The sequence below is a fragment of the Stenotrophomonas sp. 05L413 genome, from assembly GCF_056397945.1.
Genome location: NZ_JBFTOL010000001.1, coordinates 225721 through 341063 on the forward strand (window position 1 = coordinate 225721; position 115343 = coordinate 341063).

100 protein-coding genes and 1 pseudogene (2 of these 101 only partly in view) are annotated in these 115343 nt (G+C 66.2%); 57 read left to right on the forward strand and 44 right to left on the reverse strand.

Features of this window, described 5'->3' with window-relative positions; translation table 11 throughout:
• From asnS to AC1DIQ_RS01085, 12 genes are all read left to right on the forward strand, one after another.
• Positions 1–860: the 3' portion of an asparagine--tRNA ligase gene (gene asnS / locus AC1DIQ_RS01030; protein WP_019184350.1), read on the forward strand. 535 nt of this gene lie to the left of the window's left edge; 860 of the gene's 1395 nt are visible here — the last part of the coding sequence; its start codon lies off the left edge, out of view; its stop codon occupies positions 858–860.
• 23 nt (positions 861–883) lie between these two features.
• Positions 884–1189: a hypothetical protein gene (locus AC1DIQ_RS01035; RefSeq protein WP_102787980.1), complete on the forward strand. Its 306-nt coding sequence runs from the start codon at positions 884–886 to the stop codon at positions 1187–1189.
• Positions 1186–1500 carry a hypothetical protein gene (locus tag AC1DIQ_RS01040; RefSeq protein ID WP_121037851.1) on the forward strand — a complete coding sequence of 105 codons (315 nt, stop codon included), beginning with the start codon at positions 1186–1188 and terminating at the stop codon, positions 1498–1500. The genes AC1DIQ_RS01035 and AC1DIQ_RS01040 overlap by 4 nt, the downstream gene beginning before the upstream one ends.
• A gap of 6 nt (positions 1501–1506) precedes the next feature.
• Complete coding sequence (locus tag AC1DIQ_RS01045) at positions 1507–2145, forward strand: FMN-binding negative transcriptional regulator (RefSeq protein WP_478049299.1); 639 nt, start codon at positions 1507–1509, stop codon at positions 2143–2145.
• Between the two features lie 74 nt (positions 2146–2219).
• Entirely contained in the window at positions 2220–2882 is a 663-nt protein-coding gene (can, locus tag AC1DIQ_RS01050; RefSeq protein ID WP_121037857.1) for a carbonate dehydratase, read from the forward strand.
• Between the two features lie 24 nt (positions 2883–2906).
• Positions 2907–3434: a 3-hydroxyanthranilate 3,4-dioxygenase gene (locus AC1DIQ_RS01055; RefSeq protein ID WP_121037860.1), complete on the forward strand. Its 528-nt coding sequence runs from the start codon at positions 2907–2909 to the stop codon at positions 3432–3434.
• 634 nt (positions 3435–4068) lie between these two features.
• Positions 4069–4425 carry a hypothetical protein gene (locus AC1DIQ_RS01060; RefSeq protein ID WP_478049300.1) on the forward strand — a complete coding sequence of 119 codons (357 nt, stop codon included), beginning with the start codon at positions 4069–4071 and terminating at the stop codon, positions 4423–4425.
• Between the two features lie 16 nt (positions 4426–4441).
• Complete coding sequence (gene kynU / locus AC1DIQ_RS01065; protein ID WP_282264055.1) at positions 4442–5719, forward strand: kynureninase; 1278 nt, start codon at positions 4442–4444, stop codon at positions 5717–5719.
• A gap of 34 nt (positions 5720–5753) precedes the next feature.
• Complete coding sequence (locus tag AC1DIQ_RS01070) at positions 5754–7121, forward strand: FAD-dependent oxidoreductase (RefSeq protein WP_478049301.1); 1368 nt, start codon at positions 5754–5756, stop codon at positions 7119–7121.
• Entirely contained in the window at positions 7121–8560 is a 1440-nt protein-coding gene (sbcB, locus tag AC1DIQ_RS01075) for an exodeoxyribonuclease I (RefSeq protein ID WP_478049302.1), read from the forward strand. The genes AC1DIQ_RS01070 and sbcB overlap by 1 nt, the downstream gene beginning before the upstream one ends.
• Positions 8557–9243 (forward strand): DUF2461 domain-containing protein, encoded by a 687-nt coding sequence (locus AC1DIQ_RS01080; RefSeq protein ID WP_478049303.1) that lies wholly within the window; start codon positions 8557–8559, stop codon positions 9241–9243. The genes sbcB and AC1DIQ_RS01080 overlap by 4 nt, the downstream gene beginning before the upstream one ends.
• Before the next feature lie 61 nt (positions 9244–9304).
• Entirely contained in the window at positions 9305–9886 is a 582-nt protein-coding gene (locus tag AC1DIQ_RS01085; protein WP_282264061.1) for a DUF2939 domain-containing protein, read from the forward strand.
• Between the two features lie 48 nt (positions 9887–9934).
• On the opposite strand, the gene AC1DIQ_RS01090 is transcribed toward AC1DIQ_RS01085, so the two are convergent.
• The 3 genes and pseudogenes from AC1DIQ_RS01090 to AC1DIQ_RS01100 all read right to left on the reverse strand — a co-directional run.
• On the reverse strand, positions 9935–10882 hold the full coding sequence (locus AC1DIQ_RS01090; protein WP_088434636.1) for a 5'-nucleotidase: 948 nt from the start codon (positions 10880–10882) through the stop codon (positions 9935–9937).
• Between the two features lie 79 nt (positions 10883–10961).
• A complete protein-coding gene (locus AC1DIQ_RS01095) occupies positions 10962–11732 on the reverse strand; it encodes an NAD kinase (protein WP_121037882.1) in 771 nt (256 codons plus the stop codon).
• Positions 11733–11994: 262 nt separating this feature from the next.
• Positions 11995–16890 (reverse strand): annotated as a pseudogene (locus tag AC1DIQ_RS01100) (NAD-glutamate dehydrogenase); the annotation flags it as partial.
• 374 nt (positions 16891–17264) lie between these two features.
• Here AC1DIQ_RS01100 and AC1DIQ_RS01105 point away from each other — a divergent pair.
• Genes AC1DIQ_RS01105 through AC1DIQ_RS01115 form a run of 3 tightly spaced genes read left to right on the forward strand, consistent with a single transcriptional unit; the run spans position 17265 to position 22360 of the window.
• A complete protein-coding gene (locus AC1DIQ_RS01105) occupies positions 17265–17894 on the forward strand; it encodes a TetR/AcrR family transcriptional regulator (RefSeq protein ID WP_282263817.1) in 630 nt (209 codons plus the stop codon).
• Positions 17894–19171 carry an efflux RND transporter periplasmic adaptor subunit gene (locus AC1DIQ_RS01110; RefSeq protein WP_478049304.1) on the forward strand — a complete coding sequence of 426 codons (1278 nt, stop codon included), beginning with the start codon at positions 17894–17896 and terminating at the stop codon, positions 19169–19171. Before AC1DIQ_RS01105 ends, AC1DIQ_RS01110 begins: the two co-directional genes overlap by 1 nt.
• Positions 19172–19186: 15 nt before the next feature.
• Positions 19187–22360, forward strand: a complete 3174-nt coding sequence (locus AC1DIQ_RS01115) for a multidrug efflux RND transporter permease subunit (protein ID WP_121037894.1) — start codon at positions 19187–19189, stop codon at positions 22358–22360.
• Between the two features lie 259 nt (positions 22361–22619).
• Here AC1DIQ_RS01115 and AC1DIQ_RS01120 read toward each other — a convergent pair whose 3' ends face one another.
• Together AC1DIQ_RS01120 and AC1DIQ_RS01125 are read right to left on the reverse strand one after the other, a co-directional pair.
• A complete protein-coding gene (locus tag AC1DIQ_RS01120) occupies positions 22620–22913 on the reverse strand; it encodes a hypothetical protein (RefSeq protein WP_121037897.1) in 294 nt (97 codons plus the stop codon).
• 164 nt (positions 22914–23077) lie between these two features.
• Positions 23078–24262 (reverse strand): acyl-CoA dehydrogenase family protein, encoded by a 1185-nt coding sequence (locus tag AC1DIQ_RS01125; protein WP_428999441.1) that lies wholly within the window; start codon positions 24260–24262, stop codon positions 23078–23080.
• 112 nt (positions 24263–24374) lie between these two features.
• Here AC1DIQ_RS01125 and AC1DIQ_RS01130 point away from each other — a divergent pair, with 112 nt between their 5' ends.
• From AC1DIQ_RS01130 to AC1DIQ_RS01150, 5 genes are all read left to right on the forward strand, one after another.
• Positions 24375–25304, forward strand: a complete 930-nt coding sequence (locus AC1DIQ_RS01130) for an ArsR/SmtB family transcription factor (RefSeq protein WP_121037902.1) — start codon at positions 24375–24377, stop codon at positions 25302–25304.
• A gap of 9 nt (positions 25305–25313) precedes the next feature.
• Positions 25314–26420, forward strand: a complete 1107-nt coding sequence (locus tag AC1DIQ_RS01135) for a homocysteine S-methyltransferase family protein (RefSeq protein WP_478049305.1) — start codon at positions 25314–25316, stop codon at positions 26418–26420.
• 63 nt (positions 26421–26483) lie between these two features.
• Positions 26484–29168, forward strand: a complete 2685-nt coding sequence (metH, locus tag AC1DIQ_RS01140; RefSeq protein ID WP_461770057.1) for a methionine synthase — start codon at positions 26484–26486, stop codon at positions 29166–29168.
• A 66-nt stretch (positions 29169–29234) separates the two neighbouring features.
• A complete protein-coding gene (locus AC1DIQ_RS01145) occupies positions 29235–30425 on the forward strand; it encodes an MFS transporter (RefSeq protein WP_152152619.1) in 1191 nt (396 codons plus the stop codon).
• 88 nt (positions 30426–30513) lie between these two features.
• Entirely contained in the window at positions 30514–31875 is a 1362-nt protein-coding gene (locus AC1DIQ_RS01150) for an amidohydrolase family protein (RefSeq protein WP_478049306.1), read from the forward strand.
• A gap of 16 nt (positions 31876–31891) precedes the next feature.
• On the opposite strand, the gene AC1DIQ_RS01155 is transcribed toward AC1DIQ_RS01150, so the two are convergent.
• The 6 genes from AC1DIQ_RS01155 to AC1DIQ_RS01180 all read right to left on the reverse strand — a co-directional run bounded on the left by AC1DIQ_RS01155 (position 31892) and on the right by AC1DIQ_RS01180 (position 38020).
• Complete coding sequence (locus AC1DIQ_RS01155; RefSeq protein WP_121037917.1) at positions 31892–33976, reverse strand: acyltransferase family protein; 2085 nt, start codon at positions 33974–33976, stop codon at positions 31892–31894.
• A 67-nt stretch (positions 33977–34043) separates the two neighbouring features.
• Positions 34044–34736, reverse strand: coding sequence for a DUF2058 domain-containing protein (locus AC1DIQ_RS01160; protein ID WP_121037920.1), 693 nt, complete (start codon positions 34734–34736; stop codon positions 34044–34046).
• 9 nt (positions 34737–34745) lie between these two features.
• Positions 34746–34985, reverse strand: coding sequence for a SlyX family protein (locus AC1DIQ_RS01165; protein WP_019185948.1), 240 nt, complete (start codon positions 34983–34985; stop codon positions 34746–34748).
• Positions 34978–36327 carry a UDP-glucose dehydrogenase family protein gene (locus AC1DIQ_RS01170; protein WP_282262809.1) on the reverse strand — a complete coding sequence of 450 codons (1350 nt, stop codon included), beginning with the start codon at positions 36325–36327 and terminating at the stop codon, positions 34978–34980. The genes AC1DIQ_RS01165 and AC1DIQ_RS01170 overlap by 8 nt, the downstream gene beginning before the upstream one ends.
• A 22-nt stretch (positions 36328–36349) precedes the next feature.
• Entirely contained in the window at positions 36350–37330 is a 981-nt protein-coding gene (locus AC1DIQ_RS01175) for an FKBP-type peptidyl-prolyl cis-trans isomerase N-terminal domain-containing protein (protein ID WP_121037926.1), read from the reverse strand.
• Positions 37331–37414: 84 nt separating this feature from the next.
• Positions 37415–38020 carry a glutathione peroxidase gene (locus tag AC1DIQ_RS01180; RefSeq protein WP_152152627.1) on the reverse strand — a complete coding sequence of 202 codons (606 nt, stop codon included), beginning with the start codon at positions 38018–38020 and terminating at the stop codon, positions 37415–37417.
• A gap of 464 nt (positions 38021–38484) precedes the next feature.
• Between AC1DIQ_RS01180 and AC1DIQ_RS01185 the strand changes: the two genes are divergently transcribed.
• From AC1DIQ_RS01185 to AC1DIQ_RS01215, 7 genes are all read left to right on the forward strand, one after another.
• Positions 38485–38739, forward strand: coding sequence for a hypothetical protein (locus tag AC1DIQ_RS01185; RefSeq protein ID WP_152152629.1), 255 nt, complete (start codon positions 38485–38487; stop codon positions 38737–38739).
• Between the two features lie 2 nt (positions 38740–38741).
• Positions 38742–39104, forward strand: coding sequence for a GntR family transcriptional regulator (locus AC1DIQ_RS01190; RefSeq protein WP_019185943.1), 363 nt, complete (start codon positions 38742–38744; stop codon positions 39102–39104).
• Positions 39101–39976, forward strand: coding sequence for an ABC transporter ATP-binding protein (locus AC1DIQ_RS01195; protein ID WP_121037935.1), 876 nt, complete (start codon positions 39101–39103; stop codon positions 39974–39976). Before AC1DIQ_RS01190 ends, AC1DIQ_RS01195 begins: the two co-directional genes overlap by 4 nt.
• Positions 39973–41001, forward strand: coding sequence for a hypothetical protein (locus tag AC1DIQ_RS01200; protein ID WP_478049307.1), 1029 nt, complete (start codon positions 39973–39975; stop codon positions 40999–41001). The genes AC1DIQ_RS01195 and AC1DIQ_RS01200 overlap by 4 nt, the downstream gene beginning before the upstream one ends.
• Before the next feature lie 27 nt (positions 41002–41028).
• Positions 41029–41913 carry a GIN domain-containing protein gene (locus AC1DIQ_RS01205; RefSeq protein WP_478049308.1) on the forward strand — a complete coding sequence of 295 codons (885 nt, stop codon included), beginning with the start codon at positions 41029–41031 and terminating at the stop codon, positions 41911–41913.
• A 30-nt stretch (positions 41914–41943) separates the two neighbouring features.
• The gene (locus AC1DIQ_RS01210; protein ID WP_478049309.1) at positions 41944–42552 is read left to right on the forward strand and encodes a DUF2884 family protein; all 609 of its coding nucleotides are present in this window, start codon (positions 41944–41946) and stop codon (positions 42550–42552) included.
• A gap of 93 nt (positions 42553–42645) precedes the next feature.
• On the forward strand, positions 42646–43071 hold the full coding sequence (locus AC1DIQ_RS01215) for a hypothetical protein (protein ID WP_478049310.1): 426 nt from the start codon (positions 42646–42648) through the stop codon (positions 43069–43071).
• 169 nt (positions 43072–43240) lie between these two features.
• Here the strand turns inward: AC1DIQ_RS01215 and AC1DIQ_RS01220 are convergent, their stop codons facing one another.
• Positions 43241–44653: a class II fumarate hydratase gene (locus AC1DIQ_RS01220; protein ID WP_478049311.1), complete on the reverse strand. Its 1413-nt coding sequence runs from the start codon at positions 44651–44653 to the stop codon at positions 43241–43243.
• A gap of 295 nt (positions 44654–44948) precedes the next feature.
• On the opposite strand from AC1DIQ_RS01220, the gene AC1DIQ_RS01225 reads away from it, so the two are divergent.
• The 7 genes from AC1DIQ_RS01225 (at position 44949) to lpdA (ending at position 55827) form a co-directional block, all read left to right on the forward strand.
• Positions 44949–46271, forward strand: coding sequence for a hemolysin family protein (locus AC1DIQ_RS01225; protein ID WP_121037953.1), 1323 nt, complete (start codon positions 44949–44951; stop codon positions 46269–46271).
• 37 nt (positions 46272–46308) lie between these two features.
• Complete coding sequence (purB, locus tag AC1DIQ_RS01230) at positions 46309–47676, forward strand: adenylosuccinate lyase (protein ID WP_123730904.1); 1368 nt, start codon at positions 46309–46311, stop codon at positions 47674–47676.
• A 63-nt stretch (positions 47677–47739) separates the two neighbouring features.
• Positions 47740–49143 carry a ribosomal protein uL16 3-hydroxylase gene (locus AC1DIQ_RS01235; protein WP_478049312.1) on the forward strand — a complete coding sequence of 468 codons (1404 nt, stop codon included), beginning with the start codon at positions 47740–47742 and terminating at the stop codon, positions 49141–49143.
• A 14-nt stretch (positions 49144–49157) separates the two neighbouring features.
• Positions 49158–50066 carry a GNAT family N-acetyltransferase gene (locus tag AC1DIQ_RS01240; RefSeq protein WP_478049313.1) on the forward strand — a complete coding sequence of 303 codons (909 nt, stop codon included), beginning with the start codon at positions 49158–49160 and terminating at the stop codon, positions 50064–50066.
• A 185-nt stretch (positions 50067–50251) separates the two neighbouring features.
• A complete protein-coding gene (locus AC1DIQ_RS01245; RefSeq protein ID WP_478049314.1) occupies positions 50252–53083 on the forward strand; it encodes a 2-oxoglutarate dehydrogenase E1 component in 2832 nt (943 codons plus the stop codon).
• A 43-nt stretch (positions 53084–53126) separates the two neighbouring features.
• Positions 53127–54329, forward strand: coding sequence for a dihydrolipoyllysine-residue succinyltransferase (sucB, locus tag AC1DIQ_RS01250; RefSeq protein ID WP_121037965.1), 1203 nt, complete (start codon positions 53127–53129; stop codon positions 54327–54329).
• Between the two features lie 61 nt (positions 54330–54390).
• On the forward strand, positions 54391–55827 hold the full coding sequence (gene lpdA, locus AC1DIQ_RS01255) for a dihydrolipoyl dehydrogenase (RefSeq protein WP_121037968.1): 1437 nt from the start codon (positions 54391–54393) through the stop codon (positions 55825–55827).
• A gap of 180 nt (positions 55828–56007) precedes the next feature.
• Here lpdA and AC1DIQ_RS01260 read toward each other — a convergent pair whose 3' ends face one another.
• The 8 genes from AC1DIQ_RS01260 to AC1DIQ_RS01295 all read right to left on the reverse strand — a co-directional run bounded on the left by AC1DIQ_RS01260 (position 56008) and on the right by AC1DIQ_RS01295 (position 65274).
• On the reverse strand, positions 56008–56223 hold the full coding sequence (locus AC1DIQ_RS01260) for a hypothetical protein (protein WP_282262641.1): 216 nt from the start codon (positions 56221–56223) through the stop codon (positions 56008–56010).
• 192 nt (positions 56224–56415) lie between these two features.
• Entirely contained in the window at positions 56416–57840 is a 1425-nt protein-coding gene (locus tag AC1DIQ_RS01265) for a replicative DNA helicase (protein ID WP_121037974.1), read from the reverse strand.
• A 214-nt stretch (positions 57841–58054) separates the two neighbouring features.
• Entirely contained in the window at positions 58055–58615 is a 561-nt protein-coding gene (locus AC1DIQ_RS01270) for an NADPH-dependent FMN reductase (protein ID WP_152152643.1), read from the reverse strand.
• 121 nt (positions 58616–58736) lie between these two features.
• Positions 58737–60680, reverse strand: a complete 1944-nt coding sequence (asnB, locus tag AC1DIQ_RS01275) for an asparagine synthase (glutamine-hydrolyzing) (RefSeq protein WP_478049315.1) — start codon at positions 60678–60680, stop codon at positions 58737–58739.
• A gap of 3 nt (positions 60681–60683) precedes the next feature.
• The gene (locus AC1DIQ_RS01280) at positions 60684–62963 is read right to left on the reverse strand and encodes a thiamine pyrophosphate-dependent enzyme (RefSeq protein ID WP_152152648.1); all 2280 of its coding nucleotides are present in this window, start codon (positions 62961–62963) and stop codon (positions 60684–60686) included.
• Between the two features lie 46 nt (positions 62964–63009).
• Positions 63010–63669 (reverse strand): glutathione S-transferase family protein, encoded by a 660-nt coding sequence (locus AC1DIQ_RS01285; RefSeq protein WP_478049316.1) that lies wholly within the window; start codon positions 63667–63669, stop codon positions 63010–63012.
• A gap of 91 nt (positions 63670–63760) precedes the next feature.
• Positions 63761–64312 carry a GNAT family N-acetyltransferase gene (locus AC1DIQ_RS01290; RefSeq protein ID WP_152152650.1) on the reverse strand — a complete coding sequence of 184 codons (552 nt, stop codon included), beginning with the start codon at positions 64310–64312 and terminating at the stop codon, positions 63761–63763.
• 131 nt (positions 64313–64443) lie between these two features.
• Positions 64444–65274: a glycine zipper 2TM domain-containing protein gene (locus AC1DIQ_RS01295; RefSeq protein WP_123730792.1), complete on the reverse strand. Its 831-nt coding sequence runs from the start codon at positions 65272–65274 to the stop codon at positions 64444–64446.
• 159 nt (positions 65275–65433) lie between these two features.
• On the opposite strand from AC1DIQ_RS01295, the gene AC1DIQ_RS01300 reads away from it, so the two are divergent.
• Both AC1DIQ_RS01300 and AC1DIQ_RS01305 read left to right on the forward strand, forming a co-directional pair.
• Positions 65434–65658: a DUF6116 family protein gene (locus AC1DIQ_RS01300; RefSeq protein WP_152152652.1), complete on the forward strand. Its 225-nt coding sequence runs from the start codon at positions 65434–65436 to the stop codon at positions 65656–65658.
• A complete protein-coding gene (locus AC1DIQ_RS01305; RefSeq protein WP_478049317.1) occupies positions 65655–66428 on the forward strand; it encodes a TatD family hydrolase in 774 nt (257 codons plus the stop codon). The genes AC1DIQ_RS01300 and AC1DIQ_RS01305 overlap by 4 nt, the downstream gene beginning before the upstream one ends.
• On the opposite strand, the gene AC1DIQ_RS01310 is transcribed toward AC1DIQ_RS01305, so the two are convergent.
• Complete coding sequence (locus AC1DIQ_RS01310; RefSeq protein ID WP_478049318.1) at positions 66402–67805, reverse strand: MFS transporter; 1404 nt, start codon at positions 67803–67805, stop codon at positions 66402–66404. The two genes, AC1DIQ_RS01305 and AC1DIQ_RS01310, sit on opposite strands and share 27 nt — an antisense overlap.
• A gap of 97 nt (positions 67806–67902) precedes the next feature.
• Between AC1DIQ_RS01310 and AC1DIQ_RS01315 the strand changes: the two genes are divergently transcribed.
• Positions 67903–68775, forward strand: coding sequence for a LysR family transcriptional regulator (locus AC1DIQ_RS01315; protein ID WP_478049319.1), 873 nt, complete (start codon positions 67903–67905; stop codon positions 68773–68775).
• Positions 68776–68802: 27 nt separating this feature from the next.
• On the opposite strand, the gene AC1DIQ_RS01320 is transcribed toward AC1DIQ_RS01315, so the two are convergent.
• The gene (locus tag AC1DIQ_RS01320) at positions 68803–69615 is read right to left on the reverse strand and encodes a tRNA threonylcarbamoyladenosine dehydratase (protein WP_121038003.1); all 813 of its coding nucleotides are present in this window, start codon (positions 69613–69615) and stop codon (positions 68803–68805) included.
• A 106-nt stretch (positions 69616–69721) separates the two neighbouring features.
• On the opposite strand from AC1DIQ_RS01320, the gene AC1DIQ_RS01325 reads away from it, so the two are divergent.
• Together AC1DIQ_RS01325 and AC1DIQ_RS01330 are read left to right on the forward strand one after the other, a co-directional pair.
• On the forward strand, positions 69722–70150 hold the full coding sequence (locus tag AC1DIQ_RS01325) for a hypothetical protein (protein WP_428999399.1): 429 nt from the start codon (positions 69722–69724) through the stop codon (positions 70148–70150).
• Positions 70151–70268: 118 nt separating this feature from the next.
• The gene (locus tag AC1DIQ_RS01330) at positions 70269–70754 is read left to right on the forward strand and encodes a glycine zipper 2TM domain-containing protein (protein ID WP_019185918.1); all 486 of its coding nucleotides are present in this window, start codon (positions 70269–70271) and stop codon (positions 70752–70754) included.
• Between the two features lie 86 nt (positions 70755–70840).
• Here the strand turns inward: AC1DIQ_RS01330 and AC1DIQ_RS01335 are convergent, their stop codons facing one another.
• On the reverse strand, positions 70841–71044 hold the full coding sequence (locus AC1DIQ_RS01335) for a cold-shock protein (protein ID WP_019185917.1): 204 nt from the start codon (positions 71042–71044) through the stop codon (positions 70841–70843).
• Between the two features lie 231 nt (positions 71045–71275).
• Here AC1DIQ_RS01335 and AC1DIQ_RS01340 point away from each other — a divergent pair, with 231 nt between their 5' ends.
• From AC1DIQ_RS01340 to arsC, 3 genes are all read left to right on the forward strand, one after another.
• Positions 71276–71761, forward strand: a complete 486-nt coding sequence (locus AC1DIQ_RS01340) for a DUF456 domain-containing protein (RefSeq protein ID WP_478049320.1) — start codon at positions 71276–71278, stop codon at positions 71759–71761.
• Between the two features lie 152 nt (positions 71762–71913).
• A complete protein-coding gene (locus AC1DIQ_RS01345) occupies positions 71914–73080 on the forward strand; it encodes a phospholipase A (RefSeq protein WP_121038012.1) in 1167 nt (388 codons plus the stop codon).
• Complete coding sequence (gene arsC / locus AC1DIQ_RS01350; RefSeq protein ID WP_121038015.1) at positions 73080–73433, forward strand: arsenate reductase (glutaredoxin); 354 nt, start codon at positions 73080–73082, stop codon at positions 73431–73433. The genes AC1DIQ_RS01345 and arsC overlap by 1 nt, the downstream gene beginning before the upstream one ends.
• A gap of 9 nt (positions 73434–73442) precedes the next feature.
• Here arsC and AC1DIQ_RS01355 read toward each other — a convergent pair whose 3' ends face one another.
• Entirely contained in the window at positions 73443–73796 is a 354-nt protein-coding gene (locus AC1DIQ_RS01355; RefSeq protein ID WP_193222796.1) for a hypothetical protein, read from the reverse strand.
• Positions 73797–73973: 177 nt separating this feature from the next.
• Here AC1DIQ_RS01355 and AC1DIQ_RS01360 point away from each other — a divergent pair, with 177 nt between their 5' ends.
• Entirely contained in the window at positions 73974–75083 is a 1110-nt protein-coding gene (locus AC1DIQ_RS01360; RefSeq protein WP_478049321.1) for a sterol desaturase family protein, read from the forward strand.
• Positions 75084–75089: 6 nt separating this feature from the next.
• Here the strand turns inward: AC1DIQ_RS01360 and AC1DIQ_RS01365 are convergent, their stop codons facing one another.
• Complete coding sequence (locus AC1DIQ_RS01365; RefSeq protein WP_478049322.1) at positions 75090–75725, reverse strand: glutathione S-transferase family protein; 636 nt, start codon at positions 75723–75725, stop codon at positions 75090–75092.
• Positions 75726–75885: 160 nt separating this feature from the next.
• Here AC1DIQ_RS01365 and AC1DIQ_RS01370 point away from each other — a divergent pair, with 160 nt between their 5' ends.
• Positions 75886–76521: a LysE family translocator gene (locus AC1DIQ_RS01370; RefSeq protein WP_121038027.1), complete on the forward strand. Its 636-nt coding sequence runs from the start codon at positions 75886–75888 to the stop codon at positions 76519–76521.
• A gap of 101 nt (positions 76522–76622) precedes the next feature.
• On the opposite strand, the gene AC1DIQ_RS01375 is transcribed toward AC1DIQ_RS01370, so the two are convergent.
• A complete protein-coding gene (locus AC1DIQ_RS01375) occupies positions 76623–78140 on the reverse strand; it encodes a fumarate hydratase (RefSeq protein WP_121038030.1) in 1518 nt (505 codons plus the stop codon).
• Positions 78141–78293: 153 nt separating this feature from the next.
• On the opposite strand from AC1DIQ_RS01375, the gene AC1DIQ_RS01380 reads away from it, so the two are divergent.
• From AC1DIQ_RS01380 to AC1DIQ_RS01395, 4 genes are all read left to right on the forward strand, one after another.
• Positions 78294–79190 carry an RNA polymerase sigma-70 factor gene (locus AC1DIQ_RS01380; protein ID WP_478049323.1) on the forward strand — a complete coding sequence of 299 codons (897 nt, stop codon included), beginning with the start codon at positions 78294–78296 and terminating at the stop codon, positions 79188–79190.
• Positions 79191–79226: 36 nt separating this feature from the next.
• Positions 79227–79670, forward strand: coding sequence for a carboxymuconolactone decarboxylase family protein (locus AC1DIQ_RS01385; RefSeq protein WP_152152676.1), 444 nt, complete (start codon positions 79227–79229; stop codon positions 79668–79670).
• 187 nt (positions 79671–79857) lie between these two features.
• Positions 79858–81729 carry an ABC transporter ATP-binding protein gene (locus AC1DIQ_RS01390; RefSeq protein ID WP_121041130.1) on the forward strand — a complete coding sequence of 624 codons (1872 nt, stop codon included), beginning with the start codon at positions 79858–79860 and terminating at the stop codon, positions 81727–81729.
• 95 nt (positions 81730–81824) lie between these two features.
• Positions 81825–82604 (forward strand): ferredoxin--NADP reductase, encoded by a 780-nt coding sequence (locus AC1DIQ_RS01395; RefSeq protein WP_121038039.1) that lies wholly within the window; start codon positions 81825–81827, stop codon positions 82602–82604.
• A 108-nt stretch (positions 82605–82712) separates the two neighbouring features.
• Here the strand turns inward: AC1DIQ_RS01395 and AC1DIQ_RS01400 are convergent, their stop codons facing one another.
• Positions 82713–83195, reverse strand: a complete 483-nt coding sequence (locus AC1DIQ_RS01400) for a glutathione peroxidase (RefSeq protein ID WP_282264307.1) — start codon at positions 83193–83195, stop codon at positions 82713–82715.
• 403 nt (positions 83196–83598) lie between these two features.
• On the opposite strand from AC1DIQ_RS01400, the gene AC1DIQ_RS01405 reads away from it, so the two are divergent.
• Entirely contained in the window at positions 83599–85770 is a 2172-nt protein-coding gene (locus AC1DIQ_RS01405; RefSeq protein WP_152152682.1) for a M3 family metallopeptidase, read from the forward strand.
• Positions 85771–85835: 65 nt separating this feature from the next.
• On the opposite strand, the gene cfa is transcribed toward AC1DIQ_RS01405, so the two are convergent.
• From cfa to AC1DIQ_RS01420, 3 genes are all read right to left on the reverse strand, one after another.
• Positions 85836–86954: a cyclopropane fatty acyl phospholipid synthase gene (gene cfa, locus AC1DIQ_RS01410; protein WP_478049324.1), complete on the reverse strand. Its 1119-nt coding sequence runs from the start codon at positions 86952–86954 to the stop codon at positions 85836–85838.
• 14 nt (positions 86955–86968) lie between these two features.
• Positions 86969–87826, reverse strand: a complete 858-nt coding sequence (locus tag AC1DIQ_RS01415) for a DUF3298 and DUF4163 domain-containing protein (protein WP_152152684.1) — start codon at positions 87824–87826, stop codon at positions 86969–86971.
• Between the two features lie 65 nt (positions 87827–87891).
• Positions 87892–88194 (reverse strand): GNAT family N-acetyltransferase, encoded by a 303-nt coding sequence (locus AC1DIQ_RS01420; protein ID WP_121041132.1) that lies wholly within the window; start codon positions 88192–88194, stop codon positions 87892–87894.
• A 212-nt stretch (positions 88195–88406) separates the two neighbouring features.
• Between AC1DIQ_RS01420 and AC1DIQ_RS01425 the strand changes: the two genes are divergently transcribed.
• Positions 88407–88586, forward strand: coding sequence for a hypothetical protein (locus AC1DIQ_RS01425; RefSeq protein WP_121038054.1), 180 nt, complete (start codon positions 88407–88409; stop codon positions 88584–88586).
• Between the two features lie 110 nt (positions 88587–88696).
• Here the strand turns inward: AC1DIQ_RS01425 and AC1DIQ_RS01430 are convergent, their stop codons facing one another.
• Both AC1DIQ_RS01430 and AC1DIQ_RS01435 read right to left on the reverse strand, forming a co-directional pair.
• Positions 88697–89320, reverse strand: a complete 624-nt coding sequence (locus tag AC1DIQ_RS01430) for a rhomboid family intramembrane serine protease (RefSeq protein WP_478049325.1) — start codon at positions 89318–89320, stop codon at positions 88697–88699.
• A gap of 7 nt (positions 89321–89327) precedes the next feature.
• Entirely contained in the window at positions 89328–90890 is a 1563-nt protein-coding gene (locus AC1DIQ_RS01435; protein ID WP_152152686.1) for a POT-type proton-dependent oligopeptide transporter, read from the reverse strand.
• Positions 90891–91067: 177 nt separating this feature from the next.
• Between AC1DIQ_RS01435 and AC1DIQ_RS01440 the strand changes: the two genes are divergently transcribed.
• A complete protein-coding gene (locus AC1DIQ_RS01440) occupies positions 91068–91916 on the forward strand; it encodes an endonuclease/exonuclease/phosphatase family protein (protein ID WP_121038060.1) in 849 nt (282 codons plus the stop codon).
• 81 nt (positions 91917–91997) lie between these two features.
• Here the strand turns inward: AC1DIQ_RS01440 and AC1DIQ_RS01445 are convergent, their stop codons facing one another.
• Positions 91998–92609: a superoxide dismutase gene (locus tag AC1DIQ_RS01445; RefSeq protein ID WP_121038063.1), complete on the reverse strand. Its 612-nt coding sequence runs from the start codon at positions 92607–92609 to the stop codon at positions 91998–92000.
• Between the two features lie 268 nt (positions 92610–92877).
• On the opposite strand from AC1DIQ_RS01445, the gene AC1DIQ_RS01450 reads away from it, so the two are divergent.
• Entirely contained in the window at positions 92878–93351 is a 474-nt protein-coding gene (locus AC1DIQ_RS01450) for a guanyl-specific ribonuclease (protein ID WP_478049326.1), read from the forward strand.
• Entirely contained in the window at positions 93348–93797 is a 450-nt protein-coding gene (locus tag AC1DIQ_RS01455; protein WP_121038069.1) for a barstar family protein, read from the forward strand. The genes AC1DIQ_RS01450 and AC1DIQ_RS01455 overlap by 4 nt, the downstream gene beginning before the upstream one ends.
• Before the next feature lie 105 nt (positions 93798–93902).
• Here AC1DIQ_RS01455 and AC1DIQ_RS01460 read toward each other — a convergent pair whose 3' ends face one another.
• Positions 93903–95618 carry a hypothetical protein gene (locus AC1DIQ_RS01460; protein ID WP_478049327.1) on the reverse strand — a complete coding sequence of 572 codons (1716 nt, stop codon included), beginning with the start codon at positions 95616–95618 and terminating at the stop codon, positions 93903–93905.
• Between the two features lie 9 nt (positions 95619–95627).
• Positions 95628–96227 (reverse strand): NfuA family Fe-S biogenesis protein, encoded by a 600-nt coding sequence (locus AC1DIQ_RS01465; protein ID WP_121038075.1) that lies wholly within the window; start codon positions 96225–96227, stop codon positions 95628–95630.
• 90 nt (positions 96228–96317) lie between these two features.
• Here AC1DIQ_RS01465 and AC1DIQ_RS01470 point away from each other — a divergent pair, with 90 nt between their 5' ends.
• The 3 genes from AC1DIQ_RS01470 to zupT all read left to right on the forward strand — a co-directional run bounded on the left by AC1DIQ_RS01470 (position 96318) and on the right by zupT (position 98000).
• Positions 96318–96659, forward strand: coding sequence for a 4a-hydroxytetrahydrobiopterin dehydratase (locus tag AC1DIQ_RS01470; protein ID WP_019182889.1), 342 nt, complete (start codon positions 96318–96320; stop codon positions 96657–96659).
• Between the two features lie 4 nt (positions 96660–96663).
• Positions 96664–97083, forward strand: a complete 420-nt coding sequence (locus AC1DIQ_RS01475; protein WP_121038078.1) for an energy transducer TonB — start codon at positions 96664–96666, stop codon at positions 97081–97083.
• A 107-nt stretch (positions 97084–97190) separates the two neighbouring features.
• The gene (gene zupT, locus AC1DIQ_RS01480) at positions 97191–98000 is read left to right on the forward strand and encodes a zinc transporter ZupT (RefSeq protein ID WP_019182887.1); all 810 of its coding nucleotides are present in this window, start codon (positions 97191–97193) and stop codon (positions 97998–98000) included.
• Between the two features lie 63 nt (positions 98001–98063).
• Here zupT and AC1DIQ_RS01485 read toward each other — a convergent pair whose 3' ends face one another.
• Positions 98064–99041, reverse strand: a complete 978-nt coding sequence (locus tag AC1DIQ_RS01485; RefSeq protein WP_026069733.1) for an RluA family pseudouridine synthase — start codon at positions 99039–99041, stop codon at positions 98064–98066.
• 403 nt (positions 99042–99444) lie between these two features.
• Between AC1DIQ_RS01485 and AC1DIQ_RS01490 the strand changes: the two genes are divergently transcribed.
• Positions 99445–102858 (forward strand): ribonuclease E/G, encoded by a 3414-nt coding sequence (locus AC1DIQ_RS01490; RefSeq protein WP_478049328.1) that lies wholly within the window; start codon positions 99445–99447, stop codon positions 102856–102858.
• A gap of 275 nt (positions 102859–103133) precedes the next feature.
• Here AC1DIQ_RS01490 and AC1DIQ_RS01495 read toward each other — a convergent pair whose 3' ends face one another.
• The 8 genes from AC1DIQ_RS01495 to AC1DIQ_RS01530 all read right to left on the reverse strand — a co-directional run.
• A complete protein-coding gene (locus tag AC1DIQ_RS01495) occupies positions 103134–104012 on the reverse strand; it encodes an endonuclease/exonuclease/phosphatase family protein (RefSeq protein WP_478049329.1) in 879 nt (292 codons plus the stop codon).
• Positions 104012–107194 (reverse strand): discoidin domain-containing protein, encoded by a 3183-nt coding sequence (locus AC1DIQ_RS01500; protein WP_478049330.1) that lies wholly within the window; start codon positions 107192–107194, stop codon positions 104012–104014. Before AC1DIQ_RS01500 ends, AC1DIQ_RS01495 begins: the two co-directional genes overlap by 1 nt.
• A complete protein-coding gene (locus AC1DIQ_RS01505) occupies positions 107191–108027 on the reverse strand; it encodes a carbohydrate ABC transporter permease (RefSeq protein WP_019182882.1) in 837 nt (278 codons plus the stop codon). The genes AC1DIQ_RS01500 and AC1DIQ_RS01505 overlap by 4 nt, the downstream gene beginning before the upstream one ends.
• Positions 108024–108905 carry a carbohydrate ABC transporter permease gene (locus AC1DIQ_RS01510; protein WP_461770075.1) on the reverse strand — a complete coding sequence of 294 codons (882 nt, stop codon included), beginning with the start codon at positions 108903–108905 and terminating at the stop codon, positions 108024–108026. The genes AC1DIQ_RS01505 and AC1DIQ_RS01510 overlap by 4 nt, the downstream gene beginning before the upstream one ends.
• Complete coding sequence (locus tag AC1DIQ_RS01515; protein ID WP_226956633.1) at positions 108902–110218, reverse strand: sugar ABC transporter substrate-binding protein; 1317 nt, start codon at positions 110216–110218, stop codon at positions 108902–108904. Before AC1DIQ_RS01515 ends, AC1DIQ_RS01510 begins: the two co-directional genes overlap by 4 nt.
• Before the next feature lie 33 nt (positions 110219–110251).
• The gene (locus AC1DIQ_RS01520) at positions 110252–111865 is read right to left on the reverse strand and encodes a glucoamylase family protein (protein ID WP_121038093.1); all 1614 of its coding nucleotides are present in this window, start codon (positions 111863–111865) and stop codon (positions 110252–110254) included.
• A gap of 225 nt (positions 111866–112090) precedes the next feature.
• On the reverse strand, positions 112091–115150 hold the full coding sequence (locus AC1DIQ_RS01525) for a TonB-dependent receptor (RefSeq protein ID WP_478049331.1): 3060 nt from the start codon (positions 115148–115150) through the stop codon (positions 112091–112093).
• 90 nt (positions 115151–115240) lie between these two features.
• Positions 115241–115343 carry the final stretch of a LacI family DNA-binding transcriptional regulator gene (locus AC1DIQ_RS01530; RefSeq protein WP_121038099.1) on the reverse strand. The gene runs 935 nt beyond the window's last position, so the window shows 103 of its 1038 coding nt (coding positions 936–1038); its start codon lies off the right edge, out of view; it ends in the stop codon at positions 115241–115243.

Below are 115343 nucleotides of genomic sequence, written 5' to 3' on the forward strand. Positions count from 1 at the left end.
CCCTGGACATGGCCAACCTGCCGCGCAACGAAAAGGGCGAGGTGGATTTCAGCCGCGATTTCTTCGGCAAGGAAACCTTCCTGACCGTGTCCGGCCAGCTGAACGTCGAGGCCTACTGCCTGGCGCTGAGCAAGGTCTACACCTTCGGCCCGACCTTCCGTGCCGAGAACTCCAACACGACCCGCCATCTGGCGGAGTTCTGGATGATCGAGCCGGAAATCGCCTTCGCCGATCTGGCCGAAGACGCGCGCCTGGCCGAGCAGTTCCTGAAGTACCTGTTCCGCGCGGTGCTCGATGAGCGTGGCGATGACCTGGCCTTCCTGGCCGAGCGCGTGGACAAGAACGCGATCACCAAGCTGGAAGGCTTCATCAACGCCCCGTTCGAGCAGATCGACTACACCGAAGCGGTGAAGCTGCTGCAGAACTCGGGCAAGAAGTTCGACTTCCCGGTCGAATGGGGCCTGGACCTGCAGACCGAGCACGAGCGCTGGCTGACCGAAGAACACATCGGCCGCCCGGTGGTGGTGACCAACTACCCCGAGCACATCAAGGCGTTCTACATGCGCCTGAACGACGACGGCAAGACCGTTGCGGCGATGGACGTGCTGGCCCCGGGCATCGGCGAGATCATCGGCGGCAGCCAGCGTGAAGAGCGCCTGGATGTGCTGGATGCGCGCATGGCGCAGTTCGGCCTGGATCCGGCGCACTACGGCTGGTACCGCGATTTCCGCCGCTACGGTTCGGTGCCGCACGCCGGCTTCGGCCTGGGCTTCGAGCGCCTGGTGGTCTACGTCTGCGGGCTGAGCAACATCCGCGATGCGATCCCCTACCCGCGCGCACCGGGCAGCGCCGAATTCTGATCGACCTACGGAGGCACTGAACCATGACCCTGTTCTTCGCGCTGTGTTTCGTCGGCGTGGCGATCGCCGGGTTCAGTGCCTTCGTGATCTTCTGGCCGCTGACCCTGGTCCACATCCGCGACCGCCACCCGGCGCTGGCGGATCGTTTCGGCACGGGCGCATTTCTGCGCCCGGATGCGCTGCGCTGGCTGCTCGGCCGCGACTATCGCCAGAGCACCGACCGCTCGCTGACCGGCCTGGCCGCGCCGGCCTGGCTTTCCCTGCTTACGCTGCTTGCTGGACTGGGCATGGCTGCCCTGCTCTGGCTGCTTTCGATGGTAATCACATGAACGACGACACCTCCCACCACGACGAGTGGTTCCTGGCCAGCCTGGGCAACACCCTGATCTGGGCCCGCCTGCGCGTGCGCCCGGCCGGCACCGCCGAAGTGCTGGACAGCGACGGCAACACGCTGAGCTATGACAGCGAAGACACCGCGCGCTCGCAGCTGTTCGACGCCGAGTTCGTCGCCTACGACGGTCTGGATGAAGAAGACGCCCTGGTGCGCGGCTTCTCGCTGCATGAAGTGCAGCCGCCACAGGCCGACAGCGATGACGCATTGCACGGCCGCATGGTCCAGAGCCTGGGCGCCCGCGCGTAACCGACGATGTTCATCCCGTCCGCCTTCGTCGAGACCGACCTGATCTGGCTGGACCGGCTGCTGGCGCGCGATGCGTTCGTCACCCTCGTCACGACCGGGGCCGACGGCCTGCCGCAGGCCACGCGGATGCCGGTGCTGTACCGGCGCGATGCTGACGGCGTCCTGATCGAAGGCCACTGGGCCAAGCCCAACCCGCAGGCGGGCCATGCAGGCCCCGCGTTGATGCTGGTGCACGGCCCGCATGCGTATGTATCGCCGGGGTGGTACCCGGACAAGGAAGCACAGGCACGCGTCCCGACCTGGAACTACGCCGCTGCGGAACTGCGCGGGGTGCTGGAACCGACCACCGATCCGGACACATTGATCGCCATGCTGGACGGCCTGAGCGCGCACTATGAAGCACAGGTCGGCGGCCACTGGGACCTGCTGCCGATCGAGCCGCGCCAACGGCGCATGCTCGCCGGCATCGTCGGTTTCCGCTTCCGCCCGGCCCAAGTGCAGATCAAACTCAAGCTCAGCCAGAACCACCCCGAGGCCAACCAGTCCAGCGTGATCGATGCACTGTCGGCGCTGGACGCCCCGGCATCACGCGAGCTGGCGCAGTGGATGCGCTGGCGCCGCGAGGGCGGCACTGCCGCCGACTGACCTTCCCCACTCCTGCGACGACGCGGCCACCCTGGCCGCGCCTTGCCCCCACCCGACGTCAGGGACCCCGCACGATGAAAGACATCCACAAGCTGCTGCAGAACAACCGCGAATGGGCGGACCGGATCGAAAAAGAAGACCCGGAGTTCTTCCACCAGCTGGCCAAGCAGCAGCACCCGGAATACCTGTGGATCGGCTGTTCCGATTCGCGCGTGCCGGCCAACCAGATCATCGGCATGGCACCGGGCGAAGTCTTCGTGCACCGCAACGTGGCCAACGTCGTGGTGCATACGGATCTGAACTGCCTGAGCGTGATCCAGTACGCCGTGGATCAGCTGAAGGTGAAGCACATCCTGATCGTGGGCCATTACGGCTGCGGCGGCGTGCACGCCAGCTTGAACAACACGCGCGTGGGCCTGGCCGACAACTGGCTGCGCCATGTCGGCGATGTGGCGCAGAAACACTCGGCCATCATGGACGCGATCGAGGATCCTGCGCTGAAGCATGCGCGCCTGTGCGAGTTGAACGTGATCGAGCAGGTGGTCAACGCCTGCCGCTCGACGATCGTGCAGGACGCGTGGGCACGCGGCCAGAAGCTGATGGTGCACGGCTGGGTATACAGCCTGAAGGATGGCCGGGTGCGCGAGATGGGCATCGACGTGGGCGCACCGGAAGACCTGCAGCCGGCCTACGAGAAGGCGCTGTCCTACGTGCCGCGCCACGGTCGGCGCGACTGATTCTTCCTTTTACGGACATCGCCCATGCTTGCCTCGCCCATCAATCTGCTCGGCTGGATCGAAGAACACCGGCATCTGTTGAAACCGCCGGTCGGCAACAAGATGATCGAGAACGGCGATTTCATCGTGATGGTGGTCGGCGGCCCGAACAGCCGCACGGATTTCCATTACGACGAGGGCCCGGAGTGGTTCTATCAGCTTGAAGGGGAGATGACGCTGAAGGTGCAGGAGGATGGCGCGGTGCGCGACATTCCGATCCGCGCGGGCGAGATCTTCCTGTTGCCGGGCGGTGTGCCACATTCGCCGCGCCGCCCGCCGGGCGGTGTGGGCCTGGTGGTGGAGCGCAAGCGGCTGGCGCATGAGCGCGATGGGCTGATGTGGTTCTGCGAGCGGTGCAATCACAAGTTGTACGAGGAGTTTTTCGCACTGGAGAACATCGAGACGGATCTGCCGAAGGTGTTCGATCGCTATCACTCTTCGCTGGAGTTGCGCACGTGCGATGCGTGCGGACACGTGGATCCGTTGCCTGCGAAGGTCGCTGTTGAGGGGTGATGGCTTGGAAGCTTGGAAGCTTGGAAGCTCGGAAGCTTGAAAGCTTGAAAGCCAGCCGTTGAGTGGACTGGGAGTGGGCCGGCGGGGGCGGGTTTCCTGGACCCGCCGCAAGTACGTCCATGTAGGCTCGTAGTGCGGCATCCATGCCGCACACGGTCCCGGAAACCCACCCCCACCGACCCATCCACACTTCGTCGGTGCGCATGGAAAAGAGCAACGCTGGAGCTAGCGCGGCCTCTGCTGCTTCTGCTGCCGTGACTGCTTCTGCTGATACTGCGCCGCAGCCTCACAAGCAAAACCAAGCTGCGCTGGTCCCAGCGCCGCCAACCTCGGCGCAGGCATGAACGACTGCGACTGCGACTGCGACTGCGACTGCGATTAAGTCTGGACCAGCTCCGAAAGTTGAGCGAAGACCGGCAAATTGGGTGAGCGAGCAATACCGTTGTGTCCGATCACGGCGGACAGTGCCAAGCGTCGGCAAGTGGATGCATCGTCCACCGCTGTTGGCTCACCCGGCCTCCGCGCTCAAACTGCACCAGTGAACAGTCCAAGGCGCAGGCGCCCGCCTTTTCCCGTACGCACCGACCAATTGTCAGCGGGTCGGTGTGGGTGGGTCTGCAGGACCGTGTGCGGCATGGATGCCGCACTACGAGCCTACACGGACGTACTTGCGGCGGGTCCAGCAGACCCACCCACACCGGCCCGTACACTGGAACGTCACCCCGTACGCATTGGCTTTGGCTTTGGCTTTGGCTTTGGCTTTGGCTTTGGCTTTGGCTTTGGCTTTGGCTTTGGCTTTGGCTTTGGCTTTGGCTTTGGCTTTGGCTTTGGCTTTGGCTTTGGCTTTGGCTTTGGCTTTGGCTTTGGCTTTGGCGTTGGCGTTGGCTCCGGCCTCCAGCTAGAGCGCCAACCACCAGCCCACGCCAAAACAGCACCGCAAGCCAGATTCAGCCCACACCCCCACCACCCGGATAAACTGTCGGCTCACTGACACCGCCGGTTGCACCATGTCCGAACTCCTCAGCCGCACCCATGCCGTTGCCCTGGACGCCGCCGACCCGCTGCGCGCCCTGCGCAACGAATTCGTCTTCCCCCAGCACAACCACCGGGACCAGACCTACTTCGTCGGCAACTCGCTGGGTCTGCAGCCGCGCGGCGCACGTGCCGCCGTCCAGGAAGTCATGGATAAATGGGCCTCGCTGGCCGTCGAAGGCCACTTCACCGGCGACACCCAGTGGCTGCACTACCACCGCCTGGTGAGCGAACAGCTCGCTCGCGTGGTGGGCGCCCTGCCCAGCGAAGTCGTGGCGATGAACACCCTCAGCGTCAACCTGCACCTGATGATGGTCAGCTTCTACCGGCCCACCGCCGAGCGCCCCGTCATCCTCATGGAGGCCGGCGCCTTCCCGACGGATCGGCATGCAGTGGAATCGCAGATCCGCTTCCATGGCTTCAACCCCGATACCGATCTGATCGAGGTGCAGCCCGATGAGCCCAACGGCACGATCTCGCTGCAGGCGATCGAACGCGCGATCACCGAACACGGGCCGCGCCTGGCGCTGGTGCTGTGGCCCGGCGTGCAGTACCGCAGTGGCCAGGTGTTCGATCTGGACGCCATCACCCGCATGGCGCGTCTGCAGGGCGCCCGCGTCGGTTTCGATCTGGCGCATTCGGTCGGCAATGTGCCGCTGCAGCTGCACGATATCGCGCCGGATTTCGCCGTGTGGTGCCATTACAAGTACCTCAACGCCGGCCCGGGCGCCGTGGCCGGCTGCTTCGTGCACGAACGCCATCACCGCGATGCCACGCTGCCGCGCTTCGCCGGCTGGTGGGGCCATGAAGAAGCCACCCGCTTCAAGATGGCGCCGCAGTTCGTGCCCGCGGTCGGTGCCGAAGGCTGGCAGCTCAGCAATCCGCCGGTGCTGGGTCTGGCCCCGCTGCGCGCTGCCCTTGATGTCGTCGACAAAGCCGGTGGCATCGATGCGCTGCGGACCAAATCGCTGCGCCTGACCGGGATGCTGGATGCGCTGGTGCGTGCGCGCCTGTCCGGTGTGCTGGAGGTGCTGACGCCTTCCGAGCCGGAGCGCCGAGGCTGCCAGCTCTCGCTGCGTGTGGCCGGTGGCCGCGAGCGCGGCCGCAGCCTGTTCGAGTACCTGCAGACCGTGGGCGTGCTCGGCGACTGGCGCGAGCCCGACGTGATCCGCATCTCGCCGACACCGCTGTACAACCGCTACCTCGACCTGCACCACTTCGTCGAGGAAGTGGAAGCCTGGGCCGGTCTCTGACCCGACCGCCCTCCCCGCCCCCACGGACATCGCCTTGATCGCTACCCCCTCCCGCTCGCTGAGCATCATCGGCGCTGGCCTGGCCGGTTCATTGCTGGCCATCCTGCTGTCCCGCCAGGGCTGGCAGATCACCTTGTATGAGCGCCGCGGCGATCCGCGCGTGAGCGATTACGAGTCCGGTCGTTCGATCAATCTGGYGCTCGCCGAACGTGGCCGGCATGCGCTGCGCCAGGCCGGGGTCGAAAACGCGGTCATGGCCAAGGCGGTGATGATGCGTGGGCGCATGATTCACCCGCGCGAGGGCGAACCGCAGCTGCAGCGCTACGGGCGGGACGACAGCGAGGTGATCTGGTCGATCCATCGCAAGGACCTCAACACCACGTTGCTGCAGCTGGCCGAGGATGCCGGTGCCACCGTGCACTTCCACCGGCGCCTGCATACGGTGGACTTCGATGCGGGCTACGCACGCTTCATCGATGACCGCGACGACCAGCCGCACGATATCCGCTTCGATACCCTGATCGGGGCCGACGGTGCCGGTTCGGCGCTGCGCGCGGCGATGAACCGCAAGCAGCCGCTGGACGAGCGCATCGACTTCCTGGATCACTCCTACAAGGAGCTGGAGATCCCGCCGACCGACGATGGTGGGTTCCGGATCGAGGCCAACGCACTGCATATCTGGCCGCGCGGGCACTACATGTGCATCGCGTTGCCGAACGACGAAGGCACGTTCACGGTCACGCTGTTCCTGCCCAACGAGGGCGATCCGAGCTTTGCCACCACCAACAGCGGAGCCGAGGCCGAGGCGCTGTTCGCGCGCGACTTCCCCGATGCGCTGGCGCTGATCCCGAACCTGCGCCGCGACTGGGAGCAGCATCCGCCGGGCCTGCTCGGCACGCTGCATCTCAAGCACTGGCACATGAAGGGCCGCGCGGTGCTGATCGGCGATGCCGCGCACGCAATGGTGCCGTTCCACGGCCAAGGCATGAACTGCGCCTTCGAGGATTGCATCGCCCTGGCCGCGCATCTGCTGGAGCAGGATTCGCTAGGCGAGGCCTTCGCTGCATTCGAAGCGGACCGCAAGCCGAATGCCGAGGCGATCCAGCAGATGGCGCTGGAGAACTACCTGGAGATGCGCGACCGCGTGGCCGATCCGCAGTTCCTGCTGCAGCGCGAACTGGAACAGGCGCTGCAGGCGCGCTGGCCGACCCGCTTCGTGCCGCATTACACGATGGTCACCTTCCTGCGGACCCCGTACGCCGTTGCGCTGGCGCGCACCGAGCTGCAGCGGCGCATGCTGGAGCAAGCTACTGCCGGGCACGACAGCCTGGCGCATATCGACTGGGCCGCACTGGAGCGGCTGGTCCACGAGCAACTGCCCGTCCTGGAGGGTGCGCACTGATGGCTGACAGCTTCCTGTTCTATGACCTGGAAACCTTCGGTCAGGACCCGCGCCGCACGCGCATCGCGCAGTTCGCCGGTATCCGCACCGATGCCGATCTGAACATCCTCGAAGAACCCGTCAGCTTCTACGTCAAACCGGCCGATGATCTGCTGCCCTCGCCGATCGCGACCCTGATCACCGGCATCACCCCGCAGCACGCGCTGAGCGCCGGCGTCACCGAGGCCGAGGCGTTCGCGCGGATCAACGACCTGATGGCGCAGCCGGGCACCTGCTCGCTGGGCTACAACACGCTGCGCTTCGACGATGAGTTCGTCCGCCACGGGCTGTTCCGCAACTTCTACGACCCCTACGAGCGCGAGTGGCGCAACGGCAATTCGCGCTGGGATCTGCTGGACATGATGCGGCTGCTGCATGCGCTGCGCCCGGACGGGATTGTCTGGCCGCAGCGCGAAGACGGCGCCACCTCGTTCAAGCTCGAGCACCTGGCCACGGCCAACAACGTCCGTCAGGGCGATGCGCATGAAGCGCTGTCCGATGTGTACGCGACAATCGGCCTGGCGAAGCTGTTCAAGCAGGCCCAGCCACGGCTGTGGGACTACGCGCTGAAGCTGCGCGACAAGCGCTTCGTGGGTAGCCTGCTGGATGTGGATGCAATGCAGCCGGTGCTGCACATCTCGATGCGCTACCCCGCCCAACGCATGTGCGCCGCACCGGTACTGCCAGTGGCGCGCCATCCCTTCATCAACAACCGCATCATCGCGCTCGATCTGGACGGCGATATCGAGCCGCTGCTCGATCTGCCGCCGGAAACCATCGCCGCCCGCCTGTACACCCGCGCCGCCGACATGGCCGAGGGTGAGCAGCGCGTGCCGCTCAAGGAAGTGCACCTCAACAAGGTCCCGGCGCTGGTCGCCTGGAACCATCTGCGCTCGGCCGACCATGCGCGCCTGGGCATCGACCCGGCCGCAATCGAGGCCAAGGCCGAGCGGCTGCGCCAGATCGGTCCCGCACTGGCCGAGAAGGTCCGCCAGGTGTACTCCGGCGAGCGCACCCTGGCGCCAAGCGATGTCGATGCGTCGCTGTATGACGGCTTCCTGGCCGACGGCGACAAATCCCTGATGGCCCGCATCCGCACCAGCCCACCGGCCGAACTGGCCAGCTTCGCCGAGCGCCTGCGCGATCCGCGCATGCCCGAGCTGCTGTTCCGGTACCGCGCCCGCAACTACCCGGACACCCTGGACACCACCGAGCGCTCACGCTGGAACGACTATCGTCGCCAGCGCCTGCTCGGCGATGCATCGCTGGGCGAACAGACCCTGCCGCAGTTCACCGCGCAGCTGGATGCACTGGCCGCAGAGCATGCCAACGATGCCGGCAAGCTCGCCCTGCTGCATCAGCTGCGCGACTGGGGCACCCACCTGCAGAGCAGCCTATGAGCACCTATTTCAGCCCGGCGACCTTCACGTTCCTGCGTGGCCTGGCCCGCAACAACGACAAGACCTGGTTCAACGAGCACAAGCCGACGTACGAAGCGCACGTCCGCCAGCCGTTCCTGCGCCTGATCACCGATCTGCAGCCGGACCTGGCCGCGGTCAGCGAGCACTTCCGGGCCGACCCGCGCACCGTGGGTGGCTCGCTGTTCCGTATCTACCGCGATGCGCGCTTTTCCAACGACAAGTCGCCCTACAAGAGCTGGCAGGGCGCGCGCCTGTTCCATGAGCGCCGCAAGCAGGTTCCAGCGCCGTCGTTCTATATCCACCTGCAGCCGGGCGAGAGCTTCGTCGGCGCGGGGCTGTGGCATCCCGAGCCGGCCACCCAACGCAAGGTGCGGCACTTCATCGTCGACAACCCCGGCAGCTGGAAGGCCGCCGCGCATTCGCCGGTGCTGCGCAAGACGTTTGATTTCGAGGAAAGCGAAAAGCTGGTGCGGGCCCCGCGCGGGTTCGAGCCGGACTTCGAGTTCATCGACGATCTCAAGCACCGCAACTGGGTGTTCTGGCGCTCGCTGGACGACGCCACGATGACCGGCCCGCGCCTGCGCCAGACCATCGCGGCCGACCTGGTCACGCTCGCGCCCTTCGTGGATTACCTGTGCGCGGCGCTGGACCTGGAGTTCTGAACTTCACGTGCACTGACGCCCGCTGGGTCAAGCTGGGCACCATGACGACAAGGCACACCCGATGAAGAAGCTGCTCTGGTTGCTGGTCAGCGTGTTGCTGGTGCTGGCCGGCATCGTGTTCAGCGGCCCCTACGTGACCGTGCATGGCCTCAGCCGCGCGATCGAACAGCGCGATACCGCCAAACTCGACCGTTACGTGGATTTCCCGATGCTGCGCGCCAACCTGCGCGCCCAGCTGAGCGATTACGTGGTCCGCCGCGCGGGTCCGGACATGCAGTCCAGCCTGTTCGGCGCGTTGTTGCTCTCGGCCGGCGACCGGCTCAGCGCGACCGCCGTGGACGCGCTGGTCACCCCCACCGGCATCGGTGCGCTGCTGGAGGGCCACACCCTGTGGAAGCGCGCCAGCAACGATCTGGACAGCCCCAGCAATGACGCCTATGCGGCGCCACGGCCGGCGCGGCCCCTGAAGGGCGCCACTCACCGATTCGAGTCGCTGTCACGGTTCACCGCCACCACCTACACGCCGCAGGGCGCGCCGGTGGTCTTCATCCTGCAGCGCTCGGGGCTGCGCTGGCGGCTGGTCGACATCCGCCTGCCGCTCAATCCTGACACCACTGCGCCGTCGGTCCTGCCGATCCCGTAGGTACCGACCGTGGGTCGGTACACGGATCCCACGCACCCCCGTGGCGCATCAACCGTCGTTGGCCACCCCGTGCGGCACGTGCCCGGCGGCCACGCTCTGGTGCTGCAGCGCGCTGTCGATGTTGTGCTGCGAATCGTCGAAGAAGATGTCCGCGCCGAAGGCTTCCAGGAATGGGCCCTTGTGGCGGCCGCCGAGGAACAGCGCTTCGTCCAGACGCACGCCCCACTCGCGCAGCGTGCGGATCACCCGCTCGTGCGCCGGCGCCGAGCGCGCCGTCACCAGCGCAGTGCGGATCGGCGCATCTTCGCCCGAGGGGAACACGGCCTGCAGCGTATGCAGCGCCGAGAGGAAGTTGCGGAACGGGCCACCGCTGAGCGGCTCACGGGCGTTCTCACGCTCATGGCGGCCGAAGGCTTCCACGCCCTGCTCGCGCGAGATGCGTTCGCTCTCATCGCCAAAGATCACCGCATCACCATCGAAGGCGATGCGCAGCTGGCCCAGCGGACGGCCCAGATCGACCTGTTCGGCCGCGGCGATGGTCTCGCCCGGCGGCTTGGGCAGGATGGTCGCGGCAGCGATCCCGTGCAGCAGCGCGCGCCGCACCGATTCGGGGTTGGCCGACAGGAACAGATCGGTGCCGAACGGCTTTACATACGGCCAGGTCGGCTCGCCCGCGGTGAAGGTCGCGCGGATGATGCCCAGGTCGTAGTGCTGGATCGAATTGAAGATGCGCAGGCCGGTATCGGCCGAGTTGCGCGACAGCAGGATCACTTCCACCCGCGGCTGTTCCGGTGACTGGCCCTGGTTGAGCGCGAGCAGCTTGCGCACCACCGGGAAGGCCACGCCGGGGCGCAGCACATCATCTTCGTGCTTGCGCTGGTACTCGGCGTAGGCATCGACGCCTTCGGCCTCGAACAGCGCGTGCCCCTCTTCCAGATCGAACAGGGCCCGCGACGTCACGGCAACGGTCAGCAAACGGGGGGTGTTGTCGCCCATGGCAATCAGCAATCCAATGCGGCCGCAGCGGCCGGCCAGCCATTCTCCCACAGAGCATGGCCGCCACGGCCGTGCGCCGTCAGAACATGAACTGCTCGCTCAGGATCCGGTCTTCCAGATTGTGCTCCGGGTCGAACAGCATGGTGACGCGGCGTTCGCGCGATTCACGGATGGTCACTTCCACCACATCGCGGGTTTCATGCGAATCGGCGGTGACGCTGACCGGGCGCTTGTAGGGGTCGAGAACGCGGAACCGCACTTCGGTGTCGGCCTTGAGGATCGCCCCGCGCCAGCGGCGCGGACGGTACGGCGCCAACGGGGTCAGCGCGATCGTGTGCGAGCCCAGCGGAAGGATCGGGCCATGCGCGGAATAGTTGTACGCCGTGCTGCCGGCAGGCGTGGCGACCAGCACCCCGTCGCCGATCAGCTCGGCCACGCGTTCCTGGCCGTTGAGGTCGATGCCGATATGCGCGGCCTGGCGGGTCTGGCGCAGCAGCGAGACGTCGTTGTAGGCCAGCGACCCGGTGGTGGTGCCGGACTCGGTCAGGGCCAGCATCTCCAGCGGCCGCAGGTTGGCCGGCTCGGCGGCCGCCAGGCGCGCGGGCAGATCGTCATCACGGAACTGGTTCATCAGGAACCCGACCGTGCCCAGCTTCATGCCGAACACGGGCCGATCCAGCGCGCCGTAGCGATGCAGGGTCTGCAGCAGGAAGCCATCACCGCCCAACGGGCACAGCACCTCGGCCTGCTCGGGCGCGTAGTCGCCGTAGCGGGCCCGCATCTGTGCCAGGGCGAGCTGCGCCGCTTCGGTGGAACTGGCCAGGAAGGCGATACGGGGGGTGTCGCTCATCGGTGAATCCGGGTGGGGTATGCCGGCAAGAGCATAACCGTTCGTGCCGGTCGCGGGCCGGCACGAACGGAAACGAAAACGGCCCCGCCGAAGCGGAGCCGTGTGTTTCTCATGCAATGCCGTTACCGGCCCCCGCCCATCCCTCTGGAGCAGAGCCCCCCTGAGTCAGGGGGGCGCGCCGAAGGCGCGGGGGTCTGGAAGCATCGTTTGCATGGGCCCCACGGTTTGCAAAGCAAACCGTGGGGCGTCAGCGCGAATGCGCTTATGCACCATGCGAGGCCAGCTGACCCAGGCGCTGCACCGCGACCGAGACGGTCGGGTAGTCCAGGGTCTTCTGCTCGGCCAGCTCGGCCAGCATCGCCAGGGTGAAGCGCAGGCTGCTGTCATCGCGCCCCATCCAGGCGGCGACCTTGGCTTCGGCACTGCTGCCCTTCATCGACAGGACCTGGGCAGCCAGGTTGCGATGGTGGGCGGCCAGCTCGTCGCGCAGCACGCCACGGGCCACGGCGTGCCAGCGGCCGTTGACCTCCAGCGCGTCGATCTGCTCGAACAGCCACGGCAGCTGCAGGGCGTCGCCCAGGCGGAAGTGGACCTTGGAGACGTCCACCGGCTTGAGCTTGCGGGTGCGGGCCAGCTCGATGATGTCGAACGCCGGCTCCAGGAACTGCAGTTCCGAGAGCTGCTGCGACAACGCCGGCGGCAGGCCCTTGTCCTTCCACTCCTGCACGCTGGCCTCGTAGGCCGGGCGCTGCGAATCGGGCAGCACGCCCGAGGCGTCGCGGATGTCGTTGAAGGCAGCCTGGTAGCGGTTGACCGCTTCGGTGATGCCCGGCATGGCGCCCGGGCGCGAGAGCAGCCAGCGCACGAACGAACGCTGCAGCTTCCAGATCACTTCCAGCGCGTCGATCTGCACCGACTCCGGCAGCGTGCCGTCGAGGGCGTCGATCTGTGCCCACAGGGCGCGTGCATCCAGCGTTTCACGGCTGATCGTGTACGCCTTGGCGACCTCGGCCACGGTGCGGCCGGTGTCTTCCTGCATGCGCATCAGGAAGGTGGCGCCCATGCGGTTGATGGTCTGGTTGGTCACGGCCGTGGCGATGATTTCGCGCTTCAGGCGGTGACGCTCCATCGCATCGGCGTACTTCTTCTGCAGCGGCGTCGGGAAGTAGCGCTGCAGCTCCTTGGACAGGTACGGATCTTCCGGAATGTCCGACTCCAGCAGCTGCTGGAAGGCCACCAGCTTGGAGTAGGACAACAGCACCGACAGTTCCGGACGGGTCAGGCCCTGGCCACGCGCCTTGCGTGCGGACAGTTCCGCATCCGAGGGCAGGTACTCGATCTGGCGATCCAGCAGGCCCTGCTGTTCCAGGGTGCGGATGAAGTGCTGCTTGGAACCCAGGCGCTTGACCGCCATGCGTTCCATCAGGCTCAGCGCCTGGTTCTGACGGTAGTTGTCCATCAGCACCAGCGCGGCCACTTCGTCGGTCATCGAGGCCAGCAGCTTGTTGCGCTGTTCGACGGTCAACTTTTTGGCACGCACCACATCGTTGAGCAGGATCTTGATGTTGACTTCGTGATCGGAGGTGTCCACACCGGCCGAGTTGTCGATGAAGTCGGTGTTGAGCAGCACGCCGGCCTGGGCGGCTTCGATACGGCCCAGCTGGGTCATGCCCAGGTTGCCGCCCTCGCCCACCACCTTGCAGCGCAGCTCGCCGCCATTGACGCGCAGCGCGTTGTTGGCGCGGTCGCCGACATCGCTGTGCTGCTCGCTGGCCGCCTTGACGTAGGTACCGATGCCGCCGTTCCACAACAGATCGACCGGCGCCTTGAGGATCGCGCTCATCAGATCGTTCGGGGTCATCGACTTGATGCCCTCGTCCAGGCCGAGCACCTCACGCACCTGCGGGGTGATCTCGATCGACTTCAGCGTACGCGGGTACACGCCGCCGCCCTTGCTGATCAGCTTGGCATCGTAATCGGCCCAGCTGGAGCGCGGCACGGTGAACAGACGCTCGCGCTCGACGAAGGTCGTGGCCGCATCCGGGTTCGGGTCCAGGAAGATGTGGCGGTGATCGAATGCAGCCACCAGGCGGATGTGGCGCGACAACAGCATGCCGTTGCCGAACACGTCGCCGGACATGTCGCCCACGCCGACCGCGGTGAAGTCCTGGCTCTGGCTGTCACGGCCCAGCGCACGGAAGTGGCGCTTGACCGACTCCCACGCACCGCGGGCGGTGATGCCCATGCCCTTGTGGTCGTAACCGACCGAGCCACCGGAGGCGAACGCATCGCCCATCCAGAAGCCGTGCGCCACGGCCAGGCCGTTGGCGATGTCGGAGAAGGTCGCGGTGCCCTTGTCGGCGGCCACCACCAGGTACGGGTCGTCCATGTCGTGGCGGACCACGTCCACCGGCGGCACGATCTTGTTGTTGACGATGTTGTCGGTGATGTCCAGCAGGCCCTGGATGAACAGCTTGTAGCAGGCCACGCCGTTGGCGAACACCGCATCACGGTCACCGTTGACCGGCGGCATCTTGGCGAAGAAGCCGCCCTTCGCGCCGACCGGCACGATCACGGTGTTCTTGACCATCTGTGCCTTGACCAGGCCCAGCACCTCGGTACGGAAATCTTCGCGACGGTCCGACCAGCGCAGGCCGCCACGGGCGACGGCACCGAAACGCAGGTGGGTACCTTCCACGCGCGGGCCGTACACGAAGATTTCGCGGTACGGGCGCGGCTTGGGCAGGTCCGGCACCAGCGCCGAATCGAACTTGAAGCTGATGACGTGGCCCGGGCGGCCCTCGGCATCGGTCTGGTAGTAGCTGGTGCGCAGGGTCGCATCGATCACGCCCATGAAGCTGCGCAGGATGCGGTCTTCATCGAGGCTGGAGACGCGGTCCATCAGCTTGAGCAGCGCATCGCGCGCGGCGTCCATCTGCACGGTGCGGTCGCCCTTGCGCGCATCGACCACGGTCTTGAGCACTTTCAGGGTGGCTTCGTCACCGCCGGCGAGCACGGTCAGGTGCGCGCGCAGCTGGGCCTGGCCCTCGGCGATCGCGTCCTTGCTCTCGTGGCCGGTGGCCGGATCGAAGCGGGCTTCGAACAACTCCACCAGCAGGCGGGCCAGCAGCGGGTAACGGGTGAAGGTGCCTTCCACATAGGCCTGCGAGAACGGCACGCCGGTCTGCAGCAGGTACTTGCAGTAGCCACGCAGCATCGCCACCTGGCGCCAGTGCAGGCCGGCGGCGAGCACGAGGCGGTTGAAGCCGTCGTTCTCGGCATCGCCGTGCCACACGCGGGCGAAGGTTTCACCGAAGGCGGCATCAACGCTCGGCGCATCGATCGCACCGGCCACCGATTCCACTTCGAAGTCCTGCACATACACCGGGGCGTTATCGACCGTCAGACGGTACGGACGCTCGGCGATGACACGCAGGCCCATGTTTTCCATCATCGGCAGCGCATCGGACAGCGGAATATCGTCCAACTGGCGATACAGCTTCAGGCGCAGGCCATCGCCGCCTTCGCGCTGCACGGCCTGCAGGCTCAGGCGCAGATCGTCCGGGCCGGTCAGCGCATCCAGCTGGCTGACGTCATTGGCGGCGATCTCGGTGCTGGAGTCTTCGATGTAGCCGGCCGGCAACGCCTTGCCGATACGCGCCGCGATGCGCAGGCCTTCGCCCTCACCGTGACGGGCCACCAGCGCTTCGCGCAGATCGTCCTGCCAGTTGCGCAGCACCTGGGCAAGCTTCTGCTCCAGTGCGCTGGTATCCACTTCCAGGGTCTGGCCAGCCTTCGGGCGCACGATCAGGTGCACCTGGGCCAGCGGCGACTCACCGAGCACGACCGAGCTGTCCACGTACTCGCCCTGCAGGGCGTCCTTGAGCATGGCTTCGATGCGCAGGCGCACATCGGTGTTGAAGCGTTCGCGCGGCAGGTACACCAGCGCGGAGATGAAACGGCTGTACTTGTCACGGCGCAGGAACAGACGGCTGCGCACGCGCTCCTGCAGGCCCAGCACGCCCATGGCGGTGCGGAACAGTTCGTCCTCGCTGGACTGGAACAGCTCTTCGCGCGGCAGGGTTTCCAGGATGTGGCGCAGGGCCTTGCCGCTGTGGCTGCTCGGTGCCAGGCCGGACTTGCTCATCACGTATTCGTGGCGCTGGCGCACCAGCGGGATTTCCCACGGGCGGCGGTTGTACGCGCTGGAGGTGAACAGACCCAGGAAGCGCTGCTCGCCGATGATCTTGCCCTTGGCGTCGAATTCGAGCACGCCGATGTAATCCATGTAACCGGCGCGATGCACGCGCGAGCGGGCATTGGTCTTGGTCAGGATCAGCGCGTCCTTCAACCCGGTGGTGGCATTGAGGCCCTGCGCGGCGAGGGTCTTGACCGGACGTGCAGCGGACTTGTCCTGCCCGCGCATCAGGCCCAGGCCGGTGTCGTTCAACGGCGCCAGCACGTCTTCCTTGCCCTGCTTCTCGACGCGGTATTCGCGGTAACCGAAGAAGGTGAAGTGGTTGTCGGCGGCCCAGCGCAGGAACTCCTGCGCCTCAGCGCGCGAGGCGGCATCGACGGGCAGCTGGCGGCTGCCGAGGTCGTCGGCCAGGCTCTGCGCCTTGGCACGCATCGCGTCCCAATCGCGGACGATGGCACGCACCTCGTCCAGCGCCTTGATGATCGCCTTCTCAACGTCGGCCATCGCCTCGGCCGGCTGGCGGTCGATCTCCAGCAGCATCACCGATTCGGCGGTGCCGTCGCTGACACCGGTCAGCTTGCCGGCCTTGTCACGCGCGAAACGGATCACCGGGTGACCCAGCACGTGCACGCCGACGCCATGCTCGGCCAGCGACATCGTGACGGTGTCGACCAGGAACGGCATATCGTCGTTGACGATCTGCAGCACCGTGTGCGGCGACTCCCACCCGTTGCTCTTCAGCGTCGGGTTGAACACGCGGACGTTGGCCTTGCCGGACTTGCGCACGCGCGCAAATTCCAGCGTGTCCGCTGCCAGTGCAGCCCACTCCTCGGCGCTGTGGTGCGGGAACTCGTCCGCCTCCATGCGCTTGTAGAAGTCGGCGGCAAAAGCCACTGCCTCGGCCTGCCCGGCCGACGGGTAGCGCTTGCGCAAGGCCGTGTACACCGGCTCCAGCGAGAAGCCCACTGGCGAAACAGTCTGCGTATCGGCTGGTTTGGATTTGTTTTTCACGGTCTTGGCTGCTGGTTTTTGCGGTTTCATGACGGAGCGGTGCGTGTTGCTCAGTTGGGAAAATGAAATTGTAGGCCTACCGCACAGAAATACCTTGCTGCAGGACGGAATAAGGTGATTCGGGTTGGGTCCCGTTTACATCGCCACCGTCAGTTCGGACGGGTACGGATCAACGCATCGGGGTTTCATCCGACGCAGCATCGGCCGCTTCGGTTGCAACTTGACGTTGGTCATCAAACGCCACGGAAAGACAAGGCTTCTACAATTCTGAACTGGACGGTATAGTCCACCCCGTGACTCCCCCACCCCCCGCCGCCAGCGCCATGGACGCGCGCGATCATCGCGTGTTCGATGCTGTGCGCGAACTGCTGGCCAGCCACGGCATGCAATTGAGCATGGACGCCGTGGCCCAGCACGCGGGCTGCTCCAAGCAGACGCTCTACAGCCGCTACGGCAGCAAGCAGGAACTGCTGCGCCGGGTGATGCAGCGGCATGTCTGCCGCGCGACCGCCGGGCTGCGCTCACTCGACGGTGATGACCTGCGTGGCAGCCTGCTGCAGTTCGCCAACGACTACCTGGACCATTTCAACCAGCCGCATGTGGTCCAGGCCCGAAGGCTGATCGCGACAGAATCCAGCCAGTTCCCCCAGGAAGCCCGTACCCTCTATCAGGACGGCGCCGGGGCCCTGGCGCTTCACGTATCTGAATGGCTGGCAACACGCTCTGCCCGGGGCCAATTGAGGCATGACGACCCGCACTTCATGGCTGAACTGCTATTGAGCATGATCGCCGGCTTGGATGTCGAAAAACAGCGCTTCCATATCCCCCATCGCGCTGACGCCGCCGTGCGCCGCCGCTGGGCAGAATTCTCCGTTGACAGCTTCCTGCGCGCGTTCGCCGCGCCCGAAGCCGCCACGGCTTCGTATTCAAACCAACACCGGAGCTTCTCCTGATGATCGCCCCACTCCGCACCCTTGCCCTGACGTGCGCAGTCGCCCTTGCGTTGACCGCCTGCAAGAAGGAAGAGCAGCAGGCCCCGCCGCCGCCGGAGGTGGGCGTGATCGAGGCCAAGCCGCAGACCCTGCCGTTGCAGCGTGAACTGGTCGGCCGCCTTTCGCCGTTCCGCAGTGCCGACGTCCGGGCCCGCGTGCCGGGCGTGCTGCTCAAGCGCGTCTATCAGGAAGGCTCGGATGTGAAGGAAGGCCAGGTGCTGTTCCTGATCGATCCAGCCCCCCTGCGTGCCTCGCTCAATGCTGCGCAGGCCGAACTGGCCTCGGCCCAGGCCACCGCCGCCAATGCCAAGGCCGCTGCCAACCGCGCCCGCTCGCTGGCGCCGCAGGCCTACGTCTCCAAGTCCGACCTGGATGCAGCCGAAGCCACCGAGCGCACTGCCGCTGCCGCCGTGCAGCAGGCCCAGGCCTCGCTGGCCAGCGCGAAGATCAACCTCGGCTATGCCGAAGTGCGCTCGCCGATCAGCGGCCGCGCTGGCAAGCAGCAGGTCACTGAAGGTGCGCTGGTTGGCCAGGGCGATGTGACCCTGCTGACCACCGTGGATCAGCTCGACCCGCTGTACGTGAACTTCTCGATGAGCGTGGATGAGCTGACCCAGATGCGCGCGGCCCAGGCCAAGGGCGCACTGGCCCTTAGTGGTGACGGCAAGTCCACCGTGCAGGTGAAGCTGGCTGACGGCACCGTCTACGACCAGCCGGGCACACTGGATTTCTCCTCGACCACGGTCGACCCGGCCACCGGCGCGGTCTCGCTGCGCGCGGTGCTGCCCAACCCGCAGCAGATCCTGCTGCCGGGTGCCTTCGTCAGCTTCCAGGCGACCCTGGGTGAGCGCAACAACGCCTACCTGGTGCCCCTGCAGGCGCTGCAGCGCGACACCACCGGCGGCTACGTGCTGGTGGTGGGCAAGGACGGCAAGGTTGCCCGCAAGAATGTGAAGAGCGAAGGCCAGCAGGGCAGCAACTGGCTGGTCAGCGGCGGTCTGGATGCGGGCGATCAGGTCATCGTCGCCGGCATGCAGAAGGTCAAGGAAGGCGAACCGGCCAAGGCTGCCCCGTGGAACCCGGCTGCCGGCAACGGCAATGGCCAGGCGCCGGCGGGTGCTGCTCCGGCAGGTGCTGCTCCGGCGGCTGCCGCCAAGCCCGATGCCGCGGCCGCCCCGGCTGATGCCGCCGCCGCAACGTCCGACGCCGCTCCGGCTGCCGAACCGAACAAGCAATAACGGGAATCCTCCGTCATGCCTAAATTTTTCATTGAACACCCGGTATTCGCCTGGGTGGTCGCGATCCTGATCTCGCTTGCGGGCGTGATCTCGATCCTGGGTCTGGGCGTGGAGTCCTACCCGAGCATCGCGCCTCCCCAGGTGACGGTGAGCGCCACCTACCCCGGCGCCAGCGCCGACACCGCCGAAAAGTCGGTCACCCAGGTGATCGAGCAGCAGCTGACCGGTATCGATCACCTGCTGTACTTCAGCTCCTCTTCGGCCTCCAACGGCCGCGTCACCATCACCCTGACCTTCGAAACCGGCACCGATGCCGATATCGCCCAGGTCCAGGTGCAGAACAAGGTCTCGCTGGCAACGCCTCGCCTGCCGACCGAAGTGACCCAGCAGGGCGTGGTGGTGGCCAAGGCCAACGCCGGCTTCCTGATGGTGGTGGCCCTGCAGTCCGACAGCGCCTCGATCGACCGCGACGCCCTCAACGACATCGTCGGTTCGCGCGTGCTCGACCAGATCTCGCGTATCCCCGGCGTGGGCAGCACCCAGCAGTTCGGTTCCGAGTACGCCATGAATATCTGGCTCAACCCGGAAAAGATGCAGGGTTACGGCCTGTCGGCCACCCAGGTACTGGCCGCGATCAAGGACCAGAACGTGCAGTTCGCGGCCGGTTCGCTGGGCTCGGATCCCTCGCCCGAGGGGCACTACTTCACCGCGACCGTGTCGGCCGAAGGCCGCTTCAGCTCGCCGGAAGAGTTCGAGAACATCATCCTGCGCGCCAATGCCGACGGCTCGCGCGTGCTGCTCAAGGACGTCGCCCGGATCGCCTTCGGTGCGAACAACTACGGCTTTGACACCCAGTACAACGGCAAGCCGACCGGTGCCTTCGCGATCCAGCTGCTGCCGGGCGCCAACGCGCTGAACGTGGCCAATGCGGTCACCTCGAAGATGGATGAGCTCAAGCCGAGCTTCCCGGCCGGTGTCAGCTGGTTCTCGCCGTACGACAGCACCACCTTCGTGAAGATCTCGATCGAGGAAGTGGTCAAGACCCTGATCGAAGCGGTCGTGCTGGTGTTCCTGGTGATGCTGATCTTCCTGCAGAACTTCCGCGCCACGCTGATCCCGACCCTGGTCATCCCGGTCGCACTGCTGGGCACGTTCCTGGGCATGAGCATCATCGGCTTCACCATCAACCAGCTGACGCTGTTTGCGATGGTGCTGGCGATCGGCATCGTGGTCGATGACGCCATCGTGGTCATCGAGAACGTCGAACGCATCATGACCGAGGAGAAGCTGCCGCCCAAGGCCGCCACCCAGAAGGCCATGACCCAGATCACCGGTGCGGTGGTGGCCATCACCGTGGTGCTGGCCGCGGTGTTCATTCCGTCGGCCCTGCAGGGCGGCGCCGCCGGTGAGATCTACAAGCAGTTCGCGCTGACCATCGCCATCGCGATGGCCTTCTCGGCCTTCCTGGCCCTGGGCTTCACCCCGGCGCTGTGCGCGACGTTCCTCAAGCCGACGCACAACGACAAGCCGAACATCGTCTACCGCACCTTCAACAAGTACTACGACAAGGTCAGCAACACCTACGTGGGCCACATCACCTCGGCGGTGAAGCATGCCCCGCGCTGGATGATCCTGTTCGTGGTGCTGACCGTGCTGTGCGGTTTCCTGTTCACGCGCATGCCGGGCAGCTTCCTGCCCGAAGAAGACCAGGGCTACGCGCTGGCGATCGTGCAGCTGCCGCCGGGCTCGACCAAGTCGCAGACCAACCACGCCTTTGCCCAGATGCGCGGCATCCTGGAAAAGCAGGATGGCTTCGAAGGCATGCTGCAGGTGGCTGGTTTCAGCTTCGTCGGCTCCGGTGAAAACGTGGGCATGGGCTTCATCCGCCTCAAGCCCTGGGCGGACCGTGACATCACGGTGCCCGAGTTCATCAACAACATGAACGGCGCGTTCTACGGGATCAAGGAAGCGCAGATCTTCGTGGTCAACCTGCCGACCGTGCAGGGCCTGGGCCAGTTCGGCGGCTTCGACATGTGGCTGCAGGACCGTGGCGGCGTGGGCTATGAGCAGCTGACGCAGGCCCGCAACATCCTGCTCGGCAAGGCGGCGCAGGAAAGCGACCTGCTGACCGGCGTGCGCCCGAACGGCCTGGAAAACGCCCCGCAGCTGCAGTTGCACGTGGACCGCGTGCAGGCGCAGACCATGGGCCTGTCGGTGTCGGACGTGTACAGCACCATCCAGCTGATGCTGGCCCCGGTGTACGTCAACGACTTCTTCTACGAAGGCCGCATCAAGCGCGTGACGCTGCAGGCCGATGGCCCGTATCGCACCGGCGCGGAATCGTTGAACAGCTTCTACACGCCCAGCACGCTGCAGACCAATCCCGACGGCACGCAGGCGATGATCCCGCTGAGCACCGTGGTGAAGTCCGAGTGGGTGTCCGCACCGCCGTCGCTGAGCCGCTACAACGGCTACTCGGCGGTCAACATCGTCGGTTCGCAGGCGGCCGGGCGCAGCTCGGGCGAGGCGATGCAGGCGATGGAGCGGATCGTCAACGACGACCTGCCAGCCGGCTTCGGCTACGACTGGTCGGGCATGTCCTACCAGGAAATCCTGGCCGGCAACGCCGCGACCCTGCTGCTGGTGCTGTCCATCGTGGTGGTGTTCCTCTGCCTGGCCGCGCTGTATGAAAGCTGGTCGATCCCGGTGGCGGTGCTGCTGGTGGTGCCACTGGGTGTCCTCGGCGCCCTGGCCTTCTCGCTGGCACGTGGCCTGCCGAACGATCTGTACTTCAAGATCGGCCTGATCACGGTGATCGGCCTGGCGGCGAAGAACGCGATCCTGATCGTGGAGTTCGCGGTGGAGCAGCGGGCTGCAGGCAAGAACCTGCGCGAGGCGACCATCGAAGCCTCCCGCCTGCGTTTCCGCCCGATCCTGATGACCTCGTTCGCCTTCATCATGGGCGTGGTGCCGATGGCCATCTCCACCGGTGCCGGTGCCAACGCGCGTCACGCCATCGGTACCGGCGTGATCGGCGGCATGGTGTTCGCCACCTTCCTGGGTCTGCTGATGATCCCGGTGTTCTTCGTGGTGGTCCGCCGCATGCTGGGTGACAAGCTGGACGAACCGTCCAAGGAGTTCCTGGAACGCCAGGGCGAAGCCAATACGGCCCACCGTCCGGATCGTTGATGCACAGGGGCAGCCACGGTTGCCCCACCGCCAGGTGACCACCGTGGGTGGTCACGCTGGAATGAAGAAGCCCCGGCGCGAGCCGGGGCTTTTTTGTGTGCGCCGCATGACGGGTAGAGCCACACCATGTGTGGCTGAGCGAAGGCACGCATCGGGGGACCAGGTAATGACGGCCGCTGGCCGGCTGCTCCGGGCACCTGCCAGGCAAGGATCGCCGGGTTGCCGGCCGACGGCCGACGGCCGGCACTACCAAATGGTCTCAGCGCAGCAACGCTACTGCCGCGCATACCAACACGATCACCAACGACGGCCACTGCATTGGCATGTAGAAGAAGTGATGGCGGGCATGCTCGCCCACCGCGCGCGGGCCGCGGTTGAGCACGATGCCGAGCACGACATTGATCGCTGCGCCGATGCCGAATCCGACCAGCAGCTGCGCCAGCGAGGTATTGCCTTTGGCAACCGCAGGATCCGGCCACAGCCACATCAGCAGCAACAGGGCGGCAATGGGGGTGAGCAGGGTCAGGAACCCTGCGCCTCGATAAATAACCATGGGGTGACCTGCAGAACGGGGCCGCACATTCTGCACTACCCCGCGTTCCGACCAGCGGTCGGCACCTACCTTGATCCGACGCTGGAGCGTCCGCAACCTCTCAAGGCCACTTCAGAGGCCCCGGACCGACCAGCGGCGCCCAACGGGCGCCGCTGTCCTATCGATCAGCGCAGCCCGGTCTCGTTGCGCGCGATCACCAACCGCTGGATTTCCGAGGTGCCCTCGTAGATCTCGGTGATCTTGGCATCACGGAAGTAGCGCTCCAGCGGCATTTCCTTGGAATAGCCCATGCCACCGTGGATCTGCACGGCCTGGTGGGTAATCCACATCGCCGCTTCGGAGGCGGTCAGCTTGGCGATCGCCGCTTCGTTGCTGAAGCGCTTGCCCTGCCCCTTCACCCACGCCGCGCGCAGCGTCAGCAGCAGGGCTGCATCCAGCTTGCACTTCATGTCGGCGATCTTCGCTTGGGTCATCTGGAAAGTGCCGATCGCCGCGCCGAAGGCCTTGCGGTCCTTCACGTACTCGATCGTGGCCTCATAGGCAGCGCGGGCGATGCCGATGGCCTGGGAGGCGATGCCGATGCGGCCGGCGTCAAGCACGCCCATGGCGATCTTGAAGCCCTCACCTTCCTTGCCCAGCACGTCGTCGGCGCTGGCCACGTAGTCCTGGAACTCGATTTCGCAGGTGGCCGAGGCGCGGATGCCCAGCTTCGGCTCGGTCTTGCCCCGGTGGAAGCCGGCCTTGTCGGTGTCGATCATGAAGGCGGTGATGCCACGCGCGCCCTGTTCCGGATCGGTCATCGCAAACAGCACGATGTACTTGGCCACCGGGCCGGAGGTGATCCAGCTCTTCTTGCCGTTGATCACGTAGGTGCCGTCGGCCTGCTTGACCGCGCGGCAGCGCATGGCCGTCGCATCCGAACCGGACTGCGGCTCGGTCAGCGCGAACGCGCCGATGGCCTCGCCCTCGGCGATGGCGCGCACGTACTTCTGCTTCTGCGCTTCGCTGCCGTGGGTCAGGATGCCGTTGCAGAACAGCGAGTTGTTGACCGACATGATCGTCGAATGCGCAGCGTCTCCGGCGGCGACCTCCACCATCGCCAGGACGTAGGCGATCGGGTCCATGCCCGCACCGCCGTAGGCTTCGGGCACTTCAATGCCCATCAGCCCGTTCTCGCCCAGCAGGCGGATGTTCTCCAGCGGGAACTCGCCGGTGCGGTCGTGGTGTTCGGCGCTGGGCGCGATTTTTTCCTGCGCGATTCGGCGCGCAACGTCCTGCAGCATCAACTGCTCTTCGGTAAAGCTGAAATCCACAACACCCTCCCGGGTACAGAGTGATAAGGGCCGCAGTGCGCGTGGCCCGGTCGGGCGATTGTACCGGGGGGCGGGGAAAGGACGCCTTACTTGACCGCAGCGCCGCCAAAGGACGAAAATATCTCTATATCGCGATAGGTAGATATTTATGGATCTCGAGGACTGGTCCGTCCGGCTGAAAGTGTTTGCCGACGCCACCCGGGTGCGCCTGCTGGCGCTGCTGGAACAGGAAGAACTCACTGTGGCCGAGCTGTCGGCCATCACCACGCTGGCGCAGCCGCGGGTGTCCACCCACCTGGCCCGGCTCAAGGAAGCCGGCCTGGTCCGCGACCGTCGCTCCGGCGTCTCGGCGTATTACCGCTTCGATGACGCCGCGCTGGATCCGGCGCAGCGCGCATTGTGGCATGCCCTGAGCACCGGCAGCGACGACCCGCTGCTGCGCCAGGACGCTGAGCGTGTGGCTGCCGTCATGGCCAGCCGAGCGGCGGACCAGAACTGGGCCGACAGCGTCGCCGGCGACATGGAACGCCATTATTCCCCCGGCCGCACCTGGGAAGCGCTGGCACGCACCGCCCTGCCGTTGCTGGAAACCGGTGACGTGCTCGATATCGCCTCCGGTGACGGCGTGCTGGCCGAGCTTGTGGCGCCGCACGCCAAGCGCTACATCTGTATCGACACCAGCGCGCGCGTGGTCGCCGCTGCCAGCGAGCGCCTGCGCCGGCTGGCCAATGTGGAAGTGCGCGAAGGCGATATGCATGCCCTGCCCTTCCCCGACCAGAGTTTCGACCTGGTGGTGCTGATGCACGCACTGACCTATGCGGCCAAGCCGGCGCAGGCCGTCGCCGAGGGCGCGCGCGTGCTGCGCCCGGGTGGTCGCCTGCTGTTGTGCAGCCTGGCCCGCCACGAACACCGTGCGGCCGTGGATGCCTATGGCCACGTCAACCTCGGCTTCAGCGACAAGGAACTGCGCAAGTTCGTGGAGAAGGCCGGCCTGGTCGTTTCCAGCCTGGAAACCGTGACCCGCGAGAAGCGCCCGCCGCATTTCGAAGTCATTTCGCTGATTGCCAGCAAGCCCTGAGGTCTGCCCATGCCATCCCTGCCCTGGCTCCACCCCGACCGCGTGCATGCGCTGGAAACGGCGCTGGCCCAGCGCATCCTGATCATCGATGGCGCCATGGGCACGATGATCCAGCGCCATGGGCTGGAAGAGGACGATTACCGCGGCGCGCGCTTCGCCGGCGGTTACGACCACCAGCACGGGCCCGGCTGCGATCATGCCGCGACCGGTGACACGCCGGAGGGACATGACCTCAAGGGCAACAACGACCTGCTGTTGCTGACCCGCCCGGAGGTGATCGGCGGCATCCATACCGCGTACCTGGAGGCCGGCGCCGATCTGGTCGAGACCAATACGTTCAATGCGACCTCGGTCAGCCAGGCCGACTACCACCTTGAACACCTGGTCTACGAGCTCAACAAAGCCGGTGCTGCAGTGGCGCGTGCCTGCTGCGATGCAGTCGCGGCGACCACGCCGGGCAAACCGCGCTTCGTGATCGGCGTGCTCGGCCCGACCAGCCGCACCGCGTCGATCAGCCCGGACGTGAACGATCCCGGCTTCCGCAATACCAGCTTCGATGCGCTGCGCGAGACCTACCGCGAAGCCATCGATGGCCTGATCGACGGTGGCGCCGACACCCTGATGGTGGAAACCATCTTCGATACGCTCAACGCCAAGGCCGCGCTGTTCGCCATCGAAGAAGTGTTCGATGCGCGCGGTGGTCGACTGCCGGTGATGATCTCCGGCACGATCACCGATGCCTCCGGCCGCACCCTCTCCGGGCAGACGGCCGAGGCGTTCTACGCCTCGGTCGCGCATGGCCGGCCGCTGTCGATCGGGCTGAACTGCGCGCTCGGCGCCAGCGACATGCGGCCCCACGTGGAGACATTGTCCACTGTGGCCGAGTGTCTGGTCAGCGCGCATCCCAATGCCGGCCTGCCCAATGCCTTCGGCGAGTACGACGAAACCCCGGAAGAAATGGCCACCACGCTGCGCGAGTTCGCCAGCGCCGGTCTGCTCAACCTGGTGGGCGGCTGCTGCGGCACCACCCCGGCGCACATCCGCGCGATTGCCGAAGCGGTGGCCGATCTGCCGCCGCGCCGCCTGCCCGCACCACCGCTGGAAGACGCGGCATGACCGCATCCGCCCCACGCTCCCGTTGTCGTTGACCCTCCTCCGCCAGCCCGTGCCAGCCTGCCCATGACGTCTTCCCGCCACACCCGCCTGTCCGGTCTCGAGCCGCTGGTCATCACCCCGGACCTGCTGTTCGTCAACATCGGGGAGCGCACCAACGTCACCGGCAGCGCGCAGTTCCGCAAGCTGGTGAAGGAAGAACGCTATGAAGAGGCGGTGGAAGTGGCGCGCCAGCAGGTCGCCAACGGCGCGCAGATCCTCGACGTCAACATGGACGAGGGCCTGATCGATTCCGAAAAGGCGATGACGCGCTACCTCAACCTGATCATGTCCGAGCCGGACATCGCCCGGATTCCGGTGATGGTCGACTCCTCCAAGTGGAGCGTGATCGAAGCGGGTCTGAAGTGCCTGCAGGGCAAGAGCGTGGTCAACTCGATCTCGCTCAAGGAAGGCGAAGCGCAGTTCATCGAACAGGCTCGCAAGGTGCTGCGCTACGGTGCGGCCGCCGTGGTGATGGCCTTCGATGAGGACGGCCAGGCCGATACCTGCGCGCGCAAGGTCGAGATCTGCACCCGCGCCTACCGGGTCCTGACCGAGCAGGTCGGCTTCCCGCCCCAAGACATCATCTTCGACCCGAACATCTTCGCCGTCGCCACCGGCATCGAAGAGCACGACAACTACGCGGTCGACTTCATCGAAGCCACCCGCATCATCAAACGCACCCTGCCGCACTGCCATGTCTCCGGCGGCGTCTCCAACGTGTCGTTCTCGTTCCGCGGCAATGAAACCGTGCGTCAGGCGATCCACTCGGTGTTCCTGTTCCATGCCATCGGCGCGGGCATGGACATGGGCATCGTCAACGCGGGCGCGATGCCGATCTACGATGATCTGGACGCCGAGCTGCGCGAGCGCGTGGAGGATGTGATCCTCAACCGCCGCAGTGACGGCACCGAGCGCCTGCTGGAAATTGCCGAGCGCTACAAGGGCAAGAAGGGCGAAGTGCGCGGCGAAGACCTCGCCTGGCGCGAAAAGCCGGTCAATGATCGCCTCGCGCATGCGCTGGTGCACGGCATGGATGCGTGGGTCGAGCAGGACACCGAAGAAGCCCGTGCGCGCTCGACCCGTCCGCTGGATGTGATCGAAGGACCGCTGATGGACGGCATGAACATCGTGGGCGACCTGTTTGGCGCCGGCAAGATGTTCCTGCCGCAGGTGGTCAAGTCCGCACGCGTGATGAAGAAGGCGGTGGCCTACCTGCTGCCGTACATCGAGGCGGAAAAGGCCCGCAGCGGCGACACTGCCAAGAGCAACGGCAAGATCATCATGGCCACGGTCAAGGGTGACGTGCACGACATCGGCAAGAACATCGTCGGCGTGGTCCTGGCCTGCAACAACTTCGACGTGATCGATCTGGGCGTGATGGTGCCGGCACAGAAGATCCTGGATGCCGCGCGCGCCGAGAACGCCGACATCATCGGCCTGTCCGGCCTGATCACGCCCTCGCTGGAAGAGATGAGCCACGTCGCGCGCGAGATGGAGCGCCAGGGCTTCACGATGCCGCTGATGATCGGCGGTGCGACCACCTCGCGCGCGCACACCGCGCTGAAGATCGATCCGCACTACAAGGCACCCACGGTGTGGGTGAAGGACGCCTCGCGCGCGGTCGGCGTGGCGCAATCGCTGATCTCGCGAGAGCTGCGCGATGCCTTCGTGGCTGCCAACGAGGCCGACTACGCCGACATCCGCCAGCGCCACCGCAATCGTGGCGACGCCAAGCGGTTGGTCACCCTCGCCAAGGCACGCGCCCAGCGGTTCGTGGGCGACTGGGCCACCTACACACCGCCGGCACCGCGCAAGCCGGGCCTGCATGTGCTCGACGATTACCCGCTGGCCGACCTGGTCGAGGTGATCGACTGGACGCCGTTCTTCCAGGCCTGGGAACTGGCCGGCAAGTTCCCGGCGATCCTCACCGATGAGATCGTCGGCCCGCAGGCCACCGATCTGTACAAGGACGCCCGCGCGATGCTCACCCGCATCGTCGAGGAGAAGTGGCTGACCGCCAAGGCCGTATTCGGCCTGTGGCCGGCCAACAGCGTTGGCGATGATGTGCACCTGCGTACCGACAATGGCCCGGCCGTGCTGCACTTCCTGCGCCAGCAGGTGGACAAGCCGGTCGAGCGCCCGGATTTCTGCCTGGCCGATTTCATCGCCCCGGCCGACAGCGGCAAGCAGGACTGGATCGGCGCGTTCGCGGTGACCGCCGGCATCGGCATCGACCCGCACGTGGCCCGCTTCGAGGCCGACCACGACGACTACAACGCGATCCTGCTCAAGGCACTGGCCGACCGCCTGGCCGAGGCCCTGGCCGAGCGCCTGCACCAGCACGTGCGCATGGATTACTGGGGCTACCAGCCCGATGAGCAGCTGGACAACGAATCGCTGATCGCCGAGAAGTACGCCGGCATCCGCCCTGCGCCCGGCTACCCGGCCTGCCCCGAGCACAGCGAGAAAGCCACGCTGTTCCGCTTGCTGGATGCCGAGCGCAACGCGAACATGCAGCTGACCGAGAGCTTTGCGATGCTGCCCACCGCGGCGGTGTCGGGCTACTACTTCAGCCACCCGCAGAGCCAGTATTTCGTGGTCGGCCGTGTCACCCGCGAGCAGGTGGTCGATTACGCCAAGCGCAAGGGCGTGGACCGTGTACAGGCCGAGCGCTGGCTGGCGTCCAATCTGGATTACGATCCGGAATAAGGCGGTCGCCCACCCCGTGCCCGGGTGCGCGCGTCCATAATGCACCGGTCGTCACCGAGATCCCGCATGACCGCCCTCCCCCGCGACGCCGTACCGGCCGTCCGCCTGTCCTCGTTCTACCTGTTCTACTACGCCGCTCTGGGCGCGTTCACACCGTACTGGTCGTTGTTCCTGACCTCGCGCGGCATGAGCGTCACCGCGATCAGCGTGATGATGGGCATCTGGTACGCCACCCGCATCGTGGCGCCCACCACCTGGACCTCCCTCGCCGCCGCCTCGCCGCGCCCGATCTTCTGGCTGCGACTGGGCTGCGTGATCACCCTGCTGACCTTCTGCGCGTTCCTGCTGCCGTTGCCGCAGCCGTGGCTGTACCCGGCGATGATCGCGTTCTGTTTCTTCTACAACGCGGTGATGCCACAGTTCGAATCGATCACGTTGACCCACCTGGGCAGCGACAGCCATCGCTATGGGCTGATCCGGGTGTGGGGCTCGCTGGGCTTCATCGCCGTGGTGATGCTGTTCGGCTGGATCATCGAAGGCGACGGCGGCGCCGGCAACGCACATCTGCTGCCGTGGTTGATGCTGCCGCTGTTCGGCCTGCTGACCGCCTCGGGCTTTGCCAACCACTACGCACGCAACCTGCAGCGCAGCGACGGTGATGCCAGTGGATTCTGGGCGATCGTGCGCAAGCCGCAGGTGCTGGCGTTCTTCCTGGCCGCGTTCATGGAGCAGCTGTCGTTCGGCCCCTATTACACCTTCTTCTCGGTCTACATGGATCACCACGGCTACGCAACCTCCACGCTGGGCGTGCTGTGGACGGTCGGGGTGGTGTTCGAAGTGGGTGTGTTCTTCACCATCGGCCGCTTCTTCCGCCGCTATGACGCCAGCTGGATGCTGCTGATCGCCCTGCTCAGTTCCACGGTGCGCTGGGCGGTGACCGCGCTGTTCCCGGAGAACCTGCCGGTGATGCTCCTCGCCCAGACTGCGCATGCGCTCGGTTTTGCCGCCTTCTTCGCCGCCGCGATGCAGATGCTGGCCACCTACTTCCCCGGGCGCCTGAACGGCCATGGCCAGGGTTTGTTGTACGGCTTCTCCTCCGGAGTGGGCGGCGTGCTCGGCGCACTGATCGCGGGCCAGTTGTGGCCGATCGATCAGGGCCGTACCGCGTTCCTCGCGGGCAGTGGCTTTGCATTGGCTGGCGCACTGTTGTGCTTCTTCGCGATCAGCCTGCCGCTGCTGCGGGCGCGCACGCACTGATTGTCCGCTGCCGGTAGTGCCGGCCACTGGCCGGCAACCCGATCCCCGGATGGGGTAGGCTCAAGGCTCCCCCTGACTGGAGCCGCCGATGCGACCGACCCGCCTGTGGGCGCTGCTGCTTGCCGCCACCACCGCCCTGCCTGCCGCAGCCGAGCCGATCCTGTTCGAAAACGCCCGTGTCTTCGATGGCACCCGCGACCTCGGCATCACGCCAGTGCTGATCGACGGCGCGCGGATCGTGCATGTCGGCACGCCGCTGCCGGCGGCCGCCACCGGTGCGCGCCGCATCGATTACACAGGCAAAACTCTGTTGCCCGGCCTGGTCAGCGACCATGCCCACGTTGGCAATACGCAGGGGCTGGAACACGGCGACCGCTTCTACACCCATGACAACGTGGTGCGCGATCTGCGCCAGTTCCAGCGCTACGGCATCACCACGGTGACGGCGCTGGGCATGAACGGCGCGGACTTCTTCACCCTCCGCAAGGGGATCAACATCGATCCCGGCCTGGGTGCGCAGCTGTACGGTGCCGGCGGCGGTATCGGCGCCCCGGAGGGTGCGCCCCCGGCCGACACCATGGGCCTGCGCCACGATCCGGTGGCACGCCCGCGCAACGCCGAAGAGGCGCGCGCGGCCGTGGCCACCCAGCATGCCGATGGCGTGGACCTGATCAAGCTGTGGGTGGACGACCTCGGTGGCAAACGCCCGATGATGACTCCGGAGGTGTATCGCGCCGCCATCGCCGAAGCGCATGCGCGCGGGCTCAAGGTTGCCGCGCACATCCACGATCTGGAGCAGGCCCGCGACCTGGTCGATGCCAAGGTCGACATCCTCGCCCACGGTATACGCGACCGCGCGGTGGACCCGATGCTGGCGCGGAAGATGCGCGACCAGGGCACCTGGTACATCCCCACCATCGCCATCGACGAGGCCAATTACTGGTATGCCGAGCATCCGCTGGCATTGCAGCAGCCCTTCCTGCGCCAGGCACTGCACGCCGATGTGCTGGCGCGCTGGTCGCAGCCGGACTGGCAGCGCAGCCAGCTGGCCAGCGACGGCATACCCGCCGCGCGCAAGGCGGTCGTGACCAATCTGGACAACGTGCGCCGCCTGCATGCGGCGGGAGTGAAGCTCGGCTTCGGCACCGATGCCGGCGCGATGCCGCAACGGGTGATCGGCGTGGCCGAACATCGCGAACTGCAGCTGTTGGTGGCAGCCGGGCTGACGCCCTCCGAAGCCTTGCAGGTCGCCACCACGCAAGCGGCGGCATTGCTGGGGCTGACCGACCGCGGCCGCATTGCCGCCGGCAAGCGCGCCGACCTGCTGGTGCTCGATGCCGATCCGCTGGTGGATATCGCCAACACGCAGCGCATTGGCGCGGTCTGGCAGGCCGGCCAGCAGGTCGCCGGCCCGATCGAGGCCGCTGCAGACACGGCTACCCGCGACTGATCGCGGGGTGTGTGATTCAGGGGGCGACGGCGGGCGCCGTCGTCTCCCACCGCTTCAGCTGCGCCTGGAAATCAGGCAGCAGCAGACGATTGCCATAGCCGCTGAGATGATCACCATCGAAGAACAGCGGCTTGCCCTCACGTGTCGGCAGGCATTGCTCGCCGGGGCACAGCAACGGCATCGGATCCCAGATCGACGCGCCGGGCAGACCTGCAGCCACCTGCTGCAGGCCGGCCAATACCGGCGCACGCAACTGCTCGATCTCGGTGCGCGGCACGGTCATGCCGTTGGCGCAGATCGGATTGTGCCGGTTGAACACATCCGAGCACCGGTACGGGGGCGCTGGCAAAACGGGTTTGGGCGCCTCCAGCACGATGTGAACACCGCGATCGGCCAGCGGCGTGAGCTGCTCGATCCAGTGAGATATTTCGGCGGTACGGCCTGCATTGGCCGCCTCGCTGAGATGGGCAGCGCGAACCTGCGCGACATCGAACAGTGCGTACTGTTCGGACAGGCGCGGCAGCCGCAGCCCTGCCAACAGCACCACATCGCCCGGCTGCGCACGCGCCTGGATATCGTCCAGCACATTGCGCGCATAGGCCTCGCACGCCGGATTGGGCCCCTGCCAGGCGCGCAGCCCGACCAGCGCGCAACCTCCGCTGCCATACAGTCGGATCGGCGCTCCATCCAGCACAGCCAGGCGCTGCAGCATTTCGTGGTAGGCCAGCGCATGCGAATCGCCGGCCACGAACAGTTGGCGGGTGGATGCGGTGCGTCCCGGGCACTCACCACGCGCATACAGACGCGCCTGCCCGCCCAGCACCGGCACGTTGCTGACCCGCACGCGGCAGTCGGGGATCTCCTTCTTCAACCCCTTGGCATACGGATACCAGTCCAGCGGGGCACGGCTGACCACGCTGAGCGAGGTGTACTGCTGGGTCTTGACCAGCGCCGCCTGCAGGCCGGCGCCAAGCACCAGTACGCCCAGCCCGACCACGACCCAGCGCGCGTTGCTGACGCCCCAGCGCGCACCATGCCGCAGGGGCTGTTCCACCCAGCGCCACGACAGCCAGGACAACAGTGCCACGCACAGCAGCGCGGCGCCGCCGGTGGCCACCGTCTCCAGGCCCACCGTCCAGCGGAACAGCACGAAGACCGGCCAGTGCCACAGGTACAGCGAGTAGGACAGCCGACCGATCGTCACCATCGGCGTGGTCGCCAGCGCCCGCCCGACCCAGCCCCCGGGTGAGCGCTGCAGCAGGCCCAGCAACCCCAGCGTGCCCACTACCGGCCACAGCCCATCGATCCATGGCGAATGCCCCGGCCGTGCGGCCCACAAACCATAGCCCAGCGCCGCAAGGCTCAGCACCAGCAGCGGCGAGCGCCAGCTGATACCGCGCGGCGGCACCGGCGGCGGCGTGAACCGCCCGCTCAGGGACAGCAGCTGGAACAGCAGCACGCCAGCGCCCAGCTGCCAGAAGCGCGTGGTCGTGAGGTAGAACGCATCGATCTCATGGCCGCCCTGTCGCGCGCGGAACACCGCATAGCCCAGCGATGCCACGGTTGCCACGCCGAACAGGCCCAGCGACAGCCAGCGCCCACGCGGGCCTTTGGCCCACGCCAGGAACAACAGCGGGAACAGCAGATAGAACTGCTCTTCCACACCCAGCGACCAGGTATGGGTGTACGGATTGAACTCGGTGCGCGGCGAGAAGTAATCGTTGCCGGTGCTGGCGAGCACCCAGTTGCTCAGCCCGACGAACGCCATCCGGCCGGTCTTGTCGCTGGTCTCGCTGAGCCAGGATTCGGGAATCAGCAACGCGCTGAGCATCGCCGTTACCAGCAGGCAGACCACCAGTGCCGGAGCGATGCGACGCATGCGGCGCGCATAGAAGCGTGCCAGCCCGGCCCAGCCGCCGACCGCCGGCAGGCGATCCACCGAGGCGCTGACCACGAAACCGGAGATGACGAAGAACACGTCCACACCAGTGAAGCCGCCCGGCAACCAGCTCGCCTTGAGGTGATAGAGGATGACCGCCAGGACCGCGATCGCACGCAGGCCATCGATATGCGGGAAATACCCGGGACTGCGTTCCTGCATGGCCCTGCTCCTGACATGCACTGGGCGCCTCACGGCGCCCAGTGCGTTCAACAATGGTTGCGTTGGTTTACCAGACCAGGTCGTCGGGCACCTGGTACTGCGGATCGGCATACGGATCTTCACCGGCCGGCGCATCCGGATCGACCTTCAGCGCCACCGACGGTGCGAACACCGCTTCGGCTTCGGCCAGCACCGCGGCAGTCACCAGCACATAGCGGCCGTTCTGCTGCAGCACGCCGAGCTCGCCGGCATTGAGTGCCCTGAGCTGGTCGGCGGTGACGTAGATGCGCTTGATCTTGCCGCCGTACGGGAAGTGGCGCGCGATGTCGGCCGCTTCAGCGTTGAGGGACTTGCCTTCCAGCAGGACCTCCAGCTTGGCCTTGGCTTCGCGACGCAGACGGGCTTCTTCCTGCTTCAGGCGCTCGGCCTCGATACGGTCGTCTTTTTCCTTCTGCGCACGGATCGCATACGCCTTGGCGAGGTCGATGTCCTCGCGCGAGCGCGGCTTGCCGGGTGCGCCCTGCGGCGGGCGGGCACCAGCGGGGCGGCCCTTGCCCTGCGGGCGGCGCTCGCCGTCGCGGGCGGGCCGCTGGCCCTCGCCGGGCTTGCCGGCCGGGCGCGCGCCCTGCGGCTTGCCGGCCGGGCGGCCATCGCGGCGCGCGTCGGGTCGACGATCCGGCTTGCGGTCGTTGGTTCGTTCGGGTTTGGGCGCGGCTTTGAAGCCAAGGCCCAGCAGCTGGTCGCGGAGAGTATCGCTCATGACGTCAGATCAGTAGTGCGGCGGCGGCGGCTCTTCGGCCGAATCGGAATACAACGCGGTGCGGACCTTGCCGAGGTCTTCGAGCAGGATGCGGGTCAGGTCGGCATTGCGGTTGCCTTCCATGCGCGCATCGGCCAGGGCCTCGCTCAGTTCGGCCAACGCCTGCTCCTGGAAGGAGACGCGCATTTCCAGCTCGATCAGGCGTGCTTCCAGTGCCTGTTCGCGCTCGGAGGGTGTGGACTCATGCATTCAACGAACGTCCCCGGCCAATGCCGTAATAAGCCAGGCCCGCGGCTTCGATGTCCTGCGGGTCGTACAGATTGCGGCCGTCGAACACGACCGCATCGTTGAGCATTTCACGCAGGCGGACGAAATCCGGGCTGCGGAACTGCTTCCATTCGGTCACCACGACCAGCGCATCGGCGCCCTCGAGGGCGTCATAAGCGTTGTCGCAGAACACCAGATCATCGCGCTCACCGAAAATGCGGCGCGCTTCTTCGGTCGCTTCAGGATCGTAGGCGCGCACCTGCGCACCGGCCTCCCACAGCTGCGCCAGCAGGCGGCGGCTGGAGGCTTCACGCATGTCATCGGTGTTGGGCTTGAACGCCAGGCCCCACACCGCGAAGGTCTTGCCGCGCACGCCTTCATCCTCGCCACGGTCGTAGTGGCGCTGGATCAGGGCGTACAGATGGCCCTTCTGGTGTTCGTTGACGGCTTCGACCGCGTTCAACAGCTTCGGCTCATGGCCGTACTGCTGGGCGGTCCGGGCCAGCGCCTGCACATCCTTGGGGAAGCACGAGCCACCGTACCCGGCGCCGGGGTAGATGAAGTGCCAGCCGATGCGCGGATCCGAGCCGATGCCCTGGCGGACCTGCTCGATATCGGCACCGACCTTCTCGGCGATGTTGGCGATTTCGTTCATGAACGAAATCTTGGTCGCCAGCATCGCGTTGGCCGCGTACTTGGTCAGCTCCGCCGAGCGCACGTCCATCTCCACCACGCGGTCGTGGTTGCGGTTGAACGGCGCATACAGGCGGCGCATCAGCGCGACCGATTCGGGATTGGACGCGCCCACCACGATGCGGTCCGGCCGCATGCAGTCGGCGACCGCGTCACCTTCCTTGAGGAATTCGGGGTTGGAGACCACGTCGAACGCGATCTCCACGCCGCGGTCGGCCAGCGCCTGCGCGATGGCCTCACGGACTTTGTCGGCCGTGCCTACCGGCACGGTCGATTTGTTCACCACCACCACCGGCACGGTGATGTGCCGGCCGATGGTGCGGGCCACGGCCAGCACGTACTGCAGGTCGGCACTGCCGTCCTCGTCCGGTGGCGTGCCCACGGCAATGAAGATCACCTGGCCATGCGCGATCGCGGCGGCGGCGTCGGAGGTGAAGGTCAACCGCGACGCATCGTGGTTGGCCTTGACCATCGGCTCCAGGCCGGGCTCATAGATCGGAACGATCCCGTTGTTGAGGCCGTCGACCTTGGCCTGGTCGATATCGACACAGATCACCTGGTGGCCAACCTCGGCCAGGCAGGTACCCGTGACAAGACCGACGTAGCCGGTACCGAAAATCGCAACGCGCATGGGCGGTGGTGCTCCAGATCCGTTACGGCAGAACGTTCAGCAGCTCGACGTCGAACGTCAGCGTCGCGTTCGGACCGATCGGGCCACCCGGGGTGCCCTGCTCGCCATAGGCCAGCTCGCCCGGAATCCAGAAGCGGTACTTCGAGCCGGTCGGCATCAGCGAAACGCCTTCGGACCACCCCTTGATCACCTGGTCCAGACCGAACTCGATCGGCTGGCCACGCTGGTAGCTGCTGTCGAACACGGTGCCGTCGAGCAGCTTGCCTTCGTAGTTCACGCGCACCTTGCTGGTCGGCATCGGGCGCTCGCCCGAACCCGGGCGCAGCACCTGGTACTGCAGGCCCGAGGCGGTGGTCACCACGCCCGGCGCGGTCTTGTTCTTGGCCAGGAAGTTGTTGCCATCCACGCGGTTGGTACCGGCCTGGGCGGCGGACTTGGCGTCCATTTCAGCCTGCTTGCCCTTCATGAAGCCTTCCAGCGTGGCCTTGGCCTGCTCGGCGCTCATCTTCGGAGTGCCGTTGTTGAAGGTGGTGCTGACCGCATCGAACAGCGCGTCCAGGTCCAGATCGTCCTTCAGCGGTGCCAGCGACGGGCCCACGGCGAAGCTGCCCAGCATCAGGCCGACCTTTTCACGGTCCACCTTCGGCGGCGCGGTGCCCGGCGCAACGCCCGGAACCGGCTGGCCGCTCTTGGCCATCACGGCCTGGCGCAGGGCGGCATCGGTCTTCTGCGCCTCTTCCTGGCTGATCAGCGGCTGCTTGCCTTCAAAGGCATTGGTCACACCGCGACGCAGGGCGGCCAGGTCGATCTCGCTGGAGATCGGACCGAACGAATTGGCCACATCGATACCGATGGCGTAGCCGAGCTTTTCCCGTTGGGTGTTCAAAGTGGAAGTCTCCTTGACAGCCGCGCGGGCGGCTGGTTGTTGCGACATCGCGGTACCGGTGGCACCCATCGCCAGAATCAGAACCGACGCCGCGGCGCCGCGCATTCCCATCTTCATTCGCTGCATTCCTGGAAGTGACTGGACGCCGACGTCGGCGCGAAAGCAACCATTGTCGCACGCGCGTCCGAGATGTCGATATCGTCAGCGCGTGTTGGTGGTGACAGAGAGTTCACGTTCGATCGCCGCCACCAGCTTCGGATCGTCCGGCGTGACCTTGCTCGGGAACTGCGCTACCACCCGGCCATCGCGGCCGATCAGATACTTGTGGAAGTTCCAGCCCGGGGACACGCCCGTGGCGGTGGCGAGACTGCGGTACAGCGGCGTCGCTTCCGGCCCGGTCACCACCACCTTCTGGAACATCGGGAACTTCACGCCGTAGGTCAGCGTGCAGAACTCCTGGATCTGGCTCTCATCGCCCGGCTCCTGACCCTTGAAGTCGTTGGAGGGGAAGCCCAGCACCGAGAAACCACGCGCGGCGTACTTGCGCTGCAGCGCCTCCAGGCCTTCGTACTGCGGGGTGAAACCGCACTTGCTGGCCGTATTGACCACCAACAGCACCTTGCCACCGTACTGCTTGGCCAGATTGACCTCGCCCTTGCCGGCCAGCGGGCGGTAGCTCACATCCAGCAGATCGGCCGCCTGGGCCGACGCGCCCACCAGCAGGCTGGCCGCCAGCAACAGCAGGGACCAAGGCGCCCGGCGCGCAGCGCGGTCGCGACGGACAGACGACAGAGACACGTGGTGCATCGCGACACTCCAAAGTGGGGACAACGAGGGGGTGAACGGGCCTGGCAAGGGCTGCCAAGGCTGCGGCGGGCACTATATCACCGGTGTTTTTGCCGCCGGACGCCGCCGGTCCGCCGGTTTCAGGCACACGCCAGCAACGCGGTCGCAGCGCCCCATGCAGGGCGCGGGCCCAGCGCATTCGGGGGCTGCTTTGCCGCGTTTGGCGGTGTCGGTTGCGGTAGCGGGCATCCGCATCCCATTGCCTGAATGCGCTTACGGCTTGCCATACCATTGACATCAATGAATGTGCGCTGGCGCATGTCGACGTCGCGCATCCAACAAACATCCTTTCCATTCAAAGACTTGGGAGATTTCGGACGGGGCCGTCAGGCCCCTGCCATCAGTTGGGTATCGCGCCCTGTTGATCTTCGGCGTGCCGGTGTTATAGTTGCATACAACACCAGTCACCTAGACAGGGGAAGCCCATGAACCGCATGCGCCACCGCCACGCCGCCAAAGCCGTCACCGCCGCCTCGGCGCTGCTCCTGCTCGGCTGGTTCGGCCTCCCCTCCGGTGACGCTGGCAGCCCTGCCAGCGCCGATGTGTTTGAAGGCCCGCAGGACGCAGGCGTCATCGAGGCAGGGACCGCCAACGGCGCCCCCACGCCCCCCCGCCGGCTGCACAGCTCCCTGTCCATGCCTTACTTCTCATTCGCGCAGTCGCTGAACCCACGGAGCTGACCATGAGCGATATTCAATGGAGCGATGGTGCTCCGATCTACCGCCAGCTGAAAGAGCGCGTGATCGCCATGATGCTTGACGGCATCATCAAGCCCGGCGACGCCCTGCCTTCGGTCCGGCAGGTTGCCGCCGAGTACCAGCTCAACCCCATCACCGTATCGCGCGCCTACCAGGAACTGGCTGATGAAGGCCTGGTCGAAAAGCGCCGCGGCCTGGGCATGTTCATGACCGAGGAAGCGGCCACGCAGCTGCGCAGCAGCGAGCGCGACCGGTTCCTCAATGAAGAATGGCCGCTGGTCCTGGAGCGCATCCAGCGCCTGGGCCTGAACCTCGACGAATTGCTGCCCCAGGGGAAATCCTCATGAATGCCGTTGCAAGTGATGTCGTCATTTCCGCTCGAGGCCTGCGCAAGGCCTATAAACAGACCGTGGCGCTGGACAACACCAGCTTCACGATCGCGCCCGGCCGCATCACCGGCCTGATCGGCCCCAACGGCGCCGGCAAGACCACCCTGCTCAAGGCGCTGCTCGGCCTGACCTCGGTGGAAGGCGAGCTGCGCGTGCTCGGGCTGGACCCGACCGAACAGCGCAATGCCCTGATGAACGATGTGTGCTTCATCGCCGACGTGGCGGTGCTGCCGCGCTGGATGAAGGTGCGCGAGGCGATCGATTTCGTCGCCGGCACCCATCCGCGTTTCGACCGGGCGCGCTGCGAGCGCTTCCTGGCCTCCACCAAGCTGCATCCCAAGCAGCGCGTGCGCGAACTGTCCAAGGGCATGATCGTGCAGCTGCACCTGGCCCTGGTGATGGCCATCGACGCCAAGGTGCTGGTGCTGGACGAGCCGACCCTGGGCCTGGACATCCTGTACCGCAAGGAGTTCTACCAGCGTCTGCTGGAGGACTACTTCGATGAGCAGAAGACGATCATCGTCACCACCCACCAGGTGGAAGAGATCGAGCACATCCTCACCGATGTGATGTTCATCCGTGATGGCCGCATCGTGCTCACCACCGATATGGAAGACATCGGCGAGCGCTATACCGAAGTGCTGGTGTCGGCCGATGCCGTCGAGGCCGCGCGCGCACTCAAGCCGATCGACGAACGCGCCCTGCCCTTCGGCAAGACCGTGCTGCTGTTCGACGGGGTGCCACGCGCCCAGCTCACGCCCTTGGGGGAAATCCGCAGCCCGGGGCTGGCGGATCTGTTCGTGGCCATCATGAAGGGAACCTACGCATGAACACCGTCAACCACCCCATCAGCAAGGCCAGTTCGTTCAAGTGGCTGCTCAAGCGTGAGTACTGGGAAAACCGTGGCGGGTTCCTGTATGCGCCGGTGATCGCCGGTGGCATCTCGCTGGTGATGAGCCTGCTCGGCATCGTGTTCGGCCTGGTGGCCATGCACCGTGCAGTCAAGAGCGGCGGCCTCCACCTCAACGACGAAAACGTCAGCATCAACGGACTGGACCTGAGCCTGCTGACCAGCAAGCTCGATGCCAAGAACCTGCATGACCTGGCCAACGGCCTGGATCTGACCCTGATCCTGAGCTCGGGCTGGCCGCTGATCGTGCTCGCCTTCGTGGTGTTCTTCTACTGCCTGGGCGCCCTGTACGACGACCGTCGCGATCGCAGCATCCTGTTCTGGAAGTCGCTGCCGCTGTCGGATACGTCCACCGTCCTGTCCAAGGCCGTGAGTGCGCTGCTGATCGCCCCGCTCATCGCGGTGATTGCCTCGGCCCTGACCATGTTCGGCTTCCTGGTGATGATCTCGATCGTGGTGATCGCCCACGGCGGCGACCCGATGCTGCTGATCTGGGGCCCGGCCAGCCCACTGACCATTCTCGCCGGTCACCTGTCCTGGATCCCGGTCTACCTGCTCTGGGCCCTGCCGACCGTTGGCTGGCTGCTGCTGTGCTCGGCCTGGGCCAAGACCAAGCCGTTCCTGTGGGCGGTGATGCTGCCACTGTTCGCCGGCATCATCGTCAGCACCACCAAGGTGATGACCCTGTTCGACCTGACCGGCGGCTGGTTCTGGAAGCACATCGTGGGCCGCCTGCTGCTCAGCGCGGTCCCGGCCAGCGACCAGTTCTACCGCGGCGAGTCGATGTTCAGCGGCAACGGCAACATGGACAACCTGGTCAACGAACTGGGCCCGAGCCACCAGCTGGCTACCTTCGCCATGCCGGAACTGTGGATCGGTGCCGCCGTCGGCGTGGTGTTCCTGTTCCTGGCCATCCGCCTGCGCCGCCGCGCCGGCGAAATCTGATCCCTGCCCTTCACTGAGGAGCCACCCATGATCCGCACGCTCGCTGTTGCTTCCCTGTTGTTGCTGCCGCTGACCGCCCTCGCCGATGAACCGCAGTGCAAGTTCAACGAAGTGCGTGACCTCAAGCTCGACCTGGCCGGCGCCAAGGCGGTGGTGTTCGAAGTGAACCAGCACGACCTGGTGCTGCAGGCCGGGCCGGGTGCGGCCCAGCTCGGGGGGCGCGCCTGCGCCTCCAATGCGGATTGGCTGCGCGAACTGACCGTGACCCAGCAGAAGGTCGGCGACAAGCTGGTCGTCCGCCTGCAGCGCGACGCCCGCAACACGCTCACCATCAGCGGCAGCAGCTATGCCTACCTGGACATGCGCGGCACCGTACCGGACTCGATCCTGGTCCAGCTCAAGGTCGGCTCCGGCGATGCCAGCGTCACCGGTGCGCACTCGCTGAGCGCCGACGTCGGCTCGGGTGACATCAAGGTTCAGCAGATCAAAGGCCTGGTGACCGCAGCGGTCGGCTCGGGCGATGTCATCCTCGACGGTGCCGGTGCGCTGAACCTGCTCTCGGTCGGTTCCGGCGATTTCAAGGCCCGCAACATCCGCGGCGATGCCAAGGTCGGCACGATCGGCTCGGGCGACTTCGAGCTGGATACCGTGGGTGGCAACGTCGAGATCGGCGTGGTCGGCTCCGGTGATACCGATGTGCGCAAAGCCAAGGGCAACGTGCGCGTCGGCACCGTCGGCTCCGGCGACACCGACCTGCGCGATATCGGCGGCAGCGTCACCGTGGACCGTCATGGGTCGGGCGATGTCACCGTCCGCGATGTCGGCGGCGACCTGCGCGTGGCCAACAGCGGCAGCGGCGATATCCGCCACAGCAACATCCGCGGCCGGGTGGAACTGCCGCGCGGCAAGTAAGCCTCTCTTCTCCTCTGACGGATACGCATCATGACGACTCGACTGCTGCTGCCTGCCCTGCTGTTGTGCCTGCCGATCGCGGCCTGTACCGCCCCCGACAGTGGCAAGGGCAAGGCGCCCGCCGACCAGAGCGCCGCCGCCCCGGCGACCAGCGCGCTGGATACCGATGGCATCGGCAAGACCGTACAGGAGGCCACCGAGAAGGCCCGCCGGGAGATCAGCCAGGGCAACATTTCCATCGCCAACGGGAAGACCCCGAAGGCGGAGATCAGCCCGCAGGGCGACCTGCTCATTGATGGCAAGGCCGTTACCGTGGATGCCCACCAGCGTGCGCTGCTGCTGGACTACCGCAAGCAGGTCGAGCAGCTGGCCAGTGCCGGCATGGAGATCGGCGTGGCCGGTGCCAATCTCGGCGTGAAGGCGGCCGGCGAAGCCATCAAGGGCATGTTCTCCGGCGACACCCAGGGCATCGAGGCGCGCGTGAACGACGAGGCCAGGAAAATCGAGGACCAGGCCAAGAAGCTGTGCGGGCTGCTACCCGGCATGATGGTGAAGCAGCAGGCGCTGGCCGCTGCGCTGCCGGCCTTCCAGCCCTACGCAACGATGGACCAGAGCGACATCGACGACTGCGGCAAGTAATCCCGGCACTGCCTGCGACGATGCGTCGCAGGCAGGCCCTTCCCGGCGCCGGAGGACTACAATCCCCCTTCCCGTCGCATGCGTTGCCTGCTCATGAAGAAGCTGTGTCTGTTGCTGTTCGCCCTGTTCTGCCTGGTCGCCACCGGTTGCGATCAGGAGTACCGCAATCACCGCGCCGAGCGCAGCAAGCCGAAGATCACCGTCAGCGACGGCATGGTCACCGTGCGCCGCGCGCCTGCGCCGAACATCATCATCCTGCCCAACGGGCACATGAAGATCGATGAGATCGAGATTCCGCTCAACGAAGAGCAGCAGGCGATGCTGCAGGGCATGTTCGGCCAGCTGCAGGTGCTGCGCCAGAACACCCTGACCGACGCCCCGCCGGACCCGGCCAAACGCTCGGTGAAGATCCAGGTCCCCGAGGGCATGCAGCCGATCCCGCCGGACCTGATCACGAAGATTCCGGAATTCAAGGACTACACCGAAACCTTCGGCAACCTGCAGGCCACTCGCCACTGAGTGTGTGCGCGAGCCCCGCAGTGACCGGCAGGCCCCTGGGCAAATGTCCGCCGCCTGGCGGCGACGGCCTCCTCCTTGATTTTGCCCTGGGGCCCACCGGCCGCTACGGGGCTCACGCACAAAAAAACGGGCCGCTCGGCCCGTTTTTCGTTTCAGGTAGGGCGAGCGGTCAACCGCCCCCGCCTCCACCGCCCTGGATGCCACCGGCAGTCAGTGCCGCCGGATCCAGCAGCCTGCGCAGTTCGGCTTCGGACAGGCCACTGTCTTCCTTGGCCACGTCCAGCACCGGGCGTTGTTCCTTGTAGGCGCGCTTGGCAATTGCCGCCGCCTTCTCGTAGCCGATGATCGGGTTCAAGGCGGTCACCAGGATCGGGTTGCGATCCAGTGCCTCGCGGACGCGATCCTCGCGCACCTTCAACCCGGCGATCGCGGTATCGGCGAGCAGACGGGTGATGTTGGCCAGCAGATGGATGCCATCAAGCAGGTTGGCCGCGATCAGCGGCAGCGTCACGTTCAACTGGAAGTTGCCGGTCTGGCCGGCCACGGTGATCGCGGTGTGGTGGCCGATCACCTGGGCGCACACCATCACGGTAGCTTCGGGAATCACCGGATTGACCTTGCCCGGCATGATCGAGCTGCCTGGCTGCAGCGCCGGCAGTTCGATCTCGCCCAGCCCGGCCAGCGGCCCGGCATTCATCCAGCGCAGGTCGTTGGCGATCTTGATCAGCGCCACGGCCAACGCGTTGAGCTGGCCGGACAGTTCGACCGCATCGTCCTGTGCGGCGAGGCCTTCGAACTTGTTTTCCGCGCTGTCGAACTTGATGCCGGTCTGCTGCTTGAGCTGCTTGGCCACCAGCGCGCCGAAGCGCGGGTCGGCATTGATGCCGGTGCCGATCGCCGTGCCACCCAATGGCAGGCGACGCAGCCGCTTGAGGCTGTCTTCGATCCGATCCTGGGCCGAGGACAACTGCGCCGACCACGCACCGAATTCCTGTTCGAAGGTCAGCGGCATCGCATCCATCAGATGGGTGCGGCCGGTCTTGACCACCTTGCGCAGTGCGCGGCCGCGCTTGTCGATGGTCTTGCGCAGGTGCACCAGCGAAGGCAGCAGCTGCTCATGCACGCCCAGCAGCGCGGAGACACGCAGCGCGGTGGGAATCACATCGTTGGAGCTCTGCCCCTGGTTGACGTGATCGTTGGGATGCACCGCGGTCTTGCCGGCCTTGCCCGCGCGGTTGGCGAGGGTGGCGATGACCTCGTTGGCATTCATGTTCGAGGAGGTGCCCGAACCGGTCTGGTACACATCGATCGGGAAGTGCGCGTCGTGGCGGCCGTCGGCAACGTCCGCCGCCGCCGCTTCGATGGCCTTGCCGATGTTGCGCGGCAGATGGCCCAGCTCGACATTGACGTTCGCCGCAGCGCCTTTGACCAGGCCGAGCGCGCGGATGAAACCACGCGGCATACGTTGGCCCGACACCGGGAAATTATCGACGGCGCGCTGGGTCTGCGCGCCCCACAATGCATCGGCGGGCACCTGCAGCTCGCCCATGCTGTCGTGTTCAATCCTGAAACCCTTGCTCATTGCTTCAACTCCGCACATCTTTCGTGGATGAAAGGGAACCTGCGGCTGGCAACGGGCCTGATTCCCTGGCTGGCGGCTCGCATCACGATACTCCCAAGCGCCGTTGAAACCCAAGGCCGCGATGGATCGGCTAGACTCGGGATTCGCTTCCATTCAGACAGCCTGCCGCCCCCATGGGTGACGATCCCGACAGTAGTACCGGGCGTGCCGCCGCGCACGCACCGATGACCGCCCTCGCCGCCCCGGCGACCGCGGGTACCCCCTCGCCCCTGGCAGCGCCGCTGCGGGGCCGCGAATGATCGGCAACCTCCTGCTCCTTGCGCTGGCGCTGCTGCTGGTGGTGCTCAACGGTTTCTTCGTGGCCGCCGAGTTCGCGCTGGTCAAGCTGCGCCACACCCAGGCCGTGGGCCTTGCGGAAAAAAACGGCTGGCGTGGGCGCCTGCTGCTCAACGTGCACGCGCACCTGGATGCGTATCTGTCCGCCTGCCAGCTGGGCATCACACTGTCCTCGCTGGGCCTGGGCTGGGTGGGTGAACCGGCGTTCGCGCATCTGCTGCAGCCGCTGTTCGATACGCTGGGGTTGACCCCGGAAGCCTCGCGCCTGACCGCTTTCATCATCGCCTTCAGCATCATCTCGTTCCTGCACATCGTGCTGGGCGAACTGGCCCCGAAGTCGATGGCGATCCGCCGCCCGGAAGCGATGTCACTGTGGACGGCCGCACCGTTGTACCTGTTCTACTGGGCGATGTACCCGGCCATCTGGCTGCTCAACAACAGCGCCAACGCGCTGCTGCGCCTGGCCGGCTGGGGGGATGTGGAGCACACCTCGCACCGTTATTCGCGCGAGGAGCTCAAGCTCATCGTGGGCCGCCAGCAGCCCACCGGCAGCGCGCCGGACCAGGACCTCACCCTGATGAGCCACGCCCTGGAACTGCCCGAACTGGTGGCCGGCGACCTGATGCGCTCACGCGACCATATGCGTTCGTTCCGCGACGGGATGAGCCTGGCCGACGTGATGGCCGAGTTCGCCGAGAGCCGCTACAGCCGCTACCCCTGGTTCGACCGCGACGGCGAGGAAGTGCTCGGCATCCTGCACATGAAGGACCTGCTGGTGGAAATCGCCCGCGGCAACCCAACCGACGATCTGCGCCCGCTGCTGCGCCCGGCCAACCTGATCGCGCTGGAGACCCCGGTGCCGCTGGTGCTGGAGCGCTTCCGCACCGGCACCACCCACCTGGCACTGTGCGTGGAAGAACACGGCCGCATCCTGGGCTACTTCACCCTGGAAGACCTGCTGGAAGTGGTGGTCGGCGATATCGAGGACGAGCACCCGCATGTCGTCAAGGACGCCCCGACCCGCGGCGCGGACGGCACCCTGCTGGTGGCCGGCTCGACCTCCATCTTCCGGCTGGAGCGGCTGCTGGGGCATGACCTGAGCGCGCCGGACCACCTCAATTCGGTCGGCGGGCTGATCGTGCACCAGCTCCAGCGCCTGCCCGAGGAAGGCGAGCAGCTGGAGATCGACGGGCACCTGTTCACGATCAAGCGCATGGCCGGGCACCGGATCCAGGCGGTGACGGTGCGCATGGCACAGGCCGAGGACGCCGGGGCAGCGTAGAATGACGGCCCCCGCTGCCACCGATCTGCGCCCTGCCATGTCCGAATTCGCCCTGCTCGCCCTGTCCCCGCTCGATGGCCGCTACGCCGGCAAGGTCGACGCCCTGCGCCCGATCTTCTCCGAATACGGCCTGATCAAGGCCCGCGTGAAGGTGGAAGTGGAATGGCTGCTGGCACTGGCCAATGAACCGGGCATCGTCGAACTGGCCCCGTTCTCGGCCGCTGCCACCGCGCGCCTGCGGGCCCTGGCCGATGACTTCGCCCCGGCCCACGCCGCGCGGGTGAAGGAGATCGAGCGCACCACCAACCACGACGTCAAGGCCGTGGAGTACTTCATCAAGGAGCAGCTCACCGCCGATGCCGAGCTGGGCCCGGCGCTGGAATTCGTGCATTTCGCCTGTACCAGCGAAGACATCAACAACCTCAGCTACGGCCTGATGCTTGAGCAGGCCCGCCGCGAGGTGCTGCTGCCGTCGCTGGACAACATCGCCGGCGTGCTGCGCGCCCTGGCCCACGCCCAGGCTGCCCAGCCGATGCTGTCGCGTACCCACGGCCAGACCGCCTCGCCGACCACCCTGGGCAAGGAAGTGGCCAACGTCGTGGCCCGTCTGGAGCGCCAGCGCCGCCAGATCGCCGCAGTGGAGCTGACCGGCAAGATCAACGGCGCGGTGGGCAACTACAACGCGCACGTCATCGCCTACCCCGACGTTGACTGGCCGGCCTTCGCCCAGCGCTTCGTGGAAAGCCTCGGCCTGGTGTTCAATCCGTACACCACCCAGATCGAGCCGCACGACAACGTCGCCGAGATCGGCGATGCCGCGCGCCGCGCCAACATCATCCTGATCGATCTGGCCCGCGACGTCTGGGGCTATATCTCGCTGGGCTACTTCAAGCAGAAGCTCAAGGAAGGCGAAGTCGGCTCCTCGACCATGCCGCACAAGGTCAACCCGATCGATTTCGAAAACGCCGAAGGCAACTTCGGCATCGCCAACGCCCTGTTCGAGCATTTCAGCGCCAAGCTGCCGATCAGCCGCTGGCAGCGTGACCTGACCGACTCCACCGTGCTGCGTGCGGTCGGCACCGCGTTCGGCCACACCCAGGTCGCCCTGGACTCGTTGGCCAAGGGCTTGGGCAAGCTGACCGTGAACCCGGAACGCCTGGACGCGGACCTGGACGCCGCGTGGGAAGTGCTGGCCGAAGCCGTGCAGACCGTCATGCGCCGCCACGGCCTGCCCAACCCCTACGAACAGCTCAAGGCGCTGACCCGCGGCCAGGGCATCACGACCGAATCGATGCAGGCCTTCGTTGAATCACTGGAGCTGCCGGCCGACGCCAAGCAGAGCCTGCGCGCCCTGACCCCGGGCGGCTACATCGGCCTGGCGGCGGACCTGGCCAAGGCGATCTGAAGGCATGGGCGCGGCACCGTCGCGCCCCCCAATACCCGTCTATACGCTGCAAGGACCTCCCCCATGGCCGCACGCAAGATCAAAACCCCCGTCATCGACATCCAGGCCCGCCCCGGCCTGCCGCTGGGCATGCCCGCTGCCACCTTCCTGCGCGATTACTGGCAGAAGCGCCCGCTGCTCATCCGTGGCGCCTTCCCGGATTTCGAAACCCCGGTGCAGCCCGAAGACCTCGCCGGTCTGGCCTGTGAAGAAGGCGCGCTGTCGCGCCTGATCACGCACGATCGCGCCACCGATGGCTGGAGCGTGCGCACCGGCCCGTTCCAGGAAGAAGAATTCCCCGGCATGCCCGACCACGACTGGACCCTGCTGGTCCAGGACGTGGACAAGTGGGACGCCGACGTGCGCGCCCTGATCAGCCACTTCAACTTCCTGCCGCGCTGGCGCATGGATGACGTGATGATCAGCTTCGCCGCCACCGGCGGCTCGGTCGGCGCCCATGTGGACCAGTACGATGTCTTCCTGCTGCAGGCCCATGGCCATCGCCGCTGGCAGATCGACGCCAGCGAATCCATCAAGGGCAAGCGCCCGCCGCTGGACTTCCGCGACGACGTCGAACTCAAGCTGCTGCGCCGCTTCAAGCCGACCCACGACTGGGTGCTGGCCCCGGGCGACATGCTGTACCTGCCGCCGAACGTGCCGCACAACGGCGTCGCCGAAGATCCCTGCCTGACCTTCTCCTTCGGCATGCGCGCCCCGGCCTCCGCCGAGCTGATCAGCGACTACCTCGATACCCTGATCGAGGGCGCCGACGAGTCCATCCGCTACCAGGATCCGGACCTGAAGGTGCCTGAAGATCCGAACGAAATCGACGTGGTCTCGATGAACCGCGTGGTCGAAGCGCTCAACGCCATCCGCATGAACGATCCGGACAAGCTCGGCGACTGGTTCGGCCGCTTCATCACCACCTACCGCGCCGCCGGGGAAGTGATGGCGCACGGCGAACCGCTGCCGCGCGAAGAAATCGAAGCCGCGCTGGGCGCAGGCGTGGAACTGCAGCGCCACCCGTGGGCGCGCCTGGCCTGGCGTCGTGCCAAGCGCGGTGCCAGCCTGTACTGCAGCGGCCTGGACTTCGCCCTGCCGGTCAAGGATGCCCAGGTACTGGCCGGCGCCGAACAGATCGGCGCGGCGCTGTACCAGAAGCTCTCGGCCAAGGGCCGCGATGCCGTGCAGGCGCTGGTCGCCGGCGGCTTCTACCAGCTGGTGGACGATGCCGGGTTCGAGGACGAAGACGACTACGTCGCCGAGTACGACATCGTCGACGGCACCGACGCGGTCGAGGTCATCGATGACGAGGCCATCCAGGCCGATGTGCACGAGGTCACCATCCATGACGACGGCATCGAAGTGATCGTCGATTTCGACGACAGCGACGAGACCGACGGCAAGGACGAGCCCCCGCGCGGCTGATCCGCCCGCCCGCCATGGCCGCCTCCGGTTTCCAGGTTGACGTGGTCGATTACCCGGCGCAGCACGCCGCGCTGCACCGGGTGCGGTTCACCGTGTTCGTCGACGAACAGCAGGTCCCGGCCGAGCTGGAGATCGACGCGCTCGATCCCCTTAGCGTGCACGTGCTGGCCCGGGACACCGACGGCACGCCGATCGGTGCCGGCCGGCTCACCCCGGAGGGCCGGATCGGCCGGATGGCGGTGCTTGCGGCCTGGCGCGGCAAAGGCGTCGGCGACGCCCTGCTGCAGGCCCTGATCCAGCAGGCGCGGGCCCGTGGCTGGCGCGAGGTCGGGCTGCATGCGCAGCTGCCGGCCCGCGTGTTCTACACCCGGCAGGGCTTCCTGCCCGAGGGCGAGGTGTTCGAAGAGGCCGGCATCGCCCACCAGCACATGCGCCTGGCCCTGTCCGGGGCGGTCGCGATCGACCGGGCCGAGGACGCCGTGGCGATCACCACCGCGCTGGTCCACCGCGCCCGCCGCCAGCTCTGGATCCACAGCCGCCAGCTTGACCCCGGCCTGCTTGATGCACCGCCGGTGCTGGAGGCGCTGCGCCGCTACGCCACCGCCCGCCACGACAAACATGCCTGGCTGATCGTCCACGACAGCGCCGCCATCCATCAGGCCGGCTCGCCCCTGTTGACCCTGCTGCAGCGCCTGCCGAGCGTATTCCGGGTGCGCGAAGCAAGCGATCCGATCGACCGCGCCACGGCATCGGCCTGTCTGCTCAATGACGCCGGCGACTACTACTTTCGTCTGAGTGGCCACCGCTTCGACGGTGAGGCGGGTTTGTCCCAGCCGGCACGTTCACAACCGTTGCAGGACGGTTTGCAGCGCGTATGGGAACGTTCGCGTGATTGCAGCGAACTGCGCGCACTGGGCCTGTAGCTCACCCCACGCTCCCGAACCTGTCTGGGAATGACACCGCGGTCCCCGCACTGGCCCGTACGGTGCCCCTTCCTGTCTCGATGGGGGTACAATTTGGGGTGTTAGATACCGCCCGCGCAGGGCTATTCACTTTTCCCTGCCGGATCATCGAAGCCTTACCCCACAAGCGAATCCGACTCTCCATCGTGGACAATCAACTGAAGCAGTTTGCGCAATCTTCGCAGCTCGCCGGCGGCAACGCCTCCTATATCGAGGATCTGTACGAGCAGTACCTCGTTTCTCCGGACAGTGTCGATCCCAAATGGAAGACCTACTTCGACGGCTTCCAGGGCCGCGAAGCCGGTGATATTCCGCATTCGGCCGTCATCGCCCACATTGCCGACGCCGCCAAGAATGCCGTCAAGAGCGGCACCGCCGCCGGTGCCGGCGACGAGCGCGAGCGCAATGTCGGCCGCCTGATCACCGCCTACCGTTCGCGTGGCCACATGGCCGCCCGCCTGGACCCGCTGAGCCTGACCGCGCCGACCAATCCGCCGGATCTGGGCCTGCCGTTCCACAGCCTGTCGGAAAGCGACCTGGGCAGTGAGTTCAGCACCGGCGGTGTCGCCGGGCAGCCGCGCATGAAACTGCGCGACCTGCTGGAGCGCCTGAAGAAGACCTACACCGGCTCGATCGGTGCGGAATTCATGCACATCTCCGAGGTCGAGCAGCGCCAGTGGCTGTACCAGCGCCTGGAACTGGCCGGTGGCAACTACAACCTGGATGCCGATACCCAGCGCCGCACCCTGGAGCGCCTGACGGCTGCCGAGGGTCTGGAGCGCTACCTGCACACCAAGTACGTCGGCCAGAAGCGCTTCTCGCTGGAAGGCGGCGATGCGCTGATCCCGATGATGGACACCATCATCCGTGACGCTGGCAAGGATGGCGTCAAGGACGTGGTGATCGGCATGGCCCACCGCGGCCGCCTGAACGTGCTGGTCAATACACTCGGCAAGAGCCCGCGCAAGCTGTTCGACGAGTTCGAAGGCAAGTTCGAGCACGATGACCACGCCTCCGCCGGCGACGTGAAGTACCACATGGGCTTCTCCGCCGACGTCTCCACCCCGGGCGGCGCCGTCCACCTGGCGCTGGCGTTCAACCCGTCGCACCTGGAAATCGCCGATCCCGTCGTGGCCGGCAGCGTGCGCTCGCGCCAGGAACGTCGTGGCGATACCGCCCGCAAGCAGGTGATGCCGATCCTGATCCACGGCGACGCGGCCTTCTCCGGCCAGGGCGTGGTGATGGAGCTGTTCCAGATGTCCCAGGCCCGCGGCTTCGCCGTCGGTGGCACGGTGCACATCGTGGTCAACAACCAGGTCGGTTTCACCACCTCCAACCCGCTGGATACGCGCTCCACGCGCTACGCCACCGACGTGGCCAAGATGATCGCCGCCCCGGTGCTGCACGTGAATGGCGACGATCCGGAAGCCGTGGTGTTTGCTGCCCAGCTGGCCTTCGAGTTCCGCCAGAAGTTCGCCAAGGACGTGGTCATCGATCTGATGTGCTACCGCCGTTGGGGCCATAACGAGGCCGACGAACCGGCGATCACCCAGCCGCTGATGTACCAGGTGATCCGCAAGCACCAGACCACCCGCGAGCTGTACGCCGCGGCGCTGGAAGCTGCCGGCGTGATCGAAGCCGGTGGCGGCAAGGCGCTGGTGGATGCCTACCGCAACAAGCTCGATGCCGGCGAAGTCACCACCGAGCTGGCCCAGGTCGAAAAGACCCCGGCCACCAGCAAGATGTACGTGGATTGGCCCAAGCTGCTCAACGGCAAGCTCTCCGACGCGGTCTCCACCGCGGTCGGCATGGAGAAGGTCAAGCAGCTGGCGCAGATGATCAACACCGTGCCTGAAGGCGTGGAACTGCACTCGCGCGTGGCCAAGGTCTATGACGACCGCCGCAAGATGGCCGCCGGCGAGATCCCGGGCGACTGGGGCTTTGCCGAGAACCTGGCCTACGCCACGATCCTCGACGAAGGCAACAACCTGCGCCTGGTCGGCCAGGACGTGGGCCGCGGTACGTTCACGCACCGCCACGCGATCCTGCACGACCAGAAGACCGACAACTACTACCTGCCGCTGCGCCAGCTGGTCGAGTCGCYGGAACAGGCCACCATCATCGATTCGCTGCTCAGCGAAGAAGCGGTGATGGCCTATGAGTACGGCTTCTCCACCACCGATCCGAACACCCTGTGCATCTGGGAAGGCCAGTTCGGCGATTTCGCCAACGGCGCCCAGGTCGTGATCGATCAGTTCATCGCCGCCGGCGAAGCCAAGTGGGGCCGCATCACCGGCCTGACCCTGCTGCTGCCGCACGGTTACGAAGGCCAGGGCCCGGAGCACAGCTCCGCGCGCCTGGAGCGCTTCCTGCAGCTGTGCGCGCTGGAGAACATGCTGGTGTGCGTGCCGTCGACCCCGGCGCAGGCGTACCACATGCTGCGTCGCCAGATGCGCATGACCACCCGCAAGCCGCTGATCGTGATGTCGCCCAAGTCGCTGCTGCGCCACAAGCTGGCGGTGTCGACCCTGGAGGAACTGGCCAACGGCGAGTTCCAGCACCTGATCGGCGATGCCAACGCAGACGCCAAGAAGGTCAAGCGCGTGGTGCTGTGCTCGGGCAAGGTCTACTACGACCTGCTGGAAGACCAGACCAAGCGTGGCCAGGACGATGTCGCCATCATCCGCGTGGAGCAGCTGTATCCGTTCCCGCGCGTGGCACTGGCAGCAGAGCTGAAGAAGTATGGCAAGGCGGCCGATGTGGTGTGGTGTCAGGAAGAACCGCAGAACCAGGGTGCCTGGTACCAGATCCGTCACCACCTGCAGGCGTGCCTGGCCGATGGCCAGAGCATCCATTACGCAGGTCGCGCCCGTTCGGCATCGCCGGCCGCTGGACACATGGCTGACCACATCATCGAACAGCAGAAGCTGATCGCCGATGCCCTGGTCAACCCGTTCAACGACTCGGTCGCTGAATAACTCTCCCCCTCATTCTAGAAAAGACAAACCAGGAAGCTCCCGCATGGCCACCGAAGTCAAAGCCCCGGTACTGCCCGAATCCGTCGCCGACGGCACCATCGCCACCTGGCACAAGAAGGTCGGCGATGCCGTCAAGCGCGATGAAAACCTGCTTGATCTGGAAACCGACAAGGTCGTCCTGGAAGTGCCGTCGCCGGTCGACGGCGTGCTGAAGGAGATCAAGTTCGAGGTGGGCGCCACTGTGACCTCCAGCCAGGTCGTGGCGATCATCGAAGAAGGCGCCGTGGCCGATGCCCCGGCGCCGGCCGCGGAAGAGAAGAAGGCCGAGGCCGCACCGGCCAAGGCGGCGGCTCCGGCCGCTGCCGCAGCGCCCGCACCGGCCGCCAAGTCCGCTGCCGACTCCCTGCCCCCGGGCGCCCGCTTCACCGCCATCACTGAAGGCGTGAACCCGGCCGACGTGGACGGCACCGGCCGTCGTGGCGCAGTGACCAAGGAAGACATCGTCAACTTCGCCCGTAACGGTGGCGCCGGCAAGTCCGGTGGCGCACGTCCGGAAGAACGCGTGCCGATGACCCGCATCCGCAAGCGCATCGCCGAACGCCTGATGCAGTCCAAGAACGGCACCGCGATGCTGACCACCTTCAACGAGGTCGACCTGTCCAAGGTCTCGGCCGCGCGCAAGGATCTGCAGGACGAGTTCGTAAAGGCCCACGGCATCAAGCTGGGCTTCATGAGCTTCTTCGTGAAGGCCGCCGCCAACGCGCTGCAGCGCTTCCCGCTGGTCAATGCCTCGATCGATGGTGATGACATCATCTATCACGGCTACTCGGACATCTCGATCGCCGTGTCGACCGAGAAGGGTCTGGTGACCCCGGTCCTGCGCAACGTCGAGCGCATGTCCTTCGCCGACATCGAAAAGACCATCGCCGACTACGCCAAGAAGGCCCGTGACGGCAAGCTGAGCCTGGAAGAACTGCAGGGCGGCACCTTCACCGTGACCAACGGCGGCACCTTCGGCTCGCTGCTGTCGACCCCGATCATCAACCCGCCGCAGAGCGCCATCCTGGGCATGCACGCCATCAAGGAGCGTCCGATCGCCCAGAACGGCCAGGTCGTGATCGCGCCGATGATGTACCTGGCGCTGTCCTACGATCACCGCATCATCGATGGCAAGGACTCGGTCCAGTTCCTGGTGGACATCAAGAACCAGCTGGAAAACCCGGGCCGCATGCTGTTCGGCCTGTAAGACCTCCCACCCCTCCGCGCCTGCGCGGAGGGGTTCTGGTAAAGAAACAAGGAATATCTCAATGGCTGAACAATTCGACGTCGTCGTCATCGGTGCCGGCCCGGCCGGCTACCATGCCGCCATCCGCGCCGCGCAGCTGGGTCTGAAGACCGCCTGCATCGACGCTGCGCTGGGCAAGGACGGCAAGCCGGCCCTGGGCGGCACCTGCTTGCGCGTGGGCTGCATCCCGTCCAAGGCGCTGCTGGATTCCTCGCGCCAGTTCTGGAACATGGGCCACATCTTTGGCGACCACGGCATCAGCTTCAAGGACGCCAAGATGGACGTCGAGGCGATGGTTGGCCGCAAGGACAAGATCGTCAAGCAGTTCACCGGCGGCATCGCCATGCTGTTCAAGGCGAACAAGGTCACCGCGTATTACGGTTTCGGTGAGCTGCAGCCGGGCAACATCGTCAAGGTGAAGCAGCACGACGGCTCGGAAGTCGAGCTGAAGGGCACCAACGTCATCATCGCCGCCGGTTCGGATTCGATCGAACTGCCGTTCGCCAAGTTCGACGGCGAGACCATCGTCGACAACGTCGGCGGCCTGGACTTCACCGAAGTCCCCGCCCGCCTGGCCGTGATCGGTGCCGGCGTGATCGGCCTGGAACTGGGCAGCGTCTGGAAGCGCCTCGGTTCGGAAGTGACCATCCTGGAAGCCCTGCCGGACTTCCTGGCGGCCGCCGATGCCGAAGTGGCCAAGACCGCCTTGAAGGAATTCAAGAAGCAGGGCCTGGACATCCGTCTGGGCGCCAAGGTCTCCAAGGCCGAGGTGACCGGCAAGGGCAAGAAGAAGGAAGTCGCCCTGACCTACACCGATGGTGAAGGCGAGAAGAGCCTGATCGTGGACAAGCTGCTGGTGGCCGTTGGCCGTCGCGCCGCCACCAAGGGCCTGCTGGCCGAAGGCACCGGCGTCAAGATCAACGAGCGTGGCCAGATCGAAGTGGACGCGCACTGCCACACCGGCGTCAATGGCGTCTGGGCGGTCGGTGACTGCGTGCGCGGCCCGATGCTGGCGCACAAGGGCTTCGAAGAAGGCATCGCCGTGGCCGAGCTGATCGCGGGCCTGCCGGGCCACGTCAACTTCGACACCATCCCGTGGGTGATCTACACCGAGCCGGAGCTGGCCTGGGTCGGCAAGACCGAGCAGCAGCTCAAGGACGAAGGCATCCCGTACAAGGCGGGCAGCTTCCCGTTCGCCGCCAACGGCCGTGCCGTGGCGATGATCGAGCCGACCGGCTTCGTGAAGGTCCTGGCGCATGCCGAGACCGATCGCATCCTGGGCATGCACCTGGTTGGCGCGAATGTCTCCGAGCTGGTGCACGAAGGCGTGCTGACCATGGAGTTCAGCGGTTCGGCCGACGACCTGGCGCGCATCTGCCACGCCCACCCGTCGTTGTCCGAAGTGGTGCATGACGCCGCTATGGCCGTCAGCAAGCGCGCGATCCACAAGGCGAACTGAGCCGGCGTTGGTGCCGTAACGAAAAACCCCGCCTCGGCGGGGTTTTTTGTGGGCGACAGGTACTGTGCCGGCCGCTGGCCGGCTCCACGCCATCGGTAGTGCCGGCCGCTGGCCGGCTCCACGCCATCCCGACAGAAGAGCAGCCGGCCAGCGGCCGGCACTACCCGATCGCGGTGTTGTTCAGGCCGTCGCCGTGCGCCCGCCCCCCAGGACCCGCGCCGGCAGCATGAGCAGCGCGCCCAGGAACGCGAACAGTGCCGAGAAGGTGATGCCCACCAGCCGGAACGGCAGGCTCAACAGCCACACGAACGGCCACGCCACCAGGGCCAGAACCGCCAGCGGCCAGCACAGCACGAACAGCAGGCACCACACCCCCAAGGCGAACAGGGTCTTCATCGCACGTCTCCGTTGGCGGCACCCTGCCGCCCGGAGACCACCATCGCGCCCTGCCCGGGCGCACTGCAACGGGTTTGCGACGAAACCCGGCTTACGCCGATGAAACGGCAGAGCCGGCCACTGGCCGGCTCTGCACGATGACAGTTCCATAGGAGCCGGCCAGCAGCCGGCACTACCGTAACGCTTTCGGCGTTACTCGAACGAACCCACCGAATCGTGCGACAGGTTGTCGAACCGGGTGTATTCGCCGAAGAACTTGAGCTTGCACGAGCCGGTCGGGCCGCCTCGGTGCTTGCCGATGATGATCTCCGCCAGGCCCTTGTCCGGCGAGGTTTCCTTGTTGTAGTAGTCGTCGCGGTAGATGAACACGATCATGTCCGCATCCTGCTCGATAGCGCCGGATTCACGAAGATCGGCCATCACCGGGCGCTTGTCGGTACGCGTTTCCAGCGAGCGGTTGAGCTGGGAGAGCGCGATGACCGGCACGTTGAGTTCCTTGGCCAGGCCCTTCAACGACCGCGAGATCTCCGAGATTTCGGTCGCGCGGTTTTCGCTGTTGCCCGGCACGCTCATCAGCTGCAGGTAGTCGATCACGATCAGGCCCAGGTCGTGCTCGCGCTTGAGGCGGCGGCACTTGGAACGCAGGATTTCCGGCGACACGCCCGGCGTATCGTCGATGAAGATCTTGGTTTCCTTCAGCATCCGGATCGCACCGGTGACCCGGCTCCAATCCTCATCTTCCAGCTGACCGGTACGCAGGCGCTGGGCGTTGATGCGGCCGTTGGAGGAAATCAGACGCATGGCCAGCTGCGAGGCCGACATTTCCATCGAGAACACCGCCACGCCCTTCTTGGACTTGATCGCGGCGTACTCGGCGATGTTCAGCGCCAGCGTGGTCTTGCCCATGGCCGGTCGCGCGGCCAGGATGATCAGATCGGTCGGCTGCAGGCCGGCGGTCATCGCATCGAAATCGGTATAGCCGGTCGGCAGACCGGTGATGTTGCCGCCGTTCTCGAAGCGGTTGCGCAGCTCTTCGAAGGCGTCTTTCAGCGCGCCCGGCATCGCCACGAAATCAGTGCGCCCGCGCGCGCCCTGCTCGGCGATCGCGAACACGGATTTTTCCGCTGCCGAGAGCAGTTCGCTGCTCTCGCGGCCTTCGGGCTGGAAGCCGTCGTTGACGATGTCCGTGCCGACCTGGATCAGCTGGCGCAGCACCGCTTTGTCACGCACGATTTCCGCGTAGGCGCTGATGTTGGCGGCTGACGGCGTGGTGCTCGCCAGCTCGATCAGGTACGCGCCATCGCCGACCAACTCCATCTTGCCCTGCGATTCGAACCACTCGCCCAGCGTCACCGCATCGAACGGGCGGTCGCGTTCGGACAGCTCGCGGATCGCGCGGTAGATCATCTGGTGATCGCGGCGGTAGAAGTCGGTTTCGGTCAGCTGGTCGTTGACCCGGTCATAGCTCTCCGGGGCCAGCATCAGCCCGCCCAGCACCGCCTGTTCGGCCTCGATCGAATGCGGCGGCACGCGCAGGGCGTCGATGCGCATTTCATCGCGATCAAAGCGGTCACCGCGGTCTTTGCGGTCGGAACGGAAGCCAGAACGGGCGGACATGGGGGGCGTACTTCCTGCAGTATGAGGCCTAGGACATGGTAGGCACGCGGGGCGCCCCGCAGCCATGCACAAACCTGTGGATAAACAGTGGATGAGCTGGGGATACCGGCGCCTGCCGGTACGATCGGCCGGGGCCGTCGCATCGCGTGCGACGGACGCCCTTGCGGCGCCCGTCCCCGCCATTATCGCAGAAGCCTGACCCGCTCGCGGTGGATCAGTGCGTGCCGCCGTGGGTGCCGACCCAGGCGATGAATGTGTCCACGAAGCCCTGCAGGAAGTCCTTGGTGCCCTCGTTGCTGATCGTGCCGTGGGCGTCGATCAGCCCTTCCTTGAAGTGCAGGAAGGCCTCGGGCTGGCCCAGCACCGGCATGTCCAGGTAGGCCAGGATGTTGCGCAGGTGCTGCTGGGCCAGCGCCGTGCCGATCACCCCGATCGAGGCGCCGATCACCGCCGCCGGCTTGCCGGCGAAGGCACTGTCGCCATACGGGCGCGAGCCCAGGTCGATGGCGTTCTTGAGCACGCCCGGGACCGAGCGGTTGTATTCGGGGGTGACGAACAGCACCGCATCGGCATCCCGGATCTGCTGCTTCAAGCGAAGGCCCTGGCTGGGATAGTCCTTGTCGAAATCCTGGTTGTACAACGGCAGGTCGCCGATCTCCACGTAGGAGAACACCGCCTTGCCGGTGGCCAGTTTCTCCAGCGCGTGAGCCAACGCCTGGTTGTGCGAGCCCTTGCGCAGGCTGCCGACCAGTACGGCAATCTTGTATTCGGCCATCACGTTCGCTCCGTTGGGGGAAAGGCCCAGCCTAGGCGGGCCCACCTTCGGCAACGGTGAAGGCGGCGTCAGCCACCCATGGGTGGCTGCCTTCCGTCCAGATGTACTCGCACGCGTGGCGCTATGCGCGCGTCACGTCGGCGCGTGCCTTGCGCCAATGCGCCTGCCAGGCCTGGAACATCAGCACGTTCCACAGATGCGTGTGCCATTTGCGCTCGCCCTGCTTGAACTGCTGCCACAGCGGCGCCACCGCCTCGACGTTGAACACCCCCTCCTCGGCCAGCCGCGCCGGATCCAGCAGTTCATCGGCCCAGCCACGCAGGTCGCCCTTGAGCCACGCGCTGACCGGGGCACCGAAGCCGCGTTTGGGGCGGTGCACCATATCCTGCGGTACATAGCGGCCCAGCACGCGCTTGAGCAGGTACTTGCTGACGCCATCGCGCTGTTTCATCGCCATCGGCAGCGACCAGGCGAACTCGGCCACCCGCCAGTCCAGCAGCGGGGCACGCGCCTCCAGGCTGACCGCCATGCTGGTGCGGTCCACTTTGCACAGCAGATCATCGGGCAGATAGGTACTGAAATCGGCCAGCATCATCGCGTCCGCCGGTGAGCCGGCGCCGTGCAGCGGATCGGCCAGGTCGTAGAAACTGCCAGCCGCCTGTGCACCGCGAACGGCGGCCACCGGATCGCGCCAGCGCGAAATGCGGTTGCGGTAGACATCGCCGATGCCGCGCGCGCCGGACTCGGCCAGCAGCGCGGCCAGCCCGCCCGTGCGCGAGGCCTCGCCCTGCGTATGCGCATGGCTGGCCATCCAGCGCCGCAGCGGCGCCGGCACCTTGCCGAGCAGGCGCCAGTTGCGCATCGCCCGCTGGTAACGGGTGTAGCCGAAGAACAGTTCATCGCCACCGTCGCCGGACAGCGCCACGGTCACGCCCTGCCGCGCCAGCTTGGCAACCAGCGCCGTGGGCACCTGCGAGGCATCGGCGAAGGGTTCATCGAACATTGCCGGCAGGCTGGGCACCACCGCGAGCGCGTCGGCACCGCTGACATACAGCTCGGTGTGATCGCAGCCCAGGTGCTGGGCCAGCGACTTGGCCAGCGGCGCCTCGTCATGATCCGAGCCGGTGAAGCCGATGCTGAAACTGTGCACCGGCTGGCTCGACTGTGCCTGCATCAAGGCGGCCACCACCGAGGAATCGGTGCCGCCGGAGAGGAAGACGCCGACCGGCACATCGGCCACCATGCGCAGCGCCACCGCGTCGCGCAGCACGGCATCCAGACGTTCTTCGGCCTCGGCATCGTTACCGGTGAACGGCGCGGCCAGGGCCTGCTGCATGCGCTCGCGCGCGTTCCAGAACGGCTGCTGCAACTGGTCCGGGCGATGCGCGGCAGCACCGGCGGCTACCGCCTCAGCATCCAGCCGCAGCACGCGGCCGGGCATCAGCTTGAAACAGCGTTCGTGGATGCAGTGCGGCGCGGGAATGTAATCCAGCCGCAGCAGCAGGGTGAGCGCATCGCGGTCGACCTCGTTGTCGAAGGCCGGGTGCTGCCACAGGGCCTTGAGCTCGGAGCCGAACACCAGCGTTTCACCGGCCCAGCCGTAGTAAAGCGGTTTCTTGCCGACCCGGTCGCGGGCCAGCCACAGGCAGCGCTCCGCGCGGTCCCACAAGGCGATGGCGAACATGCCGTTGCTGCGCTGCAGGGTCTCATCGAAGCCCCACTCGGTGATCGCGGCCAGCAGCACTTCGGTATCCGAATGGCCGCGGAAGCCGTGGCCCAGCGCTTCCAGCTCGGCGCGCAGCTCGGCGAAGTTGTAGACCTCGCCGTTGTAGGCCAGCACATAACGGCCATCGGCCGAGGTCATCGGCTGATGGCCCAGCGGCGACAGGTCCAGGATGCTCAGCCGGCGGTGCGCCAGCGCGATGCCGGCCGAGGCATCGGCCCACACCCCGCTGTCATCCGGGCCGCGGTGCACCAATGCGTCGCCCATGCGCCGCGCCTGTTCTTCCAGTGCTGCCTGCTCCCTTGCCGGAGCGGGCAGCAACATGCCTGCCAATCCACACATGTATCAATGGTCCTGCGCCAGCGCGAGGGCGGCGTTCAATACCGCATTGTCGCTTGGAAGCACGCACAATGCTGCCCCCGCCAGCGGCGTGTAGGTATCGGCCCCGCACACCCGCCGGATCGGCAGGTGCCCCAGCCCGGCCTCGACCAGCGCGGTGATCACGCCCTCGCCCACCCCGGCGCTGTGCCGCCCCTCATCGACCACCAGCACGCGCTGGGCATCGGCAGCCTGGCCAGCGATGAAACCGGCATTGAGCGGCACCAGCCAGCGCAGATCGACAATGCGCACCTGCCAGCCCAGCTGCTGCTCGATCGCCCGCGCCGCCCGCAGGCTCATCGGCACGCCATTGCCGTAGGTGAAGATGACCAGGTCACTGGCCTCCGGCGCGTAGACCCGGCCCTCGCCGAGCACCAGTGCCTGGTCGGCGGCCGGATACGGGAACAGCCATTGGCCATCGCCCGGCGCGTGCAGGTCCTTGGTCATGTACAGCGCGATCGGCTCGAGGAACACCGCGACGCGGCCATCGACGGTCGCCAGCGCCGCCAGGGTGCGCAGCATCATCGCCGCGTCGTCGCCGCGCGAGGGACAGCCGACCACCAGGCCGGGAATGTCGCGCAGCGCAGCGATCGAGTTGTCGTTGTGGAAATGCCCGCCGAAGCCCTTCTGGTAGCCCAGCCCGGCAATGCGCACCAGCATCGGGTTGCGGTACTGATCGTTGGAGAAGAACTGCAGCGAGCACGCCTCGCCACGCAGCTGGTCGGCCGCGTTGTGCAGGTAAGCCAGGTACTGGATCTCCGGGATCGGCAGCATGCCCAGGTTGGCCAGGCCCTGCGCCATGCCCAGGATCATGGTTTCGTCCAGCAGGGTGTTGAACACGCGGCGTGGGCCAAATGCCTTGAGCAGCCCCTTGCTGACCGTGTACACCCCACCTTTCTGCGCGACGTCCTCGCCAAACAGCAGCGTGGCCGGGTACTTGGCCATCAGATCGTGCAGGGCCTGGTTGATCTGGATCGCCAGATGGCGCGGCGGCTGTGTTTCCGGCAACTGCGACGCACCCCCAAATGCGGCAGCACGCGCGTCATCGGCGGCCACGCGCGTGGCTTCGGCATGCACCGCCGCCGGCGAATACGGCGCCAGTGGGGCGATGACCTCGGCGAGAGCGGTCAGCTTCGGGCGTCGATCCGCCTCGGCGGCCGCCGCGAAACAGCGCGCGCGCACGCGCTCGTACAGATCGAGCACCTGCGCGGCGGTCATCCACCCGGACTGCATCGCGATCGCCGCCGAGCGCAGCAGCGGATCGCTGGCCTCGGCGGCGCACAGCTCCGGCAACGGCCGCCATTCGATCTCGAAATCGGTGCCCGCATGGCCCATCAAACGCGTGGTACGCAGGTGCAGGAAGGTCGGACGGCGGGTCTGCCGGCAATGCGCCAGCGCGCGCTCGACCTGCGCATGCCCCTCGACCAGATCCAGCCCATCAGCGAAGAAGTAATCCAGGCCCGGGCGGTGCGCGAAACTCTGCGCGATCCAGCCGTCCGGGGTCTTGACCGAAATGCCGATGCCGTTGTCTTCGCAGACGAACAGGATCGGCGCTGGCAGCCGCTGGTAGGCCGCCCACGCCGCCGTGTTGAACGCGGTCTGCGCGGTGGCGTGGTTGGCCGAGGCATCGCCGAAGGAGCAGATCACCACGCTGTCCTCGGGAATCGGCAGCGTGTGACCGATGCGTCGCCCGCTTTCGATGGCCAGCGCGGTGCCCAGGGCCTTGGGCAGGTGCGAGGCGATCGTCGAGGTCTGCGGCAGTACCCACAGGGGCTTGCTGCCCCACACCTTGTGGCGTCCGCCGCTGGCAGGATCGTCCCGACTGGCCGCAAACGAAAGCGCCGCATCCATCACCGGATCCATGCCCGGCAGCTTGCGGAAGCGCTCGGCCATGAAGCCGCCGGAGCGGTAATGCAGGAAGGCCGGATCGGTATGCCGGGCCAGCCGCGCCACCAGCGCATTGCCTTCATGCCCGGACGAACCGATGGTGTAGAAGACCTTGTTCTGCACCCGCAGCACGCGCGCCATCAGGTCCAGGTGGCGGCTGATCAGCTGCGACTCGAAGAGGTCGGCAAAGCCCTGCGCATCCAGCGTGCTGCCGGGCAGGACGGGGCTGCCGGGGGCTGGCCTCGGCGCAGGCTCGCCACGCCACTGCTGCACGAAATCGATGAAGTTGGCGTCGCAGATCTCGGCCCGGTTGAGGCCCTTCATGCGCGCGGGAATCGGATCGGGAACCACGGCAAACATGCATCACCCTCCGGGACGTGTTGCGTAGGCGGATAACCGCACGAACTCAGCGGGACTGCGCGAACAGGGCCTGCACCTCCGGCAGCGGTGCGGGCATGGGGATGAAGCGCGGCTGCTCGCGCACGCGCTGCAGCCAGGCCTGGACGGCCGGATACGGGGCCAGCGCGATGCCGCCATCCGCCGCGACATCCGTGTAAGCGAACAGCGCGATATCGGCGATGCCGTACGCGCGGCCACTGAACCAAGGCGACGTGACCAGGTGCTCTTCCATCACCGCCAGGGCCTGTGCCGAGCGCTCGCGCAGGCGCGGCAGCTCGTTGCGGCGCGGCGAGTCCAAGGGTGTCCAGCCGCTGATGAAACGTGCGACCGCCAGGCACGGTTCGTGACTGTACTGTTCGAAGAACATCCAGCGCAGCGTCTGTGCGCGCTCCCAGCCATCCGTGGACAGATACGGCGTGCCCTCGGCCAGCCAGAACAGGATCGCGTTGGATTCGGGCAGCACCCGCCCATCATCGCGCTGCACCAGCGGCACCTTGGCATTGGGATTGATCGCCAGGAAATCCGGCGTATGGGTCTGGCCGTGCGCGCTGTCGACCTCGACCCAGTGGTAGCGCGTGCCCAGCTGCTCCAGCAGCATCCGTACCTTGTGGCAGTTGCCCGACACGGACATGCCGTACACCGTCAATGGAGCCCGCAACGACGTCATCGCTACCCTCTTGCGCATGCACCGCGGGCGGCTTGCCCGCGCTGCCGAGTCTGGCCTCACCGCCTCGCATTTGCCAAGCGCGGGTGCAGCATCACCGTTGGCCGGCGCGTCGCTGCCGCCATTGCTGGCGCGACTGGCCCCAGATCTCGATCGGCTTGCCGGCATGCGGTGGCGGCAGCTCGCCCATGCGCAGCAGCGAGCTGCCCAGCTTGCGCGCGACGATCCTGGAGTTTTCGTTCGCGGCATCGATGGTGTGGATGATCTCGTCCCAGCCCAGCGTGTCGAACGCCCAGTCCATGCTCGCCACGGCCGCTTCGGGCGCATAGCCCCTGCCCCAGCTCTCGCGGCGGATGCTCCAGCCGACCTCGGTGCCCGGCCAGTCCAGCGGCTGCCAGGGGCCCATGCGGCCGACCCACTCACCGCTGCTCTTTTCGATCACCGAGAACATCGAAAATCCGTACAGATGCCAGCTGCCGACCAGGCAGCTGAAGCTGCGCCACGCCTGCGACGGGGCCTGCACGCCACCGAGGTGCTGCATCACCTCCGGGTCCGAGCAGAAGCGCAGGAAGGCATCGAAATCCTCGGCGCGCGGTGGGCGCAGGATCAGACGGTCGGTCTCCAGCCGGAGGTCGAAAATGCTCATGGCGTCCTCGTGTGTTGCATGCGTGCCGGGATGATCGCAGATGCCGTGACCGGCGTGCCGTGCGGCTCGCCCCAAAACGCCGCACGCCGGCAGATGCCGGCGTGCTGGTGGTGCATTGACGCGGCAGGAACTTACTGCCTGTTCGCATCCAGTGCAGCGGTCTGGGTGACCAGCTGGCCGTCGATCACCGGCAGGCGATCGCTGCTCGGCTTGTTGTCCATCTTCACGGTCTTCTCGGCGCCGTCGTAACGGTAGGTCACGTTGTAACCGGTGACCGCATTGGTGGTGCCCATCGGGATGCGGTTGCCCGGCTTGCTGGCCATGCGCATGGTGCCGGTGGTGCCGTCTTCATTGCGGTAGGTCACGTTGTAGCCGGTCACGCGGGTCGACTCGGAGGTCGCGGTTTCGGTATGGCACTGGCGCTCGGTGCGGTTGACCACGCGGCCACCCACATGGCGCTTGTCCACCTGGTTGCCGATCATGCCGCCGGCAACGGCACCGGCGGCCGTGGCGGCCTTGCGGCCATTGCCACCACCGACCTGGTTGCCCAGCAGGCCACCGATGACGGCACCGGCGACGGTACCGCCAACGTTGCCGTCGCGCTCGGGCAGGCGTTCCTGCACCACCACGTCCTGGCAGACTTCATGCGGCGTCTGCGTGCTGGAGGTCTCGCGCACCGGCTCGGTGCCGATCACGGTGGCGTAGGCCTTTTCCTTCTTGGTCAGCGGATCGACCTTGACGATGTCGGCGTACTCGAGCTTGCCCGCCTTGTCTTCAATGGCCAGCTGATCGGTGCGCGCGCCATCGTCGGCCAGTGGCGTGGTGTCCAGAGTGGGCCGGGTCTGAGCAGCGGTCACCGCATCGGGCGAGGAACTGCCGCCCTTCATGAAGGCAGCGGTGGCGATACCGCCAACCAGCAGCGCACCCGCAGCGACCAACGCAGTAGTAGTTGTACTTTTCATAACCGGCTCCTTGCGGACGATCCGCAACGTTCTTGAGTGAATTCCAGCACGGCCACCCTGAACGGAATCTCCACGGATCGTGAACATCCGGCCGCCCATTCAGGTTCGGTGAGCCTTGGGCTCGTGATAGCGTTTACAGCATCTGCCCAGGAGTGCCTCATGTCCAATCCCATACTGTTGCCGGTGCTGGAATGGGCCCGTCGGCTGCGCTACCCCACCCTGTTCAAGATCACCGCCGCCCTGTTCGCGGTGACGCTGGTGATTCCCGATCCGCTGCCGTTCGTGGATGAAATCCTGTTTGGCCTGGGCACACTGCTGCTGGCCAACTGGAAGCGACGCGGCGACAAGCTTCCCCCGCCGCTGCCGGCCAAGCGCCGCGCGTGAGGTTGATCGACAGCCACTGCCACCTGGATGCGGGCGAGTTCGATGCGGATCGCCCTGTAGTGATCGCGCGCGCGCGCGCGGCCGGCGTCATGGCCCAGGTCGTTCCCGCCGTCACTGCCGCCAGTTGGCCCGGCCTGCGCGATGCGTGCCGGCTGGCCGACGGGCTGCACCCGGCCTACGGACTGCACCCGATGTTTCTGGACCAGCATTGCCCCGAACACCTGGAGGCTCTGCGTGCGTGGCTCGAACGCGAGCGCCCCTGCGCGGTTGGGGAATGCGGGCTGGACTTCTTCGTGGAGGGTCTGGACGTGGACGCTCAGCTGCACTACTTCCTGGGCCAGCTGCGGCTGGCACGCGAATTCGACCTGCCGGTGATCGTGCATGCGCGCCGCGCGGTGGATGCGGTGATCGCGGCGATCAAGCAGATCGGCGGGCTGCGCGGCGTGGTGCACAGCTTCTCCGGCAGCCCCGAGCAGGCGCGGCAACTGCACCAGCTGGGCTTCCTGATCGGACTGGGCGGCCCGCTCACCTATGACCGCGCCCAGCGCCTGCACCGCCTGGTCGCCAGCATGCCGCTGGAGCAGCTGCTCCTGGAAACCGATGCGCCGGATCAGCCGGATGCTGGGATCCGCGGAGAGCGTAATGAACCGGCACGCTTGCCGGTGATCCTGGAGACGGTGGCGCGGCTGCGCGGGGAGCGGGCCGACGTGATTGCCGCGCAGACCACGGCCAATGCGCGCAGCCTATTCGGGCTTCACGGTTTCTCCTGAAGCGCGCAACGGGTGCAGCGGCCCCGGCCGCATGCCAGACCAGCACAGGACGCTCGCCAGCAATAGCGCTGCCGCCGACATGCCGATCGAGATGTGCATGCCATGCATGAACGCATCCGGCGCGCCATCGCCGATCAGGCTACCAAACAGGGCGACACCCAGCATGCCGCCGACCTGTCGCGCACAGTTCAGTACGCTGGAGGCGATGCCTGCCCGCGACCGGTCGACCGATGCAAGCGTCGCGTTGGTCATGGTCGGCACCACCAAGGCGACCCCGCTTGCCGCCATCAGCATCGGTACGATCAACAGCGCGTAATGGCCCCCGATGCTCACCGGCATCAACAACAGGTAACCCGATCCTGCCAGCGCAAGACCCATGAACATCAGCAACCTGGGACCGAGCCGCGTAATCAGGCGCCCCGCCACCACATTGAGTGCGACCAGAACGAGGGTCATCGGCAGAAAGGCCAGGCCGGTCTGTTGCGGGGATAGATGCTGCTGCATCTGAAAAAACAGACTGAACACAAAAATCAGCCCGTAATAGGCGAAATTCACCGCGACGCCTGCCAGCGAGACGATGGAGAACGTGTGATTCCGAAACAGATTCAATGGCAGCATGGGTGAGGTGCTGCGAGCTTCAATCCAGAGGAAGGCCGTGAGGGACATGAGCGCCAACAGGGCCCCTCCGCGCACCACGCCATGCCCCCAACCCAGCTGACCTGCCTCGATCAGGGTCATGGTCGTCGCTGCCAGCGCAACCATGGCAGCCACCTGCCCACTCCAATCGAGGCCACGCCGATGTCCGCCGCCGGAAGGCGCCGCATGCCGAAGCGTCAGGCAGATCCCGATCAAACCCATCGGAAGGTTGATCAGAAACACGCTGCGCCAGCCTGCATGCGCTACCAGCACTCCGCCCAGCACGGGACCGGCAGCCAGAGCCGCTCCCCCGAGAGCGCCCCACCAACCGACGGCACGACTACGTGCCTGGCTGTCCGGAAATGCCTGCTGCACCATGACCAGCGAGTTGGGTACCAGCAACGCCGCGCCCATGCCCTGGATCAGTCTGGCCCCGACCATCACAGTCAGACTGCCCGAAAGCCCGCAGGCAGCCGACGCCAGAGTGAACACCACCAAGCCCGAGAGATAGAGCCGGCGCGCGCCGAAGCGGTCGCCCAGCGCCCCGCTGGTAAGCAGCAGTGCGGCGAAAGCCAAGGTGTAGGCATTGACCACCCACTGCAAGCCGGCCACATCGGTTGAAAATTCATGCTGCAGGGCATCCAGTGCAACATTGACCACACTGATGTCCAGCAGCACCACCACGAAGCCGAGCGCGGCGGCCCAGAGCGTACCGCGCGCGGAAGCAGAAAAAGCTGTCATTGGGGTCCCACAAGCAGAAGAGACCGCCCATGCTAGGCTTGGCGAGCACCCTCGAAAATTCCCCGAAATCACACCCCATACCTGCGAAAACGCACCGATGTTCGACTGGGAGAATCTCCGTCATTTCCTGGCGGTTGCGCGCGACGGCACCTTGTCAGGCGCGGCTCGGGCGTTGCATGTCGACCATGCAACCGTCAGCCGTCGTGTTGCGGCGCTGGAGGTCGAACTGCAGGTTGCGCTGGTCGAGCGCTTGCCACGCTCCGTCCGCCTTACCGGGATGGGCGTCCAGATTTACGAGCACGCCAAGGCCATGGACGCCTCAGCATTTGCTGTCGCCCGCGTGAGCCGGGCCAGCCAGGAGGCCGTCAATGCCAGGGTGACGCTTAGTGCACCGCCAGTGCTGGTGGCGCACCTGCTGGCGGAACGGGTTGCCGACTTCCGGGCAGCGCAGCCCGGCATTCAACTTTCCGTGTCGGCCCAAGCCCAGCAGGTATCACTCGCCCGCCGCGAGGCGGATGTGGCTCTGCGGCTGGTCCGTCCCAAGGAAGCCAGCAGCGTTGTGCGCAGAATCGGACGAATGCCGTTCGCGCTCTATGCCAGCCACGAGTACGTCGCCACCCGTCGGCCCGAAGACTGGGCCTTCATTGCCTATGACACGCAGTTTGCTGACATGCCCCAGCAGCAGTGGCTGCTGCAGATCGCGGGAAGCCGGACCGTGGCGTGCGAACTGAGCGACATCAGCAGTCATCGGGCAGCCGCTCTGGCCGGAGCGGGCGTGGCCGCGTTGCCGCGCTTTCTGGGTGATGCCGCGCCCGGACTGACTCCGCTGGAGCATGACGGGGCGCCGTTCTCGCGTGACATCTGGCTGGTGGTGCACCGTGACCTCCGGCGCTCGCCATCGGTACGCACGGTCATGGACTTTGTGGCGAAAGTCGTCGCGGACCGGCCCGGCCTCGGGTTGGACGCGTAAGCCGGTCCACTGCGTGACCGCAGCGGCTCAGTCGGCCGTGACCGCCGTGGCCGGCTTCTTCATCAACATCTCCAGCGCCTTGCCCACCGCCGCGAACGCGAACGCGCCGGTGATATGCGTGGCCGCGCCCAGCCCGGCGCCGCAGTCCAGCTTCAGCGCCGCATCGGCCCCTAGGTTCGGGCGGATGCCACACACGCTGCCGTCGGCCTGCGGGTACTTCACGTTTTCCAGCGAGTACACCGCCGGCACGCCGAAGTAACGCGAGGCGTTCTTGGGGAAGTTGAAATCGCTGCGCAGCTTCTTGCGGATCAGCGCCATCATCGCGTCGTGTTCGGTGCGCGAGACATCGCGGATCCGCACCAGGGTGGGATCGGTACGACCGCCGGCCGCGCCCACGGTCAGGATCGGCAGCTTGCGGCGGCGGCACCAGGCGATGGTCTCGACCTTGACCCGGAAGCTGTCGCAGGCATCGATCACCAGATCGAAATCGCGGTCCAGCAGCTCGACCATGTTGGACACGGTCAAGAAGGAGGCGACCGCATCGACACTGATGTCCGGGTTGATCGCCCGGCAGCGCTCGGCCATCGCCTCGGCCTTGTTGCGGCCGTACTGGCCGGCCAGCGCCGGCAGCTGGCGGTTGGTGTTGGACACGCAGATGTCATCGGCATCGATCAGGGTCAGATGGCCCACCGCCGTGCGCGCCAGCGCTTCGACCACCCACGAGCCGACGCCGCCCATGCCCACCACCGCCACCCGGCGGGTGGCAAGCAGATCCACGGTGCCTACCCCATACAACCGGTCGATGCCGGCAAATCGTTCGCGCAATACGTCGTTCTTCATGCCCCTATTTTAATGTGCACAGGGCGGTCCGGGACGCGCCGTGGACAGGACGCGTCGTACCATCGCCGCAGCCACCCTCACCGAAGCCCTCACCATGAACGACCCTATGTCCCCGCCCCGCCGCCCGTCCGCCGCGTACCGCTATCTGTTCGTCGGCCTGCTTGGCCTGGTGATCGGCCTGATCGCCACGGTGATGGTCTCGCGCGCGATCCAGGCCCGCCAGGACCCCTTCCCGGATTCGCTGATGCACGTGATGAACCGCCAGGTGCAGTTGCTTCAGGCGGCGCAGGCGCAGAACCGCTGCAGCCTGGCCGACACCGTGCCGCGGCTGCAGACGCTGCGCTCGCTCTCCAATGATCTGGACCTGGCCTTTCCCGGCCTGAAGGACAGCCAAGGCTTCCAGCAGCACGCCAGCGCCCTGCGCGCCACCCTCAATGAGGCCCTGGCCGCGCCGCCGACCGACTGCCCGGGCATGGCTACGCTGGTGGAGAAGATCCAGACAGACTGCAAGGCCTGCCACCAGGATTTCCGCTGATTCATCTTCCAGCCACCCTGGCGCACCGGGATTGGCACGCTGTTCACGCAGCACAGGACACGATCTGCTCCATGCGCACCAGACGCATTCGACCACCCCTCTGGCCAGGAGATACACCATGAAGATTCAACTGATTGCCGCCGCTGCCGTTGCCACCGTCGCCCTGGCTGGCTGTGCCACCACCTCGCCGGGCTACGGCAGCAGTGGTTACAACAACGGTTACGGCAATTCCGGCGGCAACTACAACACCAACCGCTGCGCGGACTGCGGCATCGTGACCCGTATCAATCAGGTCGCTTCGGGCCGCAGCGCACCGAGCGCGACCGGCGCGGTGCTGGGTGGCATCGTCGGCGCCGTCGCCGGCCATGAGATCTCCGACCACACCGGTGGCAGCCGTGGCAACAAGAACATCGCCGCCGCCGCAGGCGCGGTGGGTGGTGCGCTGGCCGGCAACCAGATCCAGAAGAACGTGACCAGCGATACGTTCGACATCACCGTGCGTATGGATGACGGCCGTACCGTCGTCGTCAACCAGCGTGATCTGGGTGGTATCCGCGAGAACACCTACGTCCGCGTGGTCAACGGCAAGGTGATCCTGCGCTGATCGGCGCGCAACGCACACGTAAATAAAAAAGGGCCCGCGCAAGCGGGCCCTTTTCGTGTTTCAACCAGGCAGGACCCGGTCTGCGCTCAGAGCGGCTTGACCTTGTCGGCCTGCAGGCCCTTCTGGCCCGTGACCACTTCGAACTCGACCGCTTGACCTTCCTTCAGGCTCTTGAAGCCCTGGGATTCGATCGCACGGAAGTGCACGAACACATCTTCGCCGCTCTCACGGCTGATGAACCCGAAACCCTTCGCGTCGTTGAACCACTTGACGGTGCCCTTCTCAGCCATCTCAGCTACTCCCTAACTGTCTTGTTGTTGGATACACCCGTACAGGCGGCTGACAGCAAGGGGAAGCGGGGTGCAACGATGCAGCGGATCTGGAAGATCTACCATCATCAGGCCACGATCCACGGTGACCTTGCCAAGCTCAGCGTCTGCAACTTAACCCGGGCAAAACGAAAAAGCAACTAGCTAAAAGCTTACGATGTCAACCCCATTTCAGGAACCATACTCGACAGCATGGACCCTTCATTCATCTTGTATCTGCTAGCAGCCCTCCTGGTACTGGTCGGCATCGCCGGCATCCTCCTCCCGGCCCTGCCCGGAATTCCCCTGGTGTTCGCCGGCCTGCTGCTGGCGGCATGGGCAGATGGCTTTGCCCATGTGGGCTGGTTGCCGCTGGCGGTACTGGGGCTGCTGACCCTGCTCTCCTTCGCGGTGGACATCCTCGCCACGGTGGTCGGCGCCCAGCGGGTCGGCGCCAGCCGCAAGGCGCTGTGGGGCACCTTCATCGGCAGCATCGCCGGGCTGTTCTTCATGCCGATCGGCCTGTTCGTCGGGCCGCTCGCCGGTGCGCTGCTGGGCGAGTATTGGCATACCCGCGAGCTCGGCCATTCGACCAAGGTGGGCCTGGCAACCTGGGTTGGCATCCTGCTCGGGTTCGCCTTGAAACTGGCGCTGGTGATCGCGATGCTGGGCCTGTTCGCGTTCGCGTGGTTCTTCTGACCGGCGGCGGCGTGACGGCTTCACGCCCTGACCACACCATTGACCGGCATAAACCGGATCAGATCGACCGTGTCGTGCGCTGGCGGGAATAGTCCTCAGCGGCCACACTGTGCCGGTTGACCCATTCATTCTTGTCACGCGGCCCTGCTCCCATGACCATTCCCCATTCCCGCTCCGCCCTGTTCACCGCCCTGGCCCTGGCCTGCGCGGCGCTGCCTGCTGCTGCCCAGGAAGCCGCGCCCACCCCGGCCTCGCCGGAGGCCTGCGCCCAGGTGGACACTGACGCAGCGCGCCTGGCCTGCTACGACACGCTGTTCGGGCGTACGCCCGAGGTCACCCTGGCCGCCGATGCCGCTGCCACCGCCGCCAAGCAGGAGCGCCGGGAAGAACGTCATGCCGCCCGCAGTGCCGACGCCGACGCGCCCGCGACGCAGCGGGTCAAGCAGCGCCTCGGAGAAGTGTTCAAGAACGACGGCCATGAAGATGCGCTGGCCAATGCCGGCAAGGGCTCGCTGCTCGACAGCCGCTGGGAGCTCGCGCAGGACTCCAAGCTCGGCGCGTTCCAGCTGCGCGCCTACAAGCCGGTCTACCTGCTTCCCGCGTTCTGGACCAGCGACAAGAACCAGATGCCGCAGTCGCCCAATCCGGTCAACACGGTCACCACCTCGCAGCAGCTGGACAGCGCGGAACTGAAGTTCCAGCTCAGCTTCAAGACCAAGATCGTGGAGAACCTGTTCGGCGACAACGGCGACATCTGGGCCGGCTACACGCAGAGCTCGCGCTGGCAGGCCTACAACGCCGACAACTCGCGCCCGTTCCGTGAGACCAATTACGAGCCGGAAGTGATGCTGATGTTCCGCAACGGCTATTCGATCGGCGGCTGGCGCGGGCGCATGAGCGGGATCAGCATCAACCACATGTCCAACGGTCGCGCCGATCCCCTGTCGCGCAGCTGGAACCGGGTGATCGCCACCGTCGGCCTGGACCGCGAAAACTGGGCGCTGGTGCTGCGCCCGTGGTATCGCATTCCGGAAGATCGCAAGGACGACAACAACCCGGACATCTCCGATTACATGGGCCGCGGTGACGCCACCCTGACCTGGAACAAGAACGGTCACGAAGTCTCGCTGATGGCGCGTCACTCGCTGCGCGGCGGCGACCGTTCGCACGGTGCGCTGCAGCTCGATTACGGCTTCCCGATCAGCAATCTGCTGCGCGGCCACGTGCAGATCTTCGATGGTTACGGCGAGAGCATGATCGATTACAACCACAAGGCCACCTATGTCGGCCTGGGTGTGTCGCTGCTGGAGTGGTATTGATGGCCGTGACGATCTGGCACAACCCGCGCTGCAGCAACTCGCGCGGGGCGCTGGAGATCCTGCGTGAACACGGCATCGAGCCGGTGGTGGTCGAGTACCTGAAGACGCCGCCGGACCGTGCCACGCTCGCAGGGCTGATCACGCGCATGGGCATCGCCCCGCGCGCGTTGCTGCGCAGCAAGGAGCCGGCCTATGGTTCGCTCGGGCTGGACGACGACGCGTTGCCCGATGCCGCGCTGATCGAGGCGATGGTCGCCCACCCGGAGCTGATCAACCGCCCGATCGTGGAGACCCCGCGCGGCGCACGCCTGTGCCGGCCGCCGGAGACGGTGCTGGCGATCCTGCCGGCCTAAGGCCGTGCCTCAGCTGCCCCCGCAGCGGCTGGTGCACCGGCTGTTATCCTCGCCGCAGGTCAGCGCGGGCAGCCGGTTGCGGCAGTAGTCGCTGCTGGCCTGGCATGCCTTGCGCAGCTCCGGGTTGTCGATCTTGTCGCACTTCGCGTCGCGCTGGGTCGCCACCCCGGCGCCACAGCTGTCGCCGCTGCCAAATCCCGTCCGGTTGGTCATGCAACTGTCGTACTGGCGTTGGCACTGCTGCATGCACTGATTGGCGGCGGTGACCTCGCGCAGGCTGGGCGGGGCGGTGTGGAAATCGCCATCACTGCTGCAGGCGGTGACCAGCAGGATCAACAGCAGGGCGGAAAGCATCCTCGGCATCGTCGTGCTCCGTGTCGAAAGCATCCGGCCTTGGCCGGCATGTGTGCATGCCCGGAATGTAGCACTGCTTGTTTTCCAAATTAATACCCGGGCTGCCACCGCAGCCGCAAATGCCTCTTCCGTTACGCCGGCTCCGGCGCCCACAATAGCCCCGCCCTTTCACCTGGATGCCAGCGGATGGCCCGACCACAACGCTCGTTCTTCGCCTACGGCTCGGCTCTGCTGGGCCTGCTAAGCCTGATGGGCGTGGCCTGCTTCCATTTTCCGGATCTGTTGACCAGCCGCGAGTTCCGCGCGGTCTACAACGAACAGTTCGCCCGCCACCTGCTGCTGGTCGGGCTGGCCGCCGCCTTCATCATGGGCACCCTGGCGATCCTGCGCGACCGCAACAAGCGGATTGCCACGATCGGCGTCGGCAGCGCCACCCTGGCGGTGCTGCTGGGGGGTACCAACGTGCAGTTCGATGCGATCGGGCAGACACCCTACTCGCTGGGTCTGGACTGGTTCGTGCTGTCGCTGTTCTTCTCGGCACTGGTATTCGTGCCGCTGGAGCGCTACCTCGGCAAACACGTACTCTCGCCGCTACGGCCGGGCTGGCGTACCGATGTCGGCTATTTCTTCATGAGCCACGTGCTGGTGCAGTTCATCCTGATCCTGGTGACCGCCTCGACCTCGACCATTGCCGGGCTGGCCGCGTTCCCTGCGCTCAAGACACTGATCCAGTCGATGCCGGTGTGGCTGCAGTTCCTGATCGCGGTATTCGTTGCGGACATGGCCCAGGCACTTCTGCACCGCGCGTATCACAACACCCCATGGCTCTGGCGCTTCCACGCCGTGCACCACTCCAGCCGGCACATGGATTGGCTGGCCGGCTCGCGCATCCATTTCGTCGAAATCGTCATCACCCGCAGCTGCGTGCTGCTGCCACTGCTGGTACTCGGCTTCTCGACCCCGGCGATCAATGCCTACGTGATCCTGGTGGGTCTGCAGGCGGTGCTTGCCCACGCCAACCTGGGCATCCGTTTCGGCTGGCTGGAGTACCTGCTGGTGCTGCCGCGCTACCACCACTGGCATCACGCGCGGCAGCAGGAGTACGTCGACGTCAACTACGCCATCCACCTACCGCTGGTGGACATGCTGATGGGCACCTTCAAACTGCCCCGGGATCAGCGCGAATGGCCGCAGGAATACGGCGTCATGAAACTGGAGACCGTGCCCAAGGGGCTGCTCAACCAGCACCTGATGCCATTCCGTGCACGACGGACCTTCGACCAGTACGTCGACTGAACCCTGTCAGCGCCAGTCGGTGATGCCCTCGCGCCGGTAGACCTCGGCGAACGCCGGCCGTGCTTTCAGGCGATCCGCGTACGTCTTCAATGCCGGCCAGGTGTCACTGGGCGTGGGCATGTTGCGCGACCAGCGCATCAGCATCACCAACATGAAATCGACCACGCTCAACGACTCGCCCAGCACATACGGGCCGCGCGTGGACAGGTGCTCGGTCAAATGCTGCCAGGCGCCTTCCAACCGCTCGCGCGCACGCTGGCGGGTCGCGTCCATATGCTCGGGGCCCGCCATTTCCTGCGGGTAGAACCACGCCCGATACGCCGGTTGCACGGTGTTGGCGCACCAGAACATCCAGCGGTACGCCTCGGCGCGCTCGGCAGTCCCCGGTGCTGGCAGCAGGGCCGCTTCCGGGTCGCGGTCTGCCAGATGCAGCGCGATCGCTGCCGCTTCGGTCAATACCTGCCCGTCCAGCACCAGCGTCGGCACCAGGCCCGCGGGATTCAAGGCGAGATACGCTGCATCCTTGTGCTCGCGCGTGTCGAAATCCAGCAGCACCAGATCGTGCTCGATCTGCAGTTCCAGCAACAGCCAGTGCACGACCAGCGCGGCGGTGCTCGGTGATCCGTACAGCGTGGTGCGCATGCTCAGGGCCTCTTGAGGGAGGCGCACAGTATGCGCCCGCGCTCCGTGCCATCACATGGGTACAGAGCACGGGCGATGGGGACGCGTTCTGTCTCTGCCACTGCGCCGCGGACGCTCGCAGAATGCGTCCTCTGCCCCGCCGCCAGCCCAGGATCCCCCCATGCCCGATTCGTCCGCTCTGCTCGCCTTCGGTCTGATTTCGCTGGGGATGGTGCTGACGCCCGGGCCGAACATGATCTATCTGATCTCGCGCTCGATCTGCCAGGGACGCACCGCCGGGCTGATCTCGCTGAGCGGTGTCGCGCTGGGTTTTCTGGTGTATCTGGTGTGCGCGGCACTGGGCATCACCGCGCTGCTGATGGCAGTGCCGCATGCCTACGATGTGTTGCGTTTCGCCGGCGCGGCGTATCTGCTGTACCTCGCCTGGCAGGCGCTGCGCCCTGGCGGACGTTCGCCGTTCCAGCTGCGCACGCTGGACCATGACAGCCCGCGCAGATTGTTCGGCATGGGCCTGTTCACCGCGCTGCTCAATCCGAAGATCGCCGTGATGTATCTCTCGCTGCTGCCGCAGTTCATCCAGCCCCGTGGGCATGGCAGCGTGATGGTGCAATCGGTGGTGCTCGGGCTGGTGCAGATCGCAACCAGCGTCAGTGTCAACGCACTGATCGTACTGGCCGCCGGCAGTATCGCCACCTTTCTGGCCGGGCGCCCGCGCTGGCAGACGGTACAGCGTGGCCTGATGGGCACGGTGCTCGGCGCGCTGGCGGTGCGCATGCTGGTGGACGCGCGCCGCTGAGGGGAAGTAGCGGCCAACGGTCGGTGCCTGCCAGCGTCAGCCACGAAAAACGGCGCCCTGGGGCGCCGTTTTCGTTTCCAGCGTTGCCGCGACCGGAGGCCTCAGGCGACCACAACTGGAATCTTGCCGATGCGGGCCTGCCATTCGCGCGGGCCGGTCTGGTGCACGGACTCGCCGGTGGAATCCACCGCCACGGTCACCGGCATGTCCTGCACGGTGAACTCGTAGATCGCTTCCATGCCCAGATCCGCGAAGCCCACCACCTTGGCCGCCTTGATCGCCTTGGAGACCAGGTACGCCGAGCCGCCGACCGCCATCAGGTAGGCCGACTTGTTGTCACGGATCGCTTCGATCGCCGCCGGGCCGCGCTCGGCCTTGCCGACCATGCCCAGCAGGCCGGTCTGTTCCAGCACCTGGCGGGTGAACTTGTCCATGCGGGTGGCGGTGGTCGGGCCGGCCGGGCCCACCACTTCGTCGCGCACCGGATCGACCGGGCCGACGTAGTAGATGAAGCGGCCCTTGAGGTCGACCGGCAGCGGCTCGCCCTTGTCCAGCATCTCCACCATGCGCTTGTGCGCGGCGTCGCGGCCGGTCAGCAGCTTGCCGTTGAGCAGCAGGGTCTGGCCCGGCGTCCAGCTGGCGACGTCTTCCGGAGTGATCGTGTCCAGATCGACCCGGGTGCCCTTGGAGGCGTCATAGGTGATCTGCGGCCAATCTTCCAGCGACGGCGGATCGAGCATCACCGGGCCGCTGCCATCCAGCGTGAAATGCGCATGGCGGGTGGCCGCGCAGTTCGGGATCATCGCCACCGGCAGGTTGGCCGCGTGGGTGGGGAAATCCTTGACCTTGATGTCCAGCACAGTGGTCAGGCCGCCCAGGCCCTGCGCGCCGATGCCCAACGCGTTCACCTTGTCGAACAGTTCCAGGCGCAGTTCTTCGGCACGGTTGGAGGCGCCACGGGCCTTGAGCTCGTTGATGTCGATCGGCTCCATCAGCGACTCCTTGGCCAGCAGCATCGCCTTCTCGGCGGTACCGCCGATGCCGATGCCGAGCATGCCCGGCGGGCACCAGCCGGCGCCCATGGTCGGCACGGTCTTGAGCACCCAGTCCACGATCGAATCGGACGGGTTGAGCATGGCGAACTTGGACTTGGCTTCCGAACCGCCGCCCTTGGCCGCGACGATCACCTCGACGGTGTCACCCGGCACCACCTTGACGTTGACCACGCCCGGGGTGTTGTCCCTGGTGTTGATGCGCTTGCCGGCCGGATCGGCCAGCACCGAGGCGCGCAGCTTGTTGTCCGGGTAGTTGTAGGCACGGCGCACGCCTTCGTTGGCCATGTCCTCCACGCCCATCGTGGCGTCGTCCCAACGCACGTTCATGCCGATTTCCAGGAACACGGTCACGATGCCGGTGTCCTGGCAGATCGGCCGGTGGCCTTCGGCGCACATCCGCGAGTTGATCAGGATCTGGGCCATCGCCTCCTTCGCGGCCGGCGACTCTTCGCGCTCGTAGGCAGCGTTGAGGCTCTTGATGTAATCGACCGGGTGGTAGTACGAGATGTACTGCAGCGCGTCGGCGATGGACTGGATGAGGTCTTCCTGCTTGATCGATGTCACGACTTGCTCGCTTGCTGGAGGCTGGCGGGGTTGAACCGCCGATTTTAACAACTACCGCCGGGCGGCGTTGAGAATCGCTCGCGGCCGCGGCGTTTGGTGCACAGTGGCCGCCCAGCCTTGTCACAGCGGCCTGCCCGGCCGCGTCCTTCCGGCATGACCCCGACCGATACCTTCCAGACCCACCGCCCCCGCCTGTTCGCCCTGGCCTACCGCCTGCTGGGCAGCCGCAGCGACGCCGAGGACATCGTCCAGGATGCCTGGCTGCGCTGGCAGGGCACCGATGCCGCCACGATCCGCGATCCCGAGGGCTGGCTGGTCACCGCCACCACCCGGCTGGGACTGGACCGGCTGCGCGCCCGGCGCAGTGCGCGCCTGGAGTACGTGGGGCCGTGGCTGCCCGAGCCGCTGGAGATCACCCTGGACCCGGACCCGCTGCAGGACCCGGCCCAGCGCCATGCGTTGGCCGACGAGGTTTCCGTGGCGTTCCTTGCCCTGCTGGAGCAGCTCACGCCGGACGAGCGTGCCGCCTTCCTGCTCAAGGACGTGTTCGACTATGACTACCCGGACATCGCCCCGCTGCTGGAGCACGCCCCGGCCAACTGCCGGCAGCTGGTCCATCGGGCGCGGCAGCGGCTGCAGACCGGCGCCCCACGCTTCGCGGTCTCGCCGGCGCAGCACCGCAACCTCCTGGCACGCTTCATGGACGCCTCGCAGCAGGGCGACCTGGCGGCGATCCGCGCGCTGCTCGACGCCAACGCCGAGATGATCTCCGATGGCGGTGGCCGCGTGACGGCGGCAATCCGTCCCCTGCTCGGCGCCGAGCGCATCGCGCAGCTGTACTGGGCGATCGCGCGTCGCAACGGCCAGCATCCAGCCCAGCTGGGCCAGGTCAATGGCGAGCCGGCGATCCTGCGATTCGCCGGCGACCAGTTGCACTCGGTCACGATGATCACGGTCGATGCAGGGCGTATCGTGCGCGTGCTCAGCGTGCTCAATCCGGAAAAACTCACTGCGCTTGTCACAGCGCGCGAGGCTGGCGCGTCCTCCTGATGAAGACGGCCATTGTGGCCGTCATGGAGTACCCACATGTCCGCTTTACCCCGCGTTCCGTACACCCGTCTGGCCGCCGAGGCCTTCAAGGGCCTGCTGGCCACCAGCAAGGCCGTCCACGACAGCTCCATCGATCCTGTGTTGATGGAGCTGGTGTTCCTGCGTGTCTCGCAGATCAATGGCTGCGGCTACTGCATGGACATGCACGGCACCACCCTGCGCAAGGGGGGAATCGAACCGCGCAAGCTCGATACGCTGCCGGCCTGGCACGAGAGCCGCTTCTTCGATGCGCGCGAGCGTGCCGCGCTGGGCTGGGCCGAGGCACTGACCCGGCTGAGCTGCGCAGCGCCCTCCGATGCCGCGTACGAGGCACTGTTGCCGCACTTCGATGAAAAGGGCATCAGCGACCTGAGCATGGGCATCGCGGTGATCAATGCCTGGAACCGCCTCGGCGCCGGGCTGTTGCCGCCCCTGCCGTAAGCGCCGGGTAGTGCCGGCCGCTGGCCGGCTCTGCACGATGCTGGCTGCCACCTGGAGCCGGCCAGCGGCCGGCACTGCCGGGCTGCGGTCCGCGCGCACTCCTGCGCTGTGGTGCGTATGCGTCCGCAATCTGCGCGTGCATTGAATTCATGCATCAACCACGGTCACGACGCGCACAATGTCGCCCATGCCCGCCTCCCCCGCTGCCGGTGCACCCGGCCAGAAGAATCCCAGCCTGCGCGAGCGCGTCAACGCGATGCGCAATCTGCCCCCGTTCCTGCGCCAGGTCTGGCAGACCAGCCCCGGGCTGACCCTGGCCAGCCTCGGCCTGCGCGTGATCCGTGCATTGCTGCCGGTGGCGATGCTGTATGTCGGCAAGCTGATCATCGATGCGGCGGTACTGCTCAGCCAGCACGATGCGGGCTTCCCGCCGTTCGGCGAGGCACTTTCCAGCGGGCTGCTGAACCCGCTGCTCGGTCTGCTCGCACTCGAGTTCGGCCTGGCCATGGCCTCGGACCTGCTCGGCCGCATGGTCAGCTACGCCGATACGTTGCTGTCGGAGCTGTTCACCAACGTCACCAGCGTGCGCCTGATGGAACACGCCGCCGAACTGGACCTGGAGGATTTCGAAGACCCCGACCTGCAGGACAAGCTGGACCGCGCACGCCGCCAGACCATGGGCCGGATGAACCTGATGAGCCAGCTGTTCGGCCAGGTGCAGGACAGCATCACCGTGGCCAGTCTCGCGGTCGGCCTGATCGTGTACGCGCCCTGGTTGATCCTGCTCCTCGCGGTGGCGCTGATCCCGGCGTTCATCGGCGAATCGCATTTCAACGCTGCCGGCTACAGCCTCAATTTCCAGTGGACGCCCGAGCGCCGCCAGCTGGAGTACCTGCGCCAGATCGGGGCCAGCGTTGAGACCGCCAAGGAGGTGAAGATCTTCAACCTCCATCGCTTCCTGATCGACCGCTACAAACGGCTGGCCGAGAAGTTCTACCTCGCCAACCGCGCCCTGGCGCGCAAGCGTGCGATCTGGGGCACGCTGCTCGCCGCGCTGGGAACGCTCGGGTACTACGCCGCGTACGCTTACATCGCCTGGCGCACCGTGCGCGGCGATTTCTCGATCGGCGACCTCACCTTCCTGGCCGGCAGTTTCCTGCGCCTGCGCCAGCTGCTGGAAGGCCTGCTGATCGGTTTTTCGCAGGTCGCCGGGCAAGCGCTGTATCTGGACGACCTGTTTTCGTTCTTCCAGATCGAACCGGAGATCCATTCGCGGCCTGACGCCATCGCCATCCCACAACCGATCACCCAGGGCTTCGTGTTCGAGAACGTCGGCTTCCGGTATCCCGATGCCGAAAGCTGGGCGGTGCGCCATCTGGATTTCGACCTGCGTGCCGGCGAAGTGCTGGCGCTGGTCGGCGAGAACGGTGCCGGCAAGACCACCCTGGTCAAGCTGCTGGCCCGCCTGTACGACCCCGATGAAGGCCGCATCCTGCTTGATGGCCGCGACCTGCGTGATTACGACCTCGATGACCTGCGGGCCAACATGGGCGTGATCTTCCAGGACTTCGTGCGCTACAACCTCAGCGCCGGCGAGAACATCGGCGTCGGCCTGGTCGAGGCGATGACCGACGACGCCCGCATCCGCGATGCTGCGCGCCGTGGCATGGCCGATGAAGTGATCGCCGGCCTGCCCGGCGGCTACGACCAGCTCATCGGCCGCCGCTTCAAGATGGGCGTGGACCTGTCCGGTGGGCAATGGCAGAAGATCGCGATCGCCCGCGCCTACATGCGCAATGCGCAGGTCATGATCCTCGATGAACCGACCGCGGCCCTGGATGCCCGCAGCGAGTTCGAGGTGTTCCAGCGCTTCAAGGAACTGTCCGACAACCGCACCGCGGTGCTGATCTCGCACCGCTTCTCCTCGGTGCGCATGGCCGACCGCATCCTGGTGCTGGCCGGCGGCCGGATCGAGGCCAGCGGAACCCACGCCGAACTGATGACCCAGGGCGGCCGCTACGCCGAACTGTTCGAGCTGCAGGCCGCTGGCTACCGCTGAAACCCACGCCTGGCGGGCCTGCCCAGCCAGTCAATGAGAATTTATCTCATTTGAGATAAACTAGACCCGACGAAACCGACCAGAACCCCACCCCCATGTCTTCCGCTTTTGGCGCCGAAACGGTGCTTGAGGTCCGTCACTGGACCGACGCCTACTTCAGCTTCACCACGACCCGCGACAGCGGCTTCCGCTTCGAGAACGGCCAGTTCGTGATGATCGGCCTGGAAACCGAGGCGCGGCCGCTGCTGCGCGCGTACTCCATCGCCAGTGCCAACTGGGAAGAAAACCTGGAGTTCTTCAGCATCAAGGTCCAGGACGGCCCGCTGACCTCGCGCCTGCAGCACATCCAGCCGGGCGACAAAGTGCTGGTCGGCAAGAAGCCCACCGGCACCCTGCTGATCAGCGACCTGCACCCGGGCAAGCACCTGTACCTGCTCGGCACCGGCACCGGTCTTGCGCCGTGGCTGTCGGTGATCAAGGACCCGGAAACCTACGAGCGTTTCGACAAGGTGATCCTCACCCACGGCGTGCGCTACGAAAAGGACCTGGCCTACCGCGACCTGTTCGAGAAGGAACTGCGCGAGCACGAATTCCTCGGCGAGATGATCGGCGACAAGCTGCTCTACTACCCGGCGGTGACCCGCGAGGCCTTCCCCAACCAGGGCCGGCTGACCTCGCTGATGGAAAGCGGCGAGATGCAGAAGACCCTCGGCCTGCCGCCGCTGGATCCGGAAAACGACCGCGCCATGATCTGCGGCAGCCCGCAGATGCTGGCCGACCTGCGCACCGTGCTGGACAGCCGCGGCTTCCAGACCTCCCCGCGCATCGGCACGCCGGGCCACTACGTGTTCGAGCGCGCCTTCGTCGAAAAATGACGTAGAGCCACGCCATGCGTGGCTGGGCCGGCGAAGATCATGCAACACGAGCAGCCGGCCAGCGGCCGGCACTCCCCGATCCCGGCCCGTCGTGGTCAGGCAACCGCCTCAGCCCAGCGCCGCCTCGATATCCCCGCGCAGCGATGCCGGCGTGTCGGTCGGCGCGTAGCGCGCCAGCACCTGCCCATCGCGGCCGACCAGGAACTTGCTGAAGTTCCACTTGATCCCGCGCGTGCCCAACACCCCGGCCTTCTCGGCCTTGAGCCACTGCCACAGCGGATCTGCGCCGGCGCCGTTGACCTCCACCTTGTCCGACATCGGGAAACTGACCCCATAGGTCAGCGAACAGAATTCCCCGATCTGCGCCGCATCGCCCGGCTCCTGGTGCCCGAACTGATCGCAGGGAAACCCGATCACCACCAGCCCCCCCGCCCCGAACTCCCGCCACAGCGCTTCCAGCCCCTCGTACTGCGGCGTAAAGCCGCACTTGCTGGCCACATTGACCAGCAACAACACCTTGCCCCGATACTGCGCCAACGCCTGCGGCTGGCCGGACAGATCCACGAACGGGAAATCGAAAGCAGTGGTCATGGCAGGGGTTCCGGTGGAAAGACCTCATCTTAGCTCGCCCGCTGGACTTGTCCTGCACGGCTGGGGAGCCGGCCAGCGGCCGGCACTACCGCTCCTAATCTTGGCCGCACGCCGCTTTTCGAGGCGCCGGACAGTGTCCAGCGCGGGGCGGGTGGGGGTTGGCGGGGCCGTAGTGCGCCATGGATGGCGCACTACGAGCGTACATGGACGTATTCACAGCGTGCCCCGCCGGCCCCCACCCGCCCCGCGCCTCGCAGCAGCCCATCGCCGCTGTTGCTGTTGCTGTGACCGCGCCCTTTCGCAATGCCCCGGCCGTGGTCCGGCCAAAACATGCCTTTCGACACAAGCCCCTCCGCAACGGCTCGGGTTACCCTCAAAGACTTGTCTGACCGGAGAATTCCCCTTGACCACCCGTCTTGCCCTCGCCGTCGCCGTGACCCTCGGCCTTGCCCTGCCCGCCTATTCCGCCACCGCCGCCACCCCGGCCGCGACCACCGCCCAGCAGGCCAACCCGTTCTTCGCCGACAGCCCGCTGCCGCTGCACTTCCCGCAGTTCGACAAGATCAAGGACAGCGACTTCGCGCCCGCCTTCGACGCCGGCATGGCTCAGCAACTGAAGGAAGTCGACGCGATCGCCAACAACAAGGCCAAGCCGACCTTCGACAACACCATCATCGCCCTGGAAAAGAGCGGTGACACCCTGGATCGCGCCACCACCGTCTTCTTCAGCCTCGTCGGCGCCGACACCAACGACGCACGCAAGAAGCTGCAGGCCGATTACTCCGCCCGCTTCGCCGCGCACAGCGACGCCATCGCGCTGAACGGCAAGCTGTTCGCCCGCATCCAGAGCCTGTACGACGGTCGCGCCGCGCTCGGCCTCGACGCCGAAGGCGTGCGCCTGGTCGAGAAGTACTACGAGAGCTACGTCCGCGCCGGCGCCAAGCTGTCCGAAGCCGACAAGACCAAGCTCAAGGAAATGAACGCCGAACTGGCCAACCTGGGCACCACGTTCAGCCAGAACGTGCTGGCCGAAGTGAACGCCTCGGCGATCACCGTTGATGACGTCAAGGAGCTGGCCGGTCTCTCGCAGGAGCAGATCTCCGCCGCTGCCGAAGCCGCCAAGGCCCGTGGCCAGGACGGCAAGTACGTCATCACCCTGCTCAACACCACCGGCCAGCCGCCGCTGACCAACCTGGCCAACCGCGCGCTGCGCCAGAAGATCTACGAAGCCTCCATCACCCGCGGCAGCCGCGGCGGCGAGTACGACAACACCGCCCTGGTCTCGCGCATCATGCAGCTGCGTGCCGACAAGGCCAAGCTGATGGGCTTTGCGAACTTCGCCGCCTACAACCTCACCAACCAGACCGCCAAGACCCCCGAAGCCGTCAACGCCATGCTCGGCCAGCTCGCCCCGGCCGCCGTCGCCAACGCCAAGCGCGAAGCCGCCGACCTGCAGGCCATGATCGACAAGGAACAGAAGGCCGCCGGCAAGCCCACCTTCAAGCTCGAAGCATGGGACTGGGCGTTCTACAGCGAGAAGGTCCGCCAGGCCAAGTACAACTTCGACGAATCCCAGCTCAAGCCGTACTTCGAAATGAAGAACGTGCTCGAAAACGGCGTCTTCCACGCCGCCCAGCTCGAATTCGGCCTGACCTTCAAGCAGCGCACCGACCTGCCGGTCTACCACGAAGACGTCACCGTCTACGACGTGTTCGATGCCGACGGCAGCCAGCTGGCGATCTTCATCTTCGACCCGTACGCACGCGCCTCCAAGCGCGGTGGTGCATGGATGAACTCGTATGTCTCGCAGTCCGAGCTGACCGGCTTCAAGCCGGTGGTCGCCAACCACCTCAACATCCCCAAGCCGCCGGCCGGCAAGCCGACCCTGCTGACCTGGGATGAAGTGACCACCACCTTCCACGAATTCGGCCATGCCCTGCACGGCATGTTCTCGAACGTGAAGTACCCCTATTTCTCGGGCACCTCGGTGCCGCGCGACTTCGTCGAGTTCCCCTCGCAGGTCAACGAGATGTGGGCCGATGATCCGGTCATCCTGAAGAACTACGCCAAGCACTACCAGAACGGCACGGCCATGCCGCAGGCGCTGCTCGACAAGGTCGTCGCTGCCGCCAAGTTCAACCAGGGCTTCGCCACCACCGAATACCTCGGTGCGGCCATGCTCGACCAGCGCTGGCACCAGATCGGCCCGGACCAGGTGCCGGCTGCCAAGGACGTGATGAAGTTCGAAGCCGAGGCCCTGGCCAAGGACGGCATCTTCTACGCGCCGGTCCCGCCGCGTTACAAGACCCCGTACTTCAGCCACATCATGGGCGGCTACTCGGCCGGCTACTACGCCTACATCTGGTCCGAAGTGCTCGATGCCAACACCCAGAAGTGGTTCCGCGAAAACGGTGGCCTGAGCCGCAAGAACGGCGACCACTTCCGCCAGACCCTGCTCTCCAAGGGCGGCAGCGTGGATGCGATGGAGCTGTTCCAGAACTTCGCCGGGCACGCCCCGCAGATTGAGCCGCTGCTCGAAAAGCGCGGCCTGACCTCGGGTGACAGCAAGAAGTAAGCGTCTGTTTCAAGGACGTGCAGTACGAAAAACGCCCGGCATTACCGGGCGTTTTTTTGTTGCCCTTACCGCGGCGCCACATACCCCCCCGGCACGCCATCCGGCGACAACACCAACTGCCACAACTGCGCATGCCGGCAGCGGAAACTAGCCATCGAGCCGGCCAGATAGAACTGCCACATCCGGCGGAAGCGTTCGTCATAGCGCTGCGCATCCAGCCGTGGCCACGCCGCCTCGATATTGGCCCGCCACGCCTGCAGCGTCCGGTCGTAATCGGTGCCGAAGTTGTGCCAATCCTCCAACACGAACAGCCCCTCGAACGCCTCCGTCACCTGCGCGGCCGAGGGCAGCATCGAATTCGGGAAAATGTACTTGGCGATCCACGGATCGGTACGATGCCGCGACAGATTGCTGCCGATCGAATGCAGCAGGAACAATCCCTCCGGCCGCAGGCAGCGCCGCGCCATCTCGAAGTAGCCGCGATAGTTCTTGTCGCCTACGTGCTCGAACATGCCCACTGACAGGATCGCGTCGAAGGACTCGTCCACCGCGTGATAGTCCTGCAGCCGGATCTCGATCGGCAGCCCCGCGCACAACTGGCGCGCATACTCCGCCTGTTCCTGCGAGATCGTCACGCCCACCCCGGACACGCCATAGCGCTCGGCCGCGAATTTCAGCGCCTCGCCCCACCCGCAGCCGATATCCAGAATGCGCTGGCCAGCGCGCAGCCCCAGCTTGCGGCAGATCAGATCGAGCTTGGCCTCCTGGGCGGCATCCAGATCCGTTGCCTGGCGCCAGTAGCCACAGCTGTAGACCAGGCGTTGGCCGAGCATCGCCTCGTACAGATCGTTGCCCAGATCGTAATGGCGCCGGCCGACCTCGAAACTGCCGGCCCCGGCCTGCAGGTTGAACACCCTCGCCTTGAGCGCATCGGCCAGATCGCGCCAGCCGTGCACGCGCTCGTCCAGATGCGCCTGCATCAGATGAAAGAGGACGTCATCCAGCGCGTGGGCATCCCACTGCCCGTCCATGTAACTCTCGCCCAGGCCCAGCGAGCCGTGGGCCATGACCCGCGCGTAGAAGCGCGGGTCGTGCACCGTGATGTCCTGCGGTTGGTCACCTTCCACGGTGATCCCCGCCTCATGCAGCAACCCTGTGACCCGTCGTTGCAGCCCAGCGTCCACATCGCCTCCGTCGATCAGCCCCGGGCGAACAACCCTGCGACATCCTGACCCACGTGCGGCACCAGCACGGCGGCCGGGACGTCCACGGTCTGCGTGCCGTCCGAGTACGGCCCTACCTGGTAGGGCGGGAACACGAAGCGTATCGCAGAGATGCGCCCGTCGGAACCGGTCAGCGGCTGGAACTGGCTGAAGTTGTCGGCACTTGGCCCGGTGCCGTCGGCGATCATCCGGCTGGCATTGCGCAGCGATTCCTGCATCTGTGCCGGCTCCATTTCATCGCCGCTCAACCGGGTCGCCACGCGCTCGCGCAGCTGGTCGGCCACGTAATCGCTGATCGCTTTCCAGCCCTTGGCATCGGCCACCAGCTTGTCGGCGGTCAGCATCTGCTGCTGCTCCGGCAGCCACACAAAGCGCGCCACCAGCGGCTCACCGTGCGCACCGCCGGTATAGCGGCTGCCATCGGCGGTCACCACCACCAGCTGCGGCGTTTCCAGCACCTTCTCGAAGGTCAGCGAAAGCTCGTAGGGCATGGTCGGCTTGTCGTTGCCCAGCCCGTCCAGCGCCTGCTGCAGCTCTGCCCGCGCACTGTCGGCATAGCCGCCCAGCGCCTTGGCCAAGCCCGGATACCGGGCGATGTCCGGCGGGTAGGTGATTCCGACCACGGCCTGCGGCGAGGTTTCGATCACATCGCGCAGCTCGACCGGTGCGTCGGGCGCCACCGCGGGCGCGACAGGTTCGGCAGCCGTGTCGACCGGCGCCGCCGGTGCTTGTGTGTCGCCGTCGTGCTTGTTGCAGCCTGCCAGCACCACCACGCCCATGGCCATGGCCAACGCGCTGGCGCGCAGCGCGCGACGGTTTCCTGCGATGTTCATCCTGAAATCCCCTTGTTGTAACCCACCATCATGATCGGCCATCCCTGAAGCATGACCCGCTGTCGTCATCGGACCAGCAGGTCGTCGTACTCCTCGTGCCGCTGCAGGAACGCCTCGGCGTAAGCGCAGGCCGGCACCACCTTGAATTTCTGTTCGCGCGCATAGCGCAGCGCCACCTTGGTCAACTCACCCGCCACGCCACGGCCGGCGATCGGCTCCGGCACCTCGGTATGGGTGATGATCATCCGCTTGCGCTTGATCTGGTAATCCAGCAGCGCCAGATGCCCTTTGACCCGGGCCTGGAAGCGGTGATTGGCCAGATCGTGCTCCACCTCGTAAGCCAGTCCGGGCGGCGTGACCGAAGCCATGAGCGGTGTCTCCTGCGGCGACTGAAGCGATAGTGCGCAGCCGGCCGCCATGATCGCGTGAAGCCTGAACAGGGGCAAGCAGCGACGTGCTGCGTCACATCCCGCCCTAAAGCCCGGCGCCCTCCGGCCGATACTGGAGTCGGACAGGGCGTGAAAGCTGGCATGGCTTTTGCGAAGACCTGCCTGTACGCACCCGCTTCCCGGAGGTCCGCATGGACAACACCGCACCTGCCCCCGCCCCCCACGGCGACGCCGACACCTCCCTGCTGGAAGGCTTGTTCCAGTTGGCCGTGAACGGCCAGACCCAGGGTTGGGAATTCGACCAGATCGACAACGAGGTCTATTCCCGCCTGCTCAGCACCTATGGCGTAGACGGCAAGAAGGCTGCCTGACGGCTGAGACGCTCACGCCTGACGGTTACCGGGCTCACGACCAACGGTCGTGAGCTACCCGCGCCAGGTACCACGTTGCAGGTACCGACCGTTGGTCGGTACGCCCCGACTCAACCGCCGAGGCGGAAGGTCGGGTTGCTCAGCTCACGCAGGAAGTGGCTGAAGATGCTCGGCTGCATGGCCAGCATGAACAGCACACCGAAGGCCGCACCGGCCAGATGCGCGCTGTGGTTGATGCGATCGCCGCCGCGGCGGTCCATCCAGATGCTGTAGCCCACGTAGAACACCGCATAGATGATCGCCGGGGCCGGAATGAACAGCACCAGGATGATCGACCACGGCTTGATCAGGATGAAGGCGAACAGCACCGCCGACACCGCGCCCGATGCCCCCAGGCTGAGGTAGCTGGGGTTCTTCTGGTTCTTCAGATAGCTCGGCAGGATCGACACCAGCAACGCACCCAGATAGAACGCCGGATAGGTCAGGTAGCTGCCGCTCAACTGCAGCATCACCTGTTCGATGAAGCCGCCGAAGAAGAACAGCGTGATCATGTTGAACGCCAGGTGCGACAGATCGGCGTGGATGAACCCGTACGTGATCAGGCGATCGTACTGACGGTTGCGGTCCACCGCCGGCGGCCACAGGATCAGGCGGTCGGCGAGCGCACGGTTCTTGAACGCCATCCACGACACGATGACGGTGATGGCGATCAGCAGCAGGTTGACTGGGGTCATGTCAGGCTCAGGCGGTGCGGTAGTTGTCGACCATACGATAGCGCTTGGCATACCAACCGAAGGCCAACGCCGCCAGGAACGCAAAGCCGGCGAAGAAGAACATCAGGAACGCCGCCTCGCTCAAGCCGGTACTGGCGATCTGGTGGGTCACCGTATCGTTGCGCACCGCCGCGTTGGACAGCAGCACCCACAGGTTGCCGATGGTGGTGGTCAGGTTCCAGAAGCTCATCACCACGCCCTTCATCGCTTGCGGCGCCTGGCTGTAGGCGAACTCCAGGCCGGTGGCCGAGACCAGCACCTCACCGAAGGTGAGCAGCGCGTAGGGCAGCATCTGCCAGAAGATGGACATGACGTTGCCGCCATCCATCATCACCTGGATGCCACCAACCACGATCCAGGCCAGGCCGCTGAAGGCGATACCGGCGGTCATCCGGCGCAGCGCGGTCGGCTCGAAGCCGAAGCGGCGCAGCATCGGGTACAGCACCAGGTTGTTGAACGGGATGAGGATCATCACCAGCAGCGGGTTCAGCGCCTGCATCTGCGAGGCGGTGAACCAGCTCGGCATGGCCATCTGCTGGCCCTGCAACACCCAGGTCGAGGCCTTCTGGTCGAACAGCGAGAAGAACGGCGTGGTCAGCGCGAAGATCACCAGCACGCGCAGCACCGAGCGCACACCTTCCACGGCCTCGGCCGGATGCACTGCACGGGCGCGGTCCAGCTGGATCCAGGTGCCGCCACCGATACCGGCCAGCAGCAGGACCAGCGCGATGCACAGGCAGATCACGATGCCCAGACTGCCCACCAGCCCCATCGAGGCCACCGCCAGCACCGCACCGAGGATCGCCAGCGTACGCCCCGGACGGCCCTTGCCCGGCACCTGCGCCGACAGCGCGGTGCGCACCACGTTGCCGAACGAATGCGGGTCCTTCGGCGGCAGCGGCACCAGCACATAGCGCTTGCGGCCCATCCAGAACACGAAGGTGGCCACGAACATCAGGATGCCCGGGATGCCGAAGGCCCACGACGGGCCCAGGTTCTTCAGTGCCAGCGGGATCAGCAGCGAGGCGAACAGCGAGCCGAAGTTGATGATCCAGTAGAACGCATCGAACACGAGCTTGGCCAGATGCTTGTTGCTCTGGTCGAACTGATCGCCCATGAACGAGGCCACCAGCGGCTTGATGCCACCGGCGCCCAGCGCGATCAGGCCCAGGCCGACGAAGAAGCCCTGGCGGCTGTCCTCGAAGATGGCCAGGCAGGCGTGGCCGGCGCAGTAAATGAGGCTGAACCACAGGATGGTGTGGTACTTGCCGAAAAACTTGTCGGCCAGCCAGCCACCGAGCAGCGGGAAGAAATACACGCCGATCATGAAGCTGTGCATGATGTCCTTGGCCTCGCCGGCACGGCCATCGGCGGTGATCTCCTGCAGCAGCAGCGAGGTGATCAGGAACTGCACCAGGATGTTGCGCATCCCATAGAAGCTGAAGCGTTCGCAGGCCTCATTGCCGATGATGTAGGGAATCTGGCGCGGCATCTTTCCTTTGCCTGCGCTGGCGGCTGCGATATTGCTCATCCTGTGGGGCTGTCCTGCAAACACGAAAGGACCAAGATTACCGGAAGCCCCTACCCCAGCGCACGCTGCACAGCTGCATGACAGGCGGCGCCGGACATGGCAGGCAGGCCGAAAACGGCCGCGCGGGATGGCACCCATGTCACGGATCGTCGACGGCGGAAGCGTAAACTTATCGTTATGCGCACGCACATCACTGGTGGGACCCGACGTTGGACAGGCTGGATCCTGCTGCTGTTGCTGGCCGCCCCCGCCGCAGGCGCGCACGCACGCCAGGCCGAGGATGCCCTGCCCTCGCTGAAGATCGCCACGCTGGAACTGCCGACGCAGGACGATGCGCAGTGGCAGCAACGGCGGGACCAGGTGCTGCAGCTGCTCGAATCCATGCAGCCGGACGTGATCGCGGTGCAGCGCGTGCTGCAGACCCAGGGGCGTAACCCGGCCTGCTGGCTGGCCAGCCGTCTGCGCTACAGCTGCGATTTCGTCACCGCCGATCCGCCCAGCCAGCCGTTGCGCCATGGCAGCGCGATGCTGACCCGGTTGCCGGTCACCGACGACGCCGTCACCCTGCTGCACCCGCCCGGGCAGTTCAGCGCCGCCGGCATGGTGCGGATCAAGCTGCGCGAAGAGCTGATCAACATCTACGTGGCCCGGCTGCGGCCGGAGCCGGACGACGCGCAGATCCGCCGGCACCAGACCAGCGACCTGATGACCTGGATCGGCGCGACCGCCGAGGGCCTGCCCTCGCTGATCGCCGGCGATTTCTCCGCCGAGATCACCGAACTGGTGGGCAGCACGCCGGGCTTCCAGCCGGCCCGCAAGAACCCCGGCGAACGCGTGGATCCGCCCTCACTGGCCGGCGCGGCACGTGGGCACGGCCTGGACGTGCTGTTCCAGGTGAAGTATTTCGGCGGCATCCGCCAGGACAGCATCAAGCTGCCGGCCAGCGAAAGTGACCCCGCCACGATGCGTCTGGGCACCATGGCGACCCTGCGCCTGCAGACGCCGGAGAGCACCAGCGCGCCCTGATGTCGCAGGGCTCCCGGCGGCGCAACGAAGAACGGCCAGGCATCGCTGCCTGGCCGTTCTCGTTTCAGGTGACCCTGCCGATCAGGCAATGGCGTCCTGGTAACGACGCTCGACTTCATTCCAGTCGACGACGTTGAAGAACGCGCCGATGTATTCCGGGCGACGGTTCTGGTACTTCAGGTAGTACGCGTGTTCCCACACGTCCAGGGCCAGGATCGGCGTGTTGCCGTCCATCAGCGGGCTGTCCTGGTTGGCGCTGCTTTCCACCACGACCTTCTTGTCCGGGGTGACGCTCAGCCAGGCCCAGCCGCTGCCGAAGCGGGTCAGTGCGGCCTTGGTGAAGGCTTCCTTGAACTTCTCCAGGCCGCCCAGCTGCGAATCGATGGCCTTGGCCACGTCGCCCACCGGTGCACCGCCGCCGTTGGGCGACATCACGGTCCAGAACAGGGTGTGGTTGGCATGGCCGCCGCCGTTGTTGCGCACGACGCCCTGCAGGTTTTCCGGAAGCGACTTGGTCTTCTTGACCAGTTCTTCCACCGGCAGATCGGCGAACTCGGTGCCTTCCAGCGCGGCGTTGACGTTGTTGATGTACGTCTGGTGATGCTTGGTGTGGTGGATTTCCATCGTCGCTGCGTCGATATGCGGCTCGAGCGCGTCGTAGGCGTAGGACAGCTTGGGGAGGGTATAGGCCATGTGGTTCTCCTGGTAGCTCACTCACCCGGCAAAGACCGGGCGTTGCGGAGTCGATGATGGGGATGGCCGATAAGCTTACCAAGGGCCATGTAAAGGAAACTTCGTCCTGTGCGGTCGGTCGCGTGTCCGGATCGTGACGCGACAGTGACGGTGCACGCCGGGCGAGGTGGGCTCCCTCGCAGCGCAGCACGCCTGTTCGGCTGGGCCTCACCGTGCGGGGCGATGATCGCAGTAGAGTAGTCGCCTCGCCCATCGCCCTTGGCCCCTCATGCGCAAGCCACTGCTGTTGTTGATCGCCATCATGCTGCTGGTGGGCGGCCTGGCCGCCATCAAGCTGGCCCAACGCCCGCCCGCTCCGCAGTTCGCGCCATCGCTGACGCAACCGGATGCCGCGCCGCCCGCCAGTGCCGCGACGTCATCACCGGCATCGGCCAAGGCAGCGCGCGATCCCCTGCCCCCGTTCCTGCCCGCCGAGGCGCGCGACACCATCGCACTGATCCAGCGCGGCGGCCCGTACCCGCACCGGCAGGACGGCAGCATTTTCAGCAACCGCGAACAGCGCCTGCCGCAGCGGCCGCGCGGCTATTACCACGAATACACGGTGGACACGCCCGGCGCCGGCAATCGCGGTGCGCGGCGCATCGTCACCGGCGGCACACCCCCTACTGGCTGGTTCTACACCGATGATCACTATGAAACGTTCCGCAGTTTCGACGTTCCACCTGCCGGGAGCTGGCAATGACGCATGACGGATTCGAGTTGGGCCTGCACGACATCAACAATGCCGGTATCTATGCGATCGGCAACGATGATGTCGCCCCCTTGTCGGCCGCGATGCGCGATGCCGGCCTGCGCGTGATCCAGATCGATCTGGACGGCTGCCACGACAAACGCACGCTGCTGATGCGCCTGGCCGCACGCCTGGATTTTCCAACCGGCTTCGGCGGCAACTGGGATGCGCTGACCGATAACCTGCGCGACCTGGCCTGGCTGCCGGCGAACGGCTATGCGCTGTTCTTCAGCGACGCCGATGCCCTGCGCAGCGATGCCGGTGCCGATTTCGACACGCTGCTGGATGTGCTCGACGAAGCCAGCCGCTACTGGAGCGACAGCAACGTGCCGTTCTGGGCGTTCGTGGCACTGCGCGATGCAGACGTGGAACTGGACGAGGACGCCGCGACGCCGTAACACCCTCTCCGGGCAGAGCCACGCCATGCTTTGCTGTGACGCCCCTGATGCCTGACCCCAGGGCGGCCACCCATGGGGTGGCTCTACTGCCGATGAGGCACAGCCTCATCGGCTGCCGTTGTCTTCCTGCAGTTCTTTCTTGAACGGGATGTCCGGCGGCGGGCGTGCGATGGCCGGCTGGTCCTGCATGTTCGGATCGCTCAGGCCGCAGCCGCCACCGAACTGCAGCACGGAAATCACGCAGGAAATGGACGAATTCGTGCCTGGGATCGGAATCTCGACGGCCTTGATGCCCTTGCGTACCCACTCGGCCAGCAGCGATTCGTTGGGGGCCCAGTACTTGTCGAACGAGGTCGGCGTGTAGTCGTACGGCGGGCGCTTGAGCCATGTGCCGGACTGCGCGATGCGCTCCTTGCTCCAGCCGTCCTTATCGCCGCCCGGCGCGCCACGCTCGCTGTTTGCGCGCCCCTCCTGGCCAGGCACGCGCACGCTGCCATCGGCCTTGAACAGGCTGCCGGCATTGCCTTGGGTCGCACTCACGGCCCTGCCATTGAGGTCGGCATCCTGCGGATGATTGGCCGCACCCCAGTCGTCGGAACGGTTGGGCGTGGCCCAACTGCCCGGGGGCGCCTTGGAGGGGCTCGCCGGGGCGCGCGCTGCAGCGGACGCCGTGGACGCACTCGCAGCACTGCTGGCATTGCTCGCCGCCGCCGGTGATGGCGGTGCCGGGCGCGGGGCGGCGTTGGGCACCGCGCGCTCGCGCACGGCGACATCCGGCGTTCGACCGGACACAGCCACCTCGCGCGTGGGCAATGTGGCCACGCTCACCGCCGGCGCGCTCACCGGCCGGATCTCGCGTTCGCGCACCTGCACGTCACGTTGGGGCACGGTGGCCTCCACGCGCGGCCCGGGAATGGCCACGGTGGGTGTCGGCGCTTCGACCACGGTGACCTGCCGCTCCTGCACGCTCAGCTCGGGCGTGCGCACCTGCGGTTCGGCCGGGCGCGGCGCCGGTACGGTGGCACGCGGCGTCGGCGTCTCCACCGTGACCACGGTGCGCTCACGGACGGCAATGTCCTGCGGTTCGCGCGTCATCACACGTACTTCGGTGCGCGGGACGCTGGTCGGCGGCACCACGAAATCGGTGGTGGCCTCGGCCACCTCGGTCGCCTGGACGGGCTGCTCCACCGCGGGCGTCGCCGGCGCGGGTGGCGCCGGTTGCGGCTCGCTCGGTGGCGCCGGCGCTGCGGTCGGCTGTGGGGCCGATGCTGTCTGCGCATCGGCCTCGGCCTGCGCCATCGCCTGGGCATTGGCCATCGCCGCAGCGATCGCAGCTTCCGCCGTGGCCGGCTCGGCAGTGGCAGGTTGCGCGCCCTCTTCCTGCTGCGGCGCGCCGCGTCCAACGAACGCCACCTGCACACGCCCGCTCTCACCGCCTTGTTCCGGTTCGCTGGGCGGCCGGATCAAGGCGACCCACAGCAGCGCCAGGGCGAACAACAGATGCAACAACGCGCTGATCACCGCCGAGGTCCAGCGCATCCAGCGCTGGTCGCGCGGGGCCGGTTCCCAGCCCTGCCAGAGCAGCCGGCGCATCGCCTGCACGAAACTCAGCGCCGGCAGCCGCCCGCCGTGCCGTACCGGCTCACGCTGGGCCAGCTCGGCCAGCACTTCGCTGGCCCGGAACGGACGCGGCAACGGCGACAACGCACGCAGCCACAGGCCCCACCCATAGGGGAGGCCGGTGGTTTTTTCAAGAAAGCGCGTGTCCGGCTGGCGAGCCAGCAGCCACTCGAGGATGTCGTCAGCCCGGCGCAGTGGCACGCAGCGGGATCAGGCTGCCGTGCCGCGGGGAATGTACGGCGCGTCGCCACTGTCGTGGTCGGTCGCATCGCGCACCGCGGTGATGCCGGGCACCCGCCCCATCAGGGTCTTTTCAATTCCCTGCTTGAGCGTGACGTCGGCCATGCCGCAGCCCTGGCAGCCACCGCCGAAGCGCAGCAGCACCACGCCATCGGCCGAGACTTCCTGCACCGCGACCTTGCCGCCGTGCGAGGCCAGCTGCGGATTGACTTCATTCTCCACCACCCAGCGCACGCGCTCGACCAGCGAGGAGCCTTCGGTCGGCGCCTCGCCCTTGATCTTGGGGGCCTTGATGGTCAGCTGCTGGCTGCCGGTGGCATTGGTGACGAAGTCGATCTCGGCGCCATCGACCCAGGCCACACTGGCGGCGGCCACGTAAAGGGTGAAGCCATCGCAGTCCACCGCCCACTCATCACCCAGCAGTTCACTGGGATCAGCGAACTCCAGACGGGCATCGGCGCGCGGGGTACCCGCATCGACGGCGGTCAGGCGCACACCCATGCCGGGCACGGCCTCACGTTCGATCAGCTTGCGGAAATAGGATTGGGCAGTGTCGGATATCTGGATCATCGGGCTATTCTAGCCAATCCCTTGTTATGCGCTCATTCGGTTTATACACCGGACCGCGCATTGTTCAGTCATCCAGATGTGGAGGAACCCATGGCCGACCTGATTCCGCTGGCGCAAGCGCACTGCGTGCCGCGCAAAGGCAGCGACCACAAGCTCGGCACCGCCCGGGTCACCGAGCTGCTGGCGCAGATTCCCGGCTGGGAGCTGGCCGAGGCCGGCCAGGCGCTGACCCGCACCTTCCGCTTCGACAACTACCACGGCACCATGGCCTTCGTGAACGCCTTGGCCTGGGTGGCCCATCGCGAGGACCACCACCCGGACCTGGGCGTGCATTACGACCGCGCCGTGGTGCGCTTCTCCACCCACGATGTGGGCGGCCTGAGCGAGAACGACTTCATCTGCGCGGCGAAAGCCTCGGCCCTGACGGAGTAAGCCCATGAAATTGCAGTACATCATGCTGTCCAGCCTTGCCCTGGCCGCCCTGGCCGGGTGCAACAAGACGCCCGCCGAACCGGCCGCCCCGGTCGCTGCACCCACCGAGGTCGCCGCGGTCAAGACGCCCCCGCCGGAGTACCCGATCGAACTGGCCTGCCAGGGGATCGGCGGCACCAGCACCTTCAAGGTGACCATCGCCGCCGATGGCCAGCCCAGCCAGGTCCAGCTCGCCAGCGGCAGCGGCAATGCCCAGCTCGACGAGCAGGCACAGAAGGCCGTACAGGCCTGGCAGTTCAAGGCGGCTACCCGCGCCGGGCAGGCGGTCTCGACCACGATCCAGGTGCCGGTCAGCTTCAACCCGCCGCAGCCCAAGCCCGACCAGTGCTTCGCGGTCGAAGAACGGCTGCGCCGCGGCGGCTGATCGTGGCGTTGTGTTGAGGTCAGCCGCCGCAAACCTCGTGCTCCCTACTTCGCGCCCCGGTGTTGTTGTCCGGGGCGCGCTGCACTTCTACAAGGACGCGTTGGCGGATGCCTGATATTTCCAGTGAAAACGTATGGATCGCCCTGGCGGTCACCCTGGCGGCCGGCCTGGCCACCGCGCTGGGCAGCCTGATGGTGCTGTTCTCGCGCCGGCCCAACCCGCGCCTGCTGGCGTTCGGGCTGGCCTTTGCCGGTGGCGCGATGGTTTTCGTCTCGCTGACCGAGATCCTCAACAAGGCGATCGACTCGTTCACCCAGGCCTATGACGCCCGACTGGGCTTCGCCTACGGCACCGCGGCCTTCCTGGTCGGCGTGCTGCTGATCGTGGTGATCGACCACCTGATCCCGAACCCGCACGAGAGTCTGGACAAGCAGGACCCGCTGTTCCGCGACAACAACAAGGCCTACATCAAGCGGGTCGGCCTGCTGACGGCGGTGGCGATCACCGCGCATAACTTCCCCGAGGGGCTGGCAACGTTCTTCGCCACGCTGGAAAGCCCGTCGGTGGGCATGCCGCTGGCCTTCGCCATCGCCATCCACAACATCCCCGAGGGCATCGCGATCGCGGTCCCGGTGTATTTCGCCACGCAGAACAAGTTCTACGCGTTCGGCGCCAGCCTGCTGTCCGGGTTGGCGGAGCCGATCGGCGCGGCGATCGGGTATGTGGCCCTGTCGGGGGTCCTCAACCACGCCACCTTCGGCTGGGTGTTCGGCATCATTTCCGGGGTGATGGTGTTCCTGGCCCTGGATGAACTGCTGCCGGCGGCCAAGCGCTACGCCAAGGGCCACGAGACCGTGTACGGTCTGGTGGCCGGCATGGGCAGCCTGGCGATCAGCCTGGTGTTGTTCAAATGGTGACGGTGCAGAGCCGGCCAGCGGCCGGCACTACCCTCCGTTCGGCACGGCGTTATCTGCCGGCGCTCACTTCAACCGGTTCAACACCTCGACGAGCTCCTCGGCGAGCGGTGCATTGATCAGGTACGGCGTCTTGCCCGCGTCCAAGGCGAACTCCAGCGAGGCCGCGTGCAGGAACAGCCGTTTCAGGCCGATCTGCTCACGAAGCCGCTTGTTGACGTCCGGATCGCCGTACTTGTCGTCACCGGCCACCGGATGACCCAGATGCTGGGCATGTACGCGGATCTGGTGGGTGCGGCCGGTTTCGATGCGGACCTCACAGTACGAATGCCCGCCCTTGCGCTCCAGCACCTTGAAGTGGCTGATCGACTCCTTGCCGATCGGATTGACCTGCACGTGCCGCTCGCCGCCCTGGCGCAGACCCACGTGCAACGGGGCATCCACGGTCATGGTGCCATCGGGCATGCGGCCGGCCAGCAGGGTCAGGTAGCGCTTGCGGATGCCGGCGCCGTGGTCTTCGCGCAGCAGCGCCTGCAGCTCGCTCAGCGCCGAGCGCTTCTTGGCCACGATCAGCAGGCCCGAGGTATCCCGGTCCAGCCGATGCACCAGTTCCAGGGTCTTTCCCGGACGCAGGGCGCGCAGCGTCTCGATCGCGCCGAAGCTGATGCCACTGCCGCCGTGGCTGGCCACGCCCGACGGTTTGTTCAGGGCCAGCAGCCGATCGTCTTCGAACACGATGGCATCTTCCAGCCGTTTCATGAATGCCGCGGGCGGACCCGCTTTGTCGCCTTCCTCGTTGAGACGGACCGGCGGGACCCGGACTTCGTCGCCGCCCTCGAGCTTGCGCTCGGCCTTGGCGCGGCCACCATTGACGCGGACCTGGCCACTGCGGACGAGCTTGTAGATCAGGCTGCGCGGTGCACCCTTGAGCTGGCCGAGCAGGAAGTTGTCCAGGCGTTGCCCGGCGCGGTCGGCCGGGACAGTGATGATACGTACGCTGGTCATGGCTTCAGCGGCTTTGGGGGTGGGCTCGGTAACGGTCATTGGCCTTTTATTCTGTTACACTCGGCAGGCGAGATAAGGGATTGATTTCGTTGGAAGTTGCTCTGGGCCAGAAGCCCGACTTCCCGCGATTCCGGCACAGTGCGCAGCCACCGCCCCCGGGGCGGCCATGTTAGCGGCTCACCGGCGGTCCCGGCCATCGCCGGATGTCTGACACGCATTCGCGCTGAACATGTCCCTGTGGCGCTCCAGCCTGGCTGAAAGCTGCCTCCGGCCCCGTTACACCCAAACCAAAACAAATGAAGCGCTCCCGCGGCCTGCCGTGGTGTTGTAGCGCTGGAAACCCAAACCGCCCTCCCCGCGCATGCGCGATGGGCGGTGAAGCGTGACCAGAAGCGAAACCCCATGGCGTTCCGCGCGGTAGCAGCGCGCGAGGAACGCAAGAATGAAGCGAATGCTGATCAATGCCACGCAGGCTGAAGAGCTGCGGGTAGCCATCGTGGATGGCCAGACGCTGTACGACATCGACATCGAACAGCCGTCCAAGGAACAGAAAAAGTCGAACATCTACAAGGGTCGCATCACGCGCCTTGAGCCTTCACTGGAAGCGGCCTTCGTCGAATACGGCGGTGAGCGCCATGGCTTCCTGCCGCTGAAGGAAATCTCCCGCGATTACTTCCAGGCCGGCGTCGACCACAACAAGGCCGGCATCCGCGAGCTGCTGCGTGAGGGCCAGGAAGTCGTGGTCCAGGTGGACAAGGAAGAACGCGGCAACAAGGGCGCTGCCCTGACCACGTTCATCTCGCTGGCCGGCCGCTACATGGTGCTGATGCCGAACTCGCCGAGCGCCGGTGGCGTCTCGCGTCGCATCGAGGGCGAAGACCGCGCCGCGCTGAAGGAAGCGCTGGACAAGCTGAACATCCCCGACGACATGGGCGTGATCATCCGCACCGCCGGCGTCGGCCGCGATGCCGAAGAGCTGCAGTGGGATCTGGATTACCTGCTGCAGGTCTGGAAGTCGATCGCCGAAGCGGCACTGACCAAGCCGGCCTCGTTCCTGATCTACCAGGAATCGCGCCTGATCGTGCGCGCCCTGCGTGACTACCTGCGCGCCGATGTCGGCGAGATCCTGGTGGACACCGAAGAGCTGTACGAGACCGCCCAGGAGTTCATGCAGCAGGTGATGCCGCAGACCCTGCGCAAGCTCAAGCATTACAAGGACGACATCCCGCTGTTCAACCGCTTCCAGATCGAATCGCAGATCGAAGGCGCGTATGAACGCAACGTCCGCCTGCCGTCGGGCGGCTCGATCGTGGTCGACCAGACCGAAGCGCTGACCGCCATCGACGTCAACTCCTCGCGCGCCACCAAGGGCAGCGACATCGAGGACACCGCCTTCCAGACCAACCTGGAAGCGGCCGACGAAGTGGCCCGCCAGCTGCGCCTGCGCGACCTGGGCGGCCTGGTGGTCATCGACTTCATCGACATGGCCTCCAACAAGCACCAGCGCGAAGTCGAGAACCGCCTGCAGAACGCGCTCAAGTACGACCGTGCGCGCGTGCAGCTGGGCCGCATCTCGCGCTTCGGCCTGATGGAAATGAGCCGCCAGCGCCTGCGTCCGAGCCTGGGCGAATCCAGCCAGATCGTCTGCCCGCGTTGCGACGGCCATGGCCGCATGCGCAGCGTCGAGTCGCTGTCGCTCTCCATCATCCGCGTGGCTGAAGAGCATGCGATGAAGGAGAACACCGGGCAGGTGCTGGTCCAGGCCCCGGTCGAGATCGCCAACTACCTGCTCAACGAAAAGCGCAGCGCGCTGCGCGAGATCGAACAGCGCCATGACGCGCCGATCGTGATCGTCGCCGATGAGCAGCTGCACACCCCGCATTACGAAGTAACCCGCCTGCGTGAGAACGAGCTGGGCGAAGAAAGCGGCAAGCCGAGCTACCAGCGCGGTACCCCGCGCAAGCTGCCGGTGCACGCGCTGACCAAGGCCCAGCTGAACATCCCGGTCGCCCCGGTGGTGACCCAGGTCAAGCACAGCCAGCCGGCCCCGGTGCGTGACGCCCCGGAACCGGAAGCCGCACCGGCCCCGGTCGCGGCCCCCGTTGCCGCCCCGGCGGCAACCGGCGTGGTGGGTTGGCTAAAGCGCATCTTCGGTGGCGAACCGGCCCCGGCCGCCGCACCGCAGCCGAGCAACCGCTCGGGCCAGGACGGCAACCGCAACGGTCGCAACAAGGATCGCAACGGCAAAGACCGCAACGGCCGCCGCGATGAGCGTGGCGAACGTGGTGGCAACGGCAATGCGCAGGCGCAGGGCCGTGGCAAGGACCGTGGTGAGCGTGGCGAACGTGGCCCGAAGGGCGAGCGCCGTGAGGAGCGCCGCCAGGACACCGCCGCACCGGCCAATGGCAATGCGGCACAGGTGCAGGCACCCGCGCAGGGCAAGCCGCGCAACGAGCAGCAGCCGGCCAAGCCGCGCAATGAACCGCGCAATGACCAGCAGCAGCCGAAGCTGAAGCAGAAGCAGGGCCAGAACGGCCAGGCCAAGCCGCAGCAGAACGACGGCGACAAGCCGGCCGTGAGCGAGAAGCCCGCGCGTCAGCCGCAGGCCGATGCACCCAAGCCGACCACCGCCGCACCGGTCGCTGCCGACGCCGCCGTGATCGCTGCGGCTGCCGTGGTCGCCACCGATGGCGCCGCGCCGGCCGCCCACGTCCAGGAAACGGCCAAGGCCGCTCCGGCCGAGGATGCACAGCTGGGCGACACCGACGCCACCGAACAGGGTGACGCGCCGGCCAATGCCGAAGACGGTACCGGCGAAGGCGCTTCGCGGCGTCGTCGTGGCCGTCGCGGTGGCCGTCGTCGTCGTCGTGGCAACGGTGAGCAGGCTGCCGGCAGCGATGGCCTGAATGGTGACGACAACGGTCTGGATGACGAGGGCGACGACCAGGACGGCGATCAGGACGGCGATACCGCCGCCCCGGCCGAGCGCCAGGTCGCCAATAACGGTCAGCCGCAGCCGGAGTTCGAGTTCGACGACGAATCCGGCAACGCGCCGGCCGCTGCCCCCGCACCGGTCCAGGCCCCGCGCCCGGCCCCGGTGGCGGCAGTGGCTGCCGCCGCTCCGGTCGCCGTGGTCAGCAGCCCGGTCGTGACCGCTGGTCATGCCGAGCCGACCCCGGCCCCGGTGGCCGCACCGGTGGCCGAGAAGGCACCGACCCCGGTCGTCGAGAAGGCCGCTGCGCCGGCCGTCGAGCCGGTCGCTGAGAAGGCCCCGGCCTCCTACAACGACCCGGTGCCGTTCGTGGAAAGCCCGAGGCCGGCTCCGGCGGCTCCGGTTGCTGCTCCGGTGGCTCCGGCTCCGGTCGCTGCTCCGGTGGCTCCGGCCCCGGTCGCTGCTCCGGCCGCCCCGGCTCCGGTTGCTGCTCCGGCAGCTGCTCCGGCAGCTCCGGCTCCGGTAGCTGCACCGGCTGCTCCGGCGGCGACCGCCCCGGCCCCGGCGGCTGCTCCGGCGGCTCCGGCTCCGGTTGCTGCTCCGGCGGCCCCGGTCGTTGAGGCCGCCCCGCAGGAAGTGAAGGAGCCGACCGTCGCACCGGTGCAGACCAGCATGCTGGATGCCGTCGATGCGACCCAGGCGCCGGCACAGCCGGCAGCCCCGCAGGCCCGCACCGAATCGGCCCCGGCCGGCCCGGTCGTGCACAACGGCCAGCTGTTCGGTTCGGCCGCCAGCGAAACCCCGGCCGCGACCAACGCCGCCGAACAGGCCGCGCAGGCCGAAGCCCGCGAGGACATCCCGACCGATGCCCCGCAGGCCGAGGAAGGCGACAAGGCCGACCAGGAAAAGAAAGACACGCTCTGATCCTGAGTGAGTGACGCAACAAACAGACAGCGGCCTTCGGGCCGCTGTCTGCGTTTGGGGGGGGATGGCGCATGCAGTGGCGTGCGTCAGGCGGTCATGATGGCGGCGCTGAGCGCATCCACGCATGTCGTGGATCTACACGGGCCATCGGATGCATCAAGGGTAGACCCACGCCACGCGTGGATCCTGCACGGAATACGTCAAGGGCAGATCCACGCCATGCGTGGAGGCAGCCGGTCGCGCGCTACGCCATCACCGATGACGCGGCGCGCGCCTCAGGGCGTCGTCGCGCCGGCGTTTCCGGTGGCCGGCGCGAACTGCAGCCGGGTCCACACGCCGTAATGATCCGAGGCCCAGCGGCCATCGGCGTACGGCTGGTCGAACAGGATCTTCGCCTCACGGGCAAGCAGTCGATCCTGCTGGAAGAAAATATGGTCGATGCGCGAGGGCGCGTCGTAGTAGTGCCGGTTGAGCGTGCTGACCTGGGCCAGTTCGTTGTTGACGTGCACGCTGCCGTAGCTGTCGCCGTAGTGATTGCGCAGCTCGCTCAGGTCCCCGGCGTCCACCAGCGCGTTGAAGTCACCCGCCACGACCACCGGCGCGTCGCCTGCGCTCTGCGCGATGAAGGCCAGCAGATCCGCCACCTGTTCTCCACGGATGCGGCTGCCGACCTCGTCCGAACGCTCGTTCAAATGCGTGGCATAGACATTGACCGGGCGACCGCCCACATCGATGCGCAGATGCGCCACGGTGCGGTAGTCGCCCAGCGGCGCCAGCAGGTGGTCGTTGCGCGACAGCACCGGCCGCCGGGTCAGCAACGCATTGCCATAGCGCTTGAAACGCCCCGGCGGATCGGTGGAGACGAACTGATAGTCGTAGCCCAGCTTGCGCGCCAGCCATGCGGCCTGGTTGCGCACGTGGGGCTTCTGGATCACTTCCTGCAGCGCGATGGCATCGGGCTTGAGTGCCTGCAGCTCGCGCAGGATCACCTGGCGGCGGGCCGGCCAGTTCTCGCGGTCGTGGTGAAGATTGAAGGTGACCATGGTCATCTCCTGCGCGGGCGCCGCCACGGTGCCCTGCGCCAGTGCCACCAGCGGCGCGGACGCCAGCACGGCGGCCAGCAGGCCGCGCATCATCATCGTCATCTGCCGCATTACGGTGCCTTGCGTTCCGCCCGGCGTACCGACGCCGGAATCTCGATCTCGACCTTGGCCGGCACCTGCATCACCCGCAGTTCGCCGCCCACCCATTCCGCCGGCTCACCATTGACGGTGGTGGCGCCAGGCTCGCCGCTGTACGGCCACGGCAGCACCACGCCACCGGCCGGCGGCACCAGGCCGGCCGACACGGTCAGGGTGAGCTGCTTGTCGTTGCGGATCAGCGCGTAGTTGAGCTGCCCGTTCGGTGTGCGCAGGCCCTGCACACCCACGCCCTTGCCTTCCAGCCAGCGCGATGGCACGCCCGCGGCCAGCACCAGGCTGTCGTCGATGTCGCGGCTGTAGGCGAACATGTCCAATGCCGAACGCACGAAGTCCGAGGCCACCCACGCATGTGGCAGGTCACCCAGGAAGAACGGTTTGCGCGGCGTGCGCGAGACCACTTCGGCCCACTGGTTCCACGGCTGCGGTGCACGGTCCTTGAAGAAGAACTCGGTCGCCTGCCAGGCGCGGTCACGCCAGCCCAGGCGCACGAAGGCGGCCACGTTGCGCCACTCGTACGGGGTGTAGTCCTTCCACTCGCGCTTGCCATCGCGGCGCGCTTCGAACTCGCTCCAGTAGCGCTCGAAGGTGTTGTTCAAGTACGGCTGCGGCAGGCGCCCCTGCTCGCCGGCCGGCGCCAGTGCGATGGTGGTCGAGGTGGCATCGAAATCGCCCAGTTCGGCTGAACCGGGCAGATAGTCGATCTTGTGCTGCGCGGTCGCCGCCAGCAGCGACGCCTGCAGGTCGTCACGGAACTGATCGCGCGATTCACTGATCTGCAGCGCTTCGGCCTTGCCCAGCGTGCTGGCGATGATCGCCGCGTCCTTGTAGCCACGCAGCGCCCAGAAGTTGTCCCAGTACGAATGCATCGGCTTGGCCGAATACCCTTCGTGACTGATCGAGACCGGCATCATCCCGTAGAAGGCGGGGTTGCGCGCGCGATTTTCTTCGGTGCGCTCGCTCAGGCGCAGCTGCTCCATGTACTGGTAGGCGCCCTGCACATGCGGCCACATCAGCTCCAGGAAGGTGGAGTCGCCGGTGTAGCGCCAGTACTCGGCGATGTTGAAGATCAACTCGCCGTGGCTGTCGTTCTCCGGTACCGGGTCACTGCCGCGCGAGTCCACGCAGCACGGCACCTTGCCATTGTCGAACTGATAGGGCGCATACCAGTTCACGTACTGGCGCACCGCATCACTGCGGCCCATGCGCAGCAGGCCTTCGGAAATCATCGCGCCATCGCGGATCCAGCTGCGCGAATACGAACGCGTGCCCGGCTGCAGGCTGGGGCCGATGCGCGAAATCAGCATGTGCGCCAGCGCGGTGCGCAGCGTATCGGCCAGCGGCTTGCCAGCCGCGGGGACCTGCAGCGTCACCTGGTCCAGTTTGGTCCGCCACATCGAAGCGACCTGCTGCTGCGCCTTGGCCGCATCGAAGGCCTTGGGCATCGCCCAGTTGCCGGTCTGCGGCAGCACGATGGCGACCTCGCGGCTCTGGCCAGGCTCCAGCTTCCAGCGGTACAGCAGCGCACCCGAGGCCAGGCCGGTGCTGTCCTTCACTTCGGTGGTGCCTGGCAGCTTGCCGCTGGCCAGGTGGACCACGTCGAACTTGCTGTCGAACGCGGTGGCGAAGGCCGCATCCGGTGCCTGTGCCGGGTACAGGCGCGGCGTGCCGTTGACGTCGACATGGGTCGGGTCGAAGGACAGGTTGTCGATCCGGCTGACGCCGCCGACGGTATTGAGGAACTGGGTCGGCGGGTTCACCTGCCATGGGCGCACGGCCAGGGCCAGGGTGTACTCGTGGGCCACCTTGTCCGGGTTGCGCAGGGTGTAACGACCGACCAGCTGCGCGTTGTCCGGCGTGCCCTGCACGAAGCCGGTCACCTGCAGGCCAGCCTTGTCGTGGGTCCAGCCGACGTTGGCGATAGGCAGGTAATCGTCCTGCAGCGCTTGGCTGGTTTTTACGTCGGCCCAGCTCAGCAGTTTGTTGTCGACCAGCACGAACGGTTCGACGCTGAAGCTGGACTTGGCCACTTCCAGCGCACCGTCTTCGCCGATCAAGGCCTGCTCGCGACCGCCATCCAACCCGAGCAGCGTCCAGTACGGCTGCTCGCCGGTGAAGCCACGTGGCACCGAACCGCGTGGCAGGTCGGCACCGACCGAGCGGACGAAATCATTCGGGGTATCGGCGAACTCGAGCGGCTTGAGCGTGATATCGCGGATACCGTAGCGCCAGCTCGGGCCGCCCTTGAGGTCGAAGCGCAGGTAGCGCGCTTCCGTATCCGGCAGCGCCAGCCAGTCGCGGCCACCGCCGCCGGCGGTCACCTCGCGCAGCGTGTTCCAGCTGCGCCCATCGGCCGAGGAACGCACCACGTAACGTGTGGCCTCCAGCCCGGGCAGCCATTCGATCACCGCCCCGCCAAACTCGCGCACCTTGTGCAGGTCCAGGCTGATGGTCTGTTCGGCCACACCGCCGCTGATCCAGACCGTGTCCGGCTTGCCATCGACGATGCGGTTCTGCAGCGCGGTGGCGGTATCGGCGATCACCGAGGGGCTCAGCGAAGATGTATCGGCCGGCGGCAGGCCCTGCAGCGTGAGCCGGTCGAAACAGACCGTGCCCTTGCCACCGACCTTGCTGTAGATCGTGAACTCCATCGCAGCGCTGCGCTTGAGCGTCTTGTCCGTCTCCGGGCCCCAGGCCTTGTCGATCTGGCGCTTGCGGTACTGCACCGGCGTCCACGCCTTGGGGAACGCATAGCCGGGGCGATTGACCCACCACACGTTGTCGCCACTGGCATCGATCAGCTTGAACTGCAGATCGTTGGCGGGGGAATCGCCACGCAGCTGGAAGCCGAACTGGTAATTCTCCGGGTACTGGATGCCCAGCTCGCGGCGTATGCCGACATAGCCGGACACGTTGTGGAAGTCGTAATCCACACACAGCGCGCGGCCACCGCCACTGCCGGCCACGCTGCGCAGCGAGCCGCTGACCTGATCGGAGACGACCAGCTTCCACGGGGTCATGTCATCGAAGCTGTCCAGCACCTTGGGTGCGGGCAGCACCGGCGTCGCCGGCGGTGCGGCCGAGGCCGCCAGTGACCAGACCAGACCCAGACCCACCGCGACGACGGCATGCTTCACCCTTTGACACTCCCCAGCAACAGACCTTGGATGTAATAACGCTGCAATGCCAGGAACAGCAGCAGCACCGGAACCACCGTGACCACCGCGCCGGCCATCATCATTTCAACGTCCATGATGTGCTCGCGCGAGAGCGTGGCCAGGGCCACCGGGAGAGTGTAGTGCTCCTGGTCGGTCAACACGATCAAGGGCCACATGAAATCGTTCCAGGCCGCCATGAAGGTGAAGATCGACAGGGTCACCAGCACCGGCTTGAGCATCGGCAGCACGATCTGGAAGAAGATCCGCAGCTCCCCTGCCCCGTCGATGCGGGCCGCTTCGAGCAGCTCATCCGGGATCGAACGGGCGTACTGGCGCACCAGGAAGATGCCGAACACGGTGGCCAGCGCCGGCACGATCACGCCACCGAAGTTGTTGACCAGGCCCAGCTGCTTCATCAGCAGGAACAGCGGCAGCATCGCCACCTGCGCCGGGATCACCAGTGCGGCCAGCAGCAGCTGGAAGATGCGCTCCCGGCCGGCGAAGCGCAGCTTGGCGAAGGCGTAGCCGGCCATGGTGTTGAGCAGCAGCGAGCCGAAGGTGATGGCCAGCGACACCATCAGGCTGTTGACGAAGTTGTTGGCCATCCCGGTGCGCGCGAACAACTCATGGTAGTTCGCGGTGGTCAGCGAGGACGGCAGCAGCGGCGGCGGGAAATGCGCCGCCTCGCCGGTCGGCATGAACGACACCGACAGCATCCACAACAGCGGCGCCAGGCTCAGCGCGGCAAGCACCAGCAGGCCACCATTGACCCACCAGGCATGCCAGCGCGATTGACCGATTTCACGACTCATACCAACTGCCTCTTGCGGCCGAAACGCAGCATGACGCTGGTCACGCCCAGGATGATCAGGAACAGCAGGAACGCCACCGCGGAGGCGCGGCCCAGGTTCCACCACTTGAAGCCTTCTTCGAACATGAAATACAGCACGCTGACCGTGCTCTGCAGTGGGTCGCCACGCGTCATCACGTAGGGCTCGGCGAACAGCTGGAAATAACCGGAGACGGTGATCACACCGACCACCAGCAGCACCGGGCCCAGCATCGGCAGGGTGATGTGCAGGAACTGCTTCCAGCGCGAGGCACCGTCGATGCGCGCGGCCTCGTACAGGTCATGCGGGATCGCCTGCAGGCCGGCCAGGAAGATCACCATGTTGTAGCCGAAGTTCTTCCACACCGCGAACAGCATGATGGTCGGCATCGCCCAGTTCGGGTCGCCCAGCCAGTCGATCGGGCTGATGCCCAGATGGCCCAGGCCGTAGTTCACCAGGCCGTAGCTGGTATGGAACAGGTAACGCCAGATCACCGCCACCGCCACCAGGGTGGTCACCACCGGGGCGAACAGCGCGGTACGGAACAACGCCTTGAAGCGGGCGGCCGGCGCGTTGAGCAGGATCGCCGCGCCCAGCGATACCGCGATCGACATCGGCACGCCGACGATCACGAAGTAGGTGGTATTCCACAGCGACTTCCAGAACATCGGGGTCTGCAGCAGATCGATGTAGTTGCCCAGGCCGACGAAACGCAGGTTTTCGCCATCGGCCAGTGCGTACAGATCGAAATCGGTGATGCTCAGCGCCAGCGCCGAGAACACCGGCAGGCCGAAGAACACCGCGATGACCAGGATGGCCGGGCCGGCAAACATCCAACCGGCAAGCGAACGCTGCTTCATGGTGCCGCCTCCGTTGCGACCGCACTGGAGTGCTGCTTGTCGCTTACGCCAGACGAGTCCTGGCGGTGCTGCTCATGCATCCAACGGCGTTTGGCGAGGACCTTGTCCACGCGCTTGTCCAGTTCTTTCACTGCTACGTCCTGATCCATGCCACCACGCACCACCTGTTCGGTGATGATCCGCATTTCCTGCACGATGCGCTCCCACTCCAGCACCTTCGGCGTGGGCTTAACCCGCTCGAGCTGATCGCGGAACGGCTGCGCCAACGGGTCGTTGGCCAGCGAGGGGTATTCCCAGGTGCTGCGCCGTGGCGGCAGGTCACCGATGATCGAATGGAAACGCTCCTGGATCGCCGGGCGCGACAGGAACTCGATCAGCTTCCACGAGGCTTCCTTCTGCTGCGAAGAACGGAAGATCACCAGGCTGGTACCCCCGGCGATGCCGGCGCCGGGGCCGTCCGGACCCGGCAGCGCAGCGGTGCCCCACTGCCCCTCCAGCGCCTTGGGCTGCAGCTTCTTGAACTCGCGGATGTTCCAGGGGCCGGACACGTAGAACACGTTGAAGCCGCGGAAGAACTCATCCCAGACGTTGGAGATCTGCGTCTCGGACATGCGCGGGGCCCAGCCCTGCGCGAACATGTTTTCGTAGAAGCCCAGCGTCCTGCGGAAGCCGGGGCTGCTGAAGTTGCCACGGGTGTCATCGTCACGCAGCAGCGGATCGGGCTGCTGCAGGGCGAAGGACAGCTGCTGCTCGAACTCGTTGATCGGCATCAGCACCGCATAGCGGTTCGCGCCCTGCATCTTCTTGATCGCCGCCATCATCTCGTTCCACTCGCCCCAGGTACGCGGCGGGTGGTCATAGCCGGCCTTGGCCAGCATGTCCTTGCGGTAATACAGCAGGCGCGTATCGACGTACCACGGCACGCCGACCAGTTCGTCATGGATGACGTTGGTGTCCCAGATGCCCTGGAAGTAATCGGCCGGGTCCACCACCTTGGACTGCGCCACATAGGGCTGCAGCGGGGTCAGGGTGTTGAGCTCGGCGAACTCGGGAATCCAGGTGTTGCCCAGCTGGCACACATCCGGCAGCCCGTCGGCCGCGAATGCGGTCAACAGTTTTTCATGCGCGGCCGTCCACGGGATGTTCTGGACATCCACATGAATGCCCGGGTTTTCCGCTTCAAACTCGCGGATCAGGCCGGTGACCACTTCGGCCTCGCGGCCCATCGCCCAGAAACGCACGGTGACCCCTTCCGGTTCTTTCCGGCAGGCACTCAACAACAGGCTGCCGACCAGCAGCAGCAACAGACTCAACCCCAGCTTCGGGCGCGACGACGATGGCACTGCTTACTTCCCCTGCTGCTGGTTGCGGTTCGAATTGGAATTGTTCTTCTGTTCCTGGGCGGCCGCCGCGCGCGATTCGGCGATGCCGACCGAGCGGGCCGAGGCCGCCTTTTCATCTTTCTGCAGTTCCATCGGCTGATCCTCGCCTTCCGGAGTCAACCAGCCACCACTGAAGCCGGCACGCTCCAGACCCTTGCGGATATGGGCGTTCTTCTTCATCACATCCCAGACGAAATCGTTCCGGTAGTTGGCGATCATGGTCAGGATCGGACCTTGGTCGATACCGATGTAATCGCTGGCCACCCAGCCGCGATCCGGCACCAGGCGACCGGTCTTGATCGGGATGTCGTAGTTGAAACTCGGGTTGAACGAATCCAGGAAGCCGTAGCTGGAATAGATGTAATCGCCATAGCGCTTGTGCATCTCCACCGCGGCCGGGATGACTTCTTCCGGCGCGAACACGATCGAGGCGATCGCCGCGGTCGGCGCGATGGTGCCGTCATCGAAGTTCTCGCGCAGGCCGGCGCCGCGCGAAGAGTAATGGCGGAACTGGCGCTGCTCGCCCCGGTATTCCTGGGTGGTGTTCTGCGGACCGTCGCTGGCGGTCAGGCCCCATACGTTCTGGCCGTAATCCTTCCAGTTCATCGGGTTGGCGATCGCGTACTCGCGCTGCGCCAGGGCGGCCGAACGGCTGTTGAGGAAGTAGGTACTGCCCCGCTCGCGCATGTAGGCATCCTGGATGTCGCGGAAGTCCACCCACACATGCGTGTACTGGTGGCCGAACAGCGGGCCGAAGGACAGGTATTCCTGGCCCTGGTAGACGCCCCAGTCGTTGTCGTAGGTACGCGTCCAGACCGTCCAGGCGTCCGGGCTGACCGGGTGGGTGGGCGAGCCGAGCGCGAGGATGTAGACCATCATCGCCTCGTTGTAGCCCATCCAGTCGTGGTCGATGAAGCCGCTTTCCGGGAACCAGCCCATCGAGATCAGCGGCGCGCGCTGCTGCAGCCACGGCCAGTCCACGCGCTTGTACAGCGTATCGGCGATCTCGCGGATCTCTTTTTCGCGCGCGTCGTCACCGTCGTAATAGGACTGCGCGAACAGCACGCCCATCATCAGCAGCGCGGTATCCACGCTGGACAGTTCCACCCAGCTGTCATAGCGGCGGCCTTCCTGCATGTCCAGGAAGTGGTAGTAGAAGCCTTTGTAACCGCCCTTGCCGGTGCGCTGCGGACCCATCGGCAGGTCGCGGAAGAACTTCAGCGTCAGCAGGGTGCGGTCGATCGCCTGGTTGCGGCTGACCCAGCCGTTCTCGATGCCGATCGGATAGGCGGTCAGCGCATAGCCCACCGAGGCGATGCTGGCGAACGGGCGCGACGGATAACGGTCCGGGCTGAGCCCGTTGACCTCGTTGGTGGTATCCCAGAAGAACTGGAAGGTGCGGCGCTCGATATCGTCGAACAGCGGCGGCAGCTCCGGCTTCATCGGCCGCGGCGGCACGTCCGCCTCGACCAGGATCACGGGCGGCTTGGGCTTGGCCGGCTCCTGCTGGGCCTGCGGCTGGCAGGCAGCGACGGCGAGACTGATCGTCGCGGCGGTCAACAGGTGGCGTGCCTGCATGGGCCAACTCCTTCTACAGTGTTCGTGACTGGGAAGCATAACGTCCAATGACCTGAAATCGTTTACAGAACGCGGCCTAAAAAAACCACGCAGGCGTGGTCCAAAGCCGCGGTCATTGCCCAGGCCGCTGCCACCCTCCGTGGCACCGGCCTGGACAATGGACTGGCCCGAGGGCCAGCTATTGCCATGAAACCGGCCCCGTCCGAAGACGGGGCCGTTGTTGCATCAGAAGCGGAAGCCAACTTCTGCCTTGACCTGACGCGGCGTACCGATGATGTCGCCGGTCTCGTTGTAGCTGGCCTGCAGCTTGCCGTTGGTCTTGACGTAGTTGTAGGTGGAGAAGTTGTCGAAGTTGAACACGTTGATGATGTCGATACGCGCGTACAGCTCGGTATCGCCCGCCATCTTGAACGTCTTCGTCGCCTGCAGATCGACCGAACGGTAGCCGAAGATCTTGCCACCCAGCAGGAACTTGCCATTGGCGTTGGGCACCGCGGCCTGCGGCGTCGGCAGGTCGTAGCCGCTGGCCTGCGGCACGCCGTACCAGTCGTTGACGGCCGTCGGGGTGGCCAGGGTGACCTTGCCGCCGAAGGTGATGCCCCAGAAGCCCGCGTACGAACCGGTGACCACCAGGCGGTGGCGCGGCGCGCCGTTGGAACGGATGGTCGGGTAGTCCTCGATCAGGCCGCGGTCGAACGCGTACTTCTCGTTGATGTCGCGGTTGTGGCGCGCGGTGGTCCAGGTGTAGGCCACCGAGGTGCCCCAGCCGCTTTCCTGGGTGAACGGCTTCTGCGCCGACAGCAGGACCTGGGTCGCACGGGTCTTGATGCCCTGCTGGCCGATGATCAGGCTGCCGAAGCCCGGCACGTTGCAGCTCCAGGCCTGGCTCAGGCCCGGGTCGGTGCCGCCGCACAGGCGCGGGTCATCGAAGAACTGGCCGGTCGGGTAACGGTTGCCCAGGGTGAAGGCGAACCCGTCGTAGCTCAGGGTGCGGGAGATGGTGGCATCGGTCAGCCACTCACCCACCTGGTTGCTCATGCCGAAGCTGAACTGATCCGAGTACGGCACCTTGAGGTTGTTGTTCAGCAGATCGACTTCCAGACCGGCATTGCTGGTCGAGCCGACCAGGGTCTGCAGGTTGCCGATCCCGTTGAGCAGGTTCGGGTTCCAGTCGTAGCAGGCGGCCTGGCCGTTGATGCAGGTGCCGGTCGACGGGTTGCGGAAGTAGATGGTCGGCTGCGGCAGGGCCAGCTTGGTGGTTTCCAGCTGCAGGTTGTCGAACAGGTCGCGATCGTACGAACGACCGGCACCACCGTGGAACACGTGCTGCTCGTCGGCGTTGAGGTCATACGAGAAGCCCAGGCGCGGCTGCCAGGCATCCTTGAACGCCTTGCGGTTTTTGCCGGTGCTGATGTAATCGCCGATGTTCAGGCCACCCAGCGCCAGCGAATCGGCGTAGGTCTGGCCAGCGGCCGCGCGCGGATCCTGCGAGTAGATCGCGTCGACCACCTGCTGCGGGGTCACGAAGTCCAGGTAGGACGGCGTCTTCTCGTAGTCCCAACGCAGGCCGAGGTTGAGCTGCAGGTGGTCGTTGACCTGCCAGTCGTCCTGGATGAACAGGCCGATCTGCTTGGACTTCGAACGCACTTCGCCCGACACGCCCGACACGCCGGTCACCGGCTTGACGAACTGCGCCTTGTACGGGATGGAATCCGGGAAGTCCGGATCGCCCAGGGTGTAGGTGAAGGTCGGGTTGATCTGCGCAGCATCGGATGCGTACAGGTCGATCTGCTTGTACTTGGCGCCCATCTTGATGGTGTGGTCGCCCGCCCACTGGATGCCATCCAGGGTCAGGTTGTCTTCGATCGACCAGCCCTTCTGGCCCTTCACCTGCGAATCCAGCGCCGATGCGCCACCGATCTTCACCACGGTGCGGTCTTCGGTGCCGTCCGGCGCGGTGTAGGTGATGCCGTTGGCCAGGGTCAGCGGGGTCGGGTTGTTGAACGAATCTTCGTGGGTGACCATCAGTTCGTTGTAGTAACGCTCGCCGCTGTGGTTCCAGCGCAGGGCGTAACGACGGTCGGTGTTGACCACTTCACGGCCGGCTTCCGGCGCGGTCTGGCCGCTGAACTGCGACTGGGTTTCATCGCGGTCCTGGAAGGTCAGCTCGATGCGATCGTTGTCGGTCGGCTCGAAGTCGACCTTGGCGAAGATCAGATCCTGCTGGAACGGCTGGCTGGCCGGGCCGAGGCCGGCGGCGCCTTCCGGCGGCAGCAGGGCGGCAGCTCGGCCGACCGCGCCGTCAGGCGCGATGGTGACCGGCAGGTCGAAGCGCTTGGCTTCATAGGTCACGAAGAAGTGGGCCTTGTCTTGGATGATCGGACCACCCAATGCAAAACCGTATTCCTTCTCGGCCGATGCCTCTTTCGTCTGGCCAGCCTGACGCTCGGCCGGGGTCTTGGCGCGCATGTCTTCGTTGGTGTAACGGTAGAAGGTTTCACCCTTGAACTCGTTGGTGCCGGACTTGGTGGCCGCGGTCACGGCCGCGCTCGACACCTGGCCGTACTCGGCCTTGTAGTTGCCGCTGATGACCTTGTATTCGCCGATCGCCAGCTGCGGGAACGGGTTGCCGGCGCTGCCGGACTGGCCGGCCACGCCGCCGCCCTTGACGTAGCTCTTCTGGCCCACGCCGTCGATGTAGACGTTGGTGCCGTCGGAGTTGGTGGCACCGCCGCGCAGGGAGGTGTTGCCCTTGGCATCACGGGTGAAGATCAGGCCCGGCACCGCGTCGGCGAATTCCAGGAAGTTGCGCGACACCTGCGGGGTGGTCTGGATCTGCTGCAGGCTGACGGTCTTGCCCACTTCGGAGGTACGCACTTCCTGCAGCAGGGTCGGTGCAATGACGTTGACCGTGTCCAGGTTGGTGGCGTTGGCAGTGCTGCCGTTGGCCGGCGCGCCGCTGAAGTTCAGGGTCGCGGTGGAGGCCACGGTGACCGTCACCTTCTGCGTCTGGCCATTGGCCACCACGTTGTAGGTGCCCGGGTCCAGGCCCATCAGCGAGTAGCTGCCATCGGCACGGGTGGTGGCGCGGCGCACGGTGCCGCTGGCCACGTTGGTGGCGGTGACTTCGGTGCCGGCGGCAGCCTCGGCGACCTGGCCGCGCAGCGACGAGGTGGCCGACTGCGCCATCACGCTCGGGGCGGCGCCCAGCATCAGGCAGGTGACCAGCGCGCTGGACAACAGACTGCGTGCGGGCGCGCGGTTGCGGTGATTGGAATACGTCATGTAACTCTCCGGGTGGTGGTGGCCGTCTTTGCGGCCCCTGTCGTTTTATGTGGTGCGTTTTTTTAGGGCGTCACGACCAACGGTCGTGACCTACTGCTGGGTTCTGGCTTTGCTCGAATCACGCACGATCAGGGTCGGCACGAGCGTCTGCTTGTCGCCGGCCCCTTCTGTGTTGTTGCCATCCATCAACTGC

Bases quoted from the DNA above. Each gene is read 5' to 3' on its own strand.
- AC1DIQ_RS01035 (WP_102787980.1), top strand. From the start codon at position 884: ATGACCCTGTTCTTCGCGCTGTGTTTCGTCGGCGTGGCGATCGCCGGG.
- AC1DIQ_RS01040 (WP_121037851.1), top strand. From the start codon at position 1,186: ATGAACGACGACACCTCCCACCACGACGAGTGGTTCCTGGCCAGCCTG.
- AC1DIQ_RS01045 (WP_478049299.1), top strand. From the start codon at position 1,507: ATGTTCATCCCGTCCGCCTTCGTCGAGACCGACCTGATCTGGCTGGAC.
- can (WP_121037857.1), top strand. From the start codon at position 2,220: ATGAAAGACATCCACAAGCTGCTGCAGAACAACCGCGAATGGGCGGAC.
- AC1DIQ_RS01055 (WP_121037860.1), top strand. From the start codon at position 2,907: ATGCTTGCCTCGCCCATCAATCTGCTCGGCTGGATCGAAGAACACCGG.
- AC1DIQ_RS01060 (WP_478049300.1), top strand. From the start codon at position 4,069: ATGGATGCCGCACTACGAGCCTACACGGACGTACTTGCGGCGGGTCCA.
- kynU (WP_282264055.1), top strand. From the start codon at position 4,442: ATGTCCGAACTCCTCAGCCGCACCCATGCCGTTGCCCTGGACGCCGCC.
- sbcB (WP_478049302.1), top strand. From the start codon at position 7,121: ATGGCTGACAGCTTCCTGTTCTATGACCTGGAAACCTTCGGTCAGGAC.
- AC1DIQ_RS01080 (WP_478049303.1), top strand. From the start codon at position 8,557: ATGAGCACCTATTTCAGCCCGGCGACCTTCACGTTCCTGCGTGGCCTG.
- AC1DIQ_RS01085 (WP_282264061.1), top strand. From the start codon at position 9,305: ATGAAGAAGCTGCTCTGGTTGCTGGTCAGCGTGTTGCTGGTGCTGGCC.
- AC1DIQ_RS01090 (WP_088434636.1), bottom strand. From the start codon at position 10,882: ATGGGCGACAACACCCCCCGTTTGCTGACCGTTGCCGTGACGTCGCGG.
- AC1DIQ_RS01095 (WP_121037882.1), bottom strand. From the start codon at position 11,732: ATGAGCGACACCCCCCGTATCGCCTTCCTGGCCAGTTCCACCGAAGCG.
- AC1DIQ_RS01105 (WP_282263817.1), top strand. From the start codon at position 17,265: ATGGACGCGCGCGATCATCGCGTGTTCGATGCTGTGCGCGAACTGCTG.
- AC1DIQ_RS01110 (WP_478049304.1), top strand. From the start codon at position 17,894: ATGATCGCCCCACTCCGCACCCTTGCCCTGACGTGCGCAGTCGCCCTT.
- AC1DIQ_RS01115 (WP_121037894.1), top strand. From the start codon at position 19,187: ATGCCTAAATTTTTCATTGAACACCCGGTATTCGCCTGGGTGGTCGCG.
- AC1DIQ_RS01120 (WP_121037897.1), bottom strand. From the start codon at position 22,913: ATGGTTATTTATCGAGGCGCAGGGTTCCTGACCCTGCTCACCCCCATT.
- AC1DIQ_RS01130 (WP_121037902.1), top strand. From the start codon at position 24,375: ATGGATCTCGAGGACTGGTCCGTCCGGCTGAAAGTGTTTGCCGACGCC.
- AC1DIQ_RS01135 (WP_478049305.1), top strand. From the start codon at position 25,314: ATGCCATCCCTGCCCTGGCTCCACCCCGACCGCGTGCATGCGCTGGAA.
- metH (WP_461770057.1), top strand. From the start codon at position 26,484: ATGACGTCTTCCCGCCACACCCGCCTGTCCGGTCTCGAGCCGCTGGTC.
- AC1DIQ_RS01145 (WP_152152619.1), top strand. From the start codon at position 29,235: ATGACCGCCCTCCCCCGCGACGCCGTACCGGCCGTCCGCCTGTCCTCG.
- AC1DIQ_RS01150 (WP_478049306.1), top strand. From the start codon at position 30,514: ATGCGACCGACCCGCCTGTGGGCGCTGCTGCTTGCCGCCACCACCGCC.
- AC1DIQ_RS01155 (WP_121037917.1), bottom strand. From the start codon at position 33,976: ATGCAGGAACGCAGTCCCGGGTATTTCCCGCATATCGATGGCCTGCGT.
- AC1DIQ_RS01160 (WP_121037920.1), bottom strand. From the start codon at position 34,736: ATGAGCGATACTCTCCGCGACCAGCTGCTGGGCCTTGGCTTCAAAGCC.
- AC1DIQ_RS01165 (WP_019185948.1), bottom strand. From the start codon at position 34,985: ATGCATGAGTCCACACCCTCCGAGCGCGAACAGGCACTGGAAGCACGC.
- AC1DIQ_RS01170 (WP_282262809.1), bottom strand. From the start codon at position 36,327: ATGCGCGTTGCGATTTTCGGTACCGGCTACGTCGGTCTTGTCACGGGT.
- AC1DIQ_RS01175 (WP_121037926.1), bottom strand. From the start codon at position 37,330: ATGAAGATGGGAATGCGCGGCGCCGCGGCGTCGGTTCTGATTCTGGCG.
- AC1DIQ_RS01180 (WP_152152627.1), bottom strand. From the start codon at position 38,020: ATGCACCACGTGTCTCTGTCGTCTGTCCGTCGCGACCGCGCTGCGCGC.
- AC1DIQ_RS01185 (WP_152152629.1), top strand. From the start codon at position 38,485: ATGAACCGCATGCGCCACCGCCACGCCGCCAAAGCCGTCACCGCCGCC.
- AC1DIQ_RS01190 (WP_019185943.1), top strand. From the start codon at position 38,742: ATGAGCGATATTCAATGGAGCGATGGTGCTCCGATCTACCGCCAGCTG.
- AC1DIQ_RS01195 (WP_121037935.1), top strand. From the start codon at position 39,101: ATGAATGCCGTTGCAAGTGATGTCGTCATTTCCGCTCGAGGCCTGCGC.
- AC1DIQ_RS01200 (WP_478049307.1), top strand. From the start codon at position 39,973: ATGAACACCGTCAACCACCCCATCAGCAAGGCCAGTTCGTTCAAGTGG.
- AC1DIQ_RS01205 (WP_478049308.1), top strand. From the start codon at position 41,029: ATGATCCGCACGCTCGCTGTTGCTTCCCTGTTGTTGCTGCCGCTGACC.
- AC1DIQ_RS01210 (WP_478049309.1), top strand. From the start codon at position 41,944: ATGACGACTCGACTGCTGCTGCCTGCCCTGCTGTTGTGCCTGCCGATC.
- AC1DIQ_RS01215 (WP_478049310.1), top strand. From the start codon at position 42,646: ATGAAGAAGCTGTGTCTGTTGCTGTTCGCCCTGTTCTGCCTGGTCGCC.
- AC1DIQ_RS01220 (WP_478049311.1), bottom strand. From the start codon at position 44,653: ATGAGCAAGGGTTTCAGGATTGAACACGACAGCATGGGCGAGCTGCAG.
- AC1DIQ_RS01225 (WP_121037953.1), top strand. From the start codon at position 44,949: ATGATCGGCAACCTCCTGCTCCTTGCGCTGGCGCTGCTGCTGGTGGTG.
- purB (WP_123730904.1), top strand. From the start codon at position 46,309: ATGTCCGAATTCGCCCTGCTCGCCCTGTCCCCGCTCGATGGCCGCTAC.
- AC1DIQ_RS01235 (WP_478049312.1), top strand. From the start codon at position 47,740: ATGGCCGCACGCAAGATCAAAACCCCCGTCATCGACATCCAGGCCCGC.
- AC1DIQ_RS01240 (WP_478049313.1), top strand. From the start codon at position 49,158: ATGGCCGCCTCCGGTTTCCAGGTTGACGTGGTCGATTACCCGGCGCAG.
- sucB (WP_121037965.1), top strand. From the start codon at position 53,127: ATGGCCACCGAAGTCAAAGCCCCGGTACTGCCCGAATCCGTCGCCGAC.
- lpdA (WP_121037968.1), top strand. From the start codon at position 54,391: ATGGCTGAACAATTCGACGTCGTCGTCATCGGTGCCGGCCCGGCCGGC.
- AC1DIQ_RS01260 (WP_282262641.1), bottom strand. From the start codon at position 56,223: ATGAAGACCCTGTTCGCCTTGGGGGTGTGGTGCCTGCTGTTCGTGCTG.
- AC1DIQ_RS01265 (WP_121037974.1), bottom strand. From the start codon at position 57,840: ATGTCCGCCCGTTCTGGCTTCCGTTCCGACCGCAAAGACCGCGGTGAC.
- AC1DIQ_RS01270 (WP_152152643.1), bottom strand. From the start codon at position 58,615: ATGGCCGAATACAAGATTGCCGTACTGGTCGGCAGCCTGCGCAAGGGC.
- asnB (WP_478049315.1), bottom strand. From the start codon at position 60,680: ATGTGTGGATTGGCAGGCATGTTGCTGCCCGCTCCGGCAAGGGAGCAG.
- AC1DIQ_RS01280 (WP_152152648.1), bottom strand. From the start codon at position 62,963: ATGTTTGCCGTGGTTCCCGATCCGATTCCCGCGCGCATGAAGGGCCTC.
- AC1DIQ_RS01285 (WP_478049316.1), bottom strand. From the start codon at position 63,669: ATGACGTCGTTGCGGGCTCCATTGACGGTGTACGGCATGTCCGTGTCG.
- AC1DIQ_RS01290 (WP_152152650.1), bottom strand. From the start codon at position 64,312: ATGAGCATTTTCGACCTCCGGCTGGAGACCGACCGTCTGATCCTGCGC.
- AC1DIQ_RS01295 (WP_123730792.1), bottom strand. From the start codon at position 65,274: ATGAAAAGTACAACTACTACTGCGTTGGTCGCTGCGGGTGCGCTGCTG.
- AC1DIQ_RS01300 (WP_152152652.1), top strand. From the start codon at position 65,434: ATGTCCAATCCCATACTGTTGCCGGTGCTGGAATGGGCCCGTCGGCTG.
- AC1DIQ_RS01310 (WP_478049318.1), bottom strand. From the start codon at position 67,805: ATGACAGCTTTTTCTGCTTCCGCGCGCGGTACGCTCTGGGCCGCCGCG.
- AC1DIQ_RS01315 (WP_478049319.1), top strand. From the start codon at position 67,903: ATGTTCGACTGGGAGAATCTCCGTCATTTCCTGGCGGTTGCGCGCGAC.
- AC1DIQ_RS01320 (WP_121038003.1), bottom strand. From the start codon at position 69,615: ATGAAGAACGACGTATTGCGCGAACGATTTGCCGGCATCGACCGGTTG.
- AC1DIQ_RS01325 (WP_428999399.1), top strand. From the start codon at position 69,722: ATGTCCCCGCCCCGCCGCCCGTCCGCCGCGTACCGCTATCTGTTCGTC.
- AC1DIQ_RS01330 (WP_019185918.1), top strand. From the start codon at position 70,269: ATGAAGATTCAACTGATTGCCGCCGCTGCCGTTGCCACCGTCGCCCTG.
- AC1DIQ_RS01335 (WP_019185917.1), bottom strand. From the start codon at position 71,044: ATGGCTGAGAAGGGCACCGTCAAGTGGTTCAACGACGCGAAGGGTTTC.
- AC1DIQ_RS01340 (WP_478049320.1), top strand. From the start codon at position 71,276: ATGGACCCTTCATTCATCTTGTATCTGCTAGCAGCCCTCCTGGTACTG.
- AC1DIQ_RS01345 (WP_121038012.1), top strand. From the start codon at position 71,914: ATGACCATTCCCCATTCCCGCTCCGCCCTGTTCACCGCCCTGGCCCTG.
- arsC (WP_121038015.1), top strand. From the start codon at position 73,080: ATGGCCGTGACGATCTGGCACAACCCGCGCTGCAGCAACTCGCGCGGG.
- AC1DIQ_RS01355 (WP_193222796.1), bottom strand. From the start codon at position 73,796: ATGCCGAGGATGCTTTCCGCCCTGCTGTTGATCCTGCTGGTCACCGCC.
- AC1DIQ_RS01360 (WP_478049321.1), top strand. From the start codon at position 73,974: ATGGCCCGACCACAACGCTCGTTCTTCGCCTACGGCTCGGCTCTGCTG.
- AC1DIQ_RS01365 (WP_478049322.1), bottom strand. From the start codon at position 75,725: ATGCGCACCACGCTGTACGGATCACCGAGCACCGCCGCGCTGGTCGTG.
- AC1DIQ_RS01370 (WP_121038027.1), top strand. From the start codon at position 75,886: ATGCCCGATTCGTCCGCTCTGCTCGCCTTCGGTCTGATTTCGCTGGGG.
- AC1DIQ_RS01380 (WP_478049323.1), top strand. From the start codon at position 78,294: ATGACCCCGACCGATACCTTCCAGACCCACCGCCCCCGCCTGTTCGCC.
- AC1DIQ_RS01385 (WP_152152676.1), top strand. From the start codon at position 79,227: ATGTCCGCTTTACCCCGCGTTCCGTACACCCGTCTGGCCGCCGAGGCC.
- AC1DIQ_RS01390 (WP_121041130.1), top strand. From the start codon at position 79,858: ATGCCCGCCTCCCCCGCTGCCGGTGCACCCGGCCAGAAGAATCCCAGC.
- AC1DIQ_RS01395 (WP_121038039.1), top strand. From the start codon at position 81,825: ATGTCTTCCGCTTTTGGCGCCGAAACGGTGCTTGAGGTCCGTCACTGG.
- AC1DIQ_RS01400 (WP_282264307.1), bottom strand. From the start codon at position 83,195: ATGACCACTGCTTTCGATTTCCCGTTCGTGGATCTGTCCGGCCAGCCG.
- AC1DIQ_RS01415 (WP_152152684.1), bottom strand. From the start codon at position 87,826: ATGAACATCGCAGGAAACCGTCGCGCGCTGCGCGCCAGCGCGTTGGCC.
- AC1DIQ_RS01420 (WP_121041132.1), bottom strand. From the start codon at position 88,194: ATGGCTTCGGTCACGCCGCCCGGACTGGCTTACGAGGTGGAGCACGAT.
- AC1DIQ_RS01425 (WP_121038054.1), top strand. From the start codon at position 88,407: ATGGACAACACCGCACCTGCCCCCGCCCCCCACGGCGACGCCGACACC.
- AC1DIQ_RS01430 (WP_478049325.1), bottom strand. From the start codon at position 89,320: ATGACCCCAGTCAACCTGCTGCTGATCGCCATCACCGTCATCGTGTCG.
- AC1DIQ_RS01435 (WP_152152686.1), bottom strand. From the start codon at position 90,890: ATGAGCAATATCGCAGCCGCCAGCGCAGGCAAAGGAAAGATGCCGCGC.
- AC1DIQ_RS01440 (WP_121038060.1), top strand. From the start codon at position 91,068: ATGCGCACGCACATCACTGGTGGGACCCGACGTTGGACAGGCTGGATC.
- AC1DIQ_RS01445 (WP_121038063.1), bottom strand. From the start codon at position 92,609: ATGGCCTATACCCTCCCCAAGCTGTCCTACGCCTACGACGCGCTCGAG.
- AC1DIQ_RS01450 (WP_478049326.1), top strand. From the start codon at position 92,878: ATGCGCAAGCCACTGCTGTTGTTGATCGCCATCATGCTGCTGGTGGGC.
- AC1DIQ_RS01455 (WP_121038069.1), top strand. From the start codon at position 93,348: ATGACGCATGACGGATTCGAGTTGGGCCTGCACGACATCAACAATGCC.
- AC1DIQ_RS01465 (WP_121038075.1), bottom strand. From the start codon at position 96,227: ATGATCCAGATATCCGACACTGCCCAATCCTATTTCCGCAAGCTGATC.
- AC1DIQ_RS01470 (WP_019182889.1), top strand. From the start codon at position 96,318: ATGGCCGACCTGATTCCGCTGGCGCAAGCGCACTGCGTGCCGCGCAAA.
- AC1DIQ_RS01475 (WP_121038078.1), top strand. From the start codon at position 96,664: ATGAAATTGCAGTACATCATGCTGTCCAGCCTTGCCCTGGCCGCCCTG.
- zupT (WP_019182887.1), top strand. From the start codon at position 97,191: ATGCCTGATATTTCCAGTGAAAACGTATGGATCGCCCTGGCGGTCACC.
- AC1DIQ_RS01485 (WP_026069733.1), bottom strand. From the start codon at position 99,041: ATGACCGTTACCGAGCCCACCCCCAAAGCCGCTGAAGCCATGACCAGC.
- AC1DIQ_RS01490 (WP_478049328.1), top strand. From the start codon at position 99,445: ATGAAGCGAATGCTGATCAATGCCACGCAGGCTGAAGAGCTGCGGGTA.
- AC1DIQ_RS01495 (WP_478049329.1), bottom strand. From the start codon at position 104,012: ATGCGGCAGATGACGATGATGATGCGCGGCCTGCTGGCCGCCGTGCTG.
- AC1DIQ_RS01505 (WP_019182882.1), bottom strand. From the start codon at position 108,027: ATGAGTCGTGAAATCGGTCAATCGCGCTGGCATGCCTGGTGGGTCAAT.
- AC1DIQ_RS01510 (WP_461770075.1), bottom strand. From the start codon at position 108,905: ATGAAGCAGCGTTCGCTTGCCGGTTGGATGTTTGCCGGCCCGGCCATC.
- AC1DIQ_RS01520 (WP_121038093.1), bottom strand. From the start codon at position 111,865: ATGCAGGCACGCCACCTGTTGACCGCCGCGACGATCAGTCTCGCCGTC.
- AC1DIQ_RS01525 (WP_478049331.1), bottom strand. From the start codon at position 115,150: ATGACGTATTCCAATCACCGCAACCGCGCGCCCGCACGCAGTCTGTTG.